The following is a 115,343-nucleotide window of genomic DNA, read 5'->3' as shown; positions in this document are numbered from 1 at the left end:
TGTTGCGAATCACGTCGCAATACTTCGGCTGGAAAATGGCGTTCTATATTCTTGGTGTCTTCCTCGTCTCGTTGGTCGCCTCCGCATTGGCACTCCACTACGGATTTTTGGCTTTTGGTCTATTGCCAGACGGCGGCGGTTCCAGCCAGCAGGTGCAACCGACCGATCGTTTCGCCATCGACTACACATTCTTCCTCAACCTGGGCTTCCTGATGATCACCGCTACTTTCTTCTGGCTGAGTAAGAAGGACAAAGACGACGGGCATGGCCAACATACAAGCGGGAAAAGCCGGTCGGATCAGTTGCTGACCTGGCTGGCGTACGCTTCCTTTGTATGGCTACTCGGCGGACTTGTGGTACATTGGGCAGTCTCGTGAGTGCAAATGCAACACCCGGGATTTGATAGCAATTTTGATCCGCGTCGAACCCGTTTGAATCTAGGGCAACATCCGGCGAGAACAACCAACAATTCACTTGGAGGGATATTTCACGACCGTCATGCGACCGTAACCTGCAGGCCTACGCGTCTCAAACTCGACTTGCCGGGCGAAATCGTCTTTGCCGAGTTCCGCGGTGTAGTCATTTTGAAGCTTGTTATTTTGATCGATATACAACTTCAATAAATAGCGGCCCGGAGGCAGGCGTTTGCTGTCAATCTTTTCGGCCCATTTCGATCCCCGGGGAGCCGTCAGGCTGAGCGAATGCTACCAGAGGTTGCCTTTCCCGAACACGGGTCGATCTGAGGTGGCGACTCGATGATTTGTCGGCACGGAATCTATCAGTTGATAGAAATCGGCCTGCAGCAACATCTTGTCGAACTTCGCGGGAACCCCTTCGATCTTTAGCCAAATGTCGGTCACGATCGAAACCTCGTCGTGTGGATGAGGCAACTGGTTCCCTTTGACATAGTCTCCTTGGACGATAGCCGCATAGTCATCGATAAAACGCCGAAACTGTTTATAGCTCCGATCGCCAACCACTATTTTTTGGCCGCCTCCATGTTCAACCTGTTGCGTGGGCTTCCGCAACAACAGGCTGTTCGCCGGATTTTCTGTATCGATAATTTTCGCATCGAGCATGTATGCGAGCGTTTCTTCGGGATCACGAAGTTTGATCCACGAAATCTGGTCACCGTTTTCTTGTACCAACTTCCGATTTCGATCCGGGGAGTGGCAGGCAGCACAACGCCCCACTTCGGTCCAGACGTTCTCGATGAAAGAGGTTAGCACACGGTCTTAACGTGCCTGGCGAATGACTTCGACGGGCACCCTCGAACTCAGTGGCTCGAACTTCTCTTTCTTCGAAAGCAGGGCATGGTCCGCCACTGCGGCGCGAATCCAATCGCGAAACGCTTCGTACTCCTTTTTCCGCATTTTTTCAGTGACAAGGCTTGGCGTCGTCGGGCGACGATTGATAAAGCCAAGAATCTTTGACTCATCCGGTTTCCGTGTATCGATCATGTCTGCCGCAACAAGTGACGAGTAGGTCTCCTGCTGGGTGGAGCGAATGTAGTCCTTCAATTCGACGCCATGTAAATGGCATTCCGTACAACTCGACGGCTTCGTCGCCTGAAAGATCGGAAGAATTCGTGATTCAAAAATCGTTACGGATTTCTCCTCGTCGCTAGCGACTTCAACTTCACCGGCGCGAATATCGGAAGCAGCCAACAAGACGAGAATCTGGCAGATCAGTAAAGATCGACAACTCATTCCAACGCTCCTTATTGCACTGCCTTTCCCAGCTAAAATCCGACTCTCAGTTTACAGCAAGAATCCCAATTCGCAATTGCTACACTCATTGAAGCGTGATGCAACGCAGCAACTAATTCCACCCCGGCCAGACTCAGACTCATGAACGAGCTGAAGAATTCCGTGGCTGTTGCTTATTAGGCCGCAAATCGCTTTGCGAGAGTCCGGAGTGAGTCGCCAAATCGCGACTGGAGAACGAAACGCTCAGCCCGATACCGAGATCGACAAACGGTTTGCCGCCATGCTGAACCCGTCGCACGCCCCCCCGCAGACTACTTTTTCACCAGTGGCAAAACGTTGTTTGAAACCCTCCTCGCCAACGCCGAAGTCAAACTCGTGGAATCCGTGTTGTTGAGCATGTTCGATCAGATGTAAAAGCATCAACAATCCGGAGGAATATCGACCAAGTTCTTCGTCGTACGACGGAAACCACCAATGCCATACCTTTGTCGATCGTAATCCGAGATGAGCTGCTACGAGCCGATCACCTGCATAAAGTGCCGAAAGCCGCCCCGCGAATTCTGCTGTCTCGACCTGCTGCTACACGCCGAGCATGTCTCTTGCCCACTGCTCGCTCAAAAGGTCAACAAAACCGGTACGTTGACAATGGCGTCACTTCCAATCGATAAGTTCCTGGAGCACCAAGGGGCATCGGTGTGTGGTTCAAACCGAATCGGCCCAATTTCTCTCCCCAACTTCCTAAAAAGCTAACAAAAAACTGATTGGCATGGGATTTGCGCCTTGATAGATCGACCTTCAATTCAAGGAGAAATCATGGCTGAATCAAGAATGCCTATCGACTTTTATGACCAAATCAAAGACTTATTGCCTGCCGTGCAACCCGTTGGTCCGCGGGGTGGTCGGCCAGCGATCGAGAACGAGGTGGTGATGAGAGTGATCTGGTATGTTCTTACGACCGGCATCCGCTGGGACGAGGTTCCGCCTGCGATGGGATGCTGTGGAGAAACCGCTCGGGGCGTCTTGAGAAATGGCAAATGCTCGACGTATGGCCTCAAATTCACAAGCAGTTTTGGGATCAGTTGCAGAAACTCGGAAAACTTGATCTCGATACCGCCATCATTGATTCCAGCCAAGTGCGGGCTCATGGTGGAGGCGAGTCAACTGGCCCTAGCCCTGTGAATCGCCGCAAGAAAGGCACAAAATACTCGGTTCTGGTCGATCGGAATGGGACTCCGTTGGTCATTTTGCATTCGTCGGCAAACACCAGCGATCATCAGCAAATTGTGCCAACGGTGCTCGCCCTCGAAGAGCAGGAACAGGGCATCGATCTGAACGATCCCGAATCTGCTCCACAGGACTTATATGCTGATGCGGGCTATGACTCGGAACCGACCCGCATCCTAATGCGGTTTTTGGGGATCGAGCCGCACATTCGCAAGCGTCTCTCGGAGCATGGCAGCGGCTTAGGCCGTGTGCGGTGGGTGGTGGAACGCACGATTGGCTGGATCAAAGGACTGCGTCGACTCCCTCCCCGACAAGGACTCGAACCTTGAACCTAGCGGTTAACTGCCGCGGTATTTAAGCTGAATCGGAGGCCGAGATGTCGAAGACTGCCAAGGCCATCTTGACAACTAACAGACGCAACTAATTTCCATTAAATGAGTTGCAACAAGAAAACGCCATCAATGTATTGTTGATACTCTCTTCTGAGAGCCGTCACAAAACCTTGATCGCGATGTCAAGTTGTCAACCAAAGGTTTTATCAACTGAATTGCGATTGAGGATCGATCGACAACCTGCGATCCACTTGCATTGAACGAGCGTGACTGGCAATATATGTGGGCATTTGTCCCGTAACTGTCTTGCTAATTGAAGTCTATGTTTTACGCTCATTCTCTTGCTGATCGACCCCAGACCGATTGGGAGCCGCTTGAGGACCATTTGAACGCTGTTGCAGTGATGGCGGCGGGGTTTACGGAGAGGTTGGGAGCGAGAGCATGGGGGGAGGTGTTGGGGCGGTGGCATGACATCGGCAAGTATGCTGTCGAGTTTCAAGATTTTTTGCTGCGGGCCAACGGCTTTGAAGCACACTTGGAAGCTCAAACCAAAGTCGATCACTCGACCGCTGGTGCCCAGCATGCCTTTCAACACATGCCAAAACCGGTCGGCAAGATATTGGCTTACTGCATAGCCGGGCACCATGCGGGGTTGGCGGATGATCAAGCTCCAACCGGACGATCCGGCCTGCGGGATCGGTTGAAGAAGACTATCTGCAACTATCAATCCGCACCGAAATCGATTCTTGTAGGTGATCCGCCCGATCAACCGCCCCTGGAATTCGATGATCTCACCAACGCCCGTCAGACTGCATTTCAACTCGCGTTCTTCACCCGCATGCTGTTTTCCTGTTTGGTCGATGCCGATTTCCTCGCGACCGAGCAGTTCATGAACTCCACTCAGGCGAAGTTGCGGGTTGCTGCAGGCCCCTCAATTCAGGATTTGGCCACACAACTTGATCAGTATCTGGATGACTTGAGACAAAAGGCCGAACCAAGTTTCGTCAACGATCGACGTCAGGAAGTGCTCGCGGCGTGTCGATCGGCAGCCGCGAGGGAACCAGGATTTTTTTCATTGACCGTTCCGACCGGCGGCGGCAAAACGCTGGCTTCTCTGGCGTTCGCATTAGGACATGCCGAAACACACGGATTAGATCGCGTAATTTACGCGATTCCCTTCACTAGCATTATTGAGCAAACCGCCGACGTATTTCGTGGAGTCTTCGAAACACTCGGGGAACAGGCCGTTCTGGAACACCATAGTAACCTCGACCCGAATGCCGACCGCGAAACGCCTTGGACACGTCTGGCGGCTGAGAATTGGGATAGTCGGCTTGTCGTCACTACGAACGTGCAACTGTTCGAGTCGCTGTTTGCCAATCGCACGTCGCGATGTCGCAAACTGCATCGGATCGCTCGTAGCGTGATTGTGCTCGACGAAGCCCAAACGCTGCCCGTCGAACTATTAAACCCGTGTTTGGTGGCGTTGCGGGAACTGGTGCGGAACTATCGTTGCACGATCGTTTTCTGTACGGCGACACAACCGGCCCTTGCTCGCAATGACGATTTTCGCATTGGCATCGAAGCAGACAAGCTGCGAGAAATTATCCCTCAACCGCAGGAACTCTATCGACAAATGAAGCGAGTCGAGGTCTCACACCTAGGCCCGCTCACCGATGAAGAATTGATTGCTCGATTAAGCGAACACGAATCGTTTCTGTGCATTGCCAACACCCGAGCGCACGCTGCGGAGCTTTTTGAGTCCTTGCGGAAACACAGTTCGCAATCGAATGGGTTGTACCATCTTAGCACGTGGATGTGTGGTGCGCATCGAGCCGAAGTCATTAAACAAATCCGCACGCGACTTGCCAAGAAGCAACGCTGCCGAGTCATCAGCACGCAGTTGATCGAAGCGGGTGTGGATGTCGATTTCCCAGTTGTCTACCGAGCCATGACCGGCATCGATTCCATCGCTCAAGCCGCGGGGCGGTGCAACCGCGAGGGCAAACTTGATCACGGTTCGGTCTTCGTCTTTGAATCCGCGGGGCGACCGAAACTCCGCGGCTTGCTAGGCAGCACTGCCGAAACGACACGCGAACTGCTCCCGGATGTCGAAGACCTGTTGGCACTAGAAACCGTCGAGCAGTACTTCCGTCTGCACTATTGGAAACGAGGTCACAGGGACTGGGACGACAAAGCCGTTCTCGATCAATTCATCGAACCGTTTCAAGCCATCTTCCAATTCAAAGAGGCTGCCAAACGGTTTCAAATGATCGAAGACGAATCCCAACCGGTCATCGTGCCCTATGGCAAACGTGGACGTTGGTTGATCGAACGGCTAGCGAGTAACAAACCACTCGGACTCAAAATGCGTCGCCGCCTACAGCGATACACCGTGTCTGTTTTCGAGAACATTTTTCGAAATCTATTCGCCACCCAACAACTCGAGATCCGGCACGACTGCTACGCCGTATTGCTCAACGAAGATCTATACGACGAACAACTCGGCCTACGAACCGAAGTAAACGCTCACGAACCCGAATCGCTCATCATCTGAGGAAACGATATGAGAGACCAAACTATCCGGCTCCGCGTGCGGGGCGAGTATGCGTGTTTTACGCGGCCTGAGATGAAGGTCGAGCGAGTGAGTTATGAAGTAATAACGCCGTCAGCGGCGCGGAGTGTTTTGGAGGCGGTCTATTGGAAGCCACAGATTGGGTGGGTGATTGATGCGATTCACGTGCTCAGTCCGATCCGGTTTACGAACCTGCGACGGAATGAAGTCGATTCGAAGATTCCCGAACGGTCGGCTCGACAGGCGATGTCAGCGGGTAGCGGACGGATGGGAATCTACATCGAGGAAAGTCGGCAACAGCGAGCCGCCACCATTCTGCGGGATGTGGAATACATTATCGAAGCCCACTTTGAACTTCGCAGTAGCGACGATCCGCCGCAGAAACACTACGAAATGTTCAAACGTCGGGCGAAGAAGAAATGTTCAAACGTCGGGCGAAGAAGGGGCAGTGTTTTCATCACCCATATCTCGGTTGCCGAGAATTCCCCTGCGACTTCGAATGGGTCGCCCCCGACGAAGATTCGGAAACGCTGCCGATCACACGCGACCTGGGCTGGATGCTGCACGATATTGACTTTAGTAACAATATGACACCCCGTTTCTTCAAGGCCGAACTCGTCAACGGCGTTCTCCGCGTGCCGCCATTGGACTCCCCGGAGATCGTCCAATGATCCTGCAAGCTTTGACGGAATACTACAAGCGTTTGGTGCAAGACAAACATTCGAAGATCGCTGAATTTGGCTTCAGCCGACAGAATATTGCCTTCTGCGTTGTGCTCAATCCTGATGGCACACTGCACACCATCCGAGACGAACGCGAGGATGATGGCAAACGTCAAACCGCAAAATCGGTCGTCGTGCTTGGCAACAGCAAACCGTCTGGTTCCGGCATCAATCCGTGTTTCCTGTGGGACAACGCGGCTTACATGCTGGGGTACAAACCCGACGACAACAAACCCGAACGCACCCAGCAAAGTTTCGAGGAGTTTCGCGAGAAACATTTGAATGCGGAAGCCAACGTCGACGATCCTGATTTTTCGACCGTCTGTCGATTCTTAGAATCGTGGAATCCCGATGAGGCTGCAGACCACGAAACACTCACCGAGAACCCTACCGGTTTCGGCGTGTTTGCGATCCGTGCTCAAACCGGTTACGTCCACGAACGACCAAAGATTCGTGACTATTGGCTAACGCAATTCGCTGACCACAATCAATCCGAAGTGACCGGGCAGTGTCTCGTGACTGGCAGATCCTCACCACTGGCTCGGTTGCATGAACCGAAAATCAAAGGCGTCAACGGCGCGCAAAGTGCCGGGGCCTTACTCGTTTCCTTCAATGCCGACGCTTTTGAATCCTACGGCAAATCTCAAAGCTATAACGCTCCGGTCGCCGAACGCACCGCTTTTCAGTACGCCACCGCTTTGAACACACTCCTCCAACGCGATAGCCGACAACGAATTCAAATCGGTGACGCGTCCACGGTTTTCTGGACCGATGGCTATACAAAGGCGGAAGAACTCTTCGGTCGATTGATTGAACGATACGAAACCGAAGACGAGGCCACAAAGCTCGAAATAGAAACCGTTCTGCAACGGATCGCCAACGGTGCCTATCCCGATGACCTGGGCAAGCCGGAGACGACTTTCTACATACTCGGTCTTTCGCCGAACGCTGCTCGTGTCTCGGTTCGATTTTGGGAAGTCAGCAATCTCGACGAAATGATATCGCGATTGCGAAGACATTTCGCCGATCTGCAGATCGATCGTCTTTCCAACCGCGATCCGGAGTTCCCGACCTTTTGGCAACTCCTCCGTGAGACAGCCCGTGAAACGAAGGACATTCCGCCGTTGCTTTCCGGGGCGCTCATGCGAGCGGTTCTCGGTGGTGGAAACTATCCCGATGTGCTCTATCACGCTGTTTTGCGGCGGATCCGGGCTGACCGGCAGGTGAACTATCTGCGGACGGCGATACTTAAAGCATACCTCAATCGTAACAAAAACAAGGAGTTGCCTGTGTCCCTAGACCCCGCGCGTCCCGAACCGGCTTATCATCTCGGTCGGTTGTTCGCAGCCTTGGAAAAAGCCCAGGAAGAAGCACTTCCGGGCATCAATGCCACCATTAAGGATCGTTATTTCAGTTCGGCATCGGCTAGCCCGGCGGGTGTGTTTCCGCGACTGATTCGCATGAATCAACATCACGTTGGCAAGATCGAACGTCGTGACTATCGTTTGACCCATGAGAAGCGAATCCAAGAAATCATGGACCGGCTCGATAAGTTTCCCGCTCATCTCAATTTGAACGATCAAGGGCTGTTCGCCGTTGGTTACTATCACCAACGCAAAAACATTTTCACTAAGAAAGACAACACCAGCACCGAGGAAAACTAGTCATGCAACACCGCTATGATTTCGTGTACTTGTTTGATGTCAAAGACGGCAACCCGAATGGTGATCCGGATGCGGGGAACTTGCCGCGGATCGATCCGGAAACCGGGCAGGGGCTGGTCACCGATGTGTGTCTCAAACGCAAGATTCGCAACTTCGTGGGGCTCGTCAAAGAGGAACAACCGCCGTTCGAAATCTATGTCAAAGAAAAGGCCGTGCTGAACCAACAACATCAGCGAGCCTATTCGGCACTAGAAATCGATCCCAAAAATCGAGCGAAAGGTGCAGCGAAGAAAGATAAAGCGGCATCGAAAGCCGAGGAAGACCGCAAACTCACACGCTGGATGTGTAACAACTTCTTCGACATTCGCGCCTTTGGTGCCGTGATGACAACCGAAGTCAATTGTGGTCAGGTTCGTGGCCCGATCCAATTTGGTTTCGCTCGCAGCATCGATCCGATCATCTCCCAGGAGCATGCCGTCACGCGATGTGCGGTCACGACGGAGAAGGAAGCCGAGAAGCAATCCGGCGACAACCGCACGATGGGTCGCAAGTTTACCGTGCCTTACGGACTGTACCGCGTGCACGGGTTCATCAATCCGCACCTCGCCTCCCAAACCGGCTTCGACGAAAGCGGCGACGACCTGGAGCTATTCTGGAAAGCCTTGGAGCACATGTTCGAACACGATCGTTCCGCTTCAAGAGGAGAAATGTCGCCGCAAGGTTTGATCGTGTTCAAGCACGAGTCCAAACTCGGCAACGCGCCCGCTCACAAATTGTTTGAGCGAGTGACGATCACAAGAGCCAACGTTGACGAACTCGCGACCCGATCCGCGAAGGACTATACCGTCAACCTCGATGAGTCGGATCTCCCGGAAGGAATCACGATCGAAAAACGGATTTGACAAACCGGAAGTCTCTCCCATGCACTCCGAAGACGATTTCATTCCAATTTCCGCCTTGCAACACGTATTGTTTTGCGAGCGGCAGGCGGCGCTCATTCACGTCGAGCGATTGTGGGCGGAGAATCGGTTGACGGCGGAAGGCAAGGTGCTACACGAGAAAACGCACAGCGAACGCGTCGAAACCCGCGGTCGCGTGCGGATCGTGCGATCGCTCATGCTGCGATCGCTCCGGTTAGGTTTGTTCGGGCGGTCCGATGTCGTGGAGTTCGCTGCGCCCGAGTGCGTTTCCAATCCGACATCGATCTTCAGACGTTGGGGTCAAGGCGAGAGTGTCGATTGGTCCGCATGGCAAATCACGCCGGTCGAATATAAACGCGGCAAACCCAAAAAAGACGGTTCCGACCGCGTGCAACTCTGTGCTCAAGCGATGTGTCTCGAGGAAATGCTGGGGGTGACAATCCTCAGCGGCTCCCTGTTCTACGGCCAACGCAAACGCCGGACGACGGTCCTTTTCGATAGTTCGCTCCGCGAGCAAACCGCAACCGCCGCCAGTCGCATGCGAGAGTTCATCGAAACCGGCACCACTCCACCCGCCATCTATGAACCAAAGTGTGATAGCTGCTCCTTAATCGAACTTTGTCTGCCCGAAGCCACGACTGGTCGGCGTCGAGTCCAACAGTTCTTGGACAATCATTTCGACAAACATCTTGAAGCCAGCGGTCCGACGACCGACACGTCCTTCTCTTGAGTCATGCGAGGGCCAAAGATGAAACGGCATCTCAACACGCTGTTTGTGGTGACTGACGGCAGCTATCTTTCCAAGGAGGGCCAGGCCGTCCGCGTGAAGGTCGAGAAGGAAACGAAGCTGCGGGTGCCGTTGATCAACCTCGATGGGATCGTCTGTTTCGGACGCGTCGGTGCCAGCCCCGCCTTGCTCGGAGCGTGTGCGGAAGCCGGCGTGACCGTTTCATTGATGAGCCGACACGGCCGGTTGCTCGCGCGAGTGGTCGGTTTCACGCCCGGCAATGTATTATTGAGGCGAACCCAATACCGCACCGCCGATGATCCCGACCAATCCGCGTTCATCGCTCGGAACATCGTTGCCGCCAAGATCGCCAACTGTCGCAGCGTGCTGCTGCGGAGTGCTCGCGATTCCTCCAATTCGCAGGTGAAAGATTCCCTGCAAGCCGCCGCCCGGTCGATGGAGAACCCATTACGGGAAGCTCGGCATGCGAAGTCCGTCGATACCGCCCGTGGCTACGAGGGCGAAGCGGCAGCCACGTACTTCCGCGTTTGGAACGACTTGCTGGGCGGCAAAGGATTCGTGATGAACGGCCGCAGTCGCCGCCCGCCGCTCGATCCGGTTAATGCGTTGCTGTCCTTCCTTTACAGTTTGCTCAGCCATGATGCCCGCAGTGCCGCCGAAGCCGCCGGTTTGGATTCGCAAGTCGGTTTCCTCCATCAAGACCGTCCTGGTCGCCCGTCGTTGGCTCTCGATCTGATGGAGGAACTTCGTCCCTTCCTCGCCGACCGCGTGGCTCTTAGTCTGATCAATCGCGGCCAAGTCACGCCCAACGGGTTTCGCACGAGTGAATCGGGCGCCGTGCTCATGGACGACGACACCCGAAAGACCGTGCTGTCGGCGTATCAAAAACGCAAGCAGGACAAGCTGACTCACCCATTTCTCGGCGAGAAAACCACGGTCGGTCTGCTGGTTCACCTGCAGGCTCGATTGTTGGCTCGTCATCTGCGGAGTGACCTCGACGAATACCCGCCATTTCTCTGGCGTTGAACCAAGATTTTCACTGGGGATTTTTTGATGTACGTTCTCGTCACCTACGATGTGGCCACTGGTGATACCGAAGGCCGTCGCCGCCTGCGTCGCGTTGCCAAGACTTGCTTGGACTATGGTCAACGCGTACAAAACAGCGTGTTCGAACTGTCAGTCGATCCCGCCCAATGGACCGAATGCAAGAACCGCCTGCTCAAAGAAGCGGATGTCGACGAGGACAGCCTCCGATTCTACTACCTCGGCCAAAACTGGCGGAAGCGCGTCGAACATCACGGTGCCAAACCAAGTTGGGATGTCGACGACCCCTTGATCGCGTAGTCCACCCCACCGCTGATCACCTCAAGAGCGGACCCTAAGCGTGCACGAAAATCCTGGGAGGTTCGCGATTGCCTCAAACCTTGATTCCAGCAGAACTTTCGACGACGATGCATCCTAACATTTGCACACAGATTCGTTGCTGGCCGGACATTCGCGATTTTGTAAACGCAACTTTCGCCCACATCGAAACTTCCGCAGATGCGATCGCGTCCCCCGCGGACGCGCGGATTGAAACACGTTCGAGCTGTCCGGACTGGCGTACACCGGAATCGCGTCCCCCGCGGACGCGCGGATTGAAACATCCCACAAGGTCGGCCGAATTTGCTGTTCACGATCGCGTCCCCCGCGGACGCGCGGATTGAAACACGATGGTGTTGATGGATTTGCTCCATCGTCTTATCGCGTCCCCCGCGGACGCGCGGATTGAAACGTGGATGCGACTGATCAATTGGAAGTCGCCACGGATATCGCGTCCCCCGCGGACGCGCGGATTGAAACGTGCGATCCACAGTTTGACGTGTGGGATTGGGCATCGCGTCCCCCGCGGACGCGCGGATTGAAACACTTGCAGCTTCGATCGCGTCAGTGATTGCGATGGATCGCGTCCCCCGCGGACGCGCGGATTGAAACGGTGTAATCGAATGAGCTTGCGTGATTGTTGGCGAGATCGCGTCCCCCGCGGACGCGCGGATTGAAACCTGGAATGGAGTAGACGCTGTGAACTGGCGCAAATATCGCGTCCCCCGCGGACGCGCGGATTGAAACAGAGTCTTCGATTGTGCGTCCGTCATGCCGAAGAATATCGCGTCCCCCGCGGACGCGCGGATTGAAACAGAAACTTGGTTCACCGCTGACGAGGCTGTTGAGTGATCGCGTCCCCCGCGGACGCGCGGATTGAAACACCGTCGCCGATCGCTGCACACTGACAGCAGGGCATCGCGTCCCCCGCGGACGCGCGGATTGAAACGCGTCTCTCCGACGGCGGTACGTCGTGACTGGCGAGATCGCGTCCCCCGCGGACGCGCGGATTGAAACATCATAGGCTGTTACTTCTGACCAACCGGCGTGACTATCGCGTCCCCCGCGGACGCGCGGATTGAAACTTCGTGGTTTGTCGCTTGGCCGTGTCACCCGTGAGAATCGCGTCCCCCGCGGACGCGCGGATTGAAACGTCAGCAACTTGCGAATGTTATCGAGCGACCCAATATCGCGTCCCCCGCGGACGCGCGGATTGAAACTTGCTGCAATGGATCGTCAGGGTCTATCGTTGCCAATCGCGTCCCCCGCGGACGCGCGGATTGAAACATCGTCCGTGCCTGCAATTCTCACGCTGCCCTATCGCGTCCCCCGCGGACGCGCGGATTGAAACCACGAGCAGAATCGAGTCGGTTGCCGAACGATCTTGATCGCGTCCCCCGCGGACGCGCGGATTGAAACCGAATCTCCCGATTTGGCCCGATAACACTGCTCCCATCGCGTCCCCCGCGGACGCGCGGATTGAAACACGCCAAACGAGTAGCCCCTCTTGATACCAGCCGCCATCGCGTCCCCCGCGGACGCGCGGATTGAAACAGGTCGTCACAAGCTGATCAGTACAGCCGACGTGATCGCGTCCCCCGCGGACGCGCGGATTGAAACCATGCGTCAATTTCGTATTTGTAGAAGTCCTGCATCGCATCGCGTCCCCCGCGGACGCGCGGATTGAAACATCCGCTGTGTGAGCGTGCATGCAATCATCCGGCGATCGCGTCCCCCGCGGACGCGCGGATTGAAACTCGACAACTGGAGGTTCGTCCGCGAAAACATCTTCATCGCGTCCCCCGCGGACGCGCGGATTGAAACAGACAAAGAGGCCGACACCGCTGACGATGAGGAAATCGCGTCCCCCGCGGACGCGCGGATTGAAACACTTCTTTGAGAACCATCGAACGCAGCTTGTCGGCATCGCGTCCCCCGCGGACGCGCGGATTGAAACGGTTGTGGAACTGTTGATGCGAGGGTAAGCTAAAATCGCGTCCCCCGCGGACGCGCGGATTGAAACCACTTATCAACAACCGTAAACTCATCGGACGATATCGCGTCCCCCGCGGACGCGCGGATTGAAACTGTCGGCGAATGCGGGACTACTCCGCGACGGTCGCATCGCGTCCCCCGCGGACGCGCGGATTGAAACACGTCGTCATGTGCCGACTTTCCCATCTCTCAACCCATCGCGTCCCCCGCGGACGCGCGGATTGAAACCGATGAAGCCGGATAATGTCACCCGGAAAATCCTCATCGCGTCCCCCGCGGACGCGCGGATTGAAACCTTCGTGAAAGCTCTCTCAAAATCAGACCAGTCGATCGCGTCCCCCGCGGACGCGCGGATTGAAACCTGCCCAATTGGTTAGCCAACGCGAGACGCACAAATCGCGTCCCCCGCGGACGCGCGGATTGAAACTTGGCGAGTCTCACGTGATTGGCGAGACTGGCGGGATCGCGTCCCCCGCGGACGCGCGGATTGAAACCACGGCGTGTCGGGAACATCTCCGGCACTGAATGATCGCGTCCCCCGCGGACGCGCGGATTGAAACTGATCGACGGGGAACGTGTTGCTGATGGCACGACGTATCGCGTCCCCCGCGGACGCGCGGATTGAAACTGATCGACGGGGAACGTGTTGCTGATGGCACGACGTATCGCGTCCCCCGCGGACGCGCGGATTGAAACTGGAATGTGTTGGGGTGTGTTGAAAATGGGTTTTAATCGCGTCCCCCGCGGACGCGCGGATTGAAACCGGTGCTGTCGATGTCGGCGTCAGCTTGCTCTGATCGCGTCCCCCGCGGACGCGCGGATTGAAACCGTTGGTAGTCCGTCACTCAACTGGTGAATGGGCATCGCGTCCCCCGCGGACGCGCGGATTGAAACGGGAACGGTGCGACGCCTCGACTAGCGGTGAAGATCGCGTCCCCCGCGGACGCGCGGATTGAAACCACCAATCCATATTCTTGAGTTTGTCGAACATCATCGCGTCCCCCGCGGACGCGCGGATTGAAACGTGACCACAAATGCACCGTTAATCGTGTCGATGTGTATCGCGTCCCCCGCGGACGCGCGGATTGAAACACGTCGTCGTGGGCTGATTTCCCCATCTCAAAATCGCGTCCCCCGCGGACGCGCGGATTGAAACCATACCCAGACGCGGGGCTATCACCAAACGCTCGATCGCGTCCCCCGCGGACGCGCGGATTGAAACTGGAATGACACCGTCCGAAGCTCGCAAACTAGCGAAAGATCGCGTCCCCCGCGGACGCGCGGATTGAAACTACAACACGCTGTGGCAGATGGGCGTGTTGTCTCCATCGCGTCCCCCGCGGACGCGCGGATTGAAACACGTTTTTACCGTTGATCGTCAGCGTAAACGTGTCATCGCGTCCCCCGCGGACGCGCGGATTGAAACATGCTGGTGGACAACGTCAGAGTTGAGGGCACACCATCGCGTCCCCCGCGGACGCGCGGATTGAAACTACCTGCCGCTGTCTATGTTGAAATTGGCAGCGACACCCCAGTGCGAATGCTTGATCGACAGGCCAAAGGCGGCAGTCGCTTGGCGAGATTCTGGACGTACATCGGCGACGATTCCAATCCGTACTCGGTCTACGACTTCACTGAAAGCCGCCGCCGCGACGGACCGGCCAGTTTTCTGGCGGACTATCAGGGCACGATGCACGCCGATGCCTACGGCGGCTACGATGGGATCGTCACCGGTTCAAACGGAGCGATCGTCCGCGTCGCTTGCGGAGCGCACATTCGCCGCAAGTTCGAGCAAGCCAGATCGCAATCGCCGCGTGCCAGCGCGCAGATGCTGGAGTGGTTTGGGCAACTCTATGACATCGAAGATCGCGTTCGGGAAACTTCGATCGCCGAACGTCAGGCTGTGCGTCAGCGTGAGTCTCAGCCAATCTTAGAGTCGATGAAATCCGCACTCGATGAGTGGGCTTTGCGTGAGCTGCCCAAGTCAAACCTAGGTCAAGCGGTCAGCTACGCTCGCAATCAGTGGTCGGCGTTTCGCTTGTACACGGAAGACGGTCGACGCACGATCGACAACAATCTCAGCGAACGGACTCTGAGGTCGCAAGCAATCGGCCGCCGCAACTGGCTGTTTCTCGGCTACAAGTCGGCTGGCCCGCGGGCGGCGGTGTTGTTCACGATCCTCGCCGGAGCCAATCGCCATCACCTCGAACCGTAGTCCTACCTGACCGACGTGCTCGTCAAACTCGCCGCCGAGACCGCCGACCTCGACGCACTACTCCCTAACCACTGGGCCGCCACCCACCCCGAACACATCCTCACCGACCGCCTCGAAGAAACCCGCCAAACCCGAGCCCGCCAAAAAGCCAAACGAACCCAACGCCGAAAAAAGCGTCAATAACCCCCATGGCTAAACCGAACGCTTACCAACATTCCGCAAAATACCCTCCGTTCGAGAATTCGCGTAAGTGTGGAGGTCGCACACCGAAAATCAGACCGATGCGTCTTGGCAGAAATTCTTCGAGCTGGCGGTTGATGCAACCGTAGCGAGTTTGAAAGCCGGCGCAACTCCAGCGGTGTTGTGGAAATTCTTGAATTCCCACACGTTTTCCATGATAATCAGGATTTCCCTCAACCCATCTGTCCCCGTTGATCCATGAAGGTTGTGGTATGCCCGCTGAGTTGGCACGAGAAATTGAGAAACTGTGGCAAGCCAACTCAACTCCACCCGATGTTTTCAAATTTCTTGCCCAGCAGAATGGTTTGGGTATCGCCCAACAATTGGCCGTTTTGCTCGAAGACCAGAAACATCGCTGGCAGACGAATTTCCCGCTGAGGGTCGAGGACTATCTGGCCAATCTCCCCGATCTCGCCGCCGATCCTCGCATCAAGCTCGAATTGGCGGTCGGGGAGTACCAAGCTCGTCAACAAGGCGACACGTCTCCCAGCATTGATGAGTTTACGTCTCGATTTGCTGATATCAGCGATACGCTTCGCAGTCGATTATCCGATGTCGATCAGGATGTCACGTACGGCACCAAGGTATCGCTCAACGCTGAGAAAGGTATCGCCTCCACTCAGACAGTCGCTTCCGAGACGATCATTGACAGTCACCAGATTGGCCGTTATCGGGTCGTGAGACTCTTGGGCGAAGGCGCTTTTGGTCGAGTCTGGTTGGCCGAAGACGTGGAACTGCAACGACGGGTCGCGATCAAAGAACCCCGGCCAGAACGATTCCAGAAACCCGAAGATGCGGAAGCCTATCTGACCGAGGCCCGGACGGTTGCCAAGTTGGATCATCCGCATATCGTACCGGTGTACGACATGGGTCGCACGGACGATGGTTCGGTCTATGTCGTGTCCAAATTCATTCCCGGCCAGACCTTAGAAGACCGCATTGAGCAAGATCGGCCTGCAGCCAACCTCTCGGCTCAACTCTTGGCAACAATCGCCCAAGCTCTGCAACACGCCCATGATCGTCGGTTGATCCACCGAGATTTGAAGCCCGCCAACATCTTGCTGGAAGAGGATACTGGCACGCCGTATGTCACCGATTTTGGCCTCGCAATTCGAGAGGACGATTTTCTGGCCGAAGGCCATATCGCTGGCACACCGGCTTACATGAGTCCCGAGCAAGCTCGTGGGGAAGGACACCGACTGGACGGCAGGAGTGACATCTTCAGTTTGGGGATCGTGTTCTACGAACTCCTCACGGGAAGGCGTCCCTTTCACGGTAGCAGCGCCTATGAGTTGATGGTCCAGATCAGTTCGACTGAGCCTCGGCCTCCACGAGAATTGGATGACTCGGTGCCCGTCGAGTTGGAACGGATATGCCTCAAATCGCTCTCGAAGCGTGCCTCGGATCGGTATGCCAAGGCAGCGGAACTCGCCGACGACCTGTTGCATTGGCAGCAAGGCCCGGAACAGGCAACGAAATCTCATCAGATCGTTCCGAAAGGCCTGCGGTCCTTCGACGCAAGTGATTCGGACTTCTTTTTGGAGTTGCTACCGGGTCCACGGAATCGAGTTGGACTACCAGAGAGCATCCAGTTTTGGAAGACACGGATTGAAGAGACTGACCCTGACAAGACTTTCACAGTGGGATTGATCTACGGCCCGAGTGGATGCGGTAAGTCCTCAATGGTCAAAGCGGGACTACTGACTCGGCTCTCGAACGATGTCGTGGCGGTCTATGTGGAAGCCACCCCCGAAGAGACAGAAACACGAATTCTACGAGGCTTACGAAAGCAGTTGCCGGAATTGTCCGAATCGTTGGGACTGGTGGAAACGCTCACTCTATTGAGACGAAGTGAAGGCCCCAAGGTACTTATCGTACTCGACCAATTTGAACAGTGGCTTCATTCGCATCGCTCGGAACAAACAAGCGAATTGGTGAGTGCCCTGCGTCATTGTGATGGTGGTAAGTTGCAAGCAATTCTGATGGTGCGAGATGACTTTTCAATGGCTGCTTCTCGCTTTATGCGGGCATTGGAAACTCGCATTCTTGAAGGCCACAACTTTGCCACAGTGGACCTATTCGATGTGGACCACGCCGAGAAAGTTCTTTTCAAGTTTGGGCAAGCGTTTGGAAAGCTCCCCACTCAAACCAGTCAATTGACGGATGAGGAACGTAATTTTGTCAGTCAGGTTGCGTCTGGTTTGTCTCAAGATGGTCAAGTCGTCTGTGTGCGATTGGCCCTGTTTGCCGAGATGGTCAAAGGCAAACCGTGGCGAATTAGCACGCTCGAAGAAGTTGGTGGGACCAAAGGCATTGGTGTCAACTTTTTGGAGGATACATTTAGCAGTAGAAATGCGAACCCAGAACATCGCCTGCATCAACAAGCCGCCCGAAATGTGCTGCGTTCGCTGCTGCCCAAGGCGGGCAGTGACATCAAGGGCCACATGCGGTCGCATGATGAACTCTTGGAAGCGTCGGGTTACAAGAATCGTCCTGCTGACTTCGAGGAACTGTTGCGAATTCTGGACGGCGAACTACGGCTCATCACGCCCACCGATCCCGAGGGCTTCCAGTCCGAAACCAGCAGCGACCCCGGCTCCAAATACTACCAATTGACCCACGACTACTTGGTGCCATCGCTCCGAGAATGGCTTACCCGCAAGCAGCAGGAAACCAAACGAGGCCGGGCCGAGTTGCGGTTGGAAGAGCGGGCCGGTTTGTGGAATGCCAAGCCCGAGAATCGGCATCTGCCGTCGTGGTACGAAACGATCAGGATTCGGAAACTGACCGACAAGAAGAAGTGGACGGAACCGCAACGGAAGATGATGAAGAAGGCCGGGCGGTTTCACGGGTTGAGAATCTTGCTGCTTATGCTGCTTTTGTTTGGCACTGGCTACGGTGGGGTCAGCATTCGCCAGTCGATGATTACTGGGAACCAAAGTACCCGTGCCAGAGGACTCGTCGAATCACTCCAAAAGGCCGAGATTTCTCAAGTACCAAACATCGTTTTCAATCTCGATGAGTTGCGAGAGTGGGCGGATCCCATGCTCAAGACTCGCATCGAAGCAGCCGAAGATGGTTCACCAGAGAAACTTCACCTATCCCTTGCCTTGCTGCCGGTTGATTCTGGTCAAATCGAGTATCTGACTGAGCAACTGCCCGTCTGCTCTTTGGACCAATTCCCCGTTGTCCGAGATGCTTTGCTACGCCACGAAGATCAACTGACCGAAGATTTGTGGGGATTGGTTCAAAATGAGGAAGTCAAACCGGCCCAACGATTTCAAGCAGCAGCGGCTTTGGCAACTTATTCAGCGGAGGATGAGCGTTGGGAGGAAATTGTTCCGTTTGTCACTCAGTATTTGACGGGTTCAACTTCGTCGGTGACGTTCGGAGATTGGCTCGACTTCTTTCAACCTGCCAGCCAGTACTTGACCAAATCTCTTGCGGCGATTCATAACGATCGCAACGACTCCCAAAAACCAAGGGAAACGGCAGCACTGGCCTTGGCTCGATACTGGTCTGACCAACCCGACGAACTCACTGAAGCCATCCTCATCGCGGATGAAATCGAAGAATTTTCCCCTCTCGTTGAGGCCCTAAAACCCCATGCCTCGGAAGTCGAGCAGCAATTGCGTACCGAGATGAATGCCAAGATGTCTGCCAAACTCGACAAAACCAACGATCTACTCTCTGACGAAGAACAGAAAATTCGAGACGCCCATTGGAAACGACAGGCCTTGGCGGCGGTGACTCTGGTGCATCTCGGTTTTGCAGAGGATGTATGGCCGCTCCTGGAGTTCACACCCAATCCGTCATTGAGAAGTTTCATCGTCCGTTATTTGGGAAAACTCGGCACAAACCACAACACGCTGGCTGCTCGTCTCAAGTTGGAAGACGACGTGTCGATTCGCCGGGCTTTGATTCAAAGCCTTGGTGGTCTGGATATGAGCCAGATTCCGGCTTCGGATCGAGAGCGAATTGCTGAGCAACTCGAGGAACTTTATGTGAATCACCCTGATTCGGGGATTCACAGTTCGGCTTCATGGACACTCAGGCAATGGGGCGTTGAGTTGTCGGAATTGCCTGTGGGGGAACCTACTCTGAGTGAGGATCAGAAACAGCGCGTGATTGCTCTCCGAGAACAAATCGAGAAAACAAAGGCAAAGATCAAGGAACAACGCTGGGAACAAATTGCAGAATGGGGCAAGAAGATTTCCAAAGAGTATCAGGAGTTACCACCCTCATCTGATGACGCTCTTCAACTACATTATACATTCGACACGCTGCCTGCTGGCGATGATACGACGGAACAAGAACCGAGGCTCGACCTCCATGGTGATACCAAACCTCAGATCACGGATGGAGTCATTGGAAATGCCATGGGATTGCGGGAGGGTGCCTATGCTACCGGCGACTTACTGAAGATCGATACCGAAAAGCCGTTTTCCCTGGCAGGTTGGTTTTTGTTCCGGGAGAACGAGAAAGGTGCCGGACTTCTTTCCAACAGAGACAAAGACAACCGCCTACAAGGTGTAGAGATTTTCCATCTTGGTTCGGGAACAATACAGTTCCATCTCAACGGCCAAACCGGGTATTTAGTTTGTATGACTGAAAAGGCTTCCAACGAACCCAACTCCTGGTATCACATTGTCATAACCTATGACGGCACGAAGACGGTTGAAGGAATGCGAATCTTCGTAAATGGGAAAGCTCAGGAAGTGACCCCCGGCGATGGAATCCGCCCCTTGAAATCGGAGTTAATTGAGTCGCCTGTCCCACTTCATTTTGGCACCCGCCCGATTGGGCTGTTCACGTTCACGCCACTGGACGGGGCAATTGACGAGATTCGAGTTTACGACCGAGTGCTGACCGAGGCCGAAATGGAGCAGTTTTATCTTAACGGTCTTGGAAAGGTTCAAGGGGATGGGTCTGATGAAGCTGAGAATAGTCTGCTATTGGCGATGACCGAAATGGGGCAATCAAGTGTTTCAAAAATTTCAATCCCGTTGAAAGAAGAACTCGCCAAACTCGAAAACGAAATGCTTAAAATCACTCGCCGCTGGTACGTCAACGGGCAAGGCCAAACGATGATTGTAATTCCCAATTCAGCGGAGAAGGGTAACAGTCAAATTGATCACAGCTTTGCCATTTCCAGCCATGAAGTGACCGTGGCTGAGTTTCGGCGCTTTATGCCAGAACTTTCGGTCGATCCTTCGACAACACCCAGCGAAGACTGCCCGGTCGTTGCGAGAACTTGGTATGAGGCGGCTGCCTACTGCAACTGGTTGAGTGAGCAGGAAGGAATACCAGAAGATCAATGGATTTACGTTCCAAACTCGGCCGGGAAGTATGAGGACGGCATGACGATCAAGGAAAACTACGAAACTTTGAGCGGCTATCGTTTGCCGAGTGAAGCCGAATGGGAACTGGCCTGCCGTGCGGGAACGGAAGCAGCTTATAGTTTTGGCGAGCCGGTTCCGTTATTGCGAGATTTTGCATGGTACGGCGGAACTTCATCTGGTCACACACATGCGGTGGAAACTCTGCTCCCGAATGATTTGGGGCTGTTCGATGTGCATGGAAATGTCTGGGAGTGGTCCCAAAACCCGACCAGCGGCCCTATGTCACCCGTCCATGCGAACACTCGCCGTGTGCTGCGTGGCGGTTCGTTCTACTTTCAATCGTCGAACCTCCGTTCCGCCCAGCGTAACCACAATGTGCCGTCGGCCCGTAACGTCACTTACGGTTTTCGTCCGTCCAGAACTTACAACTGAACACCCTTACCCCTTTACCTCTTACCGCCGCAGGCGGTCGAAATTTGAAAATCGCCACCTGCCATTTTGGCAGAGTCTAACTCGGCCTGCCGTTGGCGAAAACAACGGAGGCCACGATGAAGAAAGAGGAAGAACTGGTCATCATCACGAAGACCTACGACCTGATCTTGTGGAGTTGCAACCACACGGGACGCTTTCCAAGGCAGCATCGTTTTGTTTTGGGGGAGCGATTGGAACGCACACTCTACGATTTGCTGGAAACGCTGATTCAGGCGAAGTACAGCCGGGAGCGAACGCCACTGTTGAACGATGCCAACCTGAAACTGGAAATCCTCCGCTTCCAGATGCGGCTGGCAAAAGACCTGCAATGCCTGCAAGTGAAGAGCTACGCCTTCGCCGCCAAGCAGATTGACGAGATCGGCAAACTAGTCGGTGGCTGGCTGCGATCAGGAAAGACAGGTCGATGAAACGACACGGGAATCTCTGGCCGACATTGACATCCTTCAAGCATCTGCTGCGATCCTCCGAGAAGGCGAAACGAGGCAAACGATTCCGCCCCGCTGTGGCCCGCTACGAGTTCAATCTTGAACGGGAGCTCTGGAAGTTGCGGGAGCAATTACAAAAGAGGACCTATCGCCCCGGCCACTATCGCTCATTTTACATTTACGAGCCGAAGAAGCGGCTCATCAGTGCCGCACCTTACCGGGATCGCATCGTGCATCATGCGTTGACCGGCGTGCTGGAACCGATCTTCGAGCCGACTTTCATTTCCAACTCGTATGCCTGCCGCAAGGGAAAAGGTACGCACGCCGCCGTGAACCGTTGCCAACAGTTTGCCCGGCGATTCCGCTATGTGTTCAAGGCCGACATTCGCAAGTTCTTCCCTTCGATGGATCACGCCATCCTCAAGGAACAGGTGGCCCGCAAGATCAAAGACCCGGACGTGCTATGGCTGTCGGGACTCATCATCGACGGCAGCAATCCACAGGAAGAAGTCCGTGATCACTTTCCCGGAGATGACCTATTGACGCCCGGCGAACGAAGACGAGGCATCCCAATCGGCAATCAGACCAGCCAGTTTTTCGCCAACGTCTACCTCGACCCGTTAGATCACTTCGTCAAGGAACGGCTGCGATTCAAGGGCTATGTCCGTTACGTTGACGATTTTCTGTTGTTCTCCGATGACAAACGACAACTGAACGAAGCCCGGCAGCAGATCAGCGAATTCCTCATCCAGCTACGCCTGAAACTCCATTCCCGTAAGAACACAATCTTCCCGGTCGAGGAGGGTATTCGGTTTTTGGGTTATCGAGTGTTTCCCACGCATCGACTGCTGGCGAAAGAGAACGTGTGGAGATTCGTGCGGCGTGTTCGCCGGATGCAGGCCCAATACCGTGAAGGGGAAATTGGGCTACCAGAAATCAAACAGCGATTGATGAGTTGGTCGGGCCATGCCCGGCAAGCCGACACGCATCGCCTGCGGACGTATTTGTTTGATACAATCGCATTCCGGAGGGCGACGGCTGAGTAGCCGTGTGCTGCGTGGCGGATCGTTCAACAATCAATCGTCGAACCTCCGTTCCGCCCAGCGTAACAACAATGTGCCGACGAACCGTAACAACAATAACGGTTTTCGTCCGTCCAGCACTTTGCGGCAGGCTATGTGCCTATCATGCCAGAATCCGCAGGCCATTTCTGATGTCCTGCGGAGCGTGCAAGTGCAAAGTTCAGAACGTCGTCCCGTGTCGGAGGGACTTCGTTCCGTTCGACCAAATCAACAACCGGCCCGGCAGGTCTGGTAGGCCAACGGCTCGAACGCCCTGCCGGGTCATGTTTTGATGCCCCAAAAATGCGATCGCCGACAATCCACCGACTCCTCAACTCCGCGAAGATGGACAAACTTCGGCATTTCTTCATTTGGCCGAACTGCTGTCGGTGGAAAAAACCTCCGCAGTTGTGGCAACGAATCAATTCACCGAATCCTATTCCACATCCCCGTTGTTTCCCCCCAATCTACCTTCGCCACGATCGGCCGCAACTCCGCTAAAACCATTGCCAGCGGTGTGGGGCTGACCGATGCGTGGCTGGCCGAACGAGGACTGCTCAGCCTGAAGACACTATGGGCCAAGCTTGCTCAACTTCGTTGAACCGCCGGATGCGGACCCGCACGTCCGGTGGTGTGGAGAGGGTCACCGGTAACGGTGGCCCTTACCCGATTGTTATGCCGCGCTACGCTGGTTGCGGATGATCGACAGACTCAATTCCAAGGGCTGTGAAATCGATCGACATGATGTCCGAGCTGGCGAACAGCATTCTGTGATTGAACTTGTTGACTTCAACGATTGTTGTTTCATGACACATCAAATCGGACTGCGGTTCGTCAGCAAGCAGTCGGTGCGGTATTGGAGTGCACGCGGTGACTCCGGTGTAGTGCAGCATAATGTCGCGTAGTGCTCCGTGATTGTCGCCTTGAAAGTGAAGCGCGACGTTCGGCAAGTCAGCATTGACGGTTTGAAGACGGGCGTCGTGGAGGTCGATCGCGTCGGTAAGCGTTGTAAAGAAATGATCCGGAAGCATGCCGCGATTGATACGCAGAATGCAGTTCGGCAGACGCTTGCGATTTGCGATCCAATATCGCAGGTAAGATTCGTGGGCAGTGCCCGCCTCGAACATCTCGTCGGTGAAGAACTGCATGGTGAGCATAGTAGGTTGCGGCATAACGACGGCGGTAACGGGGCCGCCGCGAAGAAACTATGATTTCACAACTTGCGTCATCGGCGGCTCCCGTTCACCGCATGGGTACGCTCGGCATGGGCGTGATTTTATGGGGTGCAAGTCCCCTGTCCGAGACTGGGAGTCTTAAGGAGGTCAGTATACCAAATGATCGCTCCGATCGACAAAGTACGAGGTGAGGACAACTGCGGTTGGGCGACGAACCGTGGGGAGGAAGCCTGTGAATGCGTGCGTAAGGACCGATCTGATTTCGCCGCCGGTCGCATTCTCACCGAAGCTGCGAGGCTACGAACAGAAACGTCATACAAGGCCGGTGTGGGTAGGAGCCAGTCACGGGAAAGAAGACAAGCTCAACATATATTTGGATTACGGTGGACACCAACTTTTGGCCAGTGGCGGACGGGGTTCGTACGCGGGTGGTCCGTTCGCGGCCTATACCGGCTCGACGCGAGCTTACAACACGCTCATCGTTGATGACGGTGTTCAAGCCCGCATCCCTTACCGCGTCGAAATCGACGGCCATTCGGCCGAGCCGCGCCGGTTTGTGACTGATGACCATTTCGAGTACGCCGAGGGGGTTCATACCCACGGGTGGTTCGCTCCCGACCCGAACGATCCATTGAATCCCCAAATTGGAAATGAGCGTTCATCATCTCGAGCCAGTTGTTCTCACTCTGCGGGTTCCATCAAATCTAACAGTTTTGCTTGTGCCTAGACCGTATTACGGTCTTCTGTGTCCCGCGACGAATGCGAGGACCCGGTATTTTCACAACACAGAATCCGCTACGGTCAAAAGTAGACTGCTCTAAGGACTTTCGTGTCAGTCAGAATTCACGAAAATTCTGCGACAGATCAAGCAGTCAGATGAACGGAAGATTGGTTCTTCTTGAGTGGTGGTCACTGGTTGTTTGGACGATCGGTTCATTCGACCGATGTCAAATTGCGCATTAACGCCGCGATCGCGTCGATTCCGAATCCCGTCACATGACAAGCCCCGGGCTAGAATGAGAACATGAAAACTCTCAAAATAGGATGCCATATTTGCCCGACCCACGTGATGCTCAAGTTCTGAAAGAACACCACCAGGAAGTCGATTCAATGAGCCAATCGCCTGATGAAGTTGTCAAGAAGCCCAAGCCACGCCGCACGGGCTGCTGGATTGCTCTGGGACTCGGTCTCGGCATAGTGTGTGGGATCCTGTTTGGAGAATACTGCAGTTTTCTCCAAGTTGTGGGACGTGCCTATGTGGGGTTTCTGCAGATGACGGTATTGCCTTATCTGGCCGTTTCCTTGGTGGCTAAACTGGGACGACTGAATGCAACGCGGGCAAAACAGATGGGAGTGAAAAGCCTCATCACTTTGCTGGGATTATGGGGGATCGGGATCCTAATTGTGACGTTCGCCTCCACGATTCTGCCTCCGGTTGAGGGAGCTTCCTTTTTCCACTCCTCCGAAATCCAAAATGAGACATCGACTCCCGATTTTTTCTCGACCTTCATCCCGACAAACATTTTCCGTTCGCTCTCACAGGAATTTGTTCCGGCGGTCGTCGTGTTCTGTTTGTTCTGTGGAGTCGCCCTCATCTCTGTGCCACAAAAAGAACCTCTGCTGGACTTTCTCGACCTTTGCTCTCAGGTGATTTCGCAGATCAATCTCTTTCTAGTTCGCTTGGCTCCGATCGGGTTATTTGCCTTGACCGCATCGGCGGCGGGGACGTTACGTCTTGAAGAACTCTCCCGTCTGCAGGCTTATCTTCTACTTTATGGATTGGTTTGTTTGCTTTCGGTGTTCGGGGTCTTGCCGATTTTGGTCTGTAGCCTGACTCGTATTCGATATTGGGATCTGCTGCGGGCCGCCCAGGAACCACTTTACACCGCAATCGCCACAGGCAAACTCTTCGTCACTCTCCCGCAAATCGTCGAGAAATGCGAATGGCTGATTCGTCAGGAGAACCCGGAGAACACGTTAAACGAGGAAGCCACGGCGAACGTGCTCGTGCCTTTGGCCTACCCGTTTCCGCACTTGGGGAAAGTCCTTAGTTTCGTTTTTGTCTCGTTTTCGGCCTGGTATGTCGGGCAGGATCTCACTCCGAAGCAAAACCTAGTGATGGCGAGCGTAGGAACCGTCTCGAGTTTCGCAAGTCCACTTGTCACGATCCCCTATCTCCTCGACCAATACCACCTTCCCCAGGATCTCATTGGGTTGTTCGTCACGCCGGGGTTTGTGACGATGCGACTGGGAGATATTGTTGGAGTCATGCATCTGATGGCCTTCACATTAATTATCCAACAAGCGATGCTGGGAAAACTTCGCATCCGTTGGCGGTTTCTCGCGGGTTCACTGCTAGGCCTTTTCTTCTGCAGTTTGCTAGGAGGTCTAGCCGCACACTCGTATTTAGCTTCAACTGTTTTGAAATACGATCTCGATCAAAAATTTCTGTCGTTAGAAGTTCCCGATCCTCATGACGATGTGCAAGTTTTCCAGTCGCGAGAACCCCAACCAGGCTCCTCGGATACGATGGAATCGACGTTGGACCGAATTCAGAAAACGAAGGTGATCCGCGTGGGCTATCACCCACAGCATCTGCCCTATAGCTATCTAAACCAGCACGGACATTTGGTGGGAATGGATGTCGAGCTCATCCATCGATTGGCCAGTCGTTTAGACCTTCGCTTGGAATTCATCCCTTTTGAGGACGAAACAGCCGTCGATCAACTGAAATCTGGAGAAATTGACATCGCGATTGGCGGGTTGATCGTCAAACCGGAGAGACGACTCCAAGCTAGTTTCACCGAATCTTACGAGACTGCAACTCTGGCGTTGGTTGTTAAAGACTATCGAAGAAATGAAGCCAAACAATGGACGGTTTTCGAAAACCTGCCCGATTTTCAGTTGGCGGTCGTCTCAGAGGATTTAGCGATCGCAGCCAAGCGGGAGCACCCTGCCGCAAAGATCACGGTCATCGATTCGATTGAGCGGTTTTTCGAAGACGACTCGCAGTCTTACGATGGGCTAGTCATCGCCGCCGAGGCGGGAGCGGCTTGGACAATTTTGTATCCCGAATATTCCACCATTGTCCCGACACCAATCATAAAACGCCCGGTTGGAATGGCGACCCGACAGAATGATCTCATTTGGCTCGAGTTTCTCAACGGCTGGTTGGAATTCGAACGTGTCGATGGCTCGCTGGCTCGGCTCCGACAATACTGGTTGGAAGGAGAAGGAACCCAGGTGCAAGAGCCACGCTGGTGCGTGTTGCGAGATGTGCTGCACTGGCTTCCGGATTGATCAACTCAAGACCGATTCTCGAACGTGTCATTGCCACCCCATCTATGACACCAACGCGAGTTCGTGAGTTCCCGAACGGAAAGAGGTTGGACAACCCGTTGTTCCGGGCCATCTGCCCAAACTGAACGCGTGGAGAAAACCCTACGCAGTTTTAGAATCACTTTGACGACACAATCGCCTCAGCCATCGAAGCCGCGCTGCTGTTCGTATATTCTGATGGCGTGGTGGAACAAGCCAACTCAGAAGAGGAACAATTCGGAGAGGAAAGGCTCAAGGCTGAGATCATCGACACCCAGTCCAGTCCTCTTCGCGAATGCGTTGAAATGTTCGAGCAAGAGGTGGTGAACTGGAGCACCAACGGACATCTCACCGATGCCCTTTCGATTCTCGCGATTGAAATCGACTAGCCGCTGCTGTTGGGAGAGTTGATGTATACATTGTGGTTAGCCCGAAGCTTCATGGGCGCAACTTGCAACACGACGAAACCCTGATCCCACAAATAATAGAACCAACCGCCGGAAACCGGGAGTCAGTCCTTTCCAACGCAATTTTGACCGTTTTACCTCTATTCGGGAATCCGGATGTAGATCTGGTCAAACTCGTCCTGGACGGAAGGAATCGGTTTCTTGGGCGTTAGTTTCATGACTAAGTCCTTGTCGTAGGTCTTCACGCGATATTCCCAGCCCTTGGGGAGTTGCTTGAATTTCTCGCTTAATGTCGCGAGTTTGTTCGTGGGGATTTTATGTCCTTGTAAGACATAGACGTGGCCGTCTGGATCCACAAGTTGGTATACCGGCTTTCCGGCCCTCCAGACGAGGTTCTGAAATTTGGCGGGACTAAAGACCGTGTATTTTGGAATCGCTAAGGTGCCCGGCGGAAGGTGGGCACCGAACACCATGTCGACACCGGCGACTTTCACTGGCGCGGACGCCATGACACCGACTTCATCCATCGACCACCATTGTGGACCGTTCTTGTACACCGATTCTGCTCCGAACTCCTTTGCAAGTGCATCAAGGTCAAGATTGTTCCACCACTTCAACTTGGCCTCGGCCAGCGGTGAAGTACTGTAGATGTCATTCCCTTTATTGCCATAGTTAAACACAAGCTCACAATACAGATAGCCGCGTGACTTCTTTAGCGTCTGCATCGTGAGCGTCATTTGCTTGTCCTGCCCAGTCGTCATCGCGACTTTCGGGGTGTCAGTCGCACCGCCCTTGGACTCAAATTGCTCTTTGGTTGTGTAATGGCCCTTGGGAAAGAAAGGCCCCATTACGACTTCGCCAGTCCCCGGCTTCTTGATGTTGTCGGGGCGTTGTTTCCACTTGGGATTGTTGCCCATAATCCGCAGGATCAACATGCCAAAGTCTGAACGATTTCGTGGATCGTCTAGCCCTTCGCCGCGAGGGCTCCACTTGATCCAGGCCACACCGTTTTCGAGCGTCGCATTTTTTGGCCGGTCTTCGGGCCGGCTGACGACAATCGTGTAGTTGCGGTCCTTGTCCAGAGGAATCTGAAAGTCGGTTAGCCCGTCAACAACTTGTCCGCTGGGAACAGATTCGCAACTGACCAGCGACCAATACTGCGTCTGAGCTTCCGGCATCGTCGCGGCCCCCCGGCCATGTTTTCCGGCGTAGGTGTCTGGAAACGTAGGCATTTTCCCCTGCATCACATACACCGGGCCAAATTGCCGTGAAAGGTAGGTCATGAGATACGGGCCTTCACCGCCGCCTTCTACTGGGCCTCCAAATTGCATCTTTGCGCGGGCTGTGGGGGATTTGAAGGCACCAATCACGCCGTACTGAATCGTGGTGAACTTTTCCCACTGGGGTGGATTCCGAGCGGGCGAGGTTTGGGGTGTCAGCTTCGGGTCGTTGTCCTTTGCGTTGACCAGCCGTACCCATTGGTCGATTGTCATTGGCTTTGTCGTCTCGCCAGCAATCGGTTTGGCCCACTGATTGACGACCTGCTTGGCCGACAACTCTGTGCCGTCCGCAAGCTTTCCTTCGTAAGTTGGAAATCCTTGTCCGCCGAATGACGAGTTGGGTGGCCCCCAGCCTGTCCCGTCTTGATCCTGGTCCGGCAAGTAGATACGAATGACCCCTTGTATGTCCTTGCCTTCACGGCCGACATAGAGTGTGTTCTTCGCTCGCCCATCCGCATCTTTGGGCGGGTCTTCAGCAAGTACGTGAATGGTAAAGTTTCGATTCTCCGTCAAGCGACTCGCACCAACGCGAAAGGGGTTGGTCGAGCCGGGATCGGGTTCGATATCGGGCCCCCTTAGCGACTCACCGAACGCAACGAACGTATTGCGTTCAAATTTGTAAAGCGCAAATTGGAAGAACCTTGCGTAAGGAAATGTTCCCCGCAGTGTCATGGAACTGCCAGTGGGCATCGCGAACCGTCCAATGAAGTACGTTGACCTCATGTCCGGCCACAAGTTCGGATTCTGGATCGGCTTGGGGTTTTCCATGTACTTCCAATAGACCCAACCACGCGGCCCCTGAAATAAGCCGTCGTGCCCGTATCGCTCGTCCGTGCGAATCGTGCTTTCCAATGATCGATCACCAAAACGAACGGGATTCGGCGGCACGATCAATGGATTCTTTTTTCGCTGCGGAGACTGTGCGCAAGTCGTTGATGTCATTACGGCGAAAATCGACACGAGTGTCACGCCGACGCAGTTGAGTAGTCGATCTCTCAATATGACTTGATGCTTATCCATGGTGACCCCTCTCGATGGAATATGTGACTTGGTATCTTGCTATTTGGCGACGCGGATTGGGGGCGGGTTCCAACGACCGTCAAGTATCTGGGCCTTGGGTGCGTAGAGTCGCATGGTCGGGCTCATGGCACCACTTTTTGGCGCGGGAAGCCAATTCGACTCCTTGTCCTTTCCCGGACTTTTGTGCTGGATGTAAATGTCCAGCGAACCATCTGCGTTGAACTTCAGTGCATCGCGATTACCAATCGCAAACCGGTTGATCGCGTTCGTGACAGGGTATCCCTGCCCGTCGTACATTGTCAGCGACCAGAAGGCGTCGACTCGCGGGATCTCTTTCTTGGTGAAGTGCAAAACGTACTTCTTCTCGGCAACGAGTGGCTTTCCATCAGCGTCCGCGACAAACAGCGGATAGACCGCATCCTCTGGCTGGTTGGCCCCGAGTCCAATCATGGCGATGATTGCCCGCTTCAAATAGTAGTTGCCGTAGACTCCCACTGTTTCGGTGTTCATCTGCCAGCCATTGACCACTCGGGCCAGGGTTGGGGCTTTGGCCTGCATCTGCTCAAGCGCATCCATAGGAACACGTTCAAGCGCAGCCTGAACAACAGGATCAGCCTTGGCAAGATCGAAGGACTTACCTGGCTCCAATCCGATTCGCTTCATACGGGCGATAATCGACCAGTCAGTGATGTGCGGCGGATGCCGTTTCATCAGTTCTGCGCCGTATGCAAAGTACCTCACGGCCGACATGGTGTTGACCTGCTCCATCGGCGGTGTCTTCATGTCCACGCTGGAATCGATTTTCGCAACCATTGGCTCCGGCTTACCCCATCGCGAGAGCGGTGTGACCTGGAAGCCGTCCTGGATTTTGTGGACGGCAGCGTAGTCCTTGGGGCCGTTCGTTTGCGTCCGGCCGATGATCCAGATATACGGTGTCGGGGCATCGATGCGCTCCACTCCTTTTGGCAACGAGCCTCTCCATCCCGGCGGCACAACGGCCCAACTTGCCGCCTCTGTACCGCTCGTCCGTTTGCCGGGAACGGCGAACACATCCGTCCACATGTCGAGCATCGGCAGCATGTAATAACGCCCGTCGGTATCGGGGGCCGAAACGATGAGCGGTTCCTTGGACACATCCAGCCAGGCGCTGGAATAGAGCGTATCGAAATTGGGACGCACCACCTCGCGAAAATCTGCGGGCGGGAAAGCCCGCATGTGATGAAACGCATTCATCGGTCCCATCCCCGGCTTGCGATCCGGTGGGTAATTGGTGGTGACCTGCCGTGTCACGTCCATCATGATGAGTGGATAGAGGTAAGTGTACGCCTCAAGCCCGATCTGGTGTGCCTCCTGCCCGCTGATCCTCTGAGCGACTCCTGGCGTTGGTGCCATATGAAGCAGGCCGATGCAACCCAAAACTGTGAGCCATCGTATCTTGATGGCATTTGTCCTTTGCATTTGATTGTTCCGACAAAGGCAATAATCAGGGACAAGATTCGTGATTGTTTCCAAAGAATAAGCTTCCCTGGGTGAGTGTGACCATTCCTCGCCAAGATACCATCAGCCGCGCCAACATCAACCACTGATTTGGAATTACCCGACAGTAGATCTTCGCATCAACGACCTCTGCATTGTTTCAAAAATTTCCTCGATGAAGGACGTATGAAAATCGCGTTGTCAGACGGTTGATTGTTTACGGTTCTTTCATGGGTTCGATCGCAAGAGTTCTTTTGGTTTCCGATTGCGCCCCGAAACATCTCCTTGTGGATCCGGCTCCTACTTTTGAGGAGTCAGGCTAACTCGCTTCGGTGACCATACCTCCTGCAGTTTGTGGGATCCGTTGTGTGCAGCGGTTTGACAAACTTCGGCATTTCTTCATTTTGCCGAACTGCTGTCGGTGGAAAAAACCTCCGTAGTTGTGGCAACGAATCAATTCACCGAATCCTATTCCACATCCTAGTTGCCCCCCCAATCGACCTTCGCCACGATCGGCCGCAACTCCCACTGATGCACGGGATCCCTGGGCCATTTCACCCGCGGCAGAAACATGTTTGCTTCCTGAATGTCGGGAGCCAGGCCAAAGAGATTCAGGTTCTGCGCGACCGATGCTCGGGAAACATGGCCCAATCCCACGGATCGAGGCCGCTCGGGCAGTCAACTGAACGTGATGACTGACGCGGAGGGAACTCCGATCGCCGTGATCATCTCCGCTGCGAACGAACACGACGTGCGGTTCATTCTGCCGTTCGTCTTGCTGCAATTCCCTCGTGTGGGTGGCTTGCGGGGTCGACCTCGCGAGTTGCCAACGGTTGTCCGAGCCGACTGCGGCTACACATCGGCGGACCTTCTCAGGCTGCTGAATTGGTACGGAATCACGGGGATCATCCCTCAGCGAGGTCAAGATGTTTAGAAGGGTCTGGGCCAGCGTCGTTGGCAGGTCGAGCGAGCAATCGCTTGGCTCAAACAGTTCCGTCGATCGGTATTCGCCGAGAACACAAAGCCAGAATATGGGAGTAGTTGGCTTTCAGCTGATCCTGTTTGGTTCTGTTGGGAGGAGTCGCAATCTACGATAGCTAAAGAGAAACACCCAGGCCCGACCCCTCGGGGTCGGGCCTGAGAGACGTAGCGAATTCCACAATCGATGTCAGCGGCGGCAATGTTTCGATTGCTTGGTACGGGGTCGTGGATGCGGCGGTTTGGAAGAGCCGATTCCCCACAGGGTCACTGCGGTGAGTAGCCAGATGATCGCCGCTCCAAGCAGTCCGATGAATCGGCTAGTTATCAGGCAGACGAAACCGAACCAAGCCAGGTAGTGGATCGTCGCTTGAGGATCGATAGCGCGCAAAACGGTCTCCCGATGGCGTCAGAATTGGAGTGAAAATTCACAAGCTCACCAGTTCGCTGGCGGCGAGGTTGAGTGACAAGTCACGGTCGATCGTCTGTCCTCGCAGGAAGCGGGTGTACTGTTGCAGCATCAGACCAGCACAGATGTTGGCTGTATAGATTGTGCTGCGTGCCGTACAGCGACCGATGTTGGCTTGTCGTGCCGAGAACAGCGTCGAGCTGTAATATGTCCGCTCGCTGTGGTCGGCGGCGGTTAACACCCTCACCGTTTCGGCTAGCATTCGGCCGTCACACCAGAACCGGCAACGACTTTTGAGCATCCGCCAGATGGCCGTGCGGGCAGTGATCGAATCCACGCAGCAAAACACCACGTCTGCAACCGGAGCCTGCGGGCGAAACCGGTGCGGTACAGTCAGGACTTCAATGTCCGGATCAAGCAATTGGATCGCTTTCTTCGTCGCTTCGACCTTGAGCTGCCCGAAATCGTTTTGAGTGTAGCCTTGAGAGGTGATGTTCGTCGGTTCGACGATATCGAAGTCAAAGATTTGAAGTCGATTCACCCCCATGGCTGCTAACTGCAAAGCCACTTGCCGGCCGACGGCACCAACACCAATCACGCTCACCCGATGACGCTGAAGTGCATCACGAGGCACCAAGTCGGTTTGTCGTCCAAAACGGTCAGAAGGGTTCGAACTCGTCATTAAAGAGATGGCTCCTTTCACAATCGAGAAATCGAGGATCGGTCGGTAAAACGAATTCCTCGTCCAAGGGAACGCCGGCGAGATCTTTGAGGTTCGACCACTCGTTTTGGCTCACGGGCTGGACACAACGGTCGTACTCATCATTCCAGGCAGCGTGATCGCTTTCCGGGAATGGGAACTCCCACGCGATGTCGATCGGGACTTCGAGTTCAGCCATCGGACCGCTGCCAAACCGCAAGCGGGCGTAGCTTTCACCGCCGCGAGCTAGAATCATCATCACCGACCAGGCAACGTGGTCGAAAACCCTCTCGAAGGTTTGCTCGTCCGTGCCGCTGGGCTCGGCACTTTGACCAGGGTGCGTGTGAAGCCAAACGCGGCTGAACTGCTCGAGTGTTCGGCCTTGATCAACCTGTTCGTCGTAAAAGTCGGCGACCGCGTCATCGTCGAATTCGACACTGGCAACGGTGGTCATCTGACGAACGAGCCGGATGTCTTCGATGCAGAACAGATCATCAGCGTTACTGATGGCAAAGCCGCCGACTTCGGTTTCACCCCGGTCCCGCAGATAAAGCAGTTTGCTCCAAGCATAGGGTGTGAACCGGAGCGTCGGCACGATCGGATGAGACCGGTTCCGCTTCGGTCTCGATTTCGTCTTGGCAGGCATGGCAAATTCCTTGATCGAGGCAGGCAGAACAGAATTGGTCGTCACATTCCGAGCAGCATTCCGTGCGATCGGGAGCGAGCGTTCGCTCGCAGTCCGAGCAACTGACCGCACACTCCCAGCACAGCGGCTCGCCGGTTAGCTGACAGGACGTGCGCTCGTCATCGCTGGTCGACATGCCGCAGGTCACGCAAGGGACTCCATGCCAATCGTCAAGCGAAACGTAGGCACTCCCGGAGTTGTAGGTCGTCAAGATCTGCTGAATGATCTGAAAAACATCGAATACACGACCGTCTTCGAGAGCCCGTCGTAGTGGTAGGCGGCCTTCACCCTCGCAAAGGTGACCATCCTGAATGTGCGGATGCGTGATCGCATCGTCGGACGCCGCCGGATGGGGTTCGAGTGCCGTCACTGTATAGCTCGTCGATGATTGCCCGGCTGCAAAACTGAGTGCGATTCTGAACGGACCGAGAAACACATCTTCGTGCACAACTGGACTGGTAGTCACGGCGAGTGTCGACGTCGATAGATTGACTTCCACTTGCTCGAACTCACATTGCAACGCGTTGATGTCAGCGATCAAATCGCGAAGTGAGCTAGTCGAAGGCGGCTGCAAGTCAACTTGGCTTCGCAGTTGTGCGAGTCGCTCTTGGAGATCAGTCAACGCGGATTGGAGCTGGCTACGAACAACCGCCGCAGCTGAGATCCAACCGCGGCGGTAGGCTTTCGTTTCAAGGCGGAGTAACCTCTCGATGCGCTCGATGACTGCGACTGGCCAAACCCTCGGAGCTGGTGCCCTGGCTGAATTCAGACAAGAGTGAAGTCGTTCGGCGAGTCGTGGGGTGAGTTTTTGATGGAGATTGACTAACGTTTTCAAAGTTCGACTCCTCGTTTAGTGTATCGTTCTTAACTACTGATTCCGCCGCCAAGCCGAGAGACTCAGCGGCGAAATCGATCAGGGAACTAGCAACGAATTGTTGCCCCCTCGATTTTCGTCGGAGTAATCGAAACACGGTCACCGTCTTGCAGCACATAGTCTGCTGCGACCGGTCCGCGATTAAGCCGGATTAAATAATCCTCAGGTCGACCGTGCGGCACGGTTTTCTCAAACAAAGCTTGAATCGTGGTTCCTTCGGAGAGTTCTTGAGTATCCGCGAAGCCCGCGCCGTCGTTGTTGATCAGAAAAATTTTCATGAGTGGCGTTCCTAATAATTTGTTACGGAAGAGAACAAGTTGCGACGGAAATCTCGACGTTGTCAGACACCGAAAGCGGGACGTTTCCGAATGGGGAACCATTGCAGCGAATGTTCGGCATCGACTGTGTCCCAATCGATCAGCGGTTCCTCGTTTTGACAGTCAAGGTCGTCGAGTGGCACAAACCCGCGGTGCGAGATTTCGCGGACACTCTCGCCGGTGGATCGGGCGACGGATCGGTTTAAATCGTTTTGGGTCATCGTGGCTCTTTCTGTCAGCAACACGTGAGAGAAAAAGCGATCGCCCCAACTGCGAGGCGATCGCGTGGAAAGACGCAACCGCCCCGTTTGGGGCAATGTGTGAAAATGATGGTTGGACTATCGAGCTGCGGTCGCGTGATTTGTCCGGCCCAACTTCTTCTTGGAATTTGTACCGTTTGCAGACCGCGGCGGGGTTTGACCGTTCAATGGCTGTGCTTCCGAGCTCGACTGTTTTCTAGCACTCGGAGCAAAGCTACCGATCGCCGAACTCATTCGGCCCAGTTTCAGTTCGATTGAGAACTTGGCTGTCTGGCAACGCAATTCCTCGGCGATCTCAGGGAAGCCCTGTTCGTCGTATTCGAGGGCTCGCCGCATCAACCTGGCTTTGCGTTCGGCGTGCCGGGCCAGGAACTCCGCTTTGCGATCGAGTGCGGAATCAACCACAAACAACGTCTTCAGTCGGTGTGCGATCGTTTTCAAGATACGGAACATCAGCGGTGATCCTTTCGGAATTAGTGTTTGCCAAGCGATTGGAAAGTGTGTCAGTCTGATGTCAGCCAATGCTGTTCGAGCCATTCACGTTCGGCATCGAGGGCTTGACTACGGGCCGTGAATGGTCCTAGGGTTGGACCATTCACGGGCGAGAGATCGGCGGTCCACTGGCCATCGGACGTGGGTTCGACATGGCTGCCACGAGTGATCGTCAATTGACCAAGACAGCGGAGATCGAGTTCCTCGGAATAGAGACACCGCAGCGAGCCATCGTTCTGGACAATAATTTGCATCGCGGTTCCTCTATTTAGGACGACGTTGGATGTTGCGACGGGGCCGGTCGACCAACATTCCATCGAGCGAAGACTGGACACCGGCGAGTTGGGATGCGATCTGTCGCCGCAGGGATTCGTTGTCTCGAATCTGTTGCGGTTCGACACCGCCGAGGATTTGCTGGGCGCGATCAACAAGCTCATCGAGTTGATCGTTGGAGCGGATATTGAGCGTGCGAAACCGTTCGAAGAACTCGGTCATGTTCGTGACGGCCGAGTCGCGAAAGACTTTGGGTCTGCCATCGGTCTGACCGCTGAGCCGTTCAGTGAGGTGCTCGACGAGTTTGGTCAACTCATCCGTGAAGGCCTGTTCGGCTAACTGAACCGCTTCGTCGAAACGTGACTGCACCCGGCGACATTCTTGCTCGTAGAGGTCCGGACTGAGTTGCCTTAAATAGTCGGGCGGTTCAATACTCGGATAATCGTGCTCGATCGTGAACAGTCCGATCAGTGAAGTCGGATAGTCACTGGGATCGAACAACTCACCGAGTCGCTCGCGGGCCAGCGACCGCAGCTCGTCATAGTGCTGATCCAACTCTGTGACAGCGTCATCAAGTTCGGCGCGGAACTCGGCCATTCGCTGATCGAACTCCGTGATGGCCGTCTGCCGAATCAGTCGCACACCCGGTTCGGGAAATGGCAGGGACACGCCTTTCCAATAGGCGACCGTTTGGCTGCGGATTGCGGTCACCACTTTGTAGGCGGGATGGGATGTATCCAATAACTTCTTGCCGGCAGACAAAAACTTGCCTTCGGCTCCGAAGGAGTCGGCGGCTTGGTTCTTCTGCGTGGCAGTCAACGATTTGCGAACGCCCATCCAGGAAAAGCTCAATCGGGCGGCCGCCATCTGCGTTCGCAGTCGCTCCGCGGGTGCTGATTGCGAGGGGGGCATCAGGTTCGATCACTGTAGTAGTCATTGGAAAAACTCCTAGCATGAGAAACAAAAACAGCCGCGACCTTCCTGATGGAAGCCAGCGGCAAGTCAGTAACGCGGAACTGAAAGAAAGTGAGATTACCGGTTGCGATTGGAGGCCCAACCGTCCCCTTGCCATACGGCTTGGATTTGAAAGACGCGTGCGTTCTCGGCTTCCACTCGGATGGTCAACGGGATGCGATTTTGCTCGTGGAAGTTGGCCAGTTGCAGGACGAAGGTGAGCGAGTGCTCGTCGTTGGGTTGCCACTCTTCGAAGGCATGGGATTGGATGTGATCGGACTTGACAACCAGGAGTCGATTTGGCGTACTCACCGTCACCCGACCGTTACGGAGAACACCGGGAAAGCAGTGATAAAGCGTGAGATGTAGCACCGGCTGCTCGGAATCTAAGTCTTGCAGTCCGCCATAAACTTCCGTGACTGCCAGCGGTTTTTGACCCTGCTGCCAAGACTGGTACAGCCAGTTGGTGACGATGATCACGGTGATCACCATCGCTAGCACGTGCCAACCGTTGTGATACCAATAGGTCTTCGGAGCTTCGGACATAAAGCCTCTTTCGAAATAGGTGATGAATGAATGATGATCGGCTTGGGTCTGCAGCCGAGCGGAGAGCGCGACACCGGAATCGCGGACTGCGATCCGTTGGAAGAGCTAGTGCCACGACGGGAGTTCCGCGGTTGCCGGTGTCAATTGCTCGACGGATCGGTGGTCACCCGTCGGCGTCGTTTGCTTGTGGACGTTTGCTGGCGGTAGATGCCAGCGGTCTCGGCATTCAGACAGCGACCGCTCGCCCACTGCCGGAGTTTGCCCACCGACTCAGCCGCCGTGACTGCGATCGGCACGATGTTCTTAGCCGCTTCGACGAGCGGCACATCCAACAGCGTCGCCAAGCGGCAACAGCTACGAATCTCCGCCCCAGTCCAATCATGATCGTCGGGTTTAGGTTGATCGCGGTTGATGTCGAACTGCTCCAGGTAAATCTCCCAGATCGCTTGGCGTTGCGACTGGCTCGGTAGGTCGATGTAGAATACGCCGTCAAACCGTTCGGCCCTCGTCAGTTCCGGTGGTAGTTTGCTGATGTCGTTACACGTACCGACAAAGAACACATCGCACGTGCGGTCGTTGAGCCATGACAGCAGTCGGCCAAACAATCGAGCGGTCACACCCGAATCGGTTTGTCCGCTGGAGGCCACTCCCGAGAGTCCTTTCTCAAGTTCGTCGCAAAACAAAATGCAGGGCGACATCGCTTCGACAATCTGCAGGGCCTGTCGCAAATTCGACTCGGACTGCCCGACTAAACTTCCGAGTAAACTACCAATCTCCAGCGTGAGTGTTGGTCGTCCGGTCTCCTGGCCCAGACTCTTCGCAAACGCTGATTTCCCACAGCCGGGAGGTGAGAGCAAGAGGACACCGCGTGGTCGACAATTGGGATGGCTAGCAGTTTGTCTCCGCATGGCTCGCAAACAAAACGCCTTGAGATTCTCCAGACCGCCAAGTCCCTCGAAGGATTCCTGGCCGCGATGCAGATCGAGCAAACCGCTCTGCTGAAGCGTCTGTGATTTCAGCTCCCACAACACATCAGCCCGCACTGCGTTGTGCCGGACGAGTGACAAACTAAACGCGTTTTCCGCTTCCAACCGCGTGAGCCCAGCAGCGGCATCAAGTACTGTCTCCAGTTGGACTCCTTCGGGCAGTTCGGAGTCTTCGGTCGCAATGCCGCGAGCGATCTCGGCTAACTGTTCACGAGTTGGTAGTTCGTGTTGAACCACCACAAACAGTTTATCCAGTTCGATTGGCAACTGGACGACTGGTGAGAGCACGACCAAAATCGTGCGATTCTGTTTGCCGGCGACCACCTGCCGGGCGACCGCTTGAACTATCTCGGCAGATTGCAAAAACCGATGGAAGTTCTGCAGCACTAGTAACGCAGTGCCGTTGGGAGTAACTAACGAATTCACAGCACGAATAGCCGCTAGCGGGTCACTCCCTTGAGTCTCAAGTTCCGCACCCGGTACATCGAGCCCTCGTTCAACGTCCCACGACGCAACTTGCCAGTTCTCCTCACGACACAGTTGGGCGATCTCGGTGATTGCATCTTGATGTTCATGGCTTTCAATCCAAATTCCCGTGAAGCACGCGCGGACGTACTCCCCGAGTCGTTCGGTTAACGACATAGACGGTTTCCTCGTTGAAATTGTTGGGTGTGAGATGGCGAAGGAGGATTATTCGCCCTGATGGATTTGATTTTCCGATGAAGCCTGCTGATGAAATTCGGCTTTGAGTGTCTCGTTGGTTGGCTTGCCGAGTGCCCGTTCCAGGAATCGACTCGCATCGCGGCATACAGGACCAACGAAGCCTTGGGTTTCCACGGTGGTCTGACCATTAGGCGAGACAGTAATTTCGATAATTCGACTCGTCATACTGCACCTCCGACCTCGACGGTCAATTTGATCGAACCATCTTCGAGTGGCTGCTCGGTTACCGAGTACCCGAGTTTGCGAGCCTCGAGCTTCGTGATCTCAGCAGCATAGCTTTGCAAAAACCGATCAAGCTGCTGCGGATCGCCCCACCGGCCACCAAAGTGATCGAAGGCCAACTGACCACTGGCAACATCGGCCACGACCGGATAACGCCACTCCGGCAGCCGTACCTGCCACCCGGTCTGCCGACCGCTAAATAACTGAGCCTCGCCGTACACCGGAAGAGGCAACCCCAACCGCTGGCACGCCAATCCCAACGCTTTGACATTCCGAATTTCCGTCTGAATCACCACGACGTGTGACATGACTCCTCCTCCAAAAAACCTGGGGAATTGGCCCATCGACGCTCGACGAACCACCACAAGAAACGCCCCGACCGTACCGGTGGAACTGAGCCGAATGGGGCTGAAACTGCAAAAACATGAAGCCCAAAAGCTAACTGCAGATCATCACCTTACATGACGCATTTTCGGGCTGAATTTAGAAGACTTGGCGATATAGACATTCAGCCTGAAGAAGACTTCTTTGATTCAACACAGATGCATCGGTGCGAAAAGCGAACCGTGTTGTCATTTCGCTTATGATTCCGCGTCGCCGTCACTCGGAAGGTCCCAAAATCCATCGATGGCGTGAGCTGAATGATCAAACTCGGTTTGCCATGCGGCGTGATCTGTCCCTCCGGAAGACAACTCAAAGTCGACTCGCGTTTGCAACGCAACGGAAATTCGGAACCAGAGAGCAGTAGCTCAGTCGACACCACACCGTGCCATTTCTCGCGATCAAGAAAAGTACCGCCTAGTCATGCGATCCCATCATTCGGTTGAAGAGTTCCTCATCCATCTGACTAAATATTGAAGAGTTGCCGGGATGCGTATGCAGCTACATTCGCGGTACTGGGCCGAGTTAGTACCTAATGCATATCTGCTGGAATAGGTATTCGGCTATTTGTTTTCATCGACTCGTGTTTCGATCGCGGTGCACTGTTGTTGAACCAAGACAATTCCTCGGACCAGCATCGGATCCTCGATGGAAGAAACCCCGAAACCACTGGTTTTCATTTTTCCCCGGTCACGGAGATAAAGAAGCTTCGCCCACGCATCCGTTTTGAAGTGCAACTCAGGTTTTAATTCATGTTGAAAAGTCTTTGCTCGATTTAATTTTCTCCCTTGCTCTAAATTCGCTGCTCATGACAGAGCTATTCTTCATCACTCCGAATGAAACGAACTGGAAGTCGTCGACGGTGCTTCTTCTGAATCTCGCTGTGCAAAGCTTCTTGATGTCTTGTGACGGAGACGACTGACAACAGATCGTGCAAGCATCCGAATTAACTCTAGTACGGCCTCTCGAATATAGGATTCGCTTCGGTCTTCAGTCATGGGATCTTTCTCATAGTTTGTCTGAACATATCCTACCGCGCAACAAAAAGCCCCGCGTCTAACAACGACACGGGGCGCAATTGGACTCAAAACGTTGTGATGTTAGATCTCTCCGGCAGTTGCGAGAGGTGCAAAGGAATAGCGTGGGTGTCGATGCCGACAGAGCTTTTTGCAGTCGGCCGGCGGTTCGCAAACAGGAAGGTAGGGGTCTTCGAGCCCGAGCTCATCCATCTTTTTCTGTAGTTCAGCCGCCCGTTGAGCTGCGGTCCCGGTGATCTTCAAGTCCAAGCCGATTTCCCGGAACAATTGCCGCCGTCCATTACGGTCAGGTATTCGTTTCTGAACAACCTCCGGGCGATACTTTTCCCGTTGCGGCAAATCGAATAGGTCGACTGTCAGCAAACGTTCCAACGGTCGATCCAAAGTATTGCGTGTCCGTTCATCTGGGATCAGTTGTGACAATCGAAGCCGAAACGACGCCCGGAGCACAACTCGTCCACCGTCGCAGAGGCGATAGGGAAACACCACGATGCGGGGAATCAAGCGTCTCATTATCTTTTGTAGCTCATAACTGTTCTCGGCTACGTCAGCTACGAGTGCGCCCATCATTACCTTGAGTTGGTCAACAGGTGGGACTTCGATTGTCGAGGACGGCCTGCTTTGTAACCGGGAGAGTTCATCACGGAAGCGGTTGGATTCCGACTCCAGCCGCGATAGCTCTTCGCAAAGCCGATGACTCGACGATTCCGTGGTTCGAATAAATTCGATCACTCGATCAAGTTCGCGTTGGATTCGCTTGAGGTTCTGCTCACAGTCGTGTTTCTCACGAGTTGTCGCTTCATCAATCCGCACGGCTTCTTCGTTGATCGTTCGACAAAAGACGTCGTCGAAATCTGGCAGTCTGTCGATCGCTTCGAAGACTGCATTCAGAATCTTATGGGTGGCGAGCGGACCGTCCACCGAGACGCCGTTCCAACAGCGATAGTCGCGAGCCCCATCGCACATCAAATGATCGGTCTGCCCATGGCCGCCAAACACGTATTGATATCCGCAGATCCCGCAGGCAATCATTTGGCCGGGAAACCGGGTTCGCTTCCTGGGAACATCCCGGCGTTTGTCGTTTCCGTTCTCATCATGACGTCGGTATTTTGCGTTTCGCTTCGCGAGCATGCGAATCACACGGTCGTACCGCTCGGCTTCGATGAAAGCCAAGTGGGGGCATTGTCGTTCCAACCGATGCTCTGGAGGAGCCTTCACAGCCTTGCGTCGGCCTGTTTTGTTGATGCGTTTGGACATCCGAGCATTTCGGACTCGAAGCCCTTTGAGAATGGGATTCCGAGTCACTCGACCAACCATTGAACATGTCCATCGATCCGTCTTTGAACCAGGTCCGACCGGGATCTGCTGTCCATTCAACCAATCAGCGATTTCCGAGAAACTGCTGCCGTCTTCGAGTTTCTGAAACCACTGTTCGTAGATCACCTCGGCTTCTGGATCCTTTTGGATATCTGCATCTCGACTGGAATGTGGTGGCTTGATGTAGCCGTAAATCGGGATCTGAAACACGCCGCCCTGCTGGAAGCGATTGCGAAGACTGCGGACGATTCGACCGGAAGTATCACGATTCGAACGCTCGTGATGCCAGGTCGAAATGAACGCCGAATCTTGCCAGCCCTCGCGACCGGTGTCGATCCGATCATTGATCGTAATCAGTCGGACATTGTGATCTTCGCAGAGTTCACAAAAGTCGTACGCCCTTCGGCGACGGCACAATCGCGCCAAATCTTCGGCGATGACAAGTTCGACTTGACGCTGTTCAATCAATTCTTCGAGCTCGTACAACTCCTGTCGTTCCAACGACTCACCGCTCCCTTGGCTGCGAAGCACCGTCCATTCGACCTTGCCATCAAAGTTCTGTTCGACAACGGTTCTCAACAACGCTTCTTGATCGTCAAGACTGCGTTCATCTTGATTCTCGGTGCTGATCCGACAGACAGCCGCCACATGGAGTATTCGGCCGTCGTCACTGCCACCCAATACTGGAATAATTGTATAGTGCATCTTGCACCTCCTTGACCAAGGAGGCACGGAGTTGGAATGACACACTGTGTCATTCCATTTGATCAATCCTGAGAAACCATGATCAAAGCTGAACGAAGAACATGGAACCTAAATGATGAACCGACAAGCATTTACGCTCACAAAGCGTGATTTGCCAGCAGCTTACGGCAACCGTAAATTAGAATCCCGCTCTCTCCGCTTTAGTTGTTGAATTCTAGGGCTTTACGAAAAACGCTTCACGGGAAACCGTGGAGCGTTTTTTCGTGGCCGTTTTCTTGTTCCGTGGTTTGGTGGAACGATTTGAAGGGAAATTCGGCGGCAGGGGTGGAGTGGTGCGGTTCGGGTGTTGGCTTCTTCACTGTTGGGGGGCGATTTGAACACTTGTGATGGTTCAATGCGTTTGCGATGTCGTTGGGAGATGCGAGTCGTCGAAATCTGCAATCCCTGAAAACTCCGCGAGTTGCGCGGTCCCTGTAAATCTGCGGTGAGAATTCTTGGGCTCGTTGTGAACGCCACTCAAGGGAGTATGGCCGATTGATGTGGAATACGTCGACCTCCGACGACGGGGAATTCCGCATGGATATGTTTTTGCATTCAAACGGTTGTCAACTCGTCGATTGATGCTCTGTTATTGTGCAAACCGTCTCTCCGTTTGCTCTTCGGATGAGCATAGCGACCGAATTCCAGGTTTCACTTCCAATGAAATCCGTTTTCGATCAACCGACTCTGCTGGTTATGACGATTCTGACGATGCATCGACAACTTGAGAAATAAGGCTGACGATCACCGCATGTCGCACAACTCTCGGATTCCGACCATCTCTATTGCGCTGGTGTTCTTGCAGTTAGCAGGTTGCGCTTTTGATCGTGGCTATCTGGGAACCGACGAGAGGACAGAGGGGTGGAAAGAAAGTTTAACTTTCGAACCGTCTCCCGTGAGAAAGTCTCAAGTTTTACCTGCCGGGGCAGCCGGGGATGATATGCCGCGATGGGGAGATCTGTCACAACAGTCAGATGTCCGTCAGGCTTCCTTTCGTAAGCCGCCTGGGTTGCCGGACTTCATCGCTCCGCCGCCTGAGGAAGTCCGTGACACGGAATTGACGGACTCGCTGTTATCCTATCCTCCCTATTCTCAGGACAATGATGATGAGTACTCGGTCGTCGCATCGGAGCAAGTTGTCGTACCGGTCCCGCCACCGCCTCCGGGTTTGATCAAGCGACTCATGAACCGTTTGGGATGTGGAGACGATGAGGTCACGGAACCGCTGCTCATCGAAGCACCGTACTTCTCTTCCACTGGCGAGGTGGCCACGCCCGACCGCTGGTGGACGTCGTTTGGCAATGAGGATTTGGATCGGCAAATCGACTATTCTCTCAACGAAAACCTTACACTTGTTTCCGCATTCCAACGCTTGCGGCAGGCGGAAGCGGTGACTCGGCGTGAAGCTTCGGACCTGTTCCCCGATCTCAACGGTGTCAGCACTGCCGAACAGGGATTTAGCAGTTTCGATACCGATGACGGACTATTCACCCTAGGTTTGGATGCTTCCTATCAAGTCGATCTTTGGGGCCAAATCGAGTCCCGTGTGGACGCCGAACGGTTGCGAGCCTCGGCGACGGCGGAAGATTATCAGGCCATCGCGTTGACGTTGTCAGCCGAGATCGCGCGGGCTTGGTTCTCACTGATCGAAGCGTACGCCCAACTAGAGTTGTTAGAGGAACAACTTGAAACCAACGCCCTTGGTCTCAAGTTGCAGGAGACTCGGTTCCGCGGCGGTGATGATCGTGTTGGCAGTGCCGATGTCTTGCGGCAGCAGCAGTTGGTGGAGTCAACACGCGAGCAGATGGTGATTGCCCGTTCGCGTGTCGATGTGCTGGAACACCAATTGGCCGTTTTACAGGGGCGACCACCTCAGGATGCAACCTACGATGTAGGAAGTACCTTGCCCAACCTTCAACCGCTGCCATTGACAGGGTTGCCATCGGAACTCATTCATCGGCGGCCTGATGTCCGTCGCGACTATCTGGCGATGTTAGCCGCCGATCGTGACTTAGCGTCAGCGATCACTGATCGATACCCACGGCTGGATTTGGGCGGTTCCCTAACGACCCTCGCGACTCGTTCGACGAATTTGTTTCAGGATTGGATCTTCATCATTGGCGGTCAGCTCTTTGCTCCGATTTTTGACGGGGGTCAGCGTCGAGCGGAGATTGACCGCACGGATGCCGTCGTGAGAGAACTCGTGGCCGAGTATGGCCAAACTGTGTTAGTCGCATTCCAAGAGGTCGAAAACGCCTTGGCTCTGGAATACTATCAGACCCAGCGGATTGAGAGTTTGGAAAAACAATACGACTTGGCAAAGCAGGCCTCGAAAGAGTTGCGAGATCGATACTTTGGCTTCGGCGAGGAAATTGGCGAGACCGAATACCTCGACGTTTTGACGGCCACAACAACAGAACAACGGTTGCAGCGGGACCTAGTGTCTGCCAAACTAGATTTAATCCTGACCCGAATTTCACTCTACTTGGCGTTAGCTGGCGGTTTCGACCCCAATCCTCAACTTCGCTTCAGTGAGTGCCCTCCGCAGACCGTCCTCGATGAACAACCAGCCGAAACAGCGAACAACGCGTCCTTGGATACGGATCCTGATCTCGATCATCGGTTGCCTCGGAATTCTCGGCGGGGCGGCAGCGGCGATCGTGGTGATCAATCGGACCCAACCGACCGCACAACAGATCGAAGCGACGCGGAAGTCAGCGGCGCTCGTTGAAACGATCAAAGTTCAGCGGGGCACTTACACGCCCCAGTTGGTTGCGTTGGGCTCCGTTGAGCCGGCTCAAGAAATTGTTTTGAGTCCACGGGTACGCGGGCAGGTGCTCGAACTCTCGCCGAATTTTGCACCGGGCGGAATGGTGCGAAAAGGCGACCTGTTGCTACGGATTGATCCGGCCGACTTTACCAGCGTGCTTTCCGAACGCCAAAGCGAACTTCAGCAAGCCGAAGCATCCCTGGAAATCGAACAGGGTCGACAGACGCTCGCCAAAAAAGAGCTGGACCTACTCGGCGATACGATTCAGGAAACAAATCGCTCGTTGGTGTTGCGGGAGCCACAGATCAAATCGATCCGCGCAGAGGTCGACGCCGCTCGGGCATTGGTTGCACGGGCAGAGTTGGACATCGCCCGGACATCGATCACGGCTCCGTTTGATGCCCAGATTCTCAGCCGTTCGGTCAACGTCGGTTCGCAAGTCGCACCGGGAGATGATCTCGCTCGACTCGTGGGGATCGAAGAGTATTGGGTCATCGCAACAGTGCCGATTCGTAGCTTACGTTGGGTGCAGTTTGCCGAGGCTGATGGACAAGGTTCCGCAGTGACTTTGCAAAGTCCCAACACATGGTTTCCAGGTGCAAGGCGTTACGCGACAGTCTCTCGGATGATCGGTTCCCTAGATCAAGAGACGCGTTTGGCGCGAGTGTTGATGACAGTCGAAGACCCGCTCGCCCGAAATACCGATGGCCCGCCGTTGATCCTCGACACTCTTTTGGAAGCTCATATTGAGGGTCGTCCGATCGAAAACGTGGTGCGTCTTAGTCGCGACTATGTCCACGAACGCGACACCGTCTGGGTGATGAAAGACGGAAAACTGGAAATCCGCGAGGCTGACATCGTCTTTCGTGACGCAAACGATGCCTACATTCGCGACGGTTTGGAAAGCGGCGAAGAAGTCGTGATCACCACGCTTGCTACCGTCGCAAACGGTATTGGCTTGCGAAAGGTCAACGAATCCGTCCCCCAGAGTGACGACGCGAGCACGGAGGCGGCGGATTGAACCACCACGGACTTGACGACAACCGATACGGCAACGGCCCCATCGCGTGGATGGCCCGGAACTCCATTGCAGCCAATCTGCTGATGGTGATTCTATTTGGTGGCGGCGTCTGGTCGGCTTATGTCATTCAGAAGGAAGTCTTTCCGCAGTTTCAACTCGACATCGTCGAAATCGACGTTGGTTACCCGGGTGCCGCCCCGACGGAAGTCGAACAGGGCATCCTGCGTCCCATTGAAGAATCGGTGCGTGGCATTGAGGGGATTCGCGAAATCACCAGCGAAGCACGAGAGGGCCGCGGCTCGATGCTGATTGAGCTCGTCGCTGGTCGCGATCGAATGCTTGCGTTTCAGGACATCGATCAGGCGGTGAGCCGGATTCAGACGTTTCCTGATGACATCGAGCAGCCCATTGTTAGCCTGCAGTCCGAGCAGCAGGAAGTCATGCAGATTAATCTGTACGGTCCGGCCGACGCTTGGACGCTGCGTCAGTTGGCCGAGCAACTCCGCGATCAGTTGCTGGCCCATGAAAATATCACGCAGGTCGATCTTGATGACCCGCCAGAATATGTCACGCACGTCGAGATCCCTCGCGAACGGCTACGTGAGTACGGGCTGACATTGCCGGACATTGCTCAGACAATTCGGGCTTCTAGTCAAGATGTCGCAGCCGGTGCGGTGCAGACCACCGCCGGCGAGGTGTTGCTCCGTGTGAAAGGCCGGCGACAGCGAGCGGATGAATTCGCCGAGTTGGAATTAGTGTCGGGCTCCGATGGTTCGGCTGTGTTGTTAGGCGACATCGCCACGATCCGTGATGGATTCGAGGAAGGCGGTTTTCATCCGCAATTTGATCAGACACCTGCGGTCGAACTCAATATCTTTCGCGTTGGTTCGCAATCACCGATCGATGTGGCTGAAGCCGTCGAACAGACTCTCAAAGAATTCGAAACCGGCCTGCCTCCCGGTGTCACATGGAGAATCGACAGCAACAACGCTGACGAGTTCAATCGCCGACTCAACCTGGTGAAAGAAAACGCACTGCTCGCAGTGATCATCGTACTGCTGATTTTATCGCTGTTTCTCGAGGTACGTCTGGCGTTCTGGGTGATGGTCGGCATGGCCGTTTCCTTCATTGGCGGATTGCTATTTCTCCCCCTAACCGGGGTCAGCGTTAACATGATTTCCCTGTTCGGCTTCCTAGTCGTTCTGGGTATTGTTGTCGACGATGCCGTTGTCGTCGGTGAAAACGTCTACGAGAAACGGCAGGAAGAAGGGGATTACCTCACCGCCGCCATCGAAGGCACACGCGAAGTCTCCGGCCCGGTCGTCTTCAGTATTCTGACCAACATCGTTGCCTTCGTGCCGTTGTTGTTCATCCCCGGCGAGACCGGAAAATTCTGGGGACCGTTGCCAGTGGTGGTGATCGTGGTGTTATCGCTATCACTTCTGGAATCGCTGTTCATTCTCCCGGCCCACTTGGCTCACGCACGAGACGCCGGTCGAAAGCCAAACAGCCTCGGCAGCCGATTGCATCGTGGTCAGCAAGCATTCAGTCGAGGGTTCAGCCGGCTCATTGAAGTCGTCTACCAGCCGATTCTGCGATTCTGCCTGCATTGGCGATACATCACGACTGGAGTGGCTCTCGCCCTGTTTCTGATCGTCGGAGGGTACGCAACGAGCACACACATGGGCATGATCCTAATGCCCGAAGTGTCCGCCGACGAAATTGAAGCGGGCGTCCGTATGCCGGTCGGAACCACACCCGCACAAGCAGCCGAGATCGCCGCCGTGGTGACCGAGGCTACCTTGCGGATGTTCGACGAGCACAACCTGCACGAAGTGGCCCAGGGCGTGAAGACGAACGTGCGACGCGGGAATTTCATCGACGTCGAAATTGTGATGAAGCCGCCCGATGAACGCGACATCACCGCGAACGAGGTGATCGAACTTTGGCGAGACCAGATCGGTGACCTGCCCGGCGTGTATCAGGTGACTTTCGAAGCCGAGAGCGGGCCCGGTGGTCACCGCCCTGATATCAGCATTGATCTCAGCCACAGCGACATTGCCGTGCTGGAGAAGGCCTCGCAGGATCTCCTGAAACGTGCTGAAAGTTTTACTTACACTCGCGACGTCAGTGATAACTACAACAAGGGGAAATCGCAGTACGATTTCCATTTGCGTCCGGAGGGACGAGCGTTAGGACTCACCGACGACGAACTCGGCGACCAGTTACGCGGTGCGTTCTTTGGTTCACTCGCTCTGCGTCTCTTACGCGGAACAAACGAAATCGAAGTCCGCGTCAAACTCCCCGAGGAACAACGACAGGATATCCATCACCTGGAAGACCTCGTGATTCGCACGCCGAATGGTCTAGAGGTCCCGCTGCTCGAAGTCGCTGATGTCGAAATTGATGAAGCCTTCACATCGATTAACCGGCGGAACGGTCGACGAGTGATCAATGTGTCGATGGATGTCGAGCCGAAACGGGCGATTTCCCAAATGATCAGTGCTTTGAATCAGAAGGAACTTCCAGAGTTACGCGAGAGCTATCCCGGTCTCACCTGGACCTTCCAAGGTAGCGATGCCGAGATGCGAGAAGCCACCGAATCGCTATGGGGATACTTCGGGCTCGCTGTGGTGGTGATCTATGCGTTACTCGCGATCGCATTTCGTGACTATGTACAACCGCTGATCGTGCTCGTGGCCATTCCCTTCGGGATCGTCGGAGCTGTGATCGGCCACATTATACTTGAGTACGACATCTCGATTGTCAGTATCATGGGAGTCATCGCGTTGTCCGGGGTTGTTGTCAACGACTCGCTGATTATGGTCGACTATGCCAACCGCCGCCGCGACGAACTGTCGCCGATGGACGCAATTTCGCAAGCTGGTCTTCGCCGCTTTCGGCCAATCATGTTGACCACCGCGACAACGTTCGGCGGTCTGATCCCGCTGATTTTCGAAACGTCGTTTCAAGCACAATACATCATTCCAATGGCAATCTCCTTGGGCTGTGGAATCTTGTTCGCGACTGTCATTATCCTAGTGCTCGTTCCGTGTCTCTATCTCATCTTTGAAGACCTGCGGTTCAGACCCTCGCACAACCAGCCTTGACCCCACTCTCCGATCGCAACCCTGTTTACACAGGCGGTTATACGGTCGACAAAGTCGTCTAAGGATAAGCAGTCCTTGGTTTCCCACCTGGCGGCATTCCCTGTGCACGCCGCCCCCTAGTCATTGCGTTTCGATTAGACGATTCCCCGCCGGCTGGGACTATAGATAAGACAACACTTCCGCCCTACCAACTGGTTCCACGATGTAACCATCTCGAGTCTTCTGAAGAACAAATGCGTCGACGTTTTTGCTCGGCGATTTTGATCTTCAGTCGATACCTGGTGTGGTTGTCGTGTTACTTTTTGATGAAGCTGGTAATTTTCTTGCGGAATGGAATCAGTCTCGTACAATCGACCGCGAATCCAAATGGGGAGCGTTCGACTTGATCGAAATTTGTCAAAAAGACAAATACGAACACTCCCCAGCCATCTGGTCTTCAATACCTTCAAATCGTTGAACGGAATTCGTCCACCCGGCAACCGCACATGCCCTGTCTTCGGTTTGACGAGTCGTCATCACAGTCGATGAATCGTCGGTCGCTAATTCTAGTTCTGCCCTGCTTCTTTCGGAGTTCTATTGTGCAGTATCAATATCTACGCTTCGCGGCATCGACTGCCGTTTTCACCTTCGCACTTGTTTGCACAGCCAGTGGAGTGCATGCCGCCGATGATTCGCAAGCTCATGCGAGCATCCAAGCACGCACGCAGGAGTTCGCCAAGGCTTTGGAGGAGGGCGATGCCGAGAAGGTGGCCGCCTTCTGGACGGACCAAGGTGAATACGTTCGTGATTCAGTCAGTATTCGTGGGCAGAAGGAACTCACAGCAGCCTATCAGAAGTACTTTGAATCTCGACCAAAACTGAACGTCACAGTGGAAAGCAACCGCGTTCGATTGTTGGCGGCAAGTACTGCCATTGAGGACGGCCGCTTTCTCATTTCCAATGGCGACAAAGTGATGGGAGCCACAGGATTCAGTGCTCTCTATGTCAAAGAAGATGGAGTTTGGTCGATCGCCTTGCTCAGAGAACATGCGGATGTGCCGGGTCTCAAAGACCTGGAATGGTTGCTGGGAACTTGGTCCACGACAGGCAACGGCAGCGAAGTCGAAACCACATACTCTTGGGACCACTCCAAAGCGTTCATGCGAATGGAGTATACATCCAAGTCGGAAGATGGTGAGGAAACCGGCAGCCAGATGATCGGCGTTGATCCGGTAACAGGGCTTCCAAGGTCTTGGCTGTTTTCCGGTGACGGTGGGGTGAATGATGGCTATTGGAGCCGAGATGGAAAGAAGTGGATCGTTGAAGTATCGGGATGGACGGCGGATGGCGGCGAAGTGACCGCAAGAAACATTCTCACTCCAGTCGATCAAGACACATTCACTTGGCAATCCACCGAACGCACACTCGATGGCGAACCGCAACCCGATACCGACGTCGTCAAAATCAGCCGGGTGCAAACCGAACAATAACCGAGCACAACAATATTCTTTCCGACAAAACACCTGTGTCGACAACAGGATTCTTGAGGTCATCGACATGCGAAACGTTTTTATCATCGCTGCGACCGCAGTTTGCCTCATGAATTGGGGAGCCTGCGATTTACCGGCCCAGTATCGTGCAGGCTATCGACGATCGGCAGCGGCGGTCGGACCGTACGGTCGAGTTGCCACGCAACGTTCGGCCGGTGGTGTGGCTGCCGGACCGTTAGGCGGTGTGCGATCCGGCCATGTTTCCGGCGGCTCCGTGCAAGGACCGCGAGGAACCAGCGTTCAATATGGACGTGCCACGGGTTCACGCTCTGGTGTGCTGGGAACACGTGCCGGTGCGGCTCAGGGAGTCCGCGTCACTGGTCCTGGTGGGCGATCCTATACGAGTGGTTCCTCGACACGCGTCGGAGCCGGTCCTTTCGGAGCGGGAGCCGTTCACCGTTCTGGTTCCGTCGCGTCAGGACCATTTGGTGCCGCCGGTGTTCGCCGATCAGGCGTAAGAATTCGACGCTAATGTCCATACGTCGTCGGTAATACCAAAGCGAACAACAGCCAATCAATTCCATCATGACCAAGCCTCGCGTGACCTCACACGCGAGGCTTTTTCGATTGTTTGCTCACGTGAAATTGCCTGACGTCATGCTTCTTTGAGGCTCCGAAACCGTTGGACACTTTACCAAACGGCGTCAAACTCGCATGATGAAATCTTGATGCGACCGTGCTTCAACATCGAATTTTGGATTGCCAAGGATTTCTTGATCATGCCCCGTCTTTTGATTCTATGTCTGACTCTGGCTCATTTATGGATTGCAACGCCGGTTGATGCGGCGGAACCGTCATTGAGCTGGAAAGCCGCGGCGGGCTCCGTTGTGATCACGCCGGATCGGCCACTGTGGATGGCTGGCTATGCGTCTCGGAACAAACCGTCCGAGGGGACAGCCCAGGATTTGTTCGCGAAGGTTTTGGTGCTTGAGGACAATTCCCAGAGTCGGCTGGCGATTGTCACGCTGGATTTGATCGGCGTGCCGAAAGAGTTTCGTGAGGACATTGTCGCGGAGTGTCGTGAGCGATTTCAGTTGTCACCCGATTCGATTTTGCTCAATGCGTCGCACACACACTGCGGCCCCGAACTGCGAGTCTTCAAAATTCGGCATTACGGTGGTGATGCAGCTCGCGAAGCCATGGCGATTGAATACACTCGTGGTCTTGTCGAAAAGATAGTTAAACTCATCGGGCAAACGCTGGACCGACTCGAACCTGCTCAATTGGAAGTCACACACGGCCGTGCCGGTTTCGCGATGAATCGCCGTCTGCCGACCGCGAACGGTGTGATCAACAGCCCCTACCCGGATGGTCCGGTGGATCACGAAGTCCCGGTGCTCAAAGTGCTTGGTAAAGACGACAAACTGCGGGCAGTCTTGTTTGGATACGCTTGCCACAACACGACACTCTCGTTTTACCAGTTTTGCGGCGACTACGCGGGATATGCTCAGGAGTATTTGGAAGCCGCCCATCCCGGAGTAACGTGCCTGTTCATGATGGGCTGCGGCGGGGATCAGAACCCGTATCCGCGGCGGACACTCGATCTCGCCCAGCAGCATGGCCGGGCTCTTGCGAACGCCGTCGAGACGGCTTTGGAAGCCCGCCAACCTCGGCAAGTCGACGGCCCATTGAGAGTGGCGTTGGGGGACGTGATCTTAGATTTTCAAAAGCCATCGCAAGAGGATATCGAGAGCGAAGCCCAATCGAGCAACAAGTATCAACGACGACACGGGGAGCGATTGTTAGCCGAACTGAAAGAGAACGGGCGAATTCAAACCGAGTACGCGTTCCCGGTCCAAGCCGTCCAATTGGGGGATGACATCACGCTGGTCGCACTTCCGGGCGAGGCAGTCGTCGATTATTCCCTGCTCTTCAAGTCGGAACTCAAAGACGACAGTACGAACGGGCCGAAGATATGGGTTGCTGGCTATTCGAACCACGTCTTCGGCTACCTGCCCAGTCGTCGTGTTCTGGAAGAAGGCGGTTATGAAGGGCGACGTGCAATGATTTACTCGGCCTACCCCGGTCCATTTGCGGCATCGGTGGAAGACCGCGTGACTGCCAAAGTCAAAGAACTCGTTCGACAAGTGCGATCCGCTCCGAAGAAAACGCAACCTCAGGAGTGAATCGTTTCCGTTCACAATCCAGTTTCACATCAGTTCCGCGTGACTTCGACAAAAAAAGAGCTTCGAGATCCCTCTCGAAGCTCTTTTTGAAATCGTTGGACAACTCTAGACGAGTTCTCGTTTTCGTATCTGCAAACTAAGCAGGAACCGCTGCACCTTTGACGGTGGCGATGATCGCGGAAGCGACCATGTATGGGTCGGCGTTCGATGCCGGACGGCGATCTTCCAACCAACCTTTCCAGCCGTTCTCGACGGTTCCGATCGGAATTCGGATCGATGCACCACGGTCGGAGACACCGTAGCTGAACTTGTCGATGGCTTGCGTTTCGTGCAGACCGGTCAACCGCATGTCGTTGTCAGCACCGTAGACATCGATGTGCTCTTTGATTCGTGGCTCGAACGCTTTACAGATCGCTTCGTAGGTGCTTTTGTCACCACATTCGCGGAGCGTCGTGTTCGAGAAGTTGGCGTGCATCCCCGAACCGTTCCAGTCACCTTTGACTGGCTTACAGTGCCAGTTGATCGCCAAGCCATGACCTTCGGCAACTCGCTCCAACAAGTACCGAGCGACCCAAACTTCGTCGCCAGCTTGTTTCGCACCTTTGGCGAAGACTTGGAATTCCCATTGGCCCATCATCACTTCGGCGTTGATGCCTTCGACGTTCAAGCCAGCTTCGAGACAGAGATCGAGGTGCTCTTCGACAATGTCCCGACCAACGGCCTTTCCACCACCGACGGAGCAGTAGTACGGGCCTTGTGGGCCTGGGTAACCGACTTTCGGGAAGCCGATCGGCTTATCGGTATCCGGATCCCAGATCGTGTACTCTTGCTCGAACCCGAACCAGAAGTCACCGTCATCGTCGTCAATGGTGGCACGACCGTTGGTCCGGTGTGGTGTCCGATCGGGGTTCAACACCTCGGTCATCACCAACCAACCATCTTTGCGGCCAGGATCCGGGAAGACGGCGACTGGCTTCAAAAGACAGTCCGACGAACCACCGGGAGCTTGTTCAGTCGACGAGCCATCGAAAGACCACATTGGTGCATCTTCGACTTTGCCGCTGAAATCTTTGACGATTTTGGTTTTGCTTCGCAGGCTTTGGGTTGGTTGATAACCGTCCAGCCAGATGTACTCAAGTTTCGATTTGGTAGCCATTCCTGATATTTTCCTCTCGTCGAATCGAAGGACAAAAAACTGGCCGGGCGACACTGTGCCTTGCCATAATTTTACGCACTGACGACTGGTTTTTGGGCACCACTGCCTGCTGCGAGATTCAGCAGGGATGTTGAAAACCAATCAATATGGGTTTTCCTTGCTAACCGATTGCTGTGAGCTCGCGGTCACTTTTACTCGCAAAATCCATGCCATAATCAAAATCACGAGTTTGGGGGCGTGGGTCATGCACGCTCTGTTAGCAAGGATGGGAACAGACTAGGCAATTTCCTTCGACTCGTCTGTTGCATTGTTCAAACCAACTTTGCGTGGACGCACTGATTTTATGATGCGAAGTGCAACCCACGATTGCAATTCTACGGATCGGGTTTTGTGGGCAAGCTTATCAAATTGACAGTAGAACTTCCCAGAATTGCCTAGCCCGGTTCTCGAAGCGAACGGATGCCGGAATCCTTGGCCGATCCGCTTTTATTCATCGCGAGGTAGTGATCATGAGATAAGATTCGCATAACAGAAGATTTTTCCTCATGACGACTTCGTCTGAGCTGGAGAACCATCGTGGGCGTCCAAGCGATTCATTCTATTCGGATTTCGACCTCTATCATCTGTCTACTGACGGTGGTGATGACCGTCGGATGTCATCAACTCACGCCGCAACCGGTCGCGACGTACAGTCAGCCTCCGATTAGCTCATATCCGTCGGGCACGCCGAGTTATGTTTCCCCGACGCCCGACCCAGCTTATGGATCACCGACGCCGGCCGATCCTTACGGAGCTTCTCGCCCGGTCACGCCCACAACGCCGGAAGTGGCCCAACCCTCACTCAGCGGTCGGCCAGAGGAATCCTATAATCGACGGGTTCCCACACCAGTAGAACCACCGGCCGACTCGTCCTCGCCCACGGATTCTTTCGTTGGTCCCGTGCTGACACCACCCACCGACATCCCGGAATCCGAATCGGAAGATGAATTACCTAGCCTAATTCCGGAGTCTTCTCGGTCCGACACCAATTCCGGTCTGTATGGACGTGCAACACCGCCCGCAAAGAGTCGGCCTGCAAACCTTGAACTGAGTATCCGCGTGTCGGCCAATCACCAAGTGGGAGCAGCGATTGAATATCAACTGGAAGTCAAGAATTCCGGGGAGCTGACGGCGAAGACGGTCACCATCGAAGCGTCGTTCGACAACGCCTTGATCTTTCCAGGACGCACCGACAAGCGAGTCCGAAAGGTCCTAGGGGATTACTCGGGCGGCCAAACCCAAAGTTTTCCGTTAACGCTGACTTCCAACGAAGCCGGTGTGCACTGTGCCCGATTCACTCTGAGCGGAACCGATCTCGCACCGATCACCAAGCAGGTGTGTGTCACGGTTTCAAAACAATCGACCGCACGGCGACCATAGTTGTATTTACCGCTCTGATGCGGGGGTAGCCAGCGGAATTCGCATGTCCGCGGTCAGACCGTCTTTGAGCAAGTTGTTCTTGTTCTTGACTTCCGCCCGAACCTTGACCAGCAGCGTCACCGGTTCCACCTTCAAATCGATAGAAGTCACTTGTCCGCTGAAAGGAATGGCTCGGTCGGATTCGGTGATTCCGTCGTAAGTCAAATGGACGGTGACGGGCATGCCAACGCGAATGCGGGACACCTCACTGACGTGGATCTCCCCTTCGACACGAACGCGGTCAGAGTTCACCAGTTCGAGAACCGGTTCCCCCTCTTGGACGGCTTCTCCGCGTCGCTTGTGGATCGTCCGAACCGTTCCTGCAAACGGCGCCCGCAAACGATGCTGGAGCAAGCGTTCTTGCGTTTCTTTGAGACGGAGACGTTCGATCGCCTGAGAGTTCTCAGCTTGCTCCAACTGAAGCAGCGATTTTTCCACCGCCAAACGCTGCTCATCGACTCTCAAAGCCGAGACCGTTCCCGGCACTGATTGATTGGCACGCAGGTCGCGTTGATATTCCATTTGCTGAACTTCACTCGCCTTGCGGGCATAGCGAACTTCGATGTCGTTTTCCGCTTGTCTCGAGACGACCGCGAATGAGGCTAACAAGACCGCGTCTTGAATGTGCGCAACCGTTTCATTCTCGTCGACCTGTTGGCCTTCTGCGACGATGAAGTCGAGCACGCCACCTTGCTGAAACGCAAGATCGACGTTGTCCACAAACGAGAGGGAACAATTCCGCAGGACAACGGCCTTGCCGTCCTCTGTAACACTGGTCGGAACCGCGTTGTCTTTCGCTCGGAACCCCTCAAGGCCAAGGGATTGAGCATAGGCGTTTCCGGTCGCGAACGAAGACACAATGCAACCCAACACCGTTGCTGTGACCCAAAAGCGAATGACCATGACCCATCCTTGTCGAACACCATTCGGTTCCAGGGTGGCTCTATCGACGAAACTCCGTTGCGTCAGCCATGCCCTAAAGCGGGTCGGAATCTTAAACACGGTTGCCCAGTGCGGCAACGTCAGTTTGCACACCGTTGTCAGGGCGAAGCAGATTTTTGTTGACGATCGAATTTGTAACGCACCAAATTCCCAGACTAACGACCAGCATCGCAGTACCTGATCGCTATCAAGCACGGAAATCCGTCTTACGGACTCGCTTCAGGTGGTGGGGGTTGTTGGCGTTTGCGAAGATGTTGATCGTAAGCGTGTGTGAGCGAATTTAGAAGGACAGGAGCCGCTCCGGCTGACATAAACACTCGGCAAGCCACTACCGAGCGTGGGAAGAAGGTGGTGATGAAATCGAACGAAAACTCCGACGGCGTGTGCCCGATCATCACTGCATTGGCATAAACGCCGGCGAGCATTTCGTCCGGAAACTTCAGAGAGTCGTACAACTCAGTGATAGACGTCCCGGAATTTGACGACTGGTTTGCGGGTTGGGCGTCTGCGGACTGCTCGTTGGAATCAATCCCTGCCCCCGCCATCGCGACATTGGCTTCGGGAACCGATGGCGACGCGGAAGGAGATTCTTCATCGGACGCCGCCGGTTTGGCTTCGGAGTTCTCATCCGATTTCGTCTGTAGCGGTTTGATCCGCTGATCGGTGAACTGGTTCTCGTACATCCGCAGGTTTTCCCGGAGTGCGTCAGCAAACCGCTTCAACACGTAAGGTGTCAGGATCACGCGGGCAACCACTTGTTGTGGCTTCGCCATGCGTAGCAGGAAATCCAGGGCGAATTCTTGAGCTCCTTCGAGAACGACAGCACCGGTCGAAAAGACGCCTTTGGCAACATGCGACGGAACACGGGCGCCAACCTGCGAGTGTCGGATTTGCTCACTCCATGGTTGATCCGAAGGTTTCGATTGATCGTCGGGGTTGGCGTCGTCAGTCATGTGGAATTGCTCAATTAGTCAGGACTGCGCAGGCGAAAAGCCCCGAGGGTCAACCTCAAGGGCTTCAGACTCAATCACCTCGCACACCAAGCGACGGATTGACGTGGCACGAATGTGAGAGGCAGGCAACGAATTACTGTTGCTTCACGCGTTTGCGGACGTCGGTTTCCAGAACGCCGAAGGCTTGCTCATGACGTTGCAACGCCATGCTCAATGCACTCAAGAGTCGCTTGGCCGTGTAGTGATTCATGATGATCCGTTGGGACACGTTCACCGTTTGTTGGCCGGTGGCGTACGGTTGGGGGTTGAGTCCCAGGTCCAGAATCAGTTCTTCCGGCGTGCTCGAAACACGGCAGAAGTTTGAATACGCAGCGATTACGCTTTCGTCTTTGACTTGGATCGTCGTTTGAGCCGTTTGTGCTTGCTCAGCGGGAACCGGCTGAGTTGGCTCAGAGTGTTCCACGGTTTCTTCAGGGCTTTTTTCGTCGGCCATGTTGCCTCTCCTCAGGGATACGTCCGGGATTCGAAATCCAGTGTTGCCTCGTTATAACAGTCGGCAATCAGGTGTTCAACATTCTGAACGGCCCGTTTCACAAGCATTTCCACAAATCCGGCCGAAGATCTCAGGAAGGTTTTTCCTATCCTACGCATCTTCTCATCACGCAATTTCAAAGCGGTCATTGGACTCGAAAACGAGCATGAGTCTTCGATTTCATGAGTCTCAAAATGTCACATGGGAAAACGTCGAAAACCGGATTGGTTTTCGGTCTGTGATCGCGATGACGGGGTGTTCATTTAGAACAATGGGTAGATGAACGGCGCTGCGACCGAACCGGACAACATCACCAACACCCCCAAGAGCAACAACACGAGCAAGATCGGCAGCATCCACCATTTCTTATTGTGTCGTAGGAACTGCCAAAACTCCATGAAGAAACCGGGCGGTTGGTTTTTTGCCGCTTCTTCAAATGGAGTGCGTTCTGAATCGCTCTGAGACTCCACCATCGGAGGAACCCTAATAGAAACTATCATTTCCGAGGACGTTTTCGCTTCGCAACGCGTTTACGTTCGGCTTCTTCACGTTTTTGTTTTCCGATGCGAAACGCAAACGGTATCCAGAGAATTCCCGCACCGATCCCCGTCAGTGTGCCGATCCCGGTGGCTAGTCTCTGCATCTTCGCTTCGGAAACGCGACGCGGAGCCGTCTTATCGAATGTCAGGAAGCTCACGAGCAACCCGCCTCCAAGCATCAAAACAACCCACACAACGGTCAGGGCGACCATTTTTTTCATTGATAGCGGCTTCTTTTCAGGCATGGGGAACTCCCGGAGAATCGTCGGAAACAGATCAATTCACTTTACCGCATTTCAAGACCGAACAACAGTTTATAACAAAGCCGTCGGCGATGCTGGGTCGAGAAACCGAGTCAGCTACAGACTCATCTTGACAGAAAATTCAGAACTGCATAGCTTCCGGATCATCTCTCGCCTATTTCGGTTTTTCGACATCCTGATGCGAATGGAGTCGCTGATGGCTCAGGGTTCTCAGTCCGCACCTGCCCCCGTTCCGTTGATCGATCTGGTGGCTCAATACCAGACCATCGAAAACGAGATTCAGGACGCGGTTCAGTCTGTGTTTGCCAACCAGTCCTTCGTCCTTGGTGACCTCGTTACCGAGTTCGAACAGGATATCGCAAAGTACTGCGATAACCGTCACGCGATCGGTTGTGCATCCGGAACAGATGCGTTGATCTTAGCGTTAATGGCCTTAGATATCGGGCCAGGTGACGAAGTGATCACCTCCCCGTTCACGTTCTTTGCGACGGCAAGTTCGATTCACCGTGTCGGCGCGACGCCGGTGTTTGTGGATATCGAGCCGGACGGGTTCAATCTCGACCCGACCAAAGTCGAAGCCGCCATCACCAAACGCACCAAGGCAATCATGCCGGTCCATTTGTTCGGTCAAACTGCCGAAATGGACCCGTTGTGGCGATTGGCCGTGGAACACAAGTTGGCCATCGTCGAAGATGCAGCGCAAGCAATCGGTGCTGCTTATCGCGGTCGCCGAACGGGTGTGCTCGGAACCGTGGCCTGCTTCAGCTTCTTCCCAACCAAGAACTTGGGTGGTGCTGGTGATGGCGGAATGGTCACCACCGATGATGCCGACCTCGCCAAACGACTTCGCAGCTTGCGTGTTCACGGGGATGTCGGACGATATGAGCACATCGAAGTCGGCTTGAACAGCCGCCTCGATGCACTGCAAGCAGCGGTTCTGCAAGTCAAATTGCGACATCTCGACGATTGGTCCGACTCTCGACGAGCCAATGCGGAACGGTACGAGAAGCTCTTCGCGCAATACGGCTTGACCGATATTGCCACCTTGCCGCCGACACTACCGGATCGTACTCACGTTTATAACCAATACGTTCTGCGAGTCCCCGGCGATGGCCGACGGGACGCACTGCTTAGCAGCCTGCGGGAACAGGAAATCGGCGCGGCGATTTACTACCCGAAAGCATTGCATCAGCAAACCTGTTTCGCCAGTTTGGGGTACCAACTCGGTGACTTCCCGGAAGCCGAAAAGGCCTGTCGTGAAGTTCTCGCGTTGCCAATTTTCGCGGAACTCACCAACGAACAACAAGACCGCGTGGTCGAGGGAATCGCGAACGCCTGCGGACGGCTCGGTTCCAACACTATCCGACGAGCCGCTTGAACTGAGTGAAAACTCGGTACAGCGTACTGGTCGTGACTGAATATCCCCCAAAACCCCCCGTCGAACCGTTTGGTTGTTCGATGGGGGTTTTTCGTTGGCTTTGGCATCTGCCATTCAGAGAAATTCGATGCCGCCCGATGTCACCTCTGCCGGTGTGAATTGTGGACAAGGACCGAATTCAGGGTCGTCCAGCGGAAGCGTAGTCGGTCCGTCACGAACAATCACCCGCTTCAAACGGCAACCGGCTTCCCGAGCCGCCTTGGCAAGATCGCGACGAGATTCATCCCAATCGAGCAGGACGCAAACAACTGTCGAGATCTGGCCGAGTTCATCGACAATTCGAGGCGTGATGGTTCCCAGCGGGTTCTCGCGACACGCTTCCACACACGAGAGGATTTCCAACAGATTCTCGAAGTGAGCCAAATTGCGGCCGGATCGGAACGCATACAACTCCGGACCGGCGGCGAACAAGTCGATCAGGTACTCTTCACGTCCTAGAGCATCCGCAATCGCAGCGGTAAGACTGATGGCGGCTTCCAATTCCGAGTAGGTGTCGGGGCCAGACTCATACGGAAAATACCATCCTTCTTCCCACTTGAGAAACCTACCCCAAGTTTTTCGCGGCTTGACGTGTGTATCCAACACGACCGCCACCCGACAATAATACTCTTCCTGGTACTCCCGCAGCACGGGTTGCCCCGTTCGAGCCCAAGCACGGAAATCGATTCGGCGGACCGGTTCACCAGGAACGTACTCTCGATTGCCGATGTACTCCGACGATTCCCCCACATGCGAAGTCAACGCGATTCCGCCCGGCTGATGCCGAGAGTTGGCGGGAACATCCAGATCCGTGAGCGGATGAAACTTTGGCACGACCAACAGCGGCGGCAACTTTGTTCGAGAGGAACCACTGCGAAACAAGTGGAAGGGAAATGAACTATAGGCTCGCAAGTCCTGCATCTGATGCAAGCCCCGGCGATTCGCTTCGATCGTGACCGGCATTTCAATCGACTCGGATGCCCCGATTGCGGTGACAGAAATTTCTTGATCGAGATGCCGCAATGCTCGGTTGAGGTCGATGAATCCCACCGACATATCGAACGCCGGCCAACGAGAGCGGTTCGTCACATGCACGCGACCTTTGACCGCCTCACCGACGGACACACGACTCGGCAACGAGACGTCCAGTCGAACCCGAGGCCGGAACAACAATCCCACAACAAACGCCAATACCAACAACGCTAACAGCGCCGAATAGGTAAAGAAGATCGGAACTTGAATGGTGATTAAACCAAATGACGCAAACAAAATGCAACCGAGCAGCATCCGCCCGGTGAGCGTCATTTTGAATCGCCAAAAGTCCCAAACGAATCGTGGAACGATCAGCCGATTGAGGCAACGCAAATTCATGCGGTCGAGTCCTTTCGACGGGTTCCCGTCCACACAAGCAAACACCCAATAGCGGTACCCAGAAGTGAGCCAACGAGCCATATGGTCGGGAGGTGCGTTTGCTCAACGTTCCCCAATCCCCAGCCGTTCAATTCGTCGCGAAAGGAGGCAATCGTGAGCAATGTGGAATTGTGAATGCAGTGCATCAGAATCGCGGGCAGAATGCTTCCGCTCGACCACGCCACCCATCCCAAAATCAACCCCATCATTGTACTAGGAAGCAGCCGTTCGGGAGCGGCTCCACCGGCGAGCACGATGTGAAACACACCGAACGCAACCGCAGCCGCGATGATGCTCACCCGTCCGTTAGCTTGCCTGCGAATACCCGACATGAAAAAGCCGCGGAAGAAGACTTCTTCGCAGATTCCCGGCAGAATCCCCAGACTGAATACCACGATCGGTAACGGAATCGCTTTCCAAGCTTGCAGAAGAGTCTCAACCTGCTGGCGTTTGGATTCATCGAGGGAATCGAGTGTCCAACTCTGAAACGACACGACCAACTCGAACACCCAAGGCCAACAACTTCCGCCCAAAATGGCCGCACCAACCCACGCGGCGATTGGAGCACCATGAAGTTGCAAGCCATTCGCAAGACGAACCCGTCGCCAAATCAACACGGCGATAGGGACCGCCGCGAACAGGGTTGCGGTGAGTAGCCCCGACGAAACAAGGCGAACGAGCATCGAAGCCCCTGCGAGTCGCCCGAGCAATCCCGATGCAATAAAGAACGCGGGAAACATCGCCGCCATGGTCACGATGACGGTGGCACACTCCGGCAGAGATTGCTCGGATTCGGGGCGTTTTCGGAGGTCCGTCCAACCGCCACGACTTCCCACCGCGACGGCGTCCGCTCCGAACACGCGAGCCGCCAACGCCAACGCCGCGATGGAATACAACAGTGTTGAAATCGTCGCGATGGCAGCGGGCAACAAACTTGCCGTGCCCTCGAACAACCCTCGTGCCAAAAGCAGCATGTTGATCACCGGCACGATGGATGTTGTTTGATTCAACTCCCATCCGGGCAGAAAAATGATGAGTCCCGGCGTGAGTGAAACCAATAACAGCGGAATCAAATAGGCTTGAGCTTCTTTGAAACTCTTGGCGGAACTGGTCAACACTAGCAGCACCGACGAGTAGAACACCGCAAAGACAAACAACACCCAGAATAGTTGGCCAGCCAACGCCAAGGTCAGCCCCTGTTCACCGAACAGTGTCGTCTCCAAGGATAACGCAAACACCGTGGCGGTCATGGCGATGAGGTTCATCAGGCCGGTCATCAACGTGACTGTCAAGACGGCGGTAAACTTGGCGATGAGAATCCGAAACTTCGGAATCGGCATCGCCATCAGCGTTTCCATTGTGTCACGTTCGCGTTCGCCGGCCGTTAGATCGATCGCCGGATAAACGCCGCCGGTTACTGTCATCAACAGCAAAACCAACGGCAGCAAACCAAGAATCGCGGACGTTGATTCCTTCCCGACAATCCACTCGGTCGATTGCTGAACCGGCCGTTCGAAGTTTCGGTCGAGACGTTTGATCTGTCGGGAAACGGTGGCCAATTCATACGCCTGTAGTCGGGATTCGACAAAGGCGGCCGCATCCCGACTGAACTGCGAATTCGATTTCTGAATGACGGTCACTTCAGCGGTACGATCTTGATCGTCCTCCTCCAGTGAAACACGCACCCCCAAGTCCGCCTGGCCACTCGCGACACTGTCACGCAGACTCCCCTTGGCCGCGTCTTCCACCATCAGAAAGTTGACGTCGGGCTCATTTTCTTGTCCTCTGTCGGATTGGGCATCTAATAGACGCTCTCCAAGTTTCAAGGCATCATGCAACCAGACGGCTTCCTGTTCGGTCGCCAGTGCCAAGCGAATTTCCGGGTGGGCTTGCTGGAATTCCTGCACGGCGAGAAATCGAAACCCCAGCCCGAGCATGGGGTACAACAGGATCGGCATCGCCAACAGGGTAATGATTGTCCGACGGTCCCGCAGAGTCTCACGGAGTTCCTTCGAAATCAACTCGCGTTGCATTGACGCTGATGACGAAACGTCGGCGGGGTTTTCCGGCTCGTGAGGAATTGCAGTCATGAGTCGGAACCTGAAATCTGTTTGTTTTCGAGCAGTCGGAGAAACATCGCAACGAGGGATTCGCAACCGGTCGTCGTGGTTAATTCCGGCAGCGTGCCTTCGTACCGCAGCCGACCGTGATGCAACAGACCGAATCGGTCGCACAACCGCTCCGCTTCATCAAGCTGATGGGTGCAAACGACGATGGCTTTTCCTTCACTGCGGAGTAAGTCGGTGTAATCGAACACGACTTGCGACCCAACGACATCCAAACCGCGTGTCGGTTCATCCAACAACACGACCGGCGGATCATGTACAAGAGCGCGGGCAAGATTCACACGTTGCTTCTGCCCGGTGCTGAGGGTCGCACATCGACGATCGAGAAACCGGCCGAGATCCATGAGTTCCGTGAGTGTCTTCGTTCGGTCGGCAATCCGACTTTTGGAAAGACCGTAAGCCGTCGCGAAGTAATGCAGCATTTCACGTGGTGTTAGCCACTGATATAACCCGGCACTAGCCGACACCAACCCGATTTGACGTTTGACCATCATCGGATCGGTCGACACGGAATGCCCGAGTATGGATGCGTCTCCACGGGTCGGTTCGAGCAGCCCGAGGACCATCCGCAGCGTGGTCGTTTTGCCGGCACCATTTGGTCCAAGCAGTCCGTAGACTTCACCGGCGGCGACCGACAGAGACAAATCGTCGACGGCGATTACGTCCTGCCCATAATGTTTTGTCAAACCATTCAGCGTGATCATGCGGTCCATTCAAATGGCTGAAGGGTGTCCCGTTACAATTGCTTCCAAATATCGTCTTCGAAGAGGTCCACCATTTTTGCAAGCCCGGCCTCGATCATTTCCGGTCCGGTGATGAACCGTCCGGGTCGGGTCCATTGTTGCAGTTTGTCGAAATCCATGTCGAACAGCCGAGACAGTAACTGATCGAGATCGATTTCCAACGTCTTGAAGTGCCGAGCCCATTCGACAGCCTCTTCGTACCGCACATCTTCATCGCTTTGCCAGCGGATCGGATGAAACAACAGCGTCGCATGCGGGGTGACGAATCGTTCCCGACACGCGGCGAACGGGAACAACGCCGCCGAGGAACACTCGCCGGTCACAACGCCAATCGCGTGCAATCCTCGTAGCCGAATCAAACTTGCCAAGCAAAGACCGGTGTAGACATTACCGCCGTTGGAATCGAAGTAAATCAGGCCCCGACTGCGTCTTGGCAATTCCACCAAACGATTGATCAGGTCGGATTGCCGATCGCTGAGGTCTCCGCACAACGTGATTTCCCAATCCGATGTCGGACGGTTCGCCGGTGGAAAGAACGATGAAGACGGTTCGAGACTGGATGTCCGACGACGACCGGGAACTCGGGGTGTGGGCGGCATGGCGATTTCAATGTCTCTCAGAGAACGGGAACAAGCGAAGCGGCTCAGTTTATTCCGATCCTTTTTGGTAGGCGGCAACGATATCACGGTCAAAATAGTTGACCGACATCCCGGCATCGATGACCAATCCCTGCGTGTTGATGCCGGATGATCTGGGGCTGAGCAGGAACGCGACGGTGTCGGCGACTTCTGGCGTTTGCACAGCTTCCCGACGCAACGTCGCTTGCTCCGCGAACAGATAGCTGTCGACGTAACCGGGTATGCCTGCGGAGGCACTGGTCTTCAACAATCCCGGACAAACAGCGTTGAACCGAACTTTGGAATCCGTCGAGAACGACTTCGCCAGGAAGCACAACGACGAATCCAACGCGGCTTTCACAGGAGCCATGTATCCGTAATTCTCCGCCGCCATCCGTGTGGTTGAGATTGAGATGGTCACAACACTGCCGGTTTCAGGATCGAGTATCGGCCGAAAAGCGTTCGACACCGCAAGCAGCGAATAACAAGAGACATCGACCGCCTGCAAAAACGCCTGCCGAGGTGTTTGCTCGAACGGCAGCGGACCGGCGGAGTAATCCGCGAAAGCGACCGAATGGACGAGTCCCTGAAGTTTGTCGTCTCCGAGTTCCGTGGCGACATCCTTTTGAAGCTGTTCGATCTGTTCGGGGTATTCGAAATCGCAGATGAACAGAGGAGAATCACCGACGAGTTTTCGCACCGATTCGGCACGTGCTGGCGAACGAACCGAATACAGAACCTTGGCTCCCGCCTCCGTCAGAACCTTACCGACATGGTAGGCCACACTCTTGCGGTTGGCCAACCCGAACACGAGCACGGAGCGTCCCGCTAATTGTAGAAAATCTGTCACTCTGCTGAATTCCTGCTTTGCGTCTGCAATTGTTGAGTTTTGGCTTCGGTGGAGTGTTACGTTCCATCAACGATCGGCAGCGGGCTCCGCAATCGCGGGCTGGGCTTGATCGGTTTCGGTGATGGGGCGTCTGGCTTTGAGATCGTAGCGTTCCCCCGCTTTGAGTCGAGCCACCCGAAGAACTTTTGCGTCTTCCGCTTCCACTCCGTCTTCCGGTCGGGCATCGAGGAAGAACACGTGATGGGTTCCTAGAACCGTTGCAACGTGCCCTCGGACCACAATCGCGGTCGCCTCATCAATTCCGATTCCCAGAAACTGCGGGTAGGTTTGAACCAATTGGCGGAGATCGTCAAATCGTTTGCGTTGCGAGAAGTGCTGGTCGATTGCCGTCCCGGGAAGAAAACCGAAACCGCGTTCGTAGCCCTCCGCGATGATAGGCAAGTTCCCCAACGGATTGGCTCGAGCTAGGTATTCCCCTTGAATCGACGCTCCCGCTGAACTTCCACAGATAACCCCACCACGCTTCAACACGGCGTGGAACGCGGCCACGGCCGGTGTGTGGGCGTAGGCATCGACAAACCGCCATTGCCGTCCGCCGCCGAACCAAACGCAATCGGCTTGACGGATCTTATCCAGAAAAACAGGTTGATCGACTTGGCCACGTCCGACTTGCGGGAGAACGGTCACGTCGTCGGCTCCGAATTCGGTGAAGAACCTCGGTACGCCCGAACGTCGTGCGAATTGTTCGGGAATCGCGGTCGGGAGCACGGTGTACTTCGCGTCTGGACCACCGGCTGCGTCGATAATCGCTTCCACGATTTCCTTCGGCATGCCACCGCCACCGATGATGACCAGTGTCCCATTGGGAACCTCGGGAATGCCGACATTCGCCGGTGGAAAATCGGTGGTGTCGCGTTCGATCGCCGATCGCCGGAGAGCCGTCAGGTCCACAACGCGATTGGGAGGAACCGCGACCGACCATTCCGGACGCTGCAACGATTTGGCCAACGACACCGTCACCGCGTCTGCTCCGACGACGTAAACCGTCCGTCCCGGATCGAGATTCCCTCGACCGTATACCCGCTGATTCCGGAAATCGAGTTGGTCAGAATCGCATCCCACCAACATCGTGGCATCATTCGGTAGCGAATACCCGACGTGACCCGACGGAACTTTAAAGTCCTGCAGCACATCTGCGGTGCCCGTCCGGATGACGGAATCGGGAAGCAGATCGAGCCCGGGGACAAATTCATGCTTGTTCCCGTCTCGTTGTTCCTCATCGGAAACCTGGACCCGTGAACCAACAATTTCCGCGGCACGTCCGATTCCGACCACCGTGCCACCTCTTTTCAGCACGCCTTGCAAAGCAGCTTGAACCGGCGTCCCGGCATACGCTTCAAGTAGCGAAGCCAGAGGACCGTCCTGAATCCAAACCGCGTTGACCGTTTTCAGTCGCTTGAGCAACTCGTCATCAGCGTCTGTGACCTGCCCATCGGGTTGCGACAGAGTGACACTTGTCACGTCTTGTCGTTGCCAGAACCGGAGGATGGCAAGAGAATCGACGGGGTTATCACTCGCAAGCCCGGTCAGCACCGCAATTCGGGCTCGCTCCGCACCACCGACAGACTCCAAAAAGCGGCGAACCGTGTCGTCATCAGCGGCCTGTCCGCCGGAAAGAATCAGACTCCCGGAGATGCCCCTCGGATCGAGAACCCTCGCCAGCGGCCGATCGGCTGCGTCAATCCCACGCCCTCCGATTGCGATGACCGATCCGAGCAGGAGAACCGTTCTCAGCGTCGCAGCTCGCGGACGGAGTCTTGAATAATGCAAATTCATCGGCGATTCCGCAGGGTTGGCATGAAATTTCCTAGCCGAAGACGCAGACCAGGCTCGTGTGTTGATGGGCAATCGCAAAGTTTGCGATCAGGTATACCGCATTCCACCGATCGTTCGCAACGCGGCAGCCGTCGGCCGTATATTTTACCTGACTATGTCAGACTCACCGCGGCAAGAGAAGAATTCGACGGAATCTGCGGGAGTCCATTCGAGAGCATTGACAAACACCCGTTTGCGCAGCATCGTTAGTGTCGAGGATGTCTGTTTCCTCGGCTTCGAATAGATGGGATAGACCGATGAGTGGAAAACGTCATTCTTCATGGCTTAGCGGCGTCGTTTGCCTGTTCGTAACGGCGTCAGTCGTTCATGCGCAGAAACCGGCTGCCGCGGAGAAGTCCGCAGCTCCGACGAGCATTTCCGCGCCCGGTCTGCCGGAATACCTGACAGCATTGGACAACGAAGACGAACCAAAACCAAAACCGCCTAGTGCCGAAGATCAAGCCGTTGGCTCCGAAGCCACAACGGCGAACGAAGAATCACAGACGACCAACAAGACGGTTTCACCGGCTGTCGAGTCCGCTTCAGCCGAAGAGTCACCCAAAGAAGCCACTGTTCCTGCGAACACGGTTTCGCTCGAACAATGGAACGCATTGCAGGCGAATCTTGAGAAGCTACAGACAGCGATCGTCGACCTGAACCGCAAAGTCGATGGGCTGCAAAAGCAGAATGCCGACCTCGTCCAACTTCAAGATCAAATCAAAGCCTTGGAGAAGGCCAATCGCGACTTGCGAGACGAACTCGACACGTTGTCCACGAACGATCCGACCGCAACCCTGCTCACCGATGCCAGACAACGCATGCAACTGCGACGAGCGTTGAAGGTCAGTGCGGAAGTTCGGCTGTACAACTGGACCGAAACCAACGCTCGGATGAACGTTAACGGAACCTGGCATGAGTTGAAGCCCGGTCTCAACACCATCGCCGTGCCGTATGGTCCTGTCACGATGCATCGTTGGACCGCTGGCACTCCTCGCAGTTTCGACAACTGGAAGGAAGACGAAGACGCCCCATACATGGCGTTTGATGTCGGTGTGCCACCGTCATCTAAGTGAACTCATGAACTCAGTTCAAAAACGAAACTGAGTTTGACTGAAATTGAGAATCTTTCGATTAGCGTGCCAAGCATTACCGTTTGGCACGCTAATTGCGTTCTGTCGGGCTATTCGTTGATCATTGGCCGGCGGACTTGAATGATGCGAGTCCTACGCCGCTTTAACAATTCGACAAGGTCACGGATCGACATTGTCTGTTGTAAAAGAGGTCAACAAATCTTGGATAATTTACAATCGGTCAAATTCTAATTTGGCCGCACGGGCAAGGAGGCCTGGACCATGAACCAATCTTTCGGTTTTCTCGAATTGGTACGCCCAATTCCGAACGTCCTGAATCGACCGTTCTGGCAGTGGATGTGCGTGTTCCGCCCCGCTTGGGTGTGAGTGTTCACCGTCCCCTCTTGCGGATGTCGCTTTCGCCGATACCGCAACACTCTTTCTGCCTGATCTTCCTTCGAAATCGATCCAGGAGTTGACCGATGCATGCCCTCGCTCTGCTCGTGCTGACGAGCGTTAATGCCGATCCGGGAACCAGTCGTGGAGTTCTCCTCGACTTCACCGCCACTTGGTGTGGTCCTTGCCAGCAAATGAATCCCGTGGTGTCACGTCTGAAACGCCAAGGGTATCCGATTATGAAAGTCGATATCGACCAACGCCCCGACTTGGCAAAGAAATACAACGTCCGCAGCATCCCCGCCTTCGTGTTGGTGATTGATGGCCAAGAACGGACGCGATCGGTCGGCATGACCGCCGAGGCGCAGTTGAAACGGATGCTCCTACAAATCCCAAGCGGCCCGCCTCGAAGTCGTGAACGGAAATCGCCCGTGCAAGTCGCGAGTGCTGGCCCGAAATCACCGGCGAACTCTTCAGCGAAATCCTCGTTCGATTTCCCGTTCCCTGCTCCATCGGAATCAAAGCAGCCATCGCGTGAGCCCGAACAACTAGCCGCTGTCACAACGTTGCCGACGCAGGAACCGCCAACTTCAACATCACCGCAAGGAACCGTCGATCCGCTAGCGTGGAGCGTACGTATTCGGCTGCGGGACGAGCAAGGTGTGAATTTCGGTTCGGGAACGGTTGTCGGTCGTGACGGCAACCGTTTTTTGATTTTGACCTGCGGCCACCTGTTCCGCACACTCAGTAGTGAAGCCGTCGTTGAGATCGATGTGTTCGAGGGTGGCGAAGTCAGCACGATTGCGGGCGAGTTGATCGACTTCGACTTGGACGCCGACGTTGGATTGCTCTCGGTCACCACGGAACGACCACTCTCGCAGACGCGAATCGCCGATGCGGGAATGAATCTCAAAGTCAATCAACCGGTGACGAGTGTCGGGTGTGGTGGCGGCGAGAAGCCATCGGTTCAGAACGTCAAAGTGACGGAACTCAACCGATACGACGGGCCGGCCAATGTCGAATGCACAGGAACGCCAATCCGAGGACGCTCCGGCGGCGGATTGTTCTCCGAAGACGGCCAAGTCGTTGGCGTTTGCATCCGTTCCAATTATCGTGAGAATCGTGGACTCTACGCCGGACTGGAAGCCATTCACGATTTGCTTCGCCGTTGCGGCTACGGTCATCTCTTCGAGGACGCGGCGACTGATGACATTCGCTTGGCATCCAACACGACACCGAACCACTCCGGATCGGCGGGCGAAACCCGAAACTCGCTGACACAAGCCAGTCAGGAATCGGGAATCCCCGACACGCTTAAGGACGTCGGAAATGCCGAGGTGATCTGTATCGTGCGGCCGCTCGATCAACCCGAAGCGGAAAGCCGTGTGATCATCATCAACCAAGCCAGCCCGCGTTTTGTCTCCTACCTCACCGATGAACTGAACCAAGGCAACACTGCCAGCGATTCGTTGGCAAGCCAACCAAGCACAGGCGGTGACTTCGGTCCGTCACCATTCGAGTTCGGTGAGTGATCGGTTAACCTCGCGTTATTCGCCTTGCAGATTCTCTTTCATGAACTTTTTGTACGCCTCGACCCCCGGTTGTCCGTACGGGTTGATGTCGATGAGTTGCCCTTCGAGCACCGTCGCAAGCATCAGCATTTGGAATGTTTGCCCAAGGTGGTAGGCATCCAATTTCGGCAGAATCAAATCGGCCGTCGGTCGCTTGACCTCGCGGTATGCCTGATTCGTGCCCTCGATCGCAGCCCGCAGGAACCGAGGCATCGTTTTTCCGGCGTGCTGATTGAGGTCGTCCTCGTTCCGCGACGCCTCTGGAAGTGCTAGCGACTCCGAACTTGGCTCTTCGACGATCAGATTCGTGAACAGCTTGTCGGGAGTCCCTTCTTGATGCTGTTGCCCACGACTGTGCAGGTCTCGCGTGTTGACCACCGTGAGTGGCAATGCCCCTCGATCTTCCTTCCCAAGACTCTCCGCCAGCAACTGATCGTACCACAATCCGACCGACTCCAACCGTGCACCCCACGTGGACAACACCCGCGTGAGCAGCCCTTGTTTTTCCGCAACGTGACAGACCGCCGTATAATCCAAGACGGGATTTTCGTTCGCGTCCGCCGTGCGGAATTGTTCCGTGATGTCGGCCGCCCCGCGAAGCAGTTCGACCAAGTCAATTCCCATGACTGCCGCCGGAACCAGGCCGACTGCCGTCAACACGGAGAAACGCCCACCGATGCCATCCGGAATAGGGAAAATCGTCGGATAGCCACGCTCGTTGGAAAGGTTCCGCAGCTTGCCGGACTCGCCAGTGATCGGAATGACAAACTTCCGACTCTCCTCGGAATCTGCTCCGTAATAGTTTTCGAGTGCTTGACGGAACAAGCGGAATGCCACTGCGGTTTCGAGCGTCCCGCCGGATTTGCTGATCACGGACAACGCCCATCGTTGGTCGCGATCCGACGAATCCTGACAGGTCGCCTTCAACAGGTCGAGCAACCCGGATGTCGTATCGTTATCGAGATTGTTGCCCTCGAAATAGATCCGTGGAATCGTCGTTCCGCCATCCTGACGGGCGGAACTGGGCAACTCGTTGTGGTACGGCACGCAAAGCGATTCGAACATCGCCCGCGCTCCCATGTACGATCCGCCGATTCCCAAAACAACAAACCGATCGGCTTCCGCTTGAATCGCCGCGGCGGCCTGCTGAATTTGGCCCACGAGCGAACCGTTCCCGTTCGCTTCGTATTCATCGAGCTGATTCTTCGGCCACATCAGGAAACCGGCGTCGAGTGGCGACTTACCGGTTTCCGCCTCGGCTTGCTGACCTTTCTCCGCCCACAACTCTGCATCGCGGAACACTTCCGTCCGTTTCTCAAGAAGCTGATTTTGAGCATCACGGACTTGATCTTCCGACAACACCTTGAGTGCATCAGATGCATCGTAACGGAGCATGGGTCTCTCTCGTAGGAAATATTCGGTCAGCGGAATTTGTCATTCAAGTAGAGGTTGCTACTTGAATTGCTATTCAATAGCGCGTCGCATTGTAACCGTGCCGCACCGTTGAATGTAGTCAGCCGCCCGAATTCTCAGGCTCCGTCGATCGTTACCAATCCTGCAACTCAATAAGACAGCGTCACGATTCGTCCGGGGATCATGCGGACAACCCGGGAATTTTCTTCCACGCCTTGCTCACCATCGTAAGCAATCACTTCGTAGATGTGCGGAACCCCTGGCGTGAGCGGACGTTTGCTTTTGAAGTGCCAAACGCCATCACGGTCCCGGAACCCTTCGAAATCGACAAGCCCGACAACATCTACATACTTCGCACGAACACCTTCAATTTCGATGCGAGCGGTTCGAGGATGTTCATCGCGGGGAATCAAAGCCGATGGGCGAGCGTACGTTTGGCCGAGTGTTCCCGGCGGCGGAACTGTTGTCCAAGCTTGTGGCTGCGACGGCGTATACGTGTTGCCATGCGGATCGTGAGATTCCACCGGAGTCGGCATCACCGGCGGAGGAGCATACTCGACAGCGTTGTCCCCGACTGTTGGTTCCGGCACCGGAACGATCGAGTTGGCGGGCAATTGATGTCCGTCCGCAAGCACGACTCCACAAAGCGACGGTGCAAGCAGGAGTGTGGAAAGAGCGATTCGTAACGACGGCATGCGGGATTTCCTAATTCGATTGGGGCGAACGTGCAACGCGATCTCCATTACACGACAACCGTATCACTCGAATCGGGACCCGGTCGGATGTAGCAATCCGACAATGGCGTTTTTTTGCAACCAAGCCAAAGCCCGATCGCAAGGTTTCTCTAATACGTAAACTTTCAACAGTTCCAGGTGCAGTCCCTCTGTTTACGCCGTCACGGTATTGCCTGTTGAATGGAATTGTTCTTGGAGTTTCTCGATCGCCCGAATCTGGATTTGCCGAACTCGCTCTTTGCTAATCCCCAAGCGTTGGCCGATCGCTCGCAGTGTCGCCGACTCCATTTCATCACCCAGACCGTATCGTGCACACAGAATGAGTTGTTCACGCTCATCGAGTTCGCTGCTAATCAGGGCATGCAGATTTCGAATTTGCGTCATGTCGGCGTGTTCTTCCTCGACTGAGTCCGAATCGTCGGGCATCTCCTCCATCAAGTCGGTTGAAGCGTGTAACAATCGAACGCTTTCGCGTTGCTTCTTTTTGATTCGTCGGTAGTAGGTCCGCTGAATCGCATGGGTGGCGTATGTGCTGAAGCGGAACCCGCGTGTGTAGTCAAACTTTTCGATCGCATTCATTAAGGCAACTTGCCCGTCCGAAACCAAATCGTCGAACGTGTGTGCGTTGTCGACGAATCGACGCGCGATCGACACCACCAAACGAAGATTCGCTTGAACCAGCTCGTTCCAAACTTCGTGAGCGGACGCCATCAAAGAGTCGATCTGCCAAATGACGTCGGCATCGTACCCCTTGGAAACCAAACCGATTCGCAGTTTCTCCGCTCGATATTTCAGGTAGTTAAACCGCCGAAAAAGATCGGCTTCTTCATCGGCCGTCAGCAACGGTGTCTCATAGAGCGACGCAAAGTACGCCGGGATATTGTCCGGACGTTTGTTGCGACGCCTCTTCGGAGAGTCGGCCTGCTCACGCTCGCCAAGAATTTTGGCATCGGCATTCCGCTTCCGGAAGTCAGGACTGTCAATATAGCTGACCTTTCGGGACTCAATCTCGCGGTTTAGTCGTTCTTGTTCGGCTTTTGTTTCCGCTGGGTCGAGTTGTTGCGTGGTTTTGGTCATGTCAGGGCTCATGAAGTAAGTGGTTGCGGCGATGGCGTCGAACAAAAACACCCAAAACGTTCAAATCGTTCACTGAATAGTAACAGCAACCGTCGGCTGGTCAACACAAAAACGGTCAAATCGTTCATTTTGTCGAATCTGAGCAGAAAACCTGGGTTTTGCCAGCTTTTTCGACTAGCCGCTGGCGGGAATAATGTCCTACGATGTACCATGAGACACTTAAGGCAGATCCCAGAATCGGTCAAACCGGTCATTGCAATGAGTCAACCAGTCCGCGAGAATCTGACACCCCGGCAAGTCGCACAGGCGATCGGCGTGAGCGAATCGTCCTTGAAACGGTGGTGTGACCGGGGCGTCATTGAGACGGTTCGCACTGCTGGCGGACACCGTCGGCTTCCACGGTCTGCTGTGTTGTCGTTCATTCGTGAGAATGGACACGAACTGGCCGACCCGCAGGTGCTGGGTTTGCCGAAGAACGGCGGCCAAGGTACCCGTGTTGCCACTTCAGCACGCGGCGATTTCATGAACGCCCTGGTTGCCGGTCAAGAAGAGTACGCTCGACAGGTTATTTGGGACCTGTATCTCGGCGGCCATTCACTTGTGCAAATCTTCGATGATGTCATTGCACCAGCAATGAGCGACATCGGGAAACAGTGGGATTGCGGAGATGTGGCGGTCTATCAGGAGCGACTGGGCGTTCAGATTGTTCTACGAATTCTTCATGAGTTCCGCCAAAGTTTGCCACCCGTTGACACCGGGAATCTTGCGATCGGAGGTACAGCCGAAGGCGATCAGTACGTTCTCCCGACCACCATGGTTGAGTTAACGCTCCGCACGCGTGGACTACGAGCGTGCTCATTGGGGACGTCGTTGCCATTCGAGAGCTTGTGCGATGCAATCAAGACGCACGATCCGGTGCTATTCTGGCTGAGTGTTTCACACATTGCCGACGAAGCGGCATTCCTGAAGGGGTTTCAGCTCATCGCCAATGAGACACGCGAACGCAAGATCCCCCTCGTCGTTGGCGGTGCCGCCATGTGTACGGACCTTCGCAGCAAATTACCTTTTGCGATTTACTGTGATTCGATGCAACAACTCACGGAATACCTCGAAACGCATCCGCCGAAGCCTTGGACGTGATGTTACTTCTTCCCCAGTGCCCGCTGTTGCCGGAAGAACGCCCTGAGAATCTCGGCACATTCATGTTGTAGCACCCCGCTGAGAATTGCCGACTGATGATTGAGCCGCGAGTCACTCAACAGCTTGAAAAGTGAGTCGCACGCGCCGGCCTTTGGGTCGCCTGTCCCGTAAACGACACGGGGCACACGGGATTGCAAGATCGCACCCGCACACATCGGACATGGTTCCAAAGTGACGTAGAGCGTGCAATCTTCGAGTCGCCAAGATCCAAGTTCTTCAGCCGCCTGCGTGAGTGCGATCATCTCGGCGTGGGCCGTTGGGTCGCACAGCGTTTCACGTTGATTGTAGCCTTCACCGATCACGCGATCCGAATGAACGATGACAGCTCCCACCGGAACTTCGTCCTGCTCGAAGGCAATCTGTGCTTGATCCATCGCCGCCCTCATCCATCGCTCGTGGGGATTGAGGGGGTTGAGTTGAAAGTCGTTCATGCGAAAAGTCTAGCGAGTTCTTTCAAACTCTGCACGTATCTTTGGGAGGTCGATAACCGACAACTACGGGATAATGGCTTTCGCCGTCCGATCGCCGACGCGGTAGTAACCCAAGTTTTTCCCGTTATCGTCACGAATCATCCAAACCGCACCAGGGCGTGTCTTCTGGCGAAGTTGCTTGCCGACTTCAATTTTACCGTATGGTTTCGGTTCGCCGGCACGATTCATCCACCACAAAGACACCGTTCGCTCCGACCGATTAATGAAAACGACATCAAAGCGGTTTCCGTCTGGCCGAGAAACCGGGGCAAGTTTGCCCGGCTTCAGCGGATGCCAAGCGAGTTTTTGCAGTGCATCAATCGTTGGTTTCGGAGCAACCGCAAAGTTTGTTGGTGCAAGTTGGCGAAGTCGATTTCGTTGACTGTCGTAACGCGGGTCATTTCCCAAATTCTTCCACTCATAAGGATCGCTCTCGATATCGTACAGTTCCTCGTCACCATTAGCATAGTGGATGAGGCGATAGCGTTTGGCACTCAGTCCGTAGCTGCCACGTTCGTGCAAGTAGGTTATTGAGACGTGTGACCAATCGGCCTTAGGATTCTCAAGCAGCGGCACCAAACTCGGGCCATCATGGACACGCTCCGCGGGAAGACCGCATAGTTCAAGCAATGTCGGTGCCAGGCTAAGCAAGTTGACCGGCTGCTGACATCGAGCAGGCGTGGTCCCTTTCGGCAATCCCGGTACACCGTTCGGTACGCGGATCATCAGCGGGACACGAGTGCAGGCTCGCCATGCTGTGTACTTCTGCCAATGCTCTTTCTCGCCAAGATGCCAGCCATGATCTGACCAAAGCACGACGATCGTGTTGCTCGCGTGTGGGCTCGCATGAAGTGTATCAAGCACGGTTCCTAACATGGCGTCGGCATAATGGATCGACGCTAAGTAGCCTTGAATCGCATTCCTCCACTGCTTGTGTTTCAAGATGTGCTCAAAATACCGATTGCGGGCGTGACGTTGGCCTGTTGGCGGCACATCCGTAAGGTCGTCGACCCGGTAACCCGGCGGTAGTTGAATCGAATTTAATGGAAATGGTTGAAAGTATTTCTTGGGCACAAACCACGGTTCGTGCGGACGATAGATTCCACATGCAAGGAAGAACGGCTTCTCAGTGTGCGGCTTGCGAAGTTGCTCAGACACCCATTTGGCTACCAGGAAATCGCCACCGGCTTCGGCATCAGTTGCGTCGAGCGGTCCCCAATCTGTTTCGACGTATTGCCATGGGCCGCCACGCGGCAGACTGACCGGACGCGATTTCGGCTGAAGTGTACGGGGAAATGGATTTTCGGTGCTAGCTGCCGGGAAGTACTCGTCCCAAGACGGAGCATCAATAAAATAATGCAACAACTTGCCCGAACCTGCCGAATGATAGCTGTGCCGCGAGAACACCTTGGGGATCAATGTTGCATCCGGAAGAACATCTCGCATTCCTTGCAAGTTGCTATAAACACCAGTTCGATGTGGGGATCGGCCGGTAAAAATCGCTGTCCGTGACGGATTACAAGCTGGAGCAGAGCAATGGGCATTTTCAAAAAGAACGCTGTCACGAGCAAGCCGATCTAGGTTAGGCGTCAATGATTGCGGATGTCCTCCCAGCACGCCAATCCAGTCATTCAAGTCGTCCATCGCAATAAACAAGACATTGGGACGGCGAATCGAATCGGCAGCGAACAAACTCGCTTCAACAATGCAGACATAGCCAATCAGAATACAAGCGTTGAAGACCATCAGGATATGGTTCATGACATCAAACTTTTTAAAATTTGTTCGGCTGATACCCCACCCGCGTTACGAAGGCTCTCGACAACCAGTAAGCAGATCCCAATCTGTACGGATCATAACACGAATCACACAATCCAGGGAAACACAGTCTTCCAATCGACATGAATCGCCAGGCCGCACTTTGAACAGGGTGCTAGCTGCGAAGGTGTTCGGTGTCCGTTAGTTGCACATCAAAAACTAGTTGAAACGTGATGGCGAGAACGGTGCTGGATCAATGTGAGGCGTTTGACGAGTGACAAGCTCAGAAATAATACGCCCCGTTGCCGTTGCGAGACTCATGCCGAGCATGTTATGTCCTGTTGCCAGGTAGACATTTTGCAGCTTCGGTACCCGTCCGATGATTGGCAGACTGTCCCAAGTCATTGGGCGAAACCCATACCAAGTTTCGTAGACGTCATTTGATGTTGGCGTGTTCAAATAGGATGCGGCTGAAGACTGGAGTTGAGAGATGCGGCGTTCCGGGATTGATGTGTCGTAACCAACAAACTCCATCATCGAACCAATCCGATACCGATCTGCAAATGGCGTGACTCCGACTTTGTGTTCCGGAAAAAGCATCGGATGTGCCGGTGATGGGTTCGGGGGCGTCATCGTGACTGAATACCCTTTGCCGGGTTGAACAGGAATCGAACACTTTAGTTCCCGTGAAAGGCGACGACTCCAAGCTCCGGTGGCAAAAACATAGTAGTCGGCTTTCAATTCCCCGGTTGATGTTGCCAGGTGATTCACGAGACTGTTGTTCGAGCCGACACCATGAACTGGGCAATTCTCTTGGAATTTCACGCCCCGCTTGCGGAGACGTTCTGACCATTGCGATGCTAGTAAGTCCGGCCTTAGTGACGTATCGTGAGGATAGTGAAACGCTCCCGCCAGGCCGGTTTTGAGTGCTGGTTCAAACGTCTTCAATTCCTCGGAATCTATCCGTTGAGCTGGCACGCCGAACTCGTTGCTTAGAATTTGGTCTGTCTTCGCGAACTCCTGCATGCCATGTTCTGTTTCAAGGACGTAGAGCAACCCCCGCTCTTGCCAGTCACAATCAAATTCCTCCTCAACAACAAGCCGCCGGTACTCAGACATCGAGGCATCGAGAATTGCTTTCAAATGTCGTCCGGATTCTAGCATTTGCCGATGGTGACAACGTCTCGCAAACTGCCACATCCAGTTCCAGAATGCTGGATTCAATTGCGGTTTGACTCGAAACGGGGCTTTACGATTGAACAAGGACTTGAAAGCAACTTTGATGGCCCCTGGTTCAGTCAGCGGTAGAACATGACTAGGACAAATAAAACCACAGTTCGCATGAGAACAAGCCCCCGCGATTTTGCCACGATCAAGGACTGTGACTTGAAGACCGGCCTCGGAGAGATAATGGGCACATGCAATTCCGATGATCCCGCCACCAACAACGATCGCTGTGTCACCATTTGCGGGATGACTCATACGCACGCCTCCGAGGGAATTCCATTCCGAAATAGGTCGCCGTCCTGCTGAATTAGCTCACCCTTGCCACAGATGTATGCCTCGCCAACAACAGTTGGAATCACTCCGTCAGTTTCACATCGTTGATAAGAGACCTGAAACACGCTTCCGATCACACTTTCTTGGACCCATTCTTCGCCGGGGCTGAGAACTCCCTCAGTGGCGAGACATGCAACTTTGGCACTTGTGCCCGTGCCGCATGGCGAACGGTCATATGCTCCGCCCGGGCAGTAGACAAAGTTACGGCTATGAGCGTTTGCGTTTTCCGCAGGGCCGAAAAACTCGATATGGTCGATTTCCTGCCCGCCCTCGCCGGTGATGTCTTGGGCACGCAGTGAACGACGAACCAAGCCTGCAAGGTCTGTTAGTTTTCGGATGTTTGTTTGTGCAATCTCGATACCGATCTCTTTACATAGAAAAAACCAGTTGCCGCCCCATGCAATGTCACCTTCAATCGGCCCGTGCCCGTCGACATCGACAACAACAGCTTTCTTGTAACGATAGCTACGAACATTTTCGATTGCGATTTGGTGTTCCGTTCTTCGGTCGACTTCAATCACGCCGACCGGTGTTTGCAACCGAAACTTGCCCAGCCCGATTCGGTCGAGGTATCCCAGAGTCACCGCCACGCCAATCGCACCGTGACCACACATTCCAAGATAGCCCGCGTTATTAAAGAAGATGACACCAGCTTCACAACTTGGATCATCAGGTTCACAAAGCAACGCTCCCACAAGTGCATCGGAACCACGCGGCTCATTGATGACGGTTTGGCGAAAGTCATCGTGATTCGTACGCAATCGGGCGAGCCGTTCGTTGATGGTTCCCGAACCGAGTGCGGGACCACCATCAATAATCACCCGCGTTGGCTCGCCGGCCGTATGGGAGTCAATATAGTGCATTCGATGCCTCCCCTAGTTCGCTTAGTTTGCGTCCGACCAGGTCGACCACCAGCTTCGAAACAGCTTCCATTGGGATTGAATAAACTCACGCTGCGGATCTGTGAGACCATCGAACGAGTTGATCTGATGTTCATACACTGTATGTCCCTCAAGCACCATCAAGTACTTATAGTAGAGCACGAGATCGGGGCCCTCATCGAATGTTGACAAGACCTTCAATGCTTGATCGAGTTCGAATGCTAGTTGGCGTGCTTGCACATCTCCGCTAGCTGCTTGCTCACAGAGTTCGATGAGTCGCAACACTTCCTGAGGTAGTGCGTTGCCGACACCGGTAATCGCCCCGGCTGCTCCGCAGTTGACGAACCCATGGTAAACTTGCGTATCCACTCCCGCCATCAAAACGATATCCGGATTGCCGCTTGTGATATTCTCGGCGGCGTAGCTGAGTGCGTCGGCTCCTCCAAATTCTTTGAACCCGACAAGATTCCTATGCTCGCGACGCAAAGCGAAGAAGAGATCCGCCTTGGTTTCGAATCCGTAATACGGGCTGTTATAAATCACGCTCGGCAAGTCACCGCCTGCGGACAGAACCTCCGAAAAGTGTGCTCGCTGGGCCGTTGGCGATGTTCCACGCGACAACACCCGAGGAATGACCATCAAACCCGCCGCACCAACTTCCCTTGCATGGGCTGCATGATTCGCCGCCAACCGCGTATTTTGAGCCCCCGTCCCAACCACGACCGGTACGCCCGCATCAACAAGCCGCCGCACTCCCTCCATTCGCTGTTCATCGGTGAGCAACGGCCAGTCCCCCATCGAGCCGCAATAGACCACGGCCGTCATACCGGTCTCAATCAGATCTTTGCCTGTCCGAACCAAGGCGTCATAGTTGACTGTCCCGTCGGCATGGCAGGGAGTCATCATTGCGGGGATGCAACCGCGGAATACTTGAGCAGAGTGTGTCATCGGCACCACTTCGAGGAATGGAATTCGGAAATTTGAGATGATATGAGTTCAAAGCCGCGAACACTTTCGGATTCTACACGGAAGCGAGACAATGTCTTGTCGGATCAGCAATCGTGAACTGCAAAATGCGCATAATTGAAGAATCGTTGATATGGACTCGATTCAGCACTTTCTGAATGAACTAGAACCACCTTTTACTGGTGAGGCACTGTTCGACTGCCTTTCGGATGTGGTGTTCTTCATCAAGGATGCATGTGGACGATACATCGTTGTGAACCAAACTGTTGTCGACCGTTGTGGTTTCCGTTCCAAGGATGATCTAATTGGGCGGACGGCTAGCCAAGTGTTCCGGGCACCGTTAGGGGAAAGCTACGAAACGCAGGACCGTGTTGTGCTACAGTCGGGGCGGCCACTTACGATGCAACTGGAGCTTCACATCTACCCAGCACGAGACGTCGGATGGTGCTTAACCAACAAAATGCCATTGCGTCGCAAAGACGGCGACATCGCCGGGCTCGTTGGAATTTCACAAGACCTACGACTGCCCGATTCCTCGATTGATGAGTACAAGGGGATCGCAACGGCGATCCGTTATGCGGAGAACAACCTCGCTTCACCCCCCAGCGTACAAGACTTGGCGGAGGTTGCCGGTATGTCACGCTATCAGTTGGATCGTCGAATTCGTCGCGTTTTTGGTTTGACGGCTGGTCAATGGTTGATGAAACTTCGAATCGATCATGCGCAGCAATCGCTTCAAGAAACCGACATCAGCATTTCTCAAATCGCGTTGGAAGCTGGCTACACCGACCAGAGTGCGTTTACACGTCAATTTCGTCAGGCCACTGGTCTCTCACCCCGTGAGTTCCGGCAGGCTTTTCATCGCAGATCAATAGCCCCAATGAGAGTCGAAGAATCTCCGCAATGACCGCTTTTACTTTCATGTACTATGCGATAACGTGGGCGACACTCCAAATAATCCCTACCACGCGAATCCGGACGAACTCATGAACCAGGAAGCGAACACGGAGAATGGTCCTTCACGTCGGCTTCCGCTGATTCTCGCAGTTGCTCTTGTGATGCTCGGGATCGGGGTGACAGTCTGGTACACCCTGATACGCAACGGGAATGAACAATCTTTCGACGCAGCTGTGATCGAGTCGAAAAAAAATCGTGCCACCGCGTTGCTAGAGAACTTCGAGTTCGAGCAAAGTATCCAATTGCATGAAGAAATCAGGAACACACTGCAAGAAAACGGATTTGGGATTACTCGCCTGACGGAACAGAACCTAGTTGTCGCTAACTTATTAGCACTCGCGCAAGCGGCTGAGCAACAATTCCAAGAACCAGACGCATACAAAACAGCCTCCGCCCAAGCACTGGAGGCGATCCGCCGCTACAAAGACATCAATCCTCCACAACAGTATCAGACCTATTTTGAGGCCAAATTGCTAGCGAGTACGCAACAGGAGGAAGCTGCTGTTGAAAAACTCAAGGAGACAGCCGACGCCGAGCCAGACAACCCCGTTTTCTGGTACGAACTATTCACACTCGCCGAACGAGCCGACTCGCCGCCAATTGCTGAAGATGCCCTTCTGAAAGTCCACGAACTCCGCCCGGATAATTCTGCTGCACTAATCGATCTGATCCGATTCCGTATCCGTCAGCAGACGGATGTCAGCGATCTTGTACAGAGTCATCAAGACCAACTGCAACGGCTACTACTCAATGCTGCCCCGCATATTCGTGAGCAAGGCCAAAAACTCCTTGAGCAGATCGAGCAGTTGATCAGTAACGGCGAAACCCAACGCGCGTCAACCCTCACATTGGGTTTAACAAACATCCTCACCCCTTTGGTTCCCGTCTATCTGGATCGCGCCAGACTCCGGCCGAACCTCCTCGAATTTGTTGTCGAAGACTTTGCGCCAGCTATCAAAGAAAAGTTCCCTCGACGTCAATCCTTACAGTCGAACAATCTTGCTGAACTGAAGTTTAAGGATGTCGAAGCTGACATTACTGAAATCGCAGATGCGATCGACATTGAAGTTGCAGACTTCAACCTGGATCGTCAACCAGACATCGTAATTTTGTCCGAATCGAGTCTCAGAGTCTACACGTTGAATGACTCGACCAACGACTGGCAGGTCATTGCCACATTCGGTCTGCACCAATCGTTTTCAAAAATTGTGCTAGCCGATCTCGACCGAGACACAGACGAGTACAAACCAATCGGGACACAGGGCAAGATCGGTTCGGAGTGCTTGCCTGCAGACCTTGACGTCATACTGTTTGGACCGGACGGAGTCTTGCTACTTCAAAACCTACATGATATCGACGCTGACACACACACGTTGAAACCAATGCCTCAGACCAAAGGATTTGAGGATATTAGTCAAGTGCTAGCATTAGAGGTTGCTGAACTCGACCAGGACGGCGACTTGGATCTTGCGATCTCCACCGAGGACGGAATCTCTTTATGGATCAACCTAGGAGGGATTGGTGCTAATCAAGCGGTGAAATTCCGCGACATTACCACCCAAGCAGAATTGCCGCCTAACGCATTCAAGCCAAACGCTCTGCTAGCACTCGACTTCGACCGCAACCTCGCTAATGATATCATTATGGCTGACCAAGATTCGAACACCATCGGCATCTTGGAGAACCTTTATCATGGTCGTTTTCGCTGGCGACAACTCCCCAAAGAATTCTCGGCATTGAGTCGTACGAGTGGCTTGGTACCAATCGATCTTGACGGAAACTCGTCATGGGACCTTGTCGGGACGAGTTCAGCCGGGATTGAGGTTTGCCAGTCGCGGTTGGTTTCCCCAGGCGTTGTTCGCCCCAAATCGGCGTTCCAGATACCGACTCGCGAATGGGAAGGCCTGACGATCTGCGATCTCGACAATGACGGTGAGCAAGATCTCTTGGCGTGGAATCATCAGTCAGCCAGTTGCGTGCGAGGTCTGGCGGACACCACATTCAGTAAGCAACTATTCCCCTTGCTCGAATCGACTAGCGAGCTAAAGCGATGTTACATCGCAGACCTCAACCGCGACGGCGCCCAAGATGTTCTTGTCTGGCATGACAACCGACTCAGTTGGAAACTCAACCAGTTAACGCAAAACAACTGGGTTGACATCACTCTCGTTGCCGAAGCGAACCCACAGTATCAGAACGATCGTAACAACTACTATGGCCGAGGCTGTATTATCGAGGTCAAGAGTGGCAACAACTATCAAATGAAACTTGTGCAAGGAACAACGACTCATTTTGGTCTTGGTCAAGCCGATGAGGTGGACGTCGTTCGAGTACTTTGGAACAACGGCATTCCGCAAAATGAAATCTCCCCGCAAGCAAATCAGATTATCTGCGAGAAGCAGATCACAAAAGGTTCATGCCCGTTTCTCTACACTTGGAGCGGAGAACAGTATGAGTTTCTTACAGATTGTTTGTGGGCATCCCCGATTGGGTTACAGTTTGCGGAGGGGGTACTCGCTCCGTGTCGACACTGGGAATACTTAAAGATCCCCGGCGATCGGCTGTCGCCCAAAAATGGTACCTACCGGTTAATGATCACCGAGGAACTATGGGAGGCCTGCTACCTGGATGAAGTTGAGCTTTTGGTTGTCGATCATTCTGTAGATGTCGACATCTACACGAATGAAAAGGTTGCCTCGGAACAAGGAGCAGAGTTTCGCGTTCACACAGTCCAGAATCCTCAATTGCCAGTTAGTATAGTCGATTCACAAGGGAACGACTTGCTCCCGCAGCTGACACAAGCCGACGGTCAATATGCAAAAACGTTTGGACGGCGTATCACACAAGGACTCGCACCACCTCACACGGTCGAACTGGATCTCGGTCAACTCGATGATCCGAAAAACGTCCGATTGTTTCTGCAAGGTTGGTTACAGCCAACGGATACAAGCTTGAATATCGCGATTGGACAAAATTCGGAAATCGCCCCACCGACTATTCCGTCGGTCTGGGTCAAGAATACTGAGGGGAAGTGGGTCGAGAGAATCACGCGCGCAGGCTTCCCAGGGGGAAAACCGAAAACGATCATGTATGATCTTTCAAACGTGTTTCTCACAGACGATTATCGAGTCCAGATTAGGACGAGTCTAGAACTCTATTGGGATGCGATGTTCTTTACTGTCGACGAAGAACCTGCTGATGTTCGGATTCAGAAGGCAGAACTCGTCGCGAGTGAACTGTCTTATCGTGGCTTTTCGAAGTGGAAGCCGCGAGAAGGACGCGCCCCTGAGACTTTCGATGCCAATGATGTCAATCAAGATCCGCATTGGCCGCCGATGCTTGGGCGATTCACTCGCTATGGAGACGTTCGCGAATTGCTAGCCGAAGAAGATGATCGTTCGGTCGTATTTGGAGCCGGTGATGCTGTCGAGATGCAGTTCCAAGAACTCCCGCCACCGCCGGAAGGCTGGACGCGAGACTTCATCATTCACAATGTCGGCTGGGACAAGGACGCCGACTTAAACACAGTGCTTGGTCAAACAGTGGAGCCACTTCCATTCCGTTCCATGCAGAGCTACCCGTATGGCGTGGATGAACAATTCCCGGATGGCCCCGAACACCGGTCCTATCTGAACGAGTATCAAACTCGGACTCAGAACCCATTCCGTTTTTGGAAACAGATCAGCCGCCAAACATGGTCAAACTAGTTGGAATCGTCTTCGCGAATCTCGTAAAGCTGGTCGACGGACAATCCCTGTTGAACTGTTTGATTGCCTGACGGCCATTGGATTTCGATTTTGTCTATCATTTCTGATTCTCCAACACCGAATGTGATAGTTCGTTCAACTTGAGACAAATAGCTGCGTGTTGGCATGACTGTTTGGAACTGTTGTTGGCCGTCTACTGTGAGAACAATCCGGGCCCCAATTGCATCGCGGTTGGATTGAGTCCCGACCAACCGAAACCGGACCCAATGCTTACCTGACTTGTCGAGGTCATTTCTAAGGAGGCGGCACGCACGTCCAGAAGCGGTTAGGAGAACATCCAGATCGCCATCGTTATCAATATCCGCATAACTAGCACCTCGCCCGACCATTGGTGCGATGAAGTCGGAACCGAGCTCCGATCGACCAAGCGGAACGAATTCGGTGGCATGATCGGCCCCGGCGTTCCAGAACAGTTTCGGTGGCTGCGCGTAGTGTTGACTAGGCTGCACACGATGGATGTCTTCTTCAAGGTGGCCGTTCGCCGAAAGCAAATCGAGCCGCCCGTCCAAATCAAGATCGGCGAATAGCGTCCCAAACGTGAGATCCAGGCGGGTTTGAGGACCAAGTCCGTTCGAAACCGCCTCGTCAGAGAAGGTCATCTGATTTGCCGGCGAGACATAGAGGGCAGTCATCTCATTGGCAAAGTTCCCAACGGCTAATGCCCAATCGGCGTTGGAACGCAAGCGAGCCACATCAACGCCCATCGCACCTCGGGCACGTCCGTCGATATCAAAAGCCACACCACTAATACCGCCGATTTCCTCAAAGGCATTTCCGCCGATGTTATGGAATAGAAAGTTCTGCACCGTGTCGTTGGCAACGAAGATGTCCATCAAACCGTCGGAATCGAAATCAGCAAACGTGACACCAAGCGACTTAGCCATAGCCGCGTCTGTTGCTGGATTTCGAATTTGCAAGCCGGAAGTTTCCGTAATGTCAGTAAAGTGACGACCGTCGTTTCGATACAAGTAAGGAAAAACGCCGGCAAAGTCTTGAGGTCTTCCATAGGCTCGCCCACCACCAGTCAGTTGGAAGTTCTGGGATAAATCATAGGCACGCGACCACACCACATAGTTGCAGATAAAGAGATCTAGGTCGCCGTCGTTGTCGAAGTCACACCAACCAGCGCTACTGCTATAGCTATCGTCGTCGCCAGCAACTTTCATCTCATCGGAGACATCAACGAAAACGCCGTCATCGTTACGAAGCAGATGGTTTGGCCCGACGGCTGTTAGATAGAGATCGGCATCACCATCGTTGTCATAGTCGCCAATTGCACATCCCATCCCGTAGAGCGAGATATCAAGTCCTGCTGACTGTGTGATGTCGGTAAATCTACCATGACCATCGTTGGCGTAAAGTTTCTGAGTCGCGACGGATTGAGTATTGCTACTGTCAGTCCAGCGTTGGGAGTTGACGAGTAATAGGTCAACATCTCCGTCGTTGTCATAGTCGAAGAAACCGCATCCGCCGCCCATCGTTTCGGGAAGGAGCTTTTCGCCAGCAGCTCCGTTTTCGTGCACAAAGTTGATGTCTGCTTCAGTAGTGATGTCGACAAATGGAATCGAGGGTAGATCAACTGTTGGGGCCGTACGAATTTCCGGTAATTCCGGTGGCGCAGCCTCGACGGTTTCTTCAACTGGACGCGACAGCCACCAGTACAATCCACCGCCAAGTACAGCGAATGTCGCTACGACGGCAACAACGATGATTGATTGTTGAAATGCGGTTTCAATGACGGCATCGTCGTTGCCATCACGGTGCGGGTCGGTTGACATGCTAGACCTAATTTCTATTCCGACTGGCAGTCCATTGCCGATCGTTTTTTTTGTGACTCTAGAAGTTCACTCTGCAATTGCAGGGCGATCAGTGGGGTAGATGACAACGGCCTCCGCGGCGTGATTGGCCGCGGGATACTTCTGTCGAGCGAGGCGTACTGCTGTGTCGCGGGCATTGTCGTCTGGCTTGTAACGCGCGTGCAGCTGACGATGCCGATCCGCCTTATCGATTTCTCCGAGTTCACGGTATAACAACGCGAGGTTGTAGTGAGCATCGACATTTTCGATATCGAGTTGCAACGTCTGTTGATACTGTTCGACAGCGGCGGTCAAGAACTTGTTGCGTTGCGTTTTTCGCTCGGCCCCGCGCTGTTGCCGTGCGAGATCAAAAAGTGTTTGGCCGAGTAGGTTTGAAACGATATAGTCATTCCGGAAATCAAACCCGCGTGATTTCATCTCTGCTGTGGGGGGAGACAACACGGCTCGGAAATTCTCAGCGGCTTCAGTAAGTCGACCTTGCTCACGGTTAAGCATACCGGACAACCAATTTACCGTCCAAGGTGGAGCAGATGGTTTCTTGTGTGCGGCGGCCCGATTGAGTGCGTCCGTGGCTTCGTTGATGCGTCCTTCCAATTCTAGAACGCGAGTCAAGTTTAGGGCACCGTCATAGCGTCCGAGTTTTTCAACTTCCGTGAAGGCATCAGCGGCCTGACGCAACTCGGCTTTTCCTTTGAGAAGCAAGCCGATGCCATAATCGTTCCAGCGTTGCCATTCCGGAATCTGCGTGGACTGTTTAGGGATTTTATGGGTCTGACCGGCGATTGGCAAAGTCAGCGAGTCTTCGGCTAAGACAACGATTGGTAGTGGATTTCTCCCGTTGCCAAATTCGTGTTTTCCTCGGAATGGCTTATCATCCGTCTTTGAAGAATCGGCAGCAAACTTCATAAGAACGTTATCGAACTTACGATAGTTGAGTCGCAGTTCAATCGTGATGGGTTCCGTCAGATCCTTGGGAACATCTAGGTCGTAGTGCACGGTTTGACCGGCCCCAGGAGGGATTTGATGGTCGTATAGTTTCACAAAGATGTCTTGGGGATTTCGCCGTGAGATACGATTACCATTGCGGTCAATCACAAACGCTGACACAAAGTGCGACCACGGGTCAACCTTCTGTCTCGTGTCAAGATGGCCGCTTCGACCAATCACACGGTCACCGCTACGGACTGTGAGTTCCAACCAGAGTTCGTTGGAATCAATCGTCCCTTGGGTGAGGTGGTGACCGAGTTTCATCGTTCGGATAACCGCTTCCAAGAGATACTGTTCCCCAGGTTCAACGGTAGGCACGTTTGGTCGGAGTGGCGCTAGGAGTCGTCCATCAATCTCGCCATCCTCACGCAAACCGAACAAGTCGACTCGAACAATTTCGTTCTTCAAATAGTCTGATTGCTCCCGGACGATATCACTCCACTCACGAGTCCAGGCAATGCCGGTATTCGCTGCTGGAAAGAGGTGATCGTGGACTGACAACTCACCTGATTCCCCTATCGGCTTGGCACCGAAATCACTTGAAGGTTGTAAAGGCATATGGCAGACGTTGCAGTTATCCGCCGCCTTCGGGGGATAGTAAAAACTTCGTGCCCCATGCCCAGACACCCCACTCAGTAAGTAGGAATCGTAATGGTTTTGGCCTCTTAGAAAATCTTTGTAGTGTGTTAGAGATTTCGGGAGATGAACCTTATGGCATGTGGAACAGAACTCCGCAGTTTGGTGGAGCGGTTTCAAGAAGGTCTTCTTATGAAGTTCTGGCTTGGCTTTGATGAGTTGACCATTCACCCATTTCAGGAAAGGATTGTCACTGAACGCGAATGGATAGTGCATTGGTTCTTCGATTGTAAAATCGGCATTGCCGCGTGTGGAATTCACATGCGTGATGGCGTGGCATGTGGTGCACGTGATCCCCGAATGAGCGGTTGGATGATGGACATCGTCGAAGTTCGGATCGTCAAATGCTCCACTAAAGAACGGCACTGGATCGTGGCAACCGGCGCACCATCGGCTCGCTTTGACACTGCCATCCCGTTTTAACGCGACCTCACGGGTTTCACGAACGCTCGCCAAGTACACTGGATTATTAAACGAACTGAGGTGATGAACGCTGTGTTCCCATCGAGCATGGACATCTTGATGGCAGGACTGGCAGTACTCGTCGTTGTCCAAAGCTGTTGCGGGGATGAAGTTTCCCGTTGAGGTTCGTGCTAGTGACGGTTCAAAGTACTGTTGCCCAGATTCTGGTCCGACAGAGTTCCATTGACGTGGGTCTTGTGAGTGCACCGCCACCATGACTCCCACTCCCGCCATGACGACGGAACCGCCGATAATTCCGACCTTCCAATGAATCTTCGGGCCCGCGAGACGGTGCAGCCAGTACAGCCATATGCACACGATCGGCGAAGCAACATGCAACCAATACACCGTCGATCGGGCGAAGGGATGCCGCAAGTCGAACACGCCCACCAAGCGGACTAGCAATAGACCGGTGATCAACACGACAATGGAACCAATAAACAACGCCATACCGGCCTTCATGGCGCGTCGATTCTTACGTTGGCGGGTCTTCTTGAGATGGATCAATCCAAACGCGATCAGCGGAACGACGAACAACAGTCCCAACCCAAGATGGGCGAGAAATACGAGCTGGTAGAACCAGTTCTGATAGACCTTTCCTGTTGCAACTTCCATGGCGGTGATCGCCGCCAAGTAGATTGCGGTCGCGGCCAACAAGGCCGACAGGCCAAATACGACATACAAGAGTTTCCGCAGTTTTGGCCCCACTGCGGGTTCATATTTTCGTCGCACTCTCGGCGTGGCGACTGGGTGAGCACTCATACAACCTGTTCCCCAAGAATTGAGAACCCTCGCGCACGCAGGAACGAGGGGCGGACTTTGAATCGTGAAACCGATTCAGCGTGATGGTTCGACGGTTCGATCAACCGAGGTTGAACAACCGGAAATCCACAGGATGGTCCGCAGTCTTCAACACGGGGGACGTTCAATTTCCCGAGGGAAACCGAGTTGAGCCGCCAAAGGTGACTGGCATGGCCGCAACGCGATTGACGGGCTTTCGAGCAAACACTCTTGGTGGTGATTTGACCACATTCGGCTGTCTTCCGATCCAATTCCATCAGTCAATGGTTGAGTCGGGAGATGATCTCCGCAATGGATGCAGGGGATTCGTGAATCCTCGCTCTGTGGGCGACCAAACGCTCTATGACTTTCGGCCTGAGCCGTGATCATCGTTGACGCTTCGAACTCGATCACAAACCCGTTTCGAGAGTCTTCGACGTGAGAGAGGTAGTCACCACAGCTAGCATGAAGTCGAGACACGGTACTCAACACAAACAACACACCAATCCACACGAACGCCGACCGGAACCGCGCAGTTTGATTTGATTGGATTTGTAAGTGATGAGTCGACATCCAGAGTTGACCAAGAATTTGGCACTAAGGTGAATCACACTCACGGTAACACGTGTAGCGAGGCCCGTAAAGTGTTTTGTGACGCTATCTAGAATGTCTTCCCCGCAAAGAACAGCCGGAGTGCTTGTCTTGGTCTCTTGGAATCGATTTCAGTTTGCGGGTTTGTCAGCGTTCTGATTGGGGAGTTGTTGCTGTGAGAAGAATTTCCAAATGATGTCATTCGCGAAGATGTCGTCGGTGGACGGTCCAACCATGGGATAACCGGGGGGGCGGCCGGGCCATGTGTGACCACCACCTTCGATTTTGTAGAGCACGACCTCCGCACCGGCTTGGCGAGCTTGCGGACGAAAGACCGATTTCACCACCTTCATGCGATCGTCGGCTTTGTCGATTGTCTCGACGACAGCCGGTTTGGCGGGGGTCTGGTTATTCTCAGTCCACATGCGAATGGTGTCATCAAGGGAGTGAAACGTCACGAATGGTGTCACCTGGTAGGGACCATTGATCGGAACCAACCGATCGCGTGTTCCGTGAAAGTGAAGGATTGGCACCGGACGGGTCGCGGTAACTTTTTCCGTCGCCAACGTGCCGGCTACTGACGCGATCGCGGTGACGCGGTGAGAGAGTTCCGACGCCAACCGATGACAAAACATCCCTCCGTTCGATAATCCACAAGCATAGATTCGGCGAGAATCGACATGGGTGATGCGTTCCAGTTCGTTGAGCAGTCGATCAACGAACTTCACATCATCCGGCGACCCACGCCATGTCAATCCGCGGACACCACCAGCATTGAATGCCCGAATGTAGCCGGTTCCATCGGGCGCGACGAGGATGAATCCCGCGTCCTCGGCGGTGGCGGCCAGATTCGTATAACGCAATATGATTTGCTTGTCCTGTCCCGCACCGTGAAAGAGCAGCACGACAGGCGTTGGCTGTGTGGCGTCGTAGTTTTCGGGAATGTGAACGACCGCGGAACGCTCCTCCCCATCGACATGCAACTTGAGAACATGCTCACCGACAGGCAGCGGGCGGGCTGGTTTCTCGGCAATCGCTGGACCAGCCGCAGCGGATGTCGAGACGCTCACGAAGCACAACCATACCCCCATGATTGCGGCTAACCGATCATTCCTCGGAAGCAGTTGCCGTTTTCTGGGAACTTGGCAGGAATTCTCGATCGCGTGGTGATCCATTCTCAAACAATCTCCGTTCACACAAATCGCAGGGCGGGGGGCATGGTCGAAACGCGAACCCGTCTGTGTCAAAATCATAGTCGGAATTCTTCCTTAGTCCAATTCTTGGATCGTTCAATGATTGACGGTTTGATCGCGGTATTGCGAGCGACGAAGCCACATCTCTGTGAAGATTTTTGGGACCGGAACGGTCGACTGTTCGAGGCGGAGCCGTCACGTCGGTTGGCGGAACGCCTTTGGAGTTTCCATCAACATGGTGTGCCGGAATTGCCGCAACCGCGATGGGACGATGAATCGACGCCGTCGATTCCTGATATTTACGGTCGGTTTCAGCCGGCGATGGCGGAGTGGATTCGTGTCGGCGGCAGGACCGATGGAGAGATCGTCACCGTCTGGGCAGAAACGCTTCAGTCGGTCCCTGCGAGTGACTTGCTCGTTCTAATGGGGCAACGATTGACGACCGCGAGCGTGTCGGACCATCGTGCGATTCCGCCAGATCGTCGGGTCTTGGTGGATGCGGCGTTGCAGCCGTGTCATCCGTCGAACTCCCTGTCGGTTGCCGCGCGTGCGTTGGAGAAGCACGCGATTCGCTCGGACAACGATTATTGGCCGAAACCGCAGGGAGCCCCCGCCGACCGTAACGCCGAAGCCATTCGCATTGTCGAGACGCTGCTTGACGATTGCACTTGGTGGAACGTGTTCACGCACTACAAACACGAGTTGGTTTACGAGGTCCGACGACCTAGCGGCCACGGTGCACGTTGGGCGAGTGACGGTCGGGAATTCATCGGATTTCTGGACCCATTTGACGATCAACAGCGACTAGACACTATGGAAACAACCGTAAAAACCAAACCAGTAAGTGCGGATTCGATCGAATTCCCCGAACCACCACCGGCGCCACGCACGCTTTCTCGTGGAGAGGTCGCGGAGATGTACGCGGCTGGTGAGCGTGATTTCCGAAATTTGCGAGGCAAAGGGTTGGACTTGGCTCGACTCGATTTGCGAAACGCAAATTTCAGTGGGTCGGACCTTCGGAAAGCGAAGCTGTTCGAAACGAACTTGGAAGGTGCGAACCTCTCCGATGTCGATTTGCGTTCGACATTCTTGGAGAAAACGAATCTTTCCCACGCGATCGTTCGGCGAGCCCAACTTGATGATTGTCGCATGCGAAAAGTCGACTGGACCGGCATTGATTTCAAAGCCGCGCGAATGAACAAGGTCGATTTTCGCGGAGCGACGCTGACGGATTGCAGCTTGAAAGGAGCATCGGTCGGTCAGGCGGACTTCCAGCAAGCGGAGATCATCGGCGGTGGTTGGTACGGTGCGTTCTTGGAACATGCGAATTTCGCGGGGGCGAAAATCTCATGTTGCCGATTTCAAAACGCTCGGCTGGCGGGAATCGATCTGACGAAAACCCGACTCGAGCATTGTACGTTCGACGGTGTCGATCTGACGGAAGCTCAACTGTCGCGGGTGGACTGCGATCATGTGACGTTCGTTGAAGCGAATTTGACGCGTGCCGATCTGACCGATGCCAAACTTTCGGATATCAAAGCCGAACGGGCATTGCTGGAAGCGGCTCGATTGAACAATACGCAGTTAGTGTCGGCATCATTGGCTCGGGCGAACTTGCAGCGAGCAATCTTCAACGGTGCAAACCTGACGAACGCCGATTTGTCTCACTCCGAGTTGGAGCGGGCGGACCTGCGGCGTGCGAAGTTGAATGGTGCTAACCTCGACGGTGCGGACCTGACGGCGGCGGAAATCGCGGATGCCCTCGTTGATGACCACACAAGTATGTACGCCACGAAAACCATCGGCGTGGATCTCAATGTGAACTGGGCCATGCGGCAACGCTGCGCGGATTGCAGTCACGAATTGACGATCCAGCAGTTCTGCCGCAAACGACGAGTGATGGGGTTCATGTGGTGGTTGCTATTGGGGTGTGGCAAACGCAACTACTTGCTGATCTTCTGGATTATTGGAATTGTGTTTCTGTACGCGGGCATCATGGCGGCGTTTCCCGGTTCGTTCGATTTCGGCCAGAAAACGCCGGACTTCGTCGACCACCTGCGAAACAGTATGGCGGTGTTTGTGACGTTGGATTTGGCAGTCGACAAGGGAACGGACGACTTCGGTCGGACGGTCATGTTGACGCAAATGCTGCTCAGCTACATGATGCTGGGGTTCCTCGCGAGTATGTTCGCGACCATTTTCCCCCAACAAAATGAGTGAGGCCACCGATGCTGCCAATCCAGAACGGACGGGCTTTATGATCACCGTTCGTCGTGGGCAGGATGCCCTGCGTGAGACGATTGCGGGCTGCCCGATCAATCTCAATACCGCTTCGTTGGAAGAGTTTCGGGACTGGCTTTCACAACGCCTGGAAGAATCTTCGCGGCAGCCCACGTTTCGACAGCAACTCGTCATCCGCGATTTGCTCCGGGAAAACCGGGACAAATTGCGGCGGCGGGAGCGAAACGTCGAACAGTCCGAAGCCGCTTATCAACAGCATGCCAACCATCAACCATTGGAACAGTTGGAATCGAAAATCGAAGGACTCGAACGGGCGGTCACCGGACTGACACAGGCCGTCAACGAGGGCCGAGCCGATGCGGATAAACTGGCAAGTTTTCAACAGCAATTGGCCGAATCGAGAGCCCAACTCCACCAGATGATCGACGCCACACCGGAGCGAAAAAAGCGGGATCGGGCGTTGGCGTCTCTTTCAAAGTTTCGTGAGGAGATTGGACTTGAAGACGCCGAACGAAAACTAGCGGAACTTCGACGCGAGAAAGGCGGACGAGTCGGAAAATCTGGTCGAGATTTTGAATCCATGACCGAGGAGGCAATCCGTCGCCATGTCTTCCCGGAATTGGGAGACAGCGATCGCTTGGAATACTTGAACGGCGTCACCTTAGATAGTGCCCGCGCGGAATTGGATGGCGTCATTGTTTCGCGTCACCAAGCTCCGGATGAATCTTCGGTTGCGGACGTGTTAGCCATCGTGGAAGCCAAACGGAACATCAACGATTTGGCCGAAGGGTTTTTGATGCGGCAAGAAAACCTCGCGTGGTTGACCGGCGATGCCAGCGGATACGATGAGGCGGAATATCGCACGCGGATTTACGAAGCCGGTCACTTTGATCGCGTGTCGCAACACACGGAAGACAACGAAATCGATCACTTCGATATTTCGTCCTTCCAGAAATTCCAACGTGATGCATCAACCGGGCATTTCTTACACGGTTTATACTTCGCCACACGTGACCGCCCGTTGTTGGGGGTCACGCCCGGAGAACTTGCAAGGATTCTTCATCGGGTAGCCAGCGATCCGAGTTTCGACATTGACCGTCCCACGGTGTTGCGGCGGTATCTCAAATGGGCTCGCGAGATGGTCAGTTCGTTTCAGACAAACGATCTGCTGAAGATTTACGCCGCCAATCCGCAAATTGCCGATCAAATTTTGCTGATCAGCGCGTCCGCCAATTGATCATGTCCCCGGTGTGTGCCCGAACAGTTCAATGTGCAATCGCGGACTGACCTGAAACCCGTGCGTCTCCGCCAACTCGTTCAGCCAAGCATTCTTCGTCTGCAACACATCCGCCTCGATCGCTTGAGCCATCAGGTAGACATGGTCCGGCGTGACTGTGGGAAACTCGTCACACCAGCGGAGCACGTCGTTGATGTCCTCCGGTCGATCCACCACGAATTTAATTTGGTAGTCGTATTCCTGCACAAATTGTTGAATGACATCCGGTTGATGCCGTAATTCCTCGTGCCGATAATGCCAGCGTTCCGAACGTTCGAGCGAGGGTGTTGAGTTCGCCAACTTCGGGCTGAGGGAAATCAAATCTGCCTGAACCGGTAGGAACACCGTGCCCGCAGTCTCGATCGTAATGACTTTCCCGGCCTGTGAGAGCGATTCGGTGAGTGGCACCATTTCCGACACCAACAACGGTTCTCCGCCGGTGAGAACCGCATGATCGCATTCGGATTCCAAGAGTTTCGCCGTCACATCTTCCAACGGCATATGCTGTCCGCGTGGTTCCCAAGATGTCTCAGGGGTATCACAGAACCAGCACCGCAGATTACACCCCGATGTCCGCAAAAATACGCTCGGCACACCGACATAGCGGCCTTCACCTTGGATCGATTCAAACAACTCGGAGATGAACATGGGCTTCCGTCGACGGTGACTGACTGGAGATTCACACACTTGCCCATTATAACTTCGACGAGTCACAAGGCACACTCCGTAGATTTTGATTGATTTCAGTCGCCAATGACCTGGGAAATCGCGTTGACACTTGTAGTTCTGACATGCGTCGTTTTGGCGTTGTCATTTCTGCGTGTCGGGCCGGATTTGGTCTTGTTGGGCGGGTTGACGTTGTTGCTTGTTTCTGGTGTCGTTGAAGCGGACGCGGCCCTCAAAGGGTTCGCGAACCCTGGTCTGGTCGCCGTGGCGGTGTTGTTCGTCGTTGCCGAGGGGTTGCGACAAACCGGCGCAATCAGTTTTGTCGGGCCAGCTTTGATGGGGCGGACGAAATCGTTGCGGATTGCGCAAACACGGATGGCGGTCCCGGCGGCCGTGATGAGTGCATTCTTGAACAATACTCCCGTTGTTGCGATGGCATTGCCGATCATCAACGACTGGGCCCGCAAGGCGAGAATGTCGGTATCGCACCTATTGATGCCACTCAGCTACGCCACGATTCTCGGCGGTTTGTGCACATTAGTCGGTACAAGTACCACATTGGTCGTGAACGGACTCCTCGCCGCGGAGCAACAACGCACACTCGACGCTCACGCTGGTCATTCCGTCACGCCGCCCGTGGAAGTTCGTCCGGTCTTGGAATTTGAGAATCTCCGGGAAGACCGGCTGGGTTTGGGCATGTTTGATCTCGCTGTGGTCGGCATTCCGGTGGCGACCGCGGGGTTGGGATATCTCATCCTCTGCACACGATGGCTAATCCCAGAGCGGAAACCCGCCATGGCTCGGCTTGACGACCCACGCGAATACACTGTGGAGATGATTATCTCCCCGACTAGCCCGCTTGCCGGCAAAACGATTGAATCCGCTGGATTGCGAAATCTGCCGGGCATGTATTTGGCCGAGATTGAACGCGGTCCGCACGTGATTGTCGCGGTCGCACCGAACGAACCCCTCGAAGCGAACGACCGATTGGTCTTCGTGGGAATTGTCGAGTCGATCGTCGATCTCCAAAAAATCCCAGGTTTGACGCCCGCGACCGATCAAACATTCAAATTGTCGACGCCGCGATCAGAACGGTCGTTGGTCGAGGCGGTCGTTTCCAACAGCTGTCCAATTTTGAATCAGACGATTCGCGAAGCCCGTTTTCGCGGTCGATACAACGCCGTTGTCATCGCGGTGGCACGGAACGGGGAACGCATCAACAAGAAGATCGGTGACATCCGAATGCAGGCCGGCGATACGCTCCTGTTGGAAGCCCCACCGAGCTTTATCGAACTGCAACGCAACAACCGCGATTTCTTTCTCGTCAGCCAGGTGGAAGACTCCACGCCTCTGCGACACGAACGAGCTTGGATCGCTCAACTGATTCTCGCCGGTATGGTTGTGTCTGTCGCGACCGAATGGCTCGATATGCTGCGAGCCGCAATGTTGGCGGCGGGTTTGATGATTCTCACTCGTTGCTGTCGTGGTTCGGAAGCTCGACGGAGCGTTGATTGGAGCGTTTTGCTCACCATTGGGGCGGGTCTGGGGATTGGCGAAGCGTTGAAGGCATCGCAGACAGACCGGTTCCTAGCTGACGGACTGATTTCCGCAGTCGGTACCAGTCCGTTCGCCGTGTTGGCGGTTGTGTACACTCTGACGATGATCTTCACGAACATCATCACCGCCAAGGCCGCAGCGGTGTTGTTCTTCCCGATCGCGATGGCAGCGGCGGCGAATCTTTCTGTCGCGTTGGGAAACAACGTCAATCCGATGCCGTTTGCCGTCGCGGTTATTGTGGCCGCGGCCGCGAGTTTTGCCTCACCTGTGGGCTATCAAACGAACTTGATGGTCTACGGTCCCGGCGGATACCGGTCGAGCGATTATCTCCGTTTGGGCGGTCCTTTGAGTCTCTTGGTTGGACTCATTACGGTATTGTTGGCCCCCGTTTTCTGGCCATTCTTTCCGACGAACTGATCACTTCAATCCATCGACAAGGTCTTCTCATGAGCAACTCGCCGCAGCCACTCAGTGGAAAACACATTCTGATTTTCGTGCATGATGACTATGAAGATTTGGAATTGTGGTATCCGAAACTCCGTCTGGAAGAGGCCGGTGCGAAAGTGACGGTGGCTGGTCCCGAAAGCGGACAGAAACACCTCGGGAAGCATGGCTATCCATGCTTGGCAGACACCGCGATCGACGGTCTTTCAGAGAGTGATTTCGACGGTGTCCTTTGTGCCGGTGGCTGGATGCCGGATAAGTTGCGTCGCGATCCGAAAGTGCTCTCGTTGATTCAAGACTTCCACAAGAGCGGCAAACTTCTCGCGGCGATTTGCCATGGCGGTTGGATGCCCATCTCCGCCGGCGTTTACGACGGAGTTCGCGTTACCGGTTCACCAGGGATCAAAGATGACCTTATCAACGCCGGGGCGAAGTTCGAGGATGCGGAAGTGATTGTCGATCGGCATTTTGTTTCCAGCCGACGGCCAGACGATCTCCCCGCGTTTTGCCGGGAGATGATCGACGTGTTGGCTTCGCAGTCGTGAACGGTTTGAAACTATTCGGCACGGGATTGTTTAAGCCATCCGCGAATCGACTTGAACATTCCGTCCGCCTTGCTGGATCCAAGTCGAAGATTTTTCGGGTTCCAAGCCACGGTTGCCGTGGGAAGTTCTGAACCCTCTCCGGTTAGCCAGAGTGGTTGTTGGCTGGCGAGGGTCAGCAGGGCGGGAACGTCGCCGTATTTGATCGCTCCGGGCAGGAAATTCACGTCGCGGACACTCGTGATTTCCTCGAACCGGAAGCCTTCCGTATCGACCGCAAGCGAAGCAATCGCCGGCCCTGCAATGAACTTCGCCGCCGCTGTGATCGCACCGGTTCCAGCGACGCCAACGAGGTGAACGTTCTCTGTGGTTTCAGGCAACGCCTGTGTGACCGTGAGAACGTCATGCACTCGTTTCGCGAACAGCGGGTGATTGTAACCGGCGGTGTAGCCCGCGAATTCCCGAGGATTCTTCACTGTCCGCGTTTCATTCCACTCCTGGTCGGCGTCTAAAAACTCTCCTTGATACAACAAATCCGGCATCGCGACGGCGTATCCATCGGCCAGAAACTCCTGAACGTCGGCCTGCAGCTTTCCCTGCTTGAACCAGGTCGATTTCCCCTGACCGTGAGTCAAAATGACCGTTTCATGGTTCCAGTCGTTTGGGGTGATGAGTACGAAGGGAACTTCTTCATTCCCCGGCAAATAGCGAGCGACTTGGAATCGCGTTGTGGAATCGGCTGTGTCGGTTTGGCGAATCGTTTTCGTTTCCACGAAGTCTCGCCGCGGCAAATCGCGACCGATCATTGTCCGCCATGCACCGCCGATGACCTTCAAGAAGTGTTCCCGTTCAGCCGGTGTCTTCGGTGCCAATGCTTTCTCGACCGGCTCGACTGCCAACTCATAGAACGATTTGATAGCCGCGATTTCGGCGTCTTCGTCACTCGCGGGTTTTGGATATTCGTCGGTCCAAACGGTTAATTCGTCCTTTGACAACGGATCATAGTCCTGTTCTTGAATGGGCGAATCGAAACCAAGTTCGAAGTGCTTATTGAAGAACTCGTACATCAGCTGCCGACTGACCGCATTGTAATTGTGCGGGAACGAGAAATGACGCCCCTCCACACGATCGGGAACGCCCAGCATGGCGTACAACTCGCGAAGTTCGGGCAGACCTTTGGTTTCGATTTCTTGCGTCCAGTCATTGGCACCGGTCAGCCCCAACGGTCGCGGTGCAACCAACGCCGCCAATTCGATGTTGCCGGTGCCGATCCGCAAATACGATGCGTTCTCGCATGTGCAACCACCTTGCATTGCCGTTGAAACCATCACTGCGGGCATCGCAGCAGTGATGCGGTCATCAATGGAAGCAATGACAAACGTCTGCGTTCCACCACCACTCGCACCAGTGACCCCAATTCGCGTGGCGTCAGCTTCGGGCAATGAGAGGATCCAATCGACAATTCGCAGCGAATTCCACGTTTGCAGACCCATTGAGTTCACAAGCCGAAGTTCCGATTGAGCACTGAACAATCCCCAACGCTGCGGACGGTTCAGGTGCTCCCGTTGTTTGGCGAACCGGTGCGCTAAATCGTAGGTCAGAGGCACACTGTCGGCGTACCCGAGCATATCGTAATGGAACACCAAGCATCCCATCCGAGCGAGTTGCACGCATCGGGCGTGAATGGGAGTGCGGCCCCCGATCTCGAATTGTTCGGCTCCGCTTTCGAGTTCGCGTTTCATTACGGAATCGCTGTGTCGATAGAACCGGCCGTCGGCCCAGTGCCCATGCGGGCAAAGCACAACCGGCATCTTGGTCCCTTGTGGTACATCGGGACGATACAAACTTCCGGTGACGTACAGCCCAGGACTGCTTTCGAAGAACACGCGGTCGACCGAATACCCATCGCGTTCGACTCGACCATGAACGGTGGCTTCGACCGGTGAGCGGTTCGGCAATGGCCATATTCCTTGGGAGAGCAACACACGTCGTCGAAGTTCCTCCGCCCGATGGGCCCACTGATCCGGTGATGCCGGCGGAGCCATGGGAAAGTATGCGTTCAAATCTCGAAGATCACCAAGTCGAGAGTCATTCGGACGCTGGTCGTTCGGCAAAACGCGAGAGGCATCGGCGGCGGACTGCTCATCCGCTTGGACCGATCCGAGAGGAAGACAAACGAACGCGAATAGAACTCCAAGAATGACTTTCATGGATCGGCTTTCGCTGAGAATTTGAGGGGGAATTTCAATCGGTGTGCTCCGAGAATAACCATTTGAGTTTGCCGATGCGAACCCGAACGGCAAGAATTTCCACTCAGCGTGACAGGGCTTGCTCCGTTGCGTCTCCCGCTTGAATAGCCATGCAGTCCGGTTTACCGTCTTATCGATCGATGCGTTCGAAGACCTCTGGCGAAAGACGGAATTCCGTGGCCGAAACAACCTCACCCGAGAATCCACAGCAACCGACCCACATTCGTCATCTCGTCGTTTTCGTGGCGATGTTAATGGCCGTGCTGTTGTATCTCGACCGGTTCTGTGTGGGCTTCGCCGTCGATTACATCCGCGAGGATTTGCGTCTGACGCAAACGCAGATCAGTTGGTTCATTAGTGCGTTTTTCTGGTCGTATGCGTTGGCTCAGGTACCGTCGGGTTGGTTGAGTGACCGCTACGGTGCCCGCATTATGCTGGCAATCTACGTGCTTTCCTGGTCGGTGTTTACCGCGATGATTGGAGCGGTGTACTCGTTTGCGATGCTATTGTTCGCACGGGTCGGTTGTGGACTGGGGCAAGCGGGAGCGTACCCCACGAGTGCCAGCGTCGTCAGCAAATGGGTTCCATTTCCGAACCGCGGATTGGCCAGTGCCATCGTGGCATTTGGCGGCCGAGCCGGTGGCGCATTGGCACCGCTGTTGACGGCATCACTGATCGTGTTTTTTCTCCCCGCCGATGCCACCACGACCCTGCAACCCGATGACATGCTCGACCGACAAGGATTCCTCACCGAAGCTCAGCAAGCGTTCGAGACATCCGACTCCCCGTCGCCGAAGACACATCTTGCATCAATTCTGTTCACAACCGAATCCGACGCGAGCCACCCCAAATGGAATACCGATGAGGAACTGCTCACGGAATTGAACCGGCTGATTACAGATTCCGACTTGTACGATGCGGAAGCGTTTCGGTCTTCGAGTCTCCCGCGTGAGGCCATTGCGTTGATCCGCGATCGTTCTGAACGGGATTTGACCGACGCGGAATGTCAGCGTTTGAACCGATTTCTCCTTGAGGAAAGTTTTCCCGACTCGATCGGCAAACTTTACGCGCCGGGGTGGCGACCGGTGATGATGTTGTACGGCAGCTTGGGAATTTTCGTGGCGGGGTTGGTGTGGTTGGTGTTTCGGTCACGACCGGAGAAACATCCGTGGTGCAATGCAGCCGAAGCGGAGATGATCGAAAACAGCCGCCCGGTAAACGCCCCCAGTCCGCATGGCAAGCCGGGACGTGTGCCCTTGGTGCGATTGCTCACAAGCCGCAGCATGTGGCTTGTGTGTTTGATGCAGTTCGGCACGAACGTGGGATGGCTCTTCCTGGTGGCTTGGTTGCCTCGTTATCTGTTGGAAGTTCACAGCGTACCAATTTTGCAACGAGGATTTCTCGCAAGCGTGCCGTTGATGTTCGGGATTGCCGGCGTGTTGTTCGGCGGCCGTTTGACCGACTTTCTCACCGCGAGAGCCGGATTGAAATGGGGACGGCGATGGCCGTTACTCATCACTCGATCCACAGCGGCGGTTGGTTACGCGATTGTGCTTTGGTTGTCCACATTGCCCCCCGATTCCCCATTGCAAACCGTGTGGATGTACGTGGCGGCGTTCTCGTTGGTGTCGTTCTCGACAGATTCCGGCACGGGATCGGTGTGGGCGTTCAATCAGGATGTGGGCGGACGTTATGTCGGTTCGGTTCTCGGTTGGAGTAACATGTGGGGCAACCTCGGTGCGGCGGTGTCCCCGTTGATTTACAACTATTACCTTGGCGAAAACCCCACCGGCGGCGACTGGAACCAAATGTTCCTCGTATGTCTTGGTGCATTCGTCATTGCCGGTTTATGTGCCCTTGGTGTCGATGCCACCCGCACGATTGCTCCCCCTGATGACGATAAAACTTGATGCTTGGCGAGTGCGGTCTCATCCGATAAGTTACGGTGAATTCTCCCATTGCCCCCAGCGAGACAATCATGATCTACACGAACATTGTGCTGACCGTCACCAAAGAAGAAGACGTGCCGGAAATCAAGGAACTTCTGCGGGAACAAGGTCGGCTTTCGCGGGCCGAACCAGGTTGCGAACGGTTTGAAGTGTACCACTCGCAACGCGATCCGCAGACATTCATTCTCATCGAACGCTGGAGTTCCGCCGAAGATCTCGATGTCCACCGCACCGCGAAAGCTTACACGGAAATCTATCAACCAAAGGTGCTGCCTAAAGTCACCCGCGTGCCCCATGTTTCCGATATCGTCGAATGATCAATCGACCAGATACTCCGTTCGTCGTTTGACTTCGCTGCTTTGAACGGGGATGGATTCGTTCGTGAGTGCGAAGTCGTATCCGCAGTAATCTTCCAAAAACACCACCGTGTTGAGGACGATCAGATTCACGACCGGCGACTGGGATTCTTGCAGAATCCTGCGAATCGTCGGTCGCGGATCGTCTTTTTGGATAACCCCGAGAAACTCCGCGGCTCGCAATCGGACGAGCAAGTTGGAATCGCGTGTCAGTTTGCGAGCGGTTTCGATGAGTGAAGCCGCGTCGTCACCGAACGTACTGCACACCATGAGTGCCCAATAGCGTTTCCAGGGGTTCTGGGATGCGAGGGCCGTTTGCAATTGTTCCTCGGCTTCGGTAAACGGTTGCAAACTCAAATTGGCCACGTCAATCAGTTCACCGATCTCCTTGGCGTGATTTTGTCCAAACGGAATGGGATTCTCGGCCGCGTCTTCGACCAGCACCGACTCAGGATAGAAACTCAGGTCCGGAAGCCCTTTCACACGCTCGGTCAGCCGATCTCGCATATCGGTGAGCACGCCGCGATGTTCCTCCGCATTGGCGAGATTCGTCTGTTCCCACGGATCGGATTCCAAGTCGTAAAGTTCCTCAACCGGTTTCGACTCAAAAAACGCGGATTGCACGGGCGAGAGTTTTCCCGCTGCATGCAGATCCCGCCACTCCTGATAGGCTAACATGCGATAACGGTAGTTGTTTCGCAGACCGTCGGGGTAAATCGCCTGATAGTTGCGGATGTATTTCCAACGGCCTTTTCGCAAGCTCCGAACGAGATCGTATTTCTCATCAAAACGGTCCGCGTACCCAAATGTTTCTTGACGCTGATTGACCTCTGCGAGTGACGTGTCTTCACCCAGGAACGGTTTGCCATCGACATAATTCGGGACATCGACACTGGCAAGGTTGAGAACCGTTGGGCCGAAATCGACGAAACTCACGAAGCCGTCTACACGTGAACCGACCGGTGCGGCGACTCGTTTTCGCCAATTCTCGGGAATCCTTACGACGAGCGGTACGTGCAATCCGACTTCCCGCAAATACCCTTTGCTCCCCGGCAACACGCCGCCGTGGTCTCCGAAGTAGAAGATGAAGGTATCTTCGAGCACGCCCGCTTTTCGCAAGTCGTCTACCACGCCGCCGACAATGCCATCGATGACTTGCATCCGATCGCGGTAATAGGCGTTCGTGTACCGAAACAACTTTGTGTCCGGATGACGCGGTTCCACAGAAACCGTTGCCGGATCGTGCGTGAGCTTTTTCGGAGCAATCTGTTTCTTCGTGAAGTGCAACGAGCTCTCGTGCGATTGACCATGAGATTGCATGTGGAAAAACGGCGTGTCCGTGCTGGGGCGTTTCTTCCAGCTTGCCTTTTTGGAAGACTCATCCCACACCCCTTGGCTGCTGGCGGTGTTGTAGTCGGTCTTGGAATTGTTGGAGGTGTAATAGCCAGCCGACCGCAGAAGAGCTGGGAACATTTGCCAATCGTCGGGCATTCTCACGGGACGGATTTTGCGGTGGTACTGCGTGCCCAATCGCGGTGCGTAGATGCTCGTCATGAGTGTGGTCCGCGCGACCGAACAGACCGGACTACAGGAAAAAGCGTGATCGAAGACCAAACCGTTCTTCGCTAATTCCGCGATGCGGGGCGTTTCGGCTCCGTTTTCGTCGAACAATTTTAGGTAATGCTTGGAATTGTCTTCGGAGAGAATCCAAACGATGTTCGGCCGATCGGCGGCGGAGACAACTTGAGTCGTCACCAGGAACGCAAGGAGTAAAGAGGCGATACGCATTGTGAAACCCAGTCGAAGGAAAACTCGAGAGTTGTGGCTTGCGATTTACTATGCCGACTCGAAAGCCCCGCCGCAACGCTCCTCGGTTTGGTGGACAGGATAAACCGGGAACCGTATGGTGGATTCGCACGCGATGACGCTTTCCAATCACCGGATTTTCCAATATTTCCAATAGGAGTACCCACGAATGAGGGTTCGTATTGTCGGCTTATTGCTGACGGTTCTGGCAGTCCTTGTTTCTTCCGCCCATGCGAGCGAAGTCGTAACGATTGCGGGGAACGGCGACGATTTTGAACAGTCAACGACGGAAACGGCCACCGATGTCGGCGTGGGCGGTCCGTTTGGTGTGGTGATTGGACCGGATGAGGCGCTTTACATCTGTGAGACAACCGGGCATGTCGTACGCCGGTGGGATCCGAAAACGAAACGCTTGACGATCGTGGCTGGCACGGGTCGCAAAGGGTATTCCGGCGATGGCGGACCGGCCACCAAAGCAACACTCAACGAGCCTTACGAAGTTCGCTTCGATGCCGACGGCAATATGTTCTTCGTGGAAATGCAGAATCACATCGTTCGCCGCGTGGACGCGGAGACGGGCATCATTTCGACGGTGGCGGGCTCCGGTCGGAAAGGATTCTCCGGCGATGGTGGGAAGGCCACCGAGGCGGAATTGCACCGTCCGCACTCGATTGTGTTGGACAAGAAAGGCCATCTCTACATTTGTGATATTGGCAATCATCGCATTCGCCGCGTCGATCTCAAGACCGGTCATATCATGACTTACGCCGGCACAGGCAAGAAGGGAAATACTCCCGACGGGGCTCCGCTCGCAGGGACACCATTGAGTGGTCCGCGGGCGTTGGATATCGGGCCGGACGGCATTCTTTATCTGGCACTCCGTGAGGGCAACGCGGTGTTTGCGATTGATCCCGAAACTGCCACGCTGAAGCATTTGGCGGGAACTGGCAAAAGCGGATACACCGGTGACGGTGGCCCCGCGAAAGTTGCCAAACTCTCCGGCCCCAAGGGCATCGCTGTTGGACCAGAGGGAGATTTGTACTTGGCCGACACCGAGAGCCATACGATCCGCGTGATTCGAATGGCGAGCGGCACGATCGAAACCCTTGTTGGGAATGGCAATCCGGGCGACGGTCCAGATGGCGATCCACGGAAGTGTCGGACGAAACGTCCGCACGGCGTGTATGTCGATCGCGCCGGTCAGGTCTACATTGGCGATAGCTCGAACAACAAAGTTCGCGTGTTTCGTCCCAATGCCAACTCGAAATAGCCCCACGCTGGAGAAAAATTATGAACATCAAGTTATCGATCGAGACGGTCGGAGTCCTTCTCGGTCTGTGTGCCGGTCTCGGAGCCGCCGAACTGGAAGAACGCATTGATTCCAATTGGCGGAAAGTCGTGCTGGACAAGGCGTTTCGGTCGGAAGGTGTCGCGGCGGCGGATGTCAATCATGACGGACAGATGGATGTTCTCGTGGGAGATCTCTGGTACGAAGCTCCCGATTGGAAGATTCACGAAATCCGCAAGCCCGGTGAGTTTGTCGCGGGTGTCGGCTACAGCGGTAGTTTCGCGATGTGGGCTCACGACGTGAACAGCGACGGTTGGGATGACTTGATCCACGTCGGTTTTCCGGGAGCACCATGCCATTGGTACGAAAACCCGCAGAACAAGCTGGGACATTGGAAGGAACACATGATCTGGACGAGTGCCTGCAACGAAACTCCGTTGTTCACGAACCTCGTCGGAGACGATCAGCCAGAATTAATTATGGGGTCGCAACCCGAGTCCCAAATGGGGTACTTGCCGGTTCCCCAGCAGAAATTTGCCGACCGAAAATGGGACTTCCACGCGGTTTCGACCAAAGGGACCCCGGGTGAAAACGGCACTCACCGTTATTATCATGGCTTGGGCACCGGCGACATGAACGGCGACGGTCGCTTGGATGTGATCATCGCTCACGGTTGGTGGGAACAACCTGCCGACAAGGACGCTGTCGAGTCCTGGACCTTCCATCCGATGACGTGCCGAGAAAAAGCCGAAGGTAAACCGGTCGTGCAGCGTGTCGCCAACATCTTCGCCGACGATCTGGATGGCGACGGCGATGCAGACCTGCTGATGAGTTCCGCCCATGCCTTCGGCGTTTGGTGGGTGGAAAACGTGACACCGCAAGAATCCGAAAACAAGGTGGCATCTGAGTTTCTGTACCATCTCATCGACAAAAGCTACTCACAAACACATGCCGATGCCTACGTCGACTTGAATGGTGACGGCAAGAAGGAGCTTGTCACCGGCAAACGGTTCTACGCTCATAACGGCAAAGATCCAGGCGGCAAAGATCCTGTGGGTATGTACTGGTACGAGATTCAAAAATCGGACGGTGAGGCGCCAAAATTCGTTCGGCACGAGATCGAAGCTGGTCGAGGAACCGGTGTTGGAACGCAGTTTACCATCGCCGATGTCAACAACGATCAGCGTCCGGATATCGTACTGTCCAACAAAAAAGGTGTTCATTTGCTGATTCAAACTGGGAGCACTGAAAAAGCCGAAAAGTAAACCGCGCAAACGACATGGGGCCGATCAGATTCATACGTTTTTCATAATGTTTCGAATCTTTCGGGTAGACATGGTGTTCTATGACGATGTAGGCTGTGTAACGGCAATTGTCGGCTAATGCCGAATCCCACCACTTTGCCTCCACACATACCTCACCAGGTCCTACCCCATTATTCCTCCCGTAGGAGGTCGCTTCCCATGTCGCGTTCGGAGCATTGCGTAATTCGTCTACCTTGGCCCAATTTTTGGGCATGGTTTGGCGCGCTCAGTATTGGTTTTGCTGTTTGGTCGATCTGTTTCTTGGAGACGGAAGCCGAAAAACTCGAGGTCATGTTCGACGTCAATGCCACGTTGACCGACCGAGTTCGAGCAGCCGAACAGTGGGTTGAACGTGGAAGTCAAGGAGTGCCACGACTCCGCGAAGCCCTCAAGAACGACGATCTCCGCACACGCGCATTTGCCGCTTATGCATTGTCGCGGATGGGCAAAGTCGCATCGCCCGCTGTGCCGGAGCTCGTTACCTGCGTGGCAGACGCGTCCGCGAAAGTGCGTGGTAATGCATTGTTTGCACTGGCAAGGATTGAAGGTGCGACGCCCCAAGTTACGACGCACGCCTTGAACTTGCTTACCGATGAGTATGCAACCGTTCGACAGACTTCCGTCGATATTTTGGTGCAAAGCGTTCCGATGCCAGTCGCAGAAATCATGGCGATGGCGCATCACGAGAATGACGACGTTCGATTCGCTGTCCTCGATATCTTGCAGAGCCAGGTAGCCGAAAACGACAACGTTCGCAAACTCTTTCAGCAGCAAATCGCTGACGAAGACGAGAACGTGCGGATTATGGCCTATGGCTCTCTCTTGAAGCACCGCTTCCTCAGCCAAAACGATTTGATCTTGGCTCTCGACGATCCTTCCAGCGAAATCGTGCGAGATATTATCCGCAACAACTGGAGTCGTTGTCCGAATCCCGAGTTGGCTGCATCGAAAATGATGTCTGCCTTGGAACGGTTTTCGTGTGACGCTCGACTCGTCATTCAGCTTCTGCGATCCATTTCGCAGTGCGGCGGTGCAGCGGAACAGTATTCGGATGAGATTGCTCGCTGGACGAAGCACCGCCAACCGTCCATTCGCACGGCGGCTTTGTCGGCCCTCGCGAGTACAGTTGCCGACGAATCCGAATTGCTTCCTGTTCTTGGGGACTTGTCTGAGGACAGCAAAACCCAAGTCGCATTTCATGCGGGGGTTGTTGCCTCACAGACCGGGGTTGAGTCGCAACGTTCACTGCAAAAAACACTGGAGGAACGTCTCGAAGACAGCCAACATCCTGCCCGTCCTTCCACCGTGGCAACGTTGGCAGGCTTGTCGGGATCGGAACACTTCCAGGCAACTTCGTTGCTGATCGATACGGCGTCAGACTCGAATACAGAAGTCCGTTACTGGGCCATTCGGGGGTTGGGGCGTCTTCAACGTTTCACGCCGGAAGTTCGAACCACCTTCCAAGCCCGATTGTCCGATCCGAGTGAAACCGAACACAACCAGACCGAGATTTTCGTCGCCGTCCGGGAGCATGGGCAGCCTGCGTCCATGATGATTCCGGATATTCTGAACTGTTGGAAAGCCAATCAAAAATCGTCTTCATTGCAGCTGGAAATGATCCGGACACTCACGGCGTTGGCTCCGAAAGACTCGCAGACCAGTCATGTTCTGTTCGACGTTCTTGAGTCGTCACGATCCGCACACGTCCGCACCCAGGCGTTGCAAATGCTGTCTGAGTTGGACCTGTCTCAATCGCAATTACTCGATCTGTATGAACATGGCCTGTCGGATCCGCGAAGTGAGGTTCGGGCGCATACGTGCGGGTTGCTCGCGACGTCAAAGCTTGAGACCGATTTGATCATCGGCCAGCTGATTACGAGTTTGAACGACAAGGACGCATTGGTTCGCCTGATGGCATGCTGTGCTTTGGAAGAACGCGGACCATCTGGCGAGGCGGCAATTTCGCATCTGATCGCCACAGCCAACGATCGTTCCAACCTCAGCGGTTGGCGGGACGACTTGTTACACCGCGTCGATCCGCAAATCGTTCGTCAGTGGCAACTCAACCGATTCACAACCGTTTCGCAAGCGGCCAAAACCGCTTTGGAAACCATTACCGGTTCTTCGTTGAAGACTTTGTAAGGCTGTCGTCGGAGTTGGTGATCGTGACGCGATTGCATAGAATGAATCGGTGGGTCGCATGACCACATTGACACATTTTCATCCCGAACGATTGCAGTCGGTTCGTGTTTTTCTCTTGGATTAAACAACGTCGTCGGAGCCGTCGCCTCTCCGAGGACATACCAGCGGAGTGGTCGGACATTCTTCACACGAATGTTCCGTCACTTCAATGGCTTTCCAAAACGGATCGAGATTGGCTCAACCGTTGGATGCAGGTCTTCATCCCGGAAAAATACTGGGAAGGACTCGACGGGCTGACTATCTCGACGGAAATCCAAGTGACGATTGCCGCTCAAATTGGAGTGGTCGTGCTTGGTTTTCGGACCGATTACCTCGATCGGTTGCGAACGATTCTCGTTCATCCGCACAGTCAAGCTCTTCCCCGAGAATCGCGACACCATGGTGTCGTCACCGAGCAGCTGAGTGTCGTCCACGGCGAGGCATTGATGGGCGGCCCGGTCCGATATGTTTGGCCACTCGTCTTGCATGGCAGTCGTGAACCCGGCGACGGACAAAACGTGGTCTATCATGAAATTGCTCACGTGCTCGATATGCTCGACGGCTTCATCGACGGCACGCCCCCGCTGACTTCCGCCTCTGCATATCGCAATTGGGAAACGATTTTGCAAACGGAGTACGACCGTCTAGTTCGTGCTGTCGAACACGGTTTCGGGACGTTTCTGGACCCGTATGCGGCGACGAATCGCGGCGAGTTCTTTGCGGTTTCCACGGAGACGTTTTTCGAGTGTCCTCATGCGTTCATGCGACACCACCCCGAATGGTACGCGTGTCTTCGAGAGTTCTATAAACAGGACCCGAGTGAACGTATACCGGTTTCATCCGAGAAAATTTATTGAAATCTCACAGTCGCCCGGAGGATGGTTGCTCTTTTCAACAGACTGGATTCTAATAAGATAAACGGTCGCTGATTAGTGAGCCGTAGACGCTCGCTTTGTTTACCTATCGAGTTACCGTACTCGACCAATTCGAAAGTCGATTGATGAACGATACACCAACCTCCGCTTCCGTCGAGCGTCGTGATTTCCTCAAAAGCACCGCTTTGGGGGGAGCCGCGATCGTCCTTCCGGGAGCCTTCGTATCCGCCGCCGAGAAAGATTCCGACAGCGAACGAGTCGTCGTGGGTGTAATGGGGCTATCTCGTGGTCGCTCTCTGGCAACGACCTTCGCGCGACAACCGAATGTCACCGTGAAATACCTGTGCGATGTCGACGAAACCCGTCGCGCAAGCTGCATGGACTTGATCAGCAAAATGGACGGCCAAGAGCCGGAATCCATCGGCGATTTCCGCAAGATTCTCGACGATCCCGAAGTTGACGCCCTGGTTTGTGCCGCGCCGAACCACTGGCACGCCCCCGCAACCATTCTCGGATGTCAAGCTGGCAAGCATGTTTACGTTGAAAAGCCATGCAGCCATAATCCTCGTGAAGGGGAATTGATGATCGAAGCTGCTCGCAAACACAAGCGAGCCGTCCAAATGGGAACGCAACGTCGTAGTGGAATCGGCATCACGGAAGCGATGAAAGCGATTCATTCGGGAGCCATCGGCGACGTCTACTATTCTCGCGGTTGGTACGCCAACATTCGGGGATCAATCGGTGTCGGCCAACCCGCGGAAGTACCAGCCCAATTGGACTTCGAACTGTGGCAAGGACCTGCCCCGCGCGTGCAATACATTGACAATCTCGTGCACTACAACTGGCACTGGCGTTGGGACTGGGGCAACGGCGAACTCGGTAATAACGGAGTTCACGCACTGGACCTCTGTCGTTGGGGACTCGGTGTCGAATATCCCACGCGGGTCACGTCGTCTGGCGGACGGTATGCGTTCGATGACGATCAACAAACACCAGACACCCACATTGTCAACTTTGAGTTCCCCGGTGGCAAACAAGCCATGTGGGAAGGCTTGTCCTGTAACCGCATGGGCGTCAATCGATCTGGATTCGGCGTGACCTTCCACGGACAAGACGGCACAATTGAACTCACCGATGGTGGCTTCGTTCAATACGACAAGCGTGGAAAAGAGTTGAAAAAAGTGGGTGGCAACCGTGGAGACAACGAGCACATCGCCAACTTCGTCTCCGCGATCCGCCAGGACGATCCATCGATCTTGAATCAAGGGATCGAATCGGCTCACAAAAGTACGCTGCTATGTCACTTGGGGAATATCGCCCACCGCACCGGACGGGCCCTCAATTGCTCTCCAGAGAACGGGCACATTCAAGGGGACAAAGAAGCCGCTAGCCTCTGGGCTCGCGAATACGCTAACGGTTGGGAACCGACCGTCTAACTTTTGATTGCGAACCGTTCTGCACTTTTTGCTGAAGCGCTCAATAATGCGATACACAAGACACACCGGGTGTTGGCTGGTTGTTTCCATCTTCCTGGCAACGCTCGGCAGTCATGTCGCAGCGAGTTCGCCGCCGAATATTTTGTTCGCAATTGCCGACGATTGGTCCTACGGACATGCCAGTGCGTACGGTTGCAACTGGGTGAAAACTCCCGGTTTCGATCGCGTGGCCCATCGCGGCATTCTTTTCACACACGCCTATACGCCCAACGCCAAGTGTGCCCCCTCAAGAGCTTGCATCTTGACGGGTCGCAATTCCTGGCAGTTGGAAGAGGCAGCTAACCACTGGTGTGATTTCCCGGCCAAGTTCAAAGGATTCATGGAATCCCTGGCTGAAAACGGTTATTCCACTGGGTCCACCGGCAAAGGGTGGGGGCCAGGCATCGCCAAAGATGCCAACGGCAGACACCGTCTGATGACCGGTCCGAAGTTCAGCAAACGCAAGGCGAAACCGCCCGCCCGATCAATTTCCAACAATGATTACGCGGGCAACTTTGCGGATTTCCTGGCACAAACACCATCCGAAAAACCATGGATTTTTTGGTACGGTGCCACCGAACCCCATCGTGGATACGAGTACGGAAGCGGCCAACGACACGGGAAATCCATTGATGACATCGAACACGTTCCCGCCTATTGGCCAGATAACGAAACCGTTCGGAACGACATGCTCGATTACGCCGTCGAGGTGGAGCATTTCGACGCACACTTGGTGAGAATCCTCAACCTCCTCGAAGAACAAAACCAACTTGAGAACACGCTAGTCGTCGTGACATCCGACCACGGCATGCCCTTTCCAAGGGTCAAAGGTCAGGCATATGACGACTCCAATCGCATCCCGCTGGCAATGTGTTGGCCGAAGGGAATCAAAGGCAAAGGCCGAAAGGTCGACGATTACATAAGCTTCATCGACCTCGCCCCAACCTTCTTGGAAGTCGCCGGCATCTCTTGGGAAGACAGTCAAATGGCGAAGCTGACGGGACACAGCCTCAGCGACGTTTTTCAATCCGATCAGTCCGGGAAAATCAATCCCAACCGCGATCATGTCCTCATCGGCAAAGAACGACACGATATCGGTCGACCAAACGATTGGGGCTATCCGATTCGCGGCATCATCCGCGACGAAAAACTCTACATCAGGAATTTCGAAGCCGACCGTTGGCCAGCAGGCAATCCCGAAACCGGATACCTCAACTGCGACGGTGGCCCCACAAAAACAGAAGTCCTCGACGCGCGGCGAAAACACAACGACGACCTCTGGTGGAAAATGTGCTTCGGGCACCGCCCCACGGAGGAACTGTACGATGTCTACACGGACCCGGATTGCGTCAAGAATCTCTCCAATGTTCCTTCGTTTCAATCCGTGAAGAATGAGCTGACCGACGAACTTCTCCGACGATTGAAAGAGCAAAACGATCCTCGCGTGCTTGGCAACGGGGAAATCTTCGATCGCTACCTCTACGCCAGTCCCGGCGGACGTAACTTTCACCAACGCTTCCGAGATGGCGAGAAACTCAACGCAGGATGGGTCAACGCGTCCGATTTTGAAAAAGAAGCACCGACCTCAAAATCGAAGAATCCGTAAAGAACACCAGCGTTATGGATCCGTGAAATCGAAGACCGTGCGATTCAGGTGGTCTCCCTAAATCGCACGGTCGTGGCACCACCAGTTCGCAACGAGATCTTCACTAACGCAGCAATCGTCCCCCTTGCCGACAACAACTTTTCGACATTGGCAATGCCTGACTGACATCGGCACGCGTGACCGAATCCTGATCGATTACATTTGC

Annotated in this window: 86 protein-coding genes, 3 pseudogenes and 1 CRISPR repeat array (1 of these 90 cut by a window edge); of the genes and pseudogenes, 44 read left to right on the top strand and 45 right to left on the bottom strand. The window is 54.5% G+C overall.

Annotated elements, in window-relative coordinates; translation table 11 throughout:
• Nucleotides 1-377, top strand: partial view of a permease gene (locus G6R38_RS07860; RefSeq protein ID WP_166822488.1) — the 3' end only. 838 nt of this gene lie to the left of the window's left edge; only the last 377 of its 1,215 coding nucleotides appear in the window; its start codon lies off the left edge, out of view; its stop codon occupies nt 375-377.
• A gap of 327 nt (nt 378-704) precedes the next feature.
• Here G6R38_RS07860 and G6R38_RS07855 read toward each other — a convergent pair whose 3' ends face one another.
• The 3 genes and pseudogenes from G6R38_RS07855 to G6R38_RS28395 form a co-directional block, all read right to left on the bottom strand.
• Nucleotides 705-1,148, bottom strand: coding sequence for a hypothetical protein (locus G6R38_RS07855; RefSeq protein ID WP_166822485.1), 444 nt, complete (start codon nt 1,146-1,148; stop codon nt 705-707).
• An 87-nt stretch (nt 1,149-1,235) separates the two neighbouring features.
• Complete coding sequence (locus G6R38_RS07850; protein ID WP_166822482.1) at nt 1,236-1,709, bottom strand: hypothetical protein; 474 nt, start codon at nt 1,707-1,709, stop codon at nt 1,236-1,238.
• 243 nt (nt 1,710-1,952) lie between these two features.
• Nucleotides 1,953-2,261: pseudogene (locus tag G6R38_RS28395) on the bottom strand (GNAT family N-acetyltransferase); the annotation flags it as partial.
• Nucleotides 2,262-2,522: 261 nt separating this feature from the next.
• Here G6R38_RS28395 and G6R38_RS28390 point away from each other — a divergent pair.
• The 14 genes and pseudogenes from G6R38_RS28390 to G6R38_RS07780 form a co-directional block, all read left to right on the top strand.
• Nucleotides 2,523-2,711 (top strand): annotated as a pseudogene (locus G6R38_RS28390) (transposase); the annotation flags it as partial.
• Between the two features lie 32 nt (nt 2,712-2,743).
• Nucleotides 2,744-3,262, top strand: a complete 519-nt coding sequence (locus tag G6R38_RS07840; protein WP_166822479.1) for a transposase — start codon at nt 2,744-2,746, stop codon at nt 3,260-3,262.
• Between the two features lie 388 nt (nt 3,263-3,650).
• Nucleotides 3,651-5,822, top strand: a complete 2,172-nt coding sequence (gene cas3, locus G6R38_RS07835) for a CRISPR-associated helicase Cas3' (protein ID WP_166822476.1) — start codon at nt 3,651-3,653, stop codon at nt 5,820-5,822.
• A gap of 9 nt (nt 5,823-5,831) precedes the next feature.
• Nucleotides 5,832-6,511: pseudogene (gene cas5c / locus G6R38_RS07830) on the top strand (type I-C CRISPR-associated protein Cas5c).
• Nucleotides 6,508-8,226: a type I-C CRISPR-associated protein Cas8c/Csd1 gene (gene cas8c / locus G6R38_RS07825; protein WP_166822473.1), complete on the top strand. Its 1,719-nt coding sequence runs from the start codon at nt 6,508-6,510 to the stop codon at nt 8,224-8,226. The pseudogene cas5c and the gene cas8c overlap by 4 nt, the downstream one beginning before the upstream one ends.
• Nucleotides 8,227-8,228: 2 nt before the next feature.
• On the top strand, nt 8,229-9,128 hold the full coding sequence (gene cas7c / locus G6R38_RS07820; RefSeq protein WP_166822470.1) for a type I-C CRISPR-associated protein Cas7/Csd2: 900 nt from the start codon (nt 8,229-8,231) through the stop codon (nt 9,126-9,128).
• Between the two features lie 19 nt (nt 9,129-9,147).
• Complete coding sequence (gene cas4, locus G6R38_RS07815) at nt 9,148-9,876, top strand: CRISPR-associated protein Cas4 (protein ID WP_166822467.1); 729 nt, start codon at nt 9,148-9,150, stop codon at nt 9,874-9,876.
• Between the two features lie 18 nt (nt 9,877-9,894).
• Nucleotides 9,895-10,920, top strand: a complete 1,026-nt coding sequence (cas1c, locus tag G6R38_RS07810) for a type I-C CRISPR-associated endonuclease Cas1c (protein ID WP_166822464.1) — start codon at nt 9,895-9,897, stop codon at nt 10,918-10,920.
• A gap of 27 nt (nt 10,921-10,947) precedes the next feature.
• Nucleotides 10,948-11,238, top strand: a complete 291-nt coding sequence (cas2, locus tag G6R38_RS07805; RefSeq protein WP_166822461.1) for a CRISPR-associated endonuclease Cas2 — start codon at nt 10,948-10,950, stop codon at nt 11,236-11,238.
• A 203-nt stretch (nt 11,239-11,441) separates the two neighbouring features.
• A CRISPR array of direct repeats spans nt 11,442-14,744; the repeat unit is 32 nt; unit sequence ATCGCGTCCCCCGCGGACGCGCGGATTGAAAC.
• Between the two features lie 41 nt (nt 14,745-14,785).
• The gene (gene tnpC, locus G6R38_RS07800; RefSeq protein WP_261345371.1) at nt 14,786-15,466 is read left to right on the top strand and encodes an IS66 family transposase; all 681 of its coding nucleotides are present in this window, start codon (nt 14,786-14,788) and stop codon (nt 15,464-15,466) included.
• A 15-nt stretch (nt 15,467-15,481) separates the two neighbouring features.
• Nucleotides 15,482-15,649 (top strand): hypothetical protein, encoded by a 168-nt coding sequence (locus tag G6R38_RS07795; protein WP_166822454.1) that lies wholly within the window; start codon nt 15,482-15,484, stop codon nt 15,647-15,649.
• A gap of 269 nt (nt 15,650-15,918) precedes the next feature.
• The gene (locus G6R38_RS07790; RefSeq protein WP_166822451.1) at nt 15,919-21,480 is read left to right on the top strand and encodes a protein kinase domain-containing protein; all 5,562 of its coding nucleotides are present in this window, start codon (nt 15,919-15,921) and stop codon (nt 21,478-21,480) included.
• A gap of 116 nt (nt 21,481-21,596) precedes the next feature.
• A complete protein-coding gene (avd, locus tag G6R38_RS07785; RefSeq protein ID WP_166822427.1) occupies nt 21,597-21,947 on the top strand; it encodes a diversity-generating retroelement protein Avd in 351 nt (116 codons plus the stop codon).
• A complete protein-coding gene (locus tag G6R38_RS07780; protein WP_166822424.1) occupies nt 21,944-23,011 on the top strand; it encodes a reverse transcriptase domain-containing protein in 1,068 nt (355 codons plus the stop codon). The genes avd and G6R38_RS07780 overlap by 4 nt, the downstream gene beginning before the upstream one ends.
• A 698-nt stretch (nt 23,012-23,709) precedes the next feature.
• Here G6R38_RS07780 and G6R38_RS07775 read toward each other — a convergent pair.
• Nucleotides 23,710-24,198 carry a hypothetical protein gene (locus tag G6R38_RS07775; protein ID WP_166822421.1) on the bottom strand — a complete coding sequence of 163 codons (489 nt, stop codon included), beginning with the start codon at nt 24,196-24,198 and terminating at the stop codon, nt 23,710-23,712.
• A gap of 235 nt (nt 24,199-24,433) precedes the next feature.
• Between G6R38_RS07775 and G6R38_RS07770 the strand changes: the two genes are divergently transcribed.
• The 3 genes from G6R38_RS07770 to G6R38_RS28385 all read left to right on the top strand — a co-directional run bounded on the left by G6R38_RS07770 (nt 24,434) and on the right by G6R38_RS28385 (nt 27,908).
• Nucleotides 24,434-24,928: a heparinase II/III domain-containing protein gene (locus G6R38_RS07770; protein WP_166822418.1), complete on the top strand. Its 495-nt coding sequence runs from the start codon at nt 24,434-24,436 to the stop codon at nt 24,926-24,928.
• Nucleotides 24,929-25,254: 326 nt separating this feature from the next.
• The gene (locus tag G6R38_RS07765) at nt 25,255-27,501 is read left to right on the top strand and encodes a cation:dicarboxylate symporter family transporter (RefSeq protein ID WP_206028500.1); all 2,247 of its coding nucleotides are present in this window, start codon (nt 25,255-25,257) and stop codon (nt 27,499-27,501) included.
• A gap of 173 nt (nt 27,502-27,674) precedes the next feature.
• Nucleotides 27,675-27,908, top strand: a complete 234-nt coding sequence (locus G6R38_RS28385; RefSeq protein ID WP_390881381.1) for a SpoIIE family protein phosphatase — start codon at nt 27,675-27,677, stop codon at nt 27,906-27,908.
• A 158-nt stretch (nt 27,909-28,066) separates the two neighbouring features.
• On the opposite strand, the gene G6R38_RS07755 is transcribed toward G6R38_RS28385, so the two are convergent.
• On the bottom strand, nt 28,067-30,226 hold the full coding sequence (locus G6R38_RS07755; protein WP_166822409.1) for a hypothetical protein: 2,160 nt from the start codon (nt 30,224-30,226) through the stop codon (nt 28,067-28,069).
• A 39-nt stretch (nt 30,227-30,265) separates the two neighbouring features.
• On the bottom strand, nt 30,266-31,684 hold the full coding sequence (locus G6R38_RS07750; RefSeq protein ID WP_166822406.1) for a DUF1254 domain-containing protein: 1,419 nt from the start codon (nt 31,682-31,684) through the stop codon (nt 30,266-30,268).
• A gap of 604 nt (nt 31,685-32,288) precedes the next feature.
• On the opposite strand from G6R38_RS07750, the gene G6R38_RS07745 reads away from it, so the two are divergent.
• The gene (locus tag G6R38_RS07745; protein WP_166822403.1) at nt 32,289-32,636 is read left to right on the top strand and encodes a transposase; all 348 of its coding nucleotides are present in this window, start codon (nt 32,289-32,291) and stop codon (nt 32,634-32,636) included.
• Between the two features lie 472 nt (nt 32,637-33,108).
• Here G6R38_RS07745 and G6R38_RS07740 read toward each other — a convergent pair whose 3' ends face one another.
• The 13 genes from G6R38_RS07740 to G6R38_RS07680 form a co-directional block, all read right to left on the bottom strand.
• Nucleotides 33,109-33,771, bottom strand: coding sequence for a ThiF family adenylyltransferase (locus G6R38_RS07740; RefSeq protein ID WP_166822400.1), 663 nt, complete (start codon nt 33,769-33,771; stop codon nt 33,109-33,111).
• Nucleotides 33,749-34,384, bottom strand: coding sequence for a hypothetical protein (locus G6R38_RS07735; protein ID WP_166822397.1), 636 nt, complete (start codon nt 34,382-34,384; stop codon nt 33,749-33,751). Before G6R38_RS07735 ends, G6R38_RS07740 begins: the two co-directional genes overlap by 23 nt.
• Nucleotides 34,320-35,309: a hypothetical protein gene (locus G6R38_RS07730; protein ID WP_166822394.1), complete on the bottom strand. Its 990-nt coding sequence runs from the start codon at nt 35,307-35,309 to the stop codon at nt 34,320-34,322. Before G6R38_RS07730 ends, G6R38_RS07735 begins: the two co-directional genes overlap by 65 nt.
• Nucleotides 35,310-35,395: 86 nt before the next feature.
• Nucleotides 35,396-35,626 (bottom strand): molybdopterin converting factor, encoded by a 231-nt coding sequence (locus G6R38_RS07725; protein WP_166822390.1) that lies wholly within the window; start codon nt 35,624-35,626, stop codon nt 35,396-35,398.
• 62 nt (nt 35,627-35,688) lie between these two features.
• Nucleotides 35,689-35,886, bottom strand: a complete 198-nt coding sequence (locus G6R38_RS07720) for a hypothetical protein (protein WP_166822387.1) — start codon at nt 35,884-35,886, stop codon at nt 35,689-35,691.
• Between the two features lie 117 nt (nt 35,887-36,003).
• Nucleotides 36,004-36,378 (bottom strand): hypothetical protein, encoded by a 375-nt coding sequence (locus G6R38_RS07715; protein WP_166822384.1) that lies wholly within the window; start codon nt 36,376-36,378, stop codon nt 36,004-36,006.
• Between the two features lie 50 nt (nt 36,379-36,428).
• Nucleotides 36,429-36,671 (bottom strand): hypothetical protein, encoded by a 243-nt coding sequence (locus tag G6R38_RS07710; RefSeq protein WP_166822381.1) that lies wholly within the window; start codon nt 36,669-36,671, stop codon nt 36,429-36,431.
• A gap of 10 nt (nt 36,672-36,681) precedes the next feature.
• On the bottom strand, nt 36,682-37,602 hold the full coding sequence (locus G6R38_RS07705) for a hypothetical protein (RefSeq protein WP_166822378.1): 921 nt from the start codon (nt 37,600-37,602) through the stop codon (nt 36,682-36,684).
• A gap of 120 nt (nt 37,603-37,722) precedes the next feature.
• The gene (locus tag G6R38_RS07700) at nt 37,723-38,190 is read right to left on the bottom strand and encodes a hypothetical protein (RefSeq protein ID WP_166822375.1); all 468 of its coding nucleotides are present in this window, start codon (nt 38,188-38,190) and stop codon (nt 37,723-37,725) included.
• Between the two features lie 140 nt (nt 38,191-38,330).
• Nucleotides 38,331-39,818, bottom strand: a complete 1,488-nt coding sequence (locus G6R38_RS07695) for an AAA family ATPase (RefSeq protein ID WP_166822372.1) — start codon at nt 39,816-39,818, stop codon at nt 38,331-38,333.
• 48 nt (nt 39,819-39,866) lie between these two features.
• Complete coding sequence (locus tag G6R38_RS07690; protein WP_166822369.1) at nt 39,867-40,064, bottom strand: DUF2997 domain-containing protein; 198 nt, start codon at nt 40,062-40,064, stop codon at nt 39,867-39,869.
• The gene (locus G6R38_RS07685) at nt 40,061-40,429 is read right to left on the bottom strand and encodes a DUF1257 domain-containing protein (protein WP_166822366.1); all 369 of its coding nucleotides are present in this window, start codon (nt 40,427-40,429) and stop codon (nt 40,061-40,063) included. The genes G6R38_RS07690 and G6R38_RS07685 overlap by 4 nt, the downstream gene beginning before the upstream one ends.
• Before the next feature lie 1,173 nt (nt 40,430-41,602).
• A complete protein-coding gene (locus G6R38_RS07680; protein WP_166822363.1) occupies nt 41,603-43,561 on the bottom strand; it encodes a recombinase family protein in 1,959 nt (652 codons plus the stop codon).
• 934 nt (nt 43,562-44,495) lie between these two features.
• Between G6R38_RS07680 and G6R38_RS27985 the strand changes: the two genes are divergently transcribed.
• The 6 genes from G6R38_RS27985 to G6R38_RS07650 all read left to right on the top strand — a co-directional run bounded on the left by G6R38_RS27985 (nt 44,496) and on the right by G6R38_RS07650 (nt 54,156).
• A complete protein-coding gene (locus tag G6R38_RS27985; protein WP_240928113.1) occupies nt 44,496-46,331 on the top strand; it encodes a TolC family protein in 1,836 nt (611 codons plus the stop codon).
• Entirely contained in the window at nt 46,264-47,391 is a 1,128-nt protein-coding gene (locus tag G6R38_RS07670; RefSeq protein ID WP_240928112.1) for an efflux RND transporter periplasmic adaptor subunit, read from the top strand. The genes G6R38_RS27985 and G6R38_RS07670 overlap by 68 nt, the downstream gene beginning before the upstream one ends.
• 50 nt (nt 47,392-47,441) lie before the next feature.
• Entirely contained in the window at nt 47,442-50,501 is a 3,060-nt protein-coding gene (locus tag G6R38_RS07665) for an efflux RND transporter permease subunit (RefSeq protein WP_166824097.1), read from the top strand.
• A 578-nt stretch (nt 50,502-51,079) separates the two neighbouring features.
• Complete coding sequence (locus G6R38_RS07660; RefSeq protein WP_166822357.1) at nt 51,080-51,970, top strand: YybH family protein; 891 nt, start codon at nt 51,080-51,082, stop codon at nt 51,968-51,970.
• A 67-nt stretch (nt 51,971-52,037) separates the two neighbouring features.
• Nucleotides 52,038-52,502 (top strand): hypothetical protein, encoded by a 465-nt coding sequence (locus tag G6R38_RS07655; protein ID WP_166822354.1) that lies wholly within the window; start codon nt 52,038-52,040, stop codon nt 52,500-52,502.
• Nucleotides 52,503-52,749: 247 nt separating this feature from the next.
• On the top strand, nt 52,750-54,156 hold the full coding sequence (locus G6R38_RS07650) for a neutral/alkaline non-lysosomal ceramidase N-terminal domain-containing protein (protein WP_166822351.1): 1,407 nt from the start codon (nt 52,750-52,752) through the stop codon (nt 54,154-54,156).
• Between the two features lie 136 nt (nt 54,157-54,292).
• Here G6R38_RS07650 and G6R38_RS07645 read toward each other — a convergent pair whose 3' ends face one another.
• Nucleotides 54,293-55,312 carry a glutamine synthetase beta-grasp domain-containing protein gene (locus G6R38_RS07645; protein ID WP_166822348.1) on the bottom strand — a complete coding sequence of 340 codons (1,020 nt, stop codon included), beginning with the start codon at nt 55,310-55,312 and terminating at the stop codon, nt 54,293-54,295.
• A 642-nt stretch (nt 55,313-55,954) separates the two neighbouring features.
• Here G6R38_RS07645 and G6R38_RS07640 point away from each other — a divergent pair.
• Nucleotides 55,955-56,731: a hypothetical protein gene (locus G6R38_RS07640; RefSeq protein ID WP_166822345.1), complete on the top strand. Its 777-nt coding sequence runs from the start codon at nt 55,955-55,957 to the stop codon at nt 56,729-56,731.
• Between the two features lie 6 nt (nt 56,732-56,737).
• On the opposite strand, the gene G6R38_RS07635 is transcribed toward G6R38_RS07640, so the two are convergent.
• From G6R38_RS07635 to G6R38_RS07615, 5 genes are all read right to left on the bottom strand, one after another.
• Entirely contained in the window at nt 56,738-57,673 is a 936-nt protein-coding gene (locus G6R38_RS07635) for an efflux RND transporter periplasmic adaptor subunit (RefSeq protein ID WP_166822342.1), read from the bottom strand.
• Between the two features lie 245 nt (nt 57,674-57,918).
• Entirely contained in the window at nt 57,919-58,665 is a 747-nt protein-coding gene (locus G6R38_RS07630; protein WP_206028499.1) for a DUF3467 domain-containing protein, read from the bottom strand.
• Between the two features lie 133 nt (nt 58,666-58,798).
• Nucleotides 58,799-59,158 (bottom strand): DUF3467 domain-containing protein, encoded by a 360-nt coding sequence (locus G6R38_RS07625; protein WP_166822339.1) that lies wholly within the window; start codon nt 59,156-59,158, stop codon nt 58,799-58,801.
• 302 nt (nt 59,159-59,460) lie between these two features.
• A complete protein-coding gene (locus tag G6R38_RS07620) occupies nt 59,461-59,670 on the bottom strand; it encodes a DUF5989 family protein (protein WP_166821177.1) in 210 nt (69 codons plus the stop codon).
• Between the two features lie 23 nt (nt 59,671-59,693).
• Nucleotides 59,694-59,981: a hypothetical protein gene (locus G6R38_RS07615; protein WP_166822336.1), complete on the bottom strand. Its 288-nt coding sequence runs from the start codon at nt 59,979-59,981 to the stop codon at nt 59,694-59,696.
• A 214-nt stretch (nt 59,982-60,195) separates the two neighbouring features.
• Between G6R38_RS07615 and G6R38_RS07610 the strand changes: the two genes are divergently transcribed.
• Nucleotides 60,196-61,377, top strand: a complete 1,182-nt coding sequence (locus G6R38_RS07610; RefSeq protein ID WP_166822333.1) for a DegT/DnrJ/EryC1/StrS family aminotransferase — start codon at nt 60,196-60,198, stop codon at nt 61,375-61,377.
• A 114-nt stretch (nt 61,378-61,491) separates the two neighbouring features.
• On the opposite strand, the gene G6R38_RS07605 is transcribed toward G6R38_RS07610, so the two are convergent.
• The 6 genes from G6R38_RS07605 to G6R38_RS07580 form a co-directional block, all read right to left on the bottom strand.
• The gene (locus G6R38_RS07605; protein WP_166822330.1) at nt 61,492-62,787 is read right to left on the bottom strand and encodes a DUF58 domain-containing protein; all 1,296 of its coding nucleotides are present in this window, start codon (nt 62,785-62,787) and stop codon (nt 61,492-61,494) included.
• Nucleotides 62,784-64,916: an ABC transporter permease subunit/CPBP intramembrane protease gene (locus tag G6R38_RS07600; RefSeq protein WP_166822327.1), complete on the bottom strand. Its 2,133-nt coding sequence runs from the start codon at nt 64,914-64,916 to the stop codon at nt 62,784-62,786. The genes G6R38_RS07605 and G6R38_RS07600 overlap by 4 nt, the downstream gene beginning before the upstream one ends.
• Nucleotides 64,913-65,656, bottom strand: coding sequence for an ABC transporter ATP-binding protein (locus tag G6R38_RS07595; RefSeq protein ID WP_166822324.1), 744 nt, complete (start codon nt 65,654-65,656; stop codon nt 64,913-64,915). The genes G6R38_RS07600 and G6R38_RS07595 overlap by 4 nt, the downstream gene beginning before the upstream one ends.
• A 32-nt stretch (nt 65,657-65,688) precedes the next feature.
• Complete coding sequence (locus G6R38_RS07590) at nt 65,689-66,294, bottom strand: ClpP family protease (RefSeq protein ID WP_166822321.1); 606 nt, start codon at nt 66,292-66,294, stop codon at nt 65,689-65,691.
• Nucleotides 66,295-66,343: 49 nt separating this feature from the next.
• Complete coding sequence (locus G6R38_RS07585; RefSeq protein WP_166822318.1) at nt 66,344-67,162, bottom strand: enoyl-ACP reductase FabI; 819 nt, start codon at nt 67,160-67,162, stop codon at nt 66,344-66,346.
• Between the two features lie 66 nt (nt 67,163-67,228).
• Nucleotides 67,229-68,998: a Type 1 glutamine amidotransferase-like domain-containing protein gene (locus tag G6R38_RS07580; protein ID WP_166822315.1), complete on the bottom strand. Its 1,770-nt coding sequence runs from the start codon at nt 68,996-68,998 to the stop codon at nt 67,229-67,231.
• Between the two features lie 296 nt (nt 68,999-69,294).
• On the opposite strand from G6R38_RS07580, the gene G6R38_RS07575 reads away from it, so the two are divergent.
• Both G6R38_RS07575 and G6R38_RS07570 read left to right on the top strand, forming a co-directional pair.
• Nucleotides 69,295-70,110, top strand: a complete 816-nt coding sequence (locus G6R38_RS07575) for a hypothetical protein (RefSeq protein WP_166822312.1) — start codon at nt 69,295-69,297, stop codon at nt 70,108-70,110.
• A 479-nt stretch (nt 70,111-70,589) separates the two neighbouring features.
• Nucleotides 70,590-72,035, top strand: a complete 1,446-nt coding sequence (locus tag G6R38_RS07570) for a trypsin-like peptidase domain-containing protein (RefSeq protein ID WP_166822309.1) — start codon at nt 70,590-70,592, stop codon at nt 72,033-72,035.
• A gap of 15 nt (nt 72,036-72,050) precedes the next feature.
• On the opposite strand, the gene G6R38_RS07565 is transcribed toward G6R38_RS07570, so the two are convergent.
• The 3 genes from G6R38_RS07565 to G6R38_RS07555 form a co-directional block, all read right to left on the bottom strand.
• Nucleotides 72,051-73,469, bottom strand: coding sequence for a glucose-6-phosphate isomerase (locus G6R38_RS07565; protein ID WP_166822303.1), 1,419 nt, complete (start codon nt 73,467-73,469; stop codon nt 72,051-72,053).
• 167 nt (nt 73,470-73,636) lie between these two features.
• The gene (locus G6R38_RS07560) at nt 73,637-74,182 is read right to left on the bottom strand and encodes a hypothetical protein (RefSeq protein ID WP_166822300.1); all 546 of its coding nucleotides are present in this window, start codon (nt 74,180-74,182) and stop codon (nt 73,637-73,639) included.
• Between the two features lie 192 nt (nt 74,183-74,374).
• A complete protein-coding gene (locus tag G6R38_RS07555) occupies nt 74,375-75,298 on the bottom strand; it encodes a sigma-70 family RNA polymerase sigma factor (protein ID WP_166822297.1) in 924 nt (307 codons plus the stop codon).
• A 258-nt stretch (nt 75,299-75,556) separates the two neighbouring features.
• Here G6R38_RS07555 and G6R38_RS07550 point away from each other — a divergent pair, with 258 nt between their 5' ends.
• On the top strand, nt 75,557-76,438 hold the full coding sequence (locus G6R38_RS07550) for a helix-turn-helix domain-containing protein (protein WP_166822294.1): 882 nt from the start codon (nt 75,557-75,559) through the stop codon (nt 76,436-76,438).
• 2 nt (nt 76,439-76,440) lie between these two features.
• Here the strand turns inward: G6R38_RS07550 and tadA are convergent, their stop codons facing one another.
• The 5 genes from tadA to G6R38_RS07525 all read right to left on the bottom strand — a co-directional run bounded on the left by tadA (nt 76,441) and on the right by G6R38_RS07525 (nt 82,115).
• On the bottom strand, nt 76,441-76,929 hold the full coding sequence (tadA, locus tag G6R38_RS07545) for a tRNA adenosine(34) deaminase TadA (protein WP_166822291.1): 489 nt from the start codon (nt 76,927-76,929) through the stop codon (nt 76,441-76,443).
• A 63-nt stretch (nt 76,930-76,992) separates the two neighbouring features.
• Nucleotides 76,993-78,729, bottom strand: a complete 1,737-nt coding sequence (locus G6R38_RS07540; RefSeq protein WP_206028498.1) for a sulfatase-like hydrolase/transferase — start codon at nt 78,727-78,729, stop codon at nt 76,993-76,995.
• 216 nt (nt 78,730-78,945) lie between these two features.
• Nucleotides 78,946-80,208: an NAD(P)/FAD-dependent oxidoreductase gene (locus G6R38_RS07535; protein WP_166822288.1), complete on the bottom strand. Its 1,263-nt coding sequence runs from the start codon at nt 80,206-80,208 to the stop codon at nt 78,946-78,948.
• Nucleotides 80,205-81,149, bottom strand: coding sequence for a proline racemase family protein (locus G6R38_RS07530; RefSeq protein WP_166822285.1), 945 nt, complete (start codon nt 81,147-81,149; stop codon nt 80,205-80,207). The genes G6R38_RS07535 and G6R38_RS07530 overlap by 4 nt, the downstream gene beginning before the upstream one ends.
• 21 nt (nt 81,150-81,170) lie before the next feature.
• Nucleotides 81,171-82,115 carry a dihydrodipicolinate synthase family protein gene (locus G6R38_RS07525; RefSeq protein WP_166822283.1) on the bottom strand — a complete coding sequence of 315 codons (945 nt, stop codon included), beginning with the start codon at nt 82,113-82,115 and terminating at the stop codon, nt 81,171-81,173.
• A gap of 151 nt (nt 82,116-82,266) precedes the next feature.
• Between G6R38_RS07525 and G6R38_RS07520 the strand changes: the two genes are divergently transcribed.
• Both G6R38_RS07520 and G6R38_RS07515 read left to right on the top strand, forming a co-directional pair.
• Nucleotides 82,267-83,040, top strand: a complete 774-nt coding sequence (locus G6R38_RS07520) for an AraC family transcriptional regulator (RefSeq protein WP_166822280.1) — start codon at nt 82,267-82,269, stop codon at nt 83,038-83,040.
• Nucleotides 83,041-83,119: 79 nt separating this feature from the next.
• Nucleotides 83,120-86,797 carry a CRTAC1 family protein gene (locus G6R38_RS07515; protein ID WP_166822278.1) on the top strand — a complete coding sequence of 1,226 codons (3,678 nt, stop codon included), beginning with the start codon at nt 83,120-83,122 and terminating at the stop codon, nt 86,795-86,797.
• Here G6R38_RS07515 and G6R38_RS07510 read toward each other — a convergent pair.
• The 3 genes from G6R38_RS07510 to G6R38_RS07500 all read right to left on the bottom strand — a co-directional run bounded on the left by G6R38_RS07510 (nt 86,794) and on the right by G6R38_RS07500 (nt 93,305).
• On the bottom strand, nt 86,794-88,635 hold the full coding sequence (locus tag G6R38_RS07510; protein WP_166822275.1) for a CRTAC1 family protein: 1,842 nt from the start codon (nt 88,633-88,635) through the stop codon (nt 86,794-86,796). The genes G6R38_RS07515 and G6R38_RS07510 overlap by 4 nt on opposite strands.
• Before the next feature lie 66 nt (nt 88,636-88,701).
• The gene (locus tag G6R38_RS07505; protein WP_166822272.1) at nt 88,702-91,521 is read right to left on the bottom strand and encodes a tetratricopeptide repeat protein; all 2,820 of its coding nucleotides are present in this window, start codon (nt 91,519-91,521) and stop codon (nt 88,702-88,704) included.
• A gap of 740 nt (nt 91,522-92,261) precedes the next feature.
• Complete coding sequence (locus G6R38_RS07500; protein WP_166822269.1) at nt 92,262-93,305, bottom strand: alpha/beta hydrolase family esterase; 1,044 nt, start codon at nt 93,303-93,305, stop codon at nt 92,262-92,264.
• Nucleotides 93,306-93,422: 117 nt separating this feature from the next.
• Between G6R38_RS07500 and G6R38_RS07495 the strand changes: the two genes are divergently transcribed.
• Nucleotides 93,423-95,543, top strand: coding sequence for a pentapeptide repeat-containing protein (locus G6R38_RS07495; RefSeq protein WP_166822266.1), 2,121 nt, complete (start codon nt 93,423-93,425; stop codon nt 95,541-95,543).
• Nucleotides 95,544-95,580: 37 nt separating this feature from the next.
• Nucleotides 95,581-96,801, top strand: coding sequence for an AAA family ATPase (locus G6R38_RS07490; RefSeq protein ID WP_166822263.1), 1,221 nt, complete (start codon nt 95,581-95,583; stop codon nt 96,799-96,801).
• On the opposite strand, the gene G6R38_RS07485 is transcribed toward G6R38_RS07490, so the two are convergent.
• On the bottom strand, nt 96,802-97,488 hold the full coding sequence (locus tag G6R38_RS07485) for a 7-carboxy-7-deazaguanine synthase QueE (protein WP_166822260.1): 687 nt from the start codon (nt 97,486-97,488) through the stop codon (nt 96,802-96,804).
• 105 nt (nt 97,489-97,593) lie between these two features.
• Here G6R38_RS07485 and G6R38_RS07480 point away from each other — a divergent pair, with 105 nt between their 5' ends.
• Together G6R38_RS07480 and G6R38_RS07475 are read left to right on the top strand one after the other, a co-directional pair.
• Nucleotides 97,594-99,480: an SLC13 family permease gene (locus G6R38_RS07480; protein ID WP_166822257.1), complete on the top strand. Its 1,887-nt coding sequence runs from the start codon at nt 97,594-97,596 to the stop codon at nt 99,478-99,480.
• Between the two features lie 29 nt (nt 99,481-99,509).
• Entirely contained in the window at nt 99,510-100,052 is a 543-nt protein-coding gene (locus G6R38_RS07475; RefSeq protein WP_166822254.1) for a type 1 glutamine amidotransferase domain-containing protein, read from the top strand.
• Between the two features lie 11 nt (nt 100,053-100,063).
• Here the strand turns inward: G6R38_RS07475 and G6R38_RS07470 are convergent, their stop codons facing one another.
• Nucleotides 100,064-102,259, bottom strand: coding sequence for an alpha/beta hydrolase family protein (locus G6R38_RS07470; RefSeq protein WP_166822251.1), 2,196 nt, complete (start codon nt 102,257-102,259; stop codon nt 100,064-100,066).
• A gap of 215 nt (nt 102,260-102,474) precedes the next feature.
• Between G6R38_RS07470 and G6R38_RS07465 the strand changes: the two genes are divergently transcribed.
• Nucleotides 102,475-104,208, top strand: a complete 1,734-nt coding sequence (locus G6R38_RS07465) for an MFS transporter (protein WP_166822248.1) — start codon at nt 102,475-102,477, stop codon at nt 104,206-104,208.
• Nucleotides 104,209-104,243: 35 nt separating this feature from the next.
• Nucleotides 104,244-104,564 carry a putative quinol monooxygenase gene (locus G6R38_RS07460; protein ID WP_240928110.1) on the top strand — a complete coding sequence of 107 codons (321 nt, stop codon included), beginning with the start codon at nt 104,244-104,246 and terminating at the stop codon, nt 104,562-104,564.
• Here G6R38_RS07460 and G6R38_RS07455 read toward each other — a convergent pair whose 3' ends face one another.
• Entirely contained in the window at nt 104,565-106,391 is a 1,827-nt protein-coding gene (locus G6R38_RS07455) for a sulfatase-like hydrolase/transferase (RefSeq protein WP_166822245.1), read from the bottom strand.
• A 187-nt stretch (nt 106,392-106,578) separates the two neighbouring features.
• On the opposite strand from G6R38_RS07455, the gene G6R38_RS07450 reads away from it, so the two are divergent.
• The 6 genes from G6R38_RS07450 to G6R38_RS07425 all read left to right on the top strand — a co-directional run bounded on the left by G6R38_RS07450 (nt 106,579) and on the right by G6R38_RS07425 (nt 115,138).
• Entirely contained in the window at nt 106,579-107,679 is a 1,101-nt protein-coding gene (locus G6R38_RS07450; protein ID WP_166822242.1) for an NHL domain-containing protein, read from the top strand.
• 20 nt (nt 107,680-107,699) lie between these two features.
• The gene (locus G6R38_RS07445) at nt 107,700-108,962 is read left to right on the top strand and encodes an FG-GAP repeat domain-containing protein (RefSeq protein ID WP_166822239.1); all 1,263 of its coding nucleotides are present in this window, start codon (nt 107,700-107,702) and stop codon (nt 108,960-108,962) included.
• A 198-nt stretch (nt 108,963-109,160) separates the two neighbouring features.
• On the top strand, nt 109,161-111,143 hold the full coding sequence (locus G6R38_RS07440; protein ID WP_166822236.1) for a HEAT repeat domain-containing protein: 1,983 nt from the start codon (nt 109,161-109,163) through the stop codon (nt 111,141-111,143).
• Nucleotides 111,144-111,247: 104 nt separating this feature from the next.
• Nucleotides 111,248-112,039, top strand: coding sequence for a M90 family metallopeptidase (locus G6R38_RS07435; protein ID WP_166822233.1), 792 nt, complete (start codon nt 111,248-111,250; stop codon nt 112,037-112,039).
• A 143-nt stretch (nt 112,040-112,182) separates the two neighbouring features.
• Complete coding sequence (locus G6R38_RS07430) at nt 112,183-113,493, top strand: Gfo/Idh/MocA family oxidoreductase (protein ID WP_166822230.1); 1,311 nt, start codon at nt 112,183-112,185, stop codon at nt 113,491-113,493.
• 46 nt (nt 113,494-113,539) lie between these two features.
• The gene (locus G6R38_RS07425; RefSeq protein WP_166822227.1) at nt 113,540-115,138 is read left to right on the top strand and encodes a sulfatase family protein; all 1,599 of its coding nucleotides are present in this window, start codon (nt 113,540-113,542) and stop codon (nt 115,136-115,138) included.
• The last annotated feature ends 205 nt before the right edge of the window (nt 115,139-115,343 follow it).

Source organism: Thalassoroseus pseudoceratinae (assembly GCF_011634775.1).
Lineage (GTDB): Bacteria > Planctomycetota > Planctomycetia > Planctomycetales > Planctomycetaceae > Thalassoroseus > Thalassoroseus pseudoceratinae.
The sequence above is the reverse complement of the archived record's forward strand: the minus strand, read 5'-3'. Positions and strand labels throughout refer to the sequence as shown.

Excerpts from the sequence above, each read along its gene's own strand:
- cas4 (WP_166822467.1), top strand. The coding sequence starts at position 9,148 with ATGCACTCCGAAGACGATTTCATTCCAATTTCCGCCTTGCAACACGTA.
- G6R38_RS07475 (WP_166822254.1), top strand. The coding sequence starts at position 99,510 with ATGAGCAACTCGCCGCAGCCACTCAGTGGAAAACACATTCTGATTTTC.
- G6R38_RS07550 (WP_166822294.1), top strand. The coding sequence starts at position 75,557 with ATGAGTCAACCAGTCCGCGAGAATCTGACACCCCGGCAAGTCGCACAG.
- G6R38_RS07520 (WP_166822280.1), top strand. The coding sequence starts at position 82,267 with ATGGACTCGATTCAGCACTTTCTGAATGAACTAGAACCACCTTTTACT.
- G6R38_RS07665 (WP_166824097.1), top strand. The coding sequence starts at position 47,442 with ATGGCCCGGAACTCCATTGCAGCCAATCTGCTGATGGTGATTCTATTT.
- G6R38_RS07650 (WP_166822351.1), top strand. The coding sequence starts at position 52,750 with ATGCCCCGTCTTTTGATTCTATGTCTGACTCTGGCTCATTTATGGATT.
- G6R38_RS07620 (WP_166821177.1), bottom strand. The coding sequence starts at position 59,670 with ATGGTGGAGTCTCAGAGCGATTCAGAACGCACTCCATTTGAAGAAGCG.
- G6R38_RS07605 (WP_166822330.1), bottom strand. The coding sequence starts at position 62,787 with ATGAATTTGCGTTGCCTCAATCGGCTGATCGTTCCACGATTCGTTTGG.
- G6R38_RS07425 (WP_166822227.1), top strand. The coding sequence starts at position 113,540 with ATGCGATACACAAGACACACCGGGTGTTGGCTGGTTGTTTCCATCTTC.
- G6R38_RS07750 (WP_166822406.1), bottom strand. The coding sequence starts at position 31,684 with ATGCAAAGGACAAATGCCATCAAGATACGATGGCTCACAGTTTTGGGT.
- G6R38_RS07705 (WP_166822378.1), bottom strand. The coding sequence starts at position 37,602 with ATGCCCCCCTCGCAATCAGCACCCGCGGAGCGACTGCGAACGCAGATG.
- G6R38_RS07725 (WP_166822390.1), bottom strand. The coding sequence starts at position 35,626 with ATGAAAATTTTTCTGATCAACAACGACGGCGCGGGCTTCGCGGATACT.
- G6R38_RS07590 (WP_166822321.1), bottom strand. The coding sequence starts at position 66,294 with ATGCCGCCCACACCCCGAGTTCCCGGTCGTCGTCGGACATCCAGTCTC.
- G6R38_RS07495 (WP_166822266.1), top strand. The coding sequence starts at position 93,423 with ATGATTGACGGTTTGATCGCGGTATTGCGAGCGACGAAGCCACATCTC.
- G6R38_RS07630 (WP_206028499.1), bottom strand. The coding sequence starts at position 58,665 with ATGACTGACGACGCCAACCCCGACGATCAATCGAAACCTTCGGATCAA.
- G6R38_RS07640 (WP_166822345.1), top strand. The coding sequence starts at position 55,955 with ATGACCGTCGGATGTCATCAACTCACGCCGCAACCGGTCGCGACGTAC.
- G6R38_RS07740 (WP_166822400.1), bottom strand. The coding sequence starts at position 33,771 with ATGACGAGTTCGAACCCTTCTGACCGTTTTGGACGACAAACCGACTTG.
- avd (WP_166822427.1), top strand. The coding sequence starts at position 21,597 with ATGAAGAAAGAGGAAGAACTGGTCATCATCACGAAGACCTACGACCTG.
- G6R38_RS07840 (WP_166822479.1), top strand. The coding sequence starts at position 2,744 with ATGCTCGACGTATGGCCTCAAATTCACAAGCAGTTTTGGGATCAGTTG.
- G6R38_RS07645 (WP_166822348.1), bottom strand. The coding sequence starts at position 55,312 with ATGGCTACCAAATCGAAACTTGAGTACATCTGGCTGGACGGTTATCAA.
- G6R38_RS07595 (WP_166822324.1), bottom strand. The coding sequence starts at position 65,656 with ATGATCACGCTGAATGGTTTGACAAAACATTATGGGCAGGACGTAATC.
- G6R38_RS07540 (WP_206028498.1), bottom strand. The coding sequence starts at position 78,729 with ATGAACCATATCCTGATGGTCTTCAACGCTTGTATTCTGATTGGCTAT.
- G6R38_RS07755 (WP_166822409.1), bottom strand. The coding sequence starts at position 30,226 with ATGGATAAGCATCAAGTCATATTGAGAGATCGACTACTCAACTGCGTC.
- G6R38_RS07560 (WP_166822300.1), bottom strand. The coding sequence starts at position 74,182 with ATGCCGTCGTTACGAATCGCTCTTTCCACACTCCTGCTTGCACCGTCG.
- G6R38_RS07625 (WP_166822339.1), bottom strand. The coding sequence starts at position 59,158 with ATGGCCGACGAAAAAAGCCCTGAAGAAACCGTGGAACACTCTGAGCCA.
- G6R38_RS07480 (WP_166822257.1), top strand. The coding sequence starts at position 97,594 with ATGACCTGGGAAATCGCGTTGACACTTGTAGTTCTGACATGCGTCGTT.
- G6R38_RS07565 (WP_166822303.1), bottom strand. The coding sequence starts at position 73,469 with ATGCTCCGTTACGATGCATCTGATGCACTCAAGGTGTTGTCGGAAGAT.
- G6R38_RS07505 (WP_166822272.1), bottom strand. The coding sequence starts at position 91,521 with ATGAGTGCTCACCCAGTCGCCACGCCGAGAGTGCGACGAAAATATGAA.
- G6R38_RS07775 (WP_166822421.1), bottom strand. The coding sequence starts at position 24,198 with ATGCCGCAACCTACTATGCTCACCATGCAGTTCTTCACCGACGAGATG.
- G6R38_RS07450 (WP_166822242.1), top strand. The coding sequence starts at position 106,579 with ATGAGGGTTCGTATTGTCGGCTTATTGCTGACGGTTCTGGCAGTCCTT.
- cas1c (WP_166822464.1), top strand. The coding sequence starts at position 9,895 with ATGAAACGGCATCTCAACACGCTGTTTGTGGTGACTGACGGCAGCTAT.
- G6R38_RS07555 (WP_166822297.1), bottom strand. The coding sequence starts at position 75,298 with ATGACCAAAACCACGCAACAACTCGACCCAGCGGAAACAAAAGCCGAA.
- G6R38_RS07580 (WP_166822315.1), bottom strand. The coding sequence starts at position 68,998 with ATGAATTTGCATTATTCAAGACTCCGTCCGCGAGCTGCGACGCTGAGA.
- G6R38_RS07470 (WP_166822251.1), bottom strand. The coding sequence starts at position 102,259 with ATGAAAGTCATTCTTGGAGTTCTATTCGCGTTCGTTTGTCTTCCTCTC.
- G6R38_RS07695 (WP_166822372.1), bottom strand. The coding sequence starts at position 39,818 with ATGTCGTTAACCGAACGACTCGGGGAGTACGTCCGCGCGTGCTTCACG.
- G6R38_RS07690 (WP_166822369.1), bottom strand. The coding sequence starts at position 40,064 with ATGACGAGTCGAATTATCGAAATTACTGTCTCGCCTAATGGTCAGACC.
- G6R38_RS07490 (WP_166822263.1), top strand. The coding sequence starts at position 95,581 with ATGATCACCGTTCGTCGTGGGCAGGATGCCCTGCGTGAGACGATTGCG.
- G6R38_RS07525 (WP_166822283.1), bottom strand. The coding sequence starts at position 82,115 with ATGACACACTCTGCTCAAGTATTCCGCGGTTGCATCCCCGCAATGATG.
- G6R38_RS07710 (WP_166822381.1), bottom strand. The coding sequence starts at position 36,671 with ATGCAAATTATTGTCCAGAACGATGGCTCGCTGCGGTGTCTCTATTCC.
- cas8c (WP_166822473.1), top strand. The coding sequence starts at position 6,508 with ATGATCCTGCAAGCTTTGACGGAATACTACAAGCGTTTGGTGCAAGAC.
- G6R38_RS07530 (WP_166822285.1), bottom strand. The coding sequence starts at position 81,149 with ATGCACTATATTGACTCCCATACGGCCGGCGAGCCAACGCGGGTGATT.
- G6R38_RS07850 (WP_166822482.1), bottom strand. The coding sequence starts at position 1,709 with ATGAGTTGTCGATCTTTACTGATCTGCCAGATTCTCGTCTTGTTGGCT.
- G6R38_RS07445 (WP_166822239.1), top strand. The coding sequence starts at position 107,700 with ATGAACATCAAGTTATCGATCGAGACGGTCGGAGTCCTTCTCGGTCTG.
- G6R38_RS07790 (WP_166822451.1), top strand. The coding sequence starts at position 15,919 with ATGCCCGCTGAGTTGGCACGAGAAATTGAGAAACTGTGGCAAGCCAAC.
- G6R38_RS07655 (WP_166822354.1), top strand. The coding sequence starts at position 52,038 with ATGCGAAACGTTTTTATCATCGCTGCGACCGCAGTTTGCCTCATGAAT.
- cas2 (WP_166822461.1), top strand. The coding sequence starts at position 10,948 with ATGTACGTTCTCGTCACCTACGATGTGGCCACTGGTGATACCGAAGGC.
- G6R38_RS07615 (WP_166822336.1), bottom strand. The coding sequence starts at position 59,981 with ATGCCTGAAAAGAAGCCGCTATCAATGAAAAAAATGGTCGCCCTGACC.
- G6R38_RS07715 (WP_166822384.1), bottom strand. The coding sequence starts at position 36,378 with ATGTTCCGTATCTTGAAAACGATCGCACACCGACTGAAGACGTTGTTT.
- G6R38_RS07685 (WP_166822366.1), bottom strand. The coding sequence starts at position 40,429 with ATGTCACACGTCGTGGTGATTCAGACGGAAATTCGGAATGTCAAAGCG.
- G6R38_RS07455 (WP_166822245.1), bottom strand. The coding sequence starts at position 106,391 with ATGCGTATCGCCTCTTTACTCCTTGCGTTCCTGGTGACGACTCAAGTT.
- G6R38_RS07535 (WP_166822288.1), bottom strand. The coding sequence starts at position 80,208 with ATGAGTCATCCCGCAAATGGTGACACAGCGATCGTTGTTGGTGGCGGG.
- G6R38_RS07430 (WP_166822230.1), top strand. The coding sequence starts at position 112,183 with ATGAACGATACACCAACCTCCGCTTCCGTCGAGCGTCGTGATTTCCTC.
- G6R38_RS07600 (WP_166822327.1), bottom strand. The coding sequence starts at position 64,916 with ATGACTGCAATTCCTCACGAGCCGGAAAACCCCGCCGACGTTTCGTCA.
- G6R38_RS07745 (WP_166822403.1), top strand. The coding sequence starts at position 32,289 with ATGTCGGGAGCCAGGCCAAAGAGATTCAGGTTCTGCGCGACCGATGCT.
- G6R38_RS07515 (WP_166822278.1), top strand. The coding sequence starts at position 83,120 with ATGAACCAGGAAGCGAACACGGAGAATGGTCCTTCACGTCGGCTTCCG.
- G6R38_RS07510 (WP_166822275.1), bottom strand. The coding sequence starts at position 88,635 with ATGTCAACCGACCCGCACCGTGATGGCAACGACGATGCCGTCATTGAA.
- G6R38_RS07440 (WP_166822236.1), top strand. The coding sequence starts at position 109,161 with ATGTCGCGTTCGGAGCATTGCGTAATTCGTCTACCTTGGCCCAATTTT.
- G6R38_RS07700 (WP_166822375.1), bottom strand. The coding sequence starts at position 38,190 with ATGTCCGAAGCTCCGAAGACCTATTGGTATCACAACGGTTGGCACGTG.
- G6R38_RS07635 (WP_166822342.1), bottom strand. The coding sequence starts at position 57,673 with ATGGTCATTCGCTTTTGGGTCACAGCAACGGTGTTGGGTTGCATTGTG.
- G6R38_RS07780 (WP_166822424.1), top strand. The coding sequence starts at position 21,944 with ATGAAACGACACGGGAATCTCTGGCCGACATTGACATCCTTCAAGCAT.
- G6R38_RS07570 (WP_166822309.1), top strand. The coding sequence starts at position 70,590 with ATGCATGCCCTCGCTCTGCTCGTGCTGACGAGCGTTAATGCCGATCCG.
- cas7c (WP_166822470.1), top strand. The coding sequence starts at position 8,229 with ATGCAACACCGCTATGATTTCGTGTACTTGTTTGATGTCAAAGACGGC.
- G6R38_RS07720 (WP_166822387.1), bottom strand. The coding sequence starts at position 35,886 with ATGACCCAAAACGATTTAAACCGATCCGTCGCCCGATCCACCGGCGAG.
- G6R38_RS07575 (WP_166822312.1), top strand. The coding sequence starts at position 69,295 with ATGAGTGGAAAACGTCATTCTTCATGGCTTAGCGGCGTCGTTTGCCTG.
- G6R38_RS07500 (WP_166822269.1), bottom strand. The coding sequence starts at position 93,305 with ATGGATCACCACGCGATCGAGAATTCCTGCCAAGTTCCCAGAAAACGG.
- tadA (WP_166822291.1), bottom strand. The coding sequence starts at position 76,929 with ATGAACGACTTTCAACTCAACCCCCTCAATCCCCACGAGCGATGGATG.
- G6R38_RS07485 (WP_166822260.1), bottom strand. The coding sequence starts at position 97,488 with ATGTTCATCTCCGAGTTGTTTGAATCGATCCAAGGTGAAGGCCGCTAT.
- G6R38_RS07610 (WP_166822333.1), top strand. The coding sequence starts at position 60,196 with ATGGCTCAGGGTTCTCAGTCCGCACCTGCCCCCGTTCCGTTGATCGAT.
- G6R38_RS07680 (WP_166822363.1), bottom strand. The coding sequence starts at position 43,561 with ATGCACTATACAATTATTCCAGTATTGGGTGGCAGTGACGACGGCCGA.